Origin of the sequence: Caenimonas soli, assembly GCF_013155545.1 — a bacterium.
Lineage (GTDB): Bacteria > Pseudomonadota > Gammaproteobacteria > Burkholderiales > Burkholderiaceae_C > Ramlibacter > Ramlibacter soli.
The window spans coordinates 281,234-374,226 of record NZ_JABJVV010000002.1 but is presented as its reverse complement, the minus strand read 5'-3'; the positions used below and the strand labels follow the sequence as shown (position 1 = coordinate 374,226).

87 protein-coding genes and 2 pseudogenes (1 of these 89 cut by a window edge) are annotated in these 92,993 nt (G+C 63.6%); 61 read left to right on the top strand and 28 right to left on the bottom strand.

Going from position 1 to position 92,993, the window contains the following annotated elements; all coding sequences use genetic code 11:
- Positions 1 to 359: electron transfer flavoprotein subunit beta/FixA family protein (locus HNE04_RS05165; RefSeq protein ID WP_172217358.1), on the bottom strand; the 359-nt coding region annotated here is incomplete at its 3' end.
- Between the two features lie 9 nt (positions 360 to 368).
- Positions 369 to 1,208, bottom strand: a complete 840-nt coding sequence (locus HNE04_RS05160) for an HpcH/HpaI aldolase/citrate lyase family protein (protein ID WP_172217356.1) — start codon at positions 1,206 to 1,208, stop codon at positions 369 to 371.
- Between the two features lie 56 nt (positions 1,209 to 1,264).
- On the opposite strand from HNE04_RS05160, the gene HNE04_RS05155 reads away from it, so the two are divergent.
- Both HNE04_RS05155 and HNE04_RS05150 read left to right on the top strand, forming a co-directional pair.
- Positions 1,265 to 2,017 carry an NAD(P)H-dependent oxidoreductase gene (locus HNE04_RS05155; RefSeq protein WP_172217354.1) on the top strand — a complete coding sequence of 251 codons (753 nt, stop codon included), beginning with the start codon at positions 1,265 to 1,267 and terminating at the stop codon, positions 2,015 to 2,017.
- A gap of 3 nt (positions 2,018 to 2,020) precedes the next feature.
- Positions 2,021 to 2,902, top strand: coding sequence for an acyl-CoA thioesterase (locus HNE04_RS05150; RefSeq protein WP_172217352.1), 882 nt, complete (start codon positions 2,021 to 2,023; stop codon positions 2,900 to 2,902).
- A 12-nt stretch (positions 2,903 to 2,914) separates the two neighbouring features.
- Here the strand turns inward: HNE04_RS05150 and HNE04_RS05145 are convergent, their stop codons facing one another.
- The gene (locus HNE04_RS05145; RefSeq protein ID WP_172217350.1) at positions 2,915 to 3,235 is read right to left on the bottom strand and encodes a 2Fe-2S iron-sulfur cluster-binding protein; all 321 of its coding nucleotides are present in this window, start codon (positions 3,233 to 3,235) and stop codon (positions 2,915 to 2,917) included.
- Positions 3,236 to 3,357: 122 nt separating this feature from the next.
- Here HNE04_RS05145 and HNE04_RS05140 point away from each other — a divergent pair, with 122 nt between their 5' ends.
- From HNE04_RS05140 to HNE04_RS05035, 22 genes are all read left to right on the top strand, one after another.
- The gene (locus tag HNE04_RS05140; protein ID WP_235964785.1) at positions 3,358 to 4,647 is read left to right on the top strand and encodes an aromatic ring-hydroxylating oxygenase subunit alpha; all 1,290 of its coding nucleotides are present in this window, start codon (positions 3,358 to 3,360) and stop codon (positions 4,645 to 4,647) included.
- Positions 4,647 to 5,138 (top strand): aromatic-ring-hydroxylating dioxygenase subunit beta, encoded by a 492-nt coding sequence (locus HNE04_RS05135; protein WP_172217348.1) that lies wholly within the window; start codon positions 4,647 to 4,649, stop codon positions 5,136 to 5,138. Before HNE04_RS05140 ends, HNE04_RS05135 begins: the two co-directional genes overlap by 1 nt.
- A 14-nt stretch (positions 5,139 to 5,152) precedes the next feature.
- Entirely contained in the window at positions 5,153 to 5,977 is an 825-nt protein-coding gene (locus tag HNE04_RS05130; protein WP_172217346.1) for an enoyl-CoA hydratase/isomerase family protein, read from the top strand.
- Positions 5,977 to 6,723 (top strand): SDR family NAD(P)-dependent oxidoreductase, encoded by a 747-nt coding sequence (locus HNE04_RS05125; protein WP_172217344.1) that lies wholly within the window; start codon positions 5,977 to 5,979, stop codon positions 6,721 to 6,723. The genes HNE04_RS05130 and HNE04_RS05125 overlap by 1 nt, the downstream gene beginning before the upstream one ends.
- Positions 6,720 to 7,655 (top strand): alpha/beta hydrolase, encoded by a 936-nt coding sequence (locus HNE04_RS05120; RefSeq protein WP_172217343.1) that lies wholly within the window; start codon positions 6,720 to 6,722, stop codon positions 7,653 to 7,655. Before HNE04_RS05125 ends, HNE04_RS05120 begins: the two co-directional genes overlap by 4 nt.
- The gene (locus HNE04_RS05115; RefSeq protein WP_172217341.1) at positions 7,652 to 9,118 is read left to right on the top strand and encodes a hydroxymethylglutaryl-CoA synthase family protein; all 1,467 of its coding nucleotides are present in this window, start codon (positions 7,652 to 7,654) and stop codon (positions 9,116 to 9,118) included. The genes HNE04_RS05120 and HNE04_RS05115 overlap by 4 nt, the downstream gene beginning before the upstream one ends.
- A 10-nt stretch (positions 9,119 to 9,128) precedes the next feature.
- The gene (locus HNE04_RS05110) at positions 9,129 to 10,331 is read left to right on the top strand and encodes an acetyl-CoA acetyltransferase (protein ID WP_172217339.1); all 1,203 of its coding nucleotides are present in this window, start codon (positions 9,129 to 9,131) and stop codon (positions 10,329 to 10,331) included.
- Between the two features lie 4 nt (positions 10,332 to 10,335).
- Positions 10,336 to 11,133, top strand: coding sequence for an enoyl-CoA hydratase/isomerase family protein (locus HNE04_RS05105; RefSeq protein WP_172217337.1), 798 nt, complete (start codon positions 10,336 to 10,338; stop codon positions 11,131 to 11,133).
- A gap of 5 nt (positions 11,134 to 11,138) precedes the next feature.
- On the top strand, positions 11,139 to 11,915 hold the full coding sequence (locus HNE04_RS05100) for an enoyl-CoA hydratase-related protein (protein WP_235964783.1): 777 nt from the start codon (positions 11,139 to 11,141) through the stop codon (positions 11,913 to 11,915).
- A gap of 2 nt (positions 11,916 to 11,917) precedes the next feature.
- Positions 11,918 to 13,429: a 3-hydroxyacyl-CoA dehydrogenase gene (locus HNE04_RS05095; protein ID WP_172217333.1), complete on the top strand. Its 1,512-nt coding sequence runs from the start codon at positions 11,918 to 11,920 to the stop codon at positions 13,427 to 13,429.
- Positions 13,426 to 14,268 (top strand): acyl-CoA dehydrogenase, encoded by an 843-nt coding sequence (locus HNE04_RS05090; protein ID WP_172217331.1) that lies wholly within the window; start codon positions 13,426 to 13,428, stop codon positions 14,266 to 14,268. The genes HNE04_RS05095 and HNE04_RS05090 overlap by 4 nt, the downstream gene beginning before the upstream one ends.
- A 60-nt stretch (positions 14,269 to 14,328) precedes the next feature.
- The gene (locus tag HNE04_RS05085) at positions 14,329 to 15,600 is read left to right on the top strand and encodes a phytoene desaturase family protein (protein ID WP_328700260.1); all 1,272 of its coding nucleotides are present in this window, start codon (positions 14,329 to 14,331) and stop codon (positions 15,598 to 15,600) included.
- 9 nt (positions 15,601 to 15,609) lie between these two features.
- The gene (locus tag HNE04_RS05080; protein WP_235964782.1) at positions 15,610 to 17,292 is read left to right on the top strand and encodes an acyl-CoA dehydrogenase family protein; all 1,683 of its coding nucleotides are present in this window, start codon (positions 15,610 to 15,612) and stop codon (positions 17,290 to 17,292) included.
- Between the two features lies 1 nt (position 17,293).
- On the top strand, positions 17,294 to 18,511 hold the full coding sequence (locus tag HNE04_RS05075) for a CoA transferase (protein ID WP_207717445.1): 1,218 nt from the start codon (positions 17,294 to 17,296) through the stop codon (positions 18,509 to 18,511).
- A gap of 35 nt (positions 18,512 to 18,546) precedes the next feature.
- The gene (locus HNE04_RS05070) at positions 18,547 to 19,227 is read left to right on the top strand and encodes a nitroreductase (protein WP_172217414.1); all 681 of its coding nucleotides are present in this window, start codon (positions 18,547 to 18,549) and stop codon (positions 19,225 to 19,227) included.
- A 197-nt stretch (positions 19,228 to 19,424) separates the two neighbouring features.
- Positions 19,425 to 20,453, top strand: coding sequence for a TRAP transporter substrate-binding protein (locus HNE04_RS05065; protein ID WP_172217327.1), 1,029 nt, complete (start codon positions 19,425 to 19,427; stop codon positions 20,451 to 20,453).
- Between the two features lie 7 nt (positions 20,454 to 20,460).
- Positions 20,461 to 20,961: a TRAP transporter small permease gene (locus HNE04_RS05060; RefSeq protein WP_172217325.1), complete on the top strand. Its 501-nt coding sequence runs from the start codon at positions 20,461 to 20,463 to the stop codon at positions 20,959 to 20,961.
- Positions 20,961 to 22,268 carry a TRAP transporter large permease gene (locus tag HNE04_RS05055; protein ID WP_172217323.1) on the top strand — a complete coding sequence of 436 codons (1,308 nt, stop codon included), beginning with the start codon at positions 20,961 to 20,963 and terminating at the stop codon, positions 22,266 to 22,268. Before HNE04_RS05060 ends, HNE04_RS05055 begins: the two co-directional genes overlap by 1 nt.
- A 16-nt stretch (positions 22,269 to 22,284) precedes the next feature.
- Entirely contained in the window at positions 22,285 to 23,340 is a 1,056-nt protein-coding gene (locus HNE04_RS05050) for a phosphotransferase family protein (protein ID WP_172217321.1), read from the top strand.
- Positions 23,337 to 23,810: a hypothetical protein gene (locus tag HNE04_RS05045; protein WP_172217319.1), complete on the top strand. Its 474-nt coding sequence runs from the start codon at positions 23,337 to 23,339 to the stop codon at positions 23,808 to 23,810. The genes HNE04_RS05050 and HNE04_RS05045 overlap by 4 nt, the downstream gene beginning before the upstream one ends.
- 29 nt (positions 23,811 to 23,839) lie before the next feature.
- Entirely contained in the window at positions 23,840 to 24,955 is a 1,116-nt protein-coding gene (locus HNE04_RS05040; protein WP_172217317.1) for a hypothetical protein, read from the top strand.
- Between the two features lie 23 nt (positions 24,956 to 24,978).
- Positions 24,979 to 26,532, top strand: coding sequence for an acyl-CoA synthetase (locus HNE04_RS05035; protein WP_172217315.1), 1,554 nt, complete (start codon positions 24,979 to 24,981; stop codon positions 26,530 to 26,532).
- A gap of 3 nt (positions 26,533 to 26,535) precedes the next feature.
- Here the strand turns inward: HNE04_RS05035 and HNE04_RS05030 are convergent, their stop codons facing one another.
- Positions 26,536 to 27,138: a TetR/AcrR family transcriptional regulator gene (locus HNE04_RS05030; protein ID WP_172217313.1), complete on the bottom strand. Its 603-nt coding sequence runs from the start codon at positions 27,136 to 27,138 to the stop codon at positions 26,536 to 26,538.
- A 97-nt stretch (positions 27,139 to 27,235) separates the two neighbouring features.
- Here HNE04_RS05030 and HNE04_RS05025 point away from each other — a divergent pair, with 97 nt between their 5' ends.
- The 7 genes from HNE04_RS05025 to HNE04_RS04995 all read left to right on the top strand — a co-directional run bounded on the left by HNE04_RS05025 (position 27,236) and on the right by HNE04_RS04995 (position 35,177).
- The gene (locus tag HNE04_RS05025; protein WP_172217312.1) at positions 27,236 to 28,510 is read left to right on the top strand and encodes an NAD(P)/FAD-dependent oxidoreductase; all 1,275 of its coding nucleotides are present in this window, start codon (positions 27,236 to 27,238) and stop codon (positions 28,508 to 28,510) included.
- 73 nt (positions 28,511 to 28,583) lie between these two features.
- Positions 28,584 to 29,414, top strand: coding sequence for an ABC transporter ATP-binding protein (locus HNE04_RS05020; protein WP_172217310.1), 831 nt, complete (start codon positions 28,584 to 28,586; stop codon positions 29,412 to 29,414).
- A complete protein-coding gene (locus tag HNE04_RS05015) occupies positions 29,411 to 30,202 on the top strand; it encodes an ABC transporter ATP-binding protein (RefSeq protein WP_172217308.1) in 792 nt (263 codons plus the stop codon). Before HNE04_RS05020 ends, HNE04_RS05015 begins: the two co-directional genes overlap by 4 nt.
- On the top strand, positions 30,195 to 32,054 hold the full coding sequence (locus HNE04_RS05010) for an AMP-dependent synthetase/ligase (protein ID WP_172217306.1): 1,860 nt from the start codon (positions 30,195 to 30,197) through the stop codon (positions 32,052 to 32,054). The genes HNE04_RS05015 and HNE04_RS05010 overlap by 8 nt, the downstream gene beginning before the upstream one ends.
- 1 nt (position 32,055) lies before the next feature.
- A complete protein-coding gene (locus HNE04_RS05005) occupies positions 32,056 to 32,928 on the top strand; it encodes a branched-chain amino acid ABC transporter permease (RefSeq protein ID WP_172217304.1) in 873 nt (290 codons plus the stop codon).
- A complete protein-coding gene (locus tag HNE04_RS05000; RefSeq protein WP_172217302.1) occupies positions 32,928 to 33,974 on the top strand; it encodes a branched-chain amino acid ABC transporter permease in 1,047 nt (348 codons plus the stop codon). The genes HNE04_RS05005 and HNE04_RS05000 overlap by 1 nt, the downstream gene beginning before the upstream one ends.
- Before the next feature lie 45 nt (positions 33,975 to 34,019).
- Entirely contained in the window at positions 34,020 to 35,177 is a 1,158-nt protein-coding gene (locus tag HNE04_RS04995) for an ABC transporter substrate-binding protein (protein WP_172217300.1), read from the top strand.
- Between the two features lie 28 nt (positions 35,178 to 35,205).
- On the opposite strand, the gene HNE04_RS04990 is transcribed toward HNE04_RS04995, so the two are convergent.
- Positions 35,206 to 35,799, bottom strand: coding sequence for a TetR/AcrR family transcriptional regulator (locus tag HNE04_RS04990; protein WP_172217298.1), 594 nt, complete (start codon positions 35,797 to 35,799; stop codon positions 35,206 to 35,208).
- Positions 35,800 to 35,898: 99 nt separating this feature from the next.
- Here HNE04_RS04990 and HNE04_RS04985 point away from each other — a divergent pair, with 99 nt between their 5' ends.
- Genes HNE04_RS04985 through HNE04_RS04965 form a run of 5 tightly spaced genes read left to right on the top strand, consistent with a single transcriptional unit; the run spans position 35,899 to position 40,289 of the window.
- A complete protein-coding gene (locus HNE04_RS04985) occupies positions 35,899 to 37,059 on the top strand; it encodes an acyl-CoA dehydrogenase family protein (protein WP_172217412.1) in 1,161 nt (386 codons plus the stop codon).
- A 15-nt stretch (positions 37,060 to 37,074) separates the two neighbouring features.
- Entirely contained in the window at positions 37,075 to 37,761 is a 687-nt protein-coding gene (locus HNE04_RS04980; protein WP_172217297.1) for a transglutaminase-like domain-containing protein, read from the top strand.
- Between the two features lies 1 nt (position 37,762).
- Positions 37,763 to 38,926, top strand: a complete 1,164-nt coding sequence (locus HNE04_RS04975; RefSeq protein ID WP_172217295.1) for a CaiB/BaiF CoA transferase family protein — start codon at positions 37,763 to 37,765, stop codon at positions 38,924 to 38,926.
- Positions 38,923 to 39,477 (top strand): DUF2889 domain-containing protein, encoded by a 555-nt coding sequence (locus HNE04_RS04970; protein WP_172217293.1) that lies wholly within the window; start codon positions 38,923 to 38,925, stop codon positions 39,475 to 39,477. The genes HNE04_RS04975 and HNE04_RS04970 overlap by 4 nt, the downstream gene beginning before the upstream one ends.
- Positions 39,474 to 40,289, top strand: coding sequence for an enoyl-CoA hydratase-related protein (locus HNE04_RS04965; RefSeq protein ID WP_172217291.1), 816 nt, complete (start codon positions 39,474 to 39,476; stop codon positions 40,287 to 40,289). Before HNE04_RS04970 ends, HNE04_RS04965 begins: the two co-directional genes overlap by 4 nt.
- 1,094 nt (positions 40,290 to 41,383) lie before the next feature.
- Here HNE04_RS04965 and HNE04_RS27950 read toward each other — a convergent pair.
- Together HNE04_RS27950 and acuI are read right to left on the bottom strand one after the other, a co-directional pair.
- Positions 41,384 to 41,593 (bottom strand): annotated as a pseudogene (locus tag HNE04_RS27950) (nitronate monooxygenase); the annotation flags it as partial.
- Positions 41,594 to 41,626: 33 nt separating this feature from the next.
- Positions 41,627 to 42,613, bottom strand: a complete 987-nt coding sequence (gene acuI, locus HNE04_RS04960; protein ID WP_172217289.1) for an acrylyl-CoA reductase (NADPH) — start codon at positions 42,611 to 42,613, stop codon at positions 41,627 to 41,629.
- Positions 42,614 to 42,844: 231 nt separating this feature from the next.
- Between acuI and HNE04_RS04955 the strand changes: the two genes are divergently transcribed.
- Genes HNE04_RS04955 through HNE04_RS04915 form a run of 9 tightly spaced genes read left to right on the top strand, consistent with a single transcriptional unit; the run spans position 42,845 to position 53,178 of the window.
- Positions 42,845 to 44,707 carry an AMP-dependent synthetase/ligase gene (locus tag HNE04_RS04955; protein ID WP_207717444.1) on the top strand — a complete coding sequence of 621 codons (1,863 nt, stop codon included), beginning with the start codon at positions 42,845 to 42,847 and terminating at the stop codon, positions 44,705 to 44,707.
- Between the two features lie 27 nt (positions 44,708 to 44,734).
- Positions 44,735 to 46,507, top strand: a complete 1,773-nt coding sequence (locus HNE04_RS04950; protein WP_235964780.1) for an acyl-CoA dehydrogenase — start codon at positions 44,735 to 44,737, stop codon at positions 46,505 to 46,507.
- A 49-nt stretch (positions 46,508 to 46,556) separates the two neighbouring features.
- Positions 46,557 to 48,665 carry a 3-hydroxyacyl-CoA dehydrogenase NAD-binding domain-containing protein gene (locus HNE04_RS04945; RefSeq protein ID WP_172217287.1) on the top strand — a complete coding sequence of 703 codons (2,109 nt, stop codon included), beginning with the start codon at positions 46,557 to 46,559 and terminating at the stop codon, positions 48,663 to 48,665.
- Between the two features lie 22 nt (positions 48,666 to 48,687).
- Positions 48,688 to 49,863: an acetyl-CoA C-acyltransferase gene (locus HNE04_RS04940; RefSeq protein WP_172217285.1), complete on the top strand. Its 1,176-nt coding sequence runs from the start codon at positions 48,688 to 48,690 to the stop codon at positions 49,861 to 49,863.
- Positions 49,864 to 49,915: 52 nt separating this feature from the next.
- Positions 49,916 to 50,200, top strand: coding sequence for a putative quinol monooxygenase (locus tag HNE04_RS04935; protein WP_172217283.1), 285 nt, complete (start codon positions 49,916 to 49,918; stop codon positions 50,198 to 50,200).
- Between the two features lie 17 nt (positions 50,201 to 50,217).
- The gene (locus HNE04_RS04930; protein ID WP_172217281.1) at positions 50,218 to 50,682 is read left to right on the top strand and encodes a MaoC family dehydratase; all 465 of its coding nucleotides are present in this window, start codon (positions 50,218 to 50,220) and stop codon (positions 50,680 to 50,682) included.
- A 37-nt stretch (positions 50,683 to 50,719) separates the two neighbouring features.
- Entirely contained in the window at positions 50,720 to 51,502 is a 783-nt protein-coding gene (locus tag HNE04_RS04925) for an SDR family oxidoreductase (protein ID WP_172217279.1), read from the top strand.
- A gap of 43 nt (positions 51,503 to 51,545) precedes the next feature.
- The gene (locus tag HNE04_RS04920; RefSeq protein WP_172217277.1) at positions 51,546 to 52,334 is read left to right on the top strand and encodes a crotonase/enoyl-CoA hydratase family protein; all 789 of its coding nucleotides are present in this window, start codon (positions 51,546 to 51,548) and stop codon (positions 52,332 to 52,334) included.
- 16 nt (positions 52,335 to 52,350) lie between these two features.
- Complete coding sequence (locus HNE04_RS04915) at positions 52,351 to 53,178, top strand: enoyl-CoA hydratase (protein ID WP_207717443.1); 828 nt, start codon at positions 52,351 to 52,353, stop codon at positions 53,176 to 53,178.
- Here HNE04_RS04915 and HNE04_RS04910 read toward each other — a convergent pair.
- From HNE04_RS04910 to HNE04_RS04880, 7 genes are all read right to left on the bottom strand, one after another.
- Complete coding sequence (locus HNE04_RS04910) at positions 53,138 to 53,749, bottom strand: TetR/AcrR family transcriptional regulator (RefSeq protein ID WP_172217275.1); 612 nt, start codon at positions 53,747 to 53,749, stop codon at positions 53,138 to 53,140. The two genes, HNE04_RS04915 and HNE04_RS04910, sit on opposite strands and share 41 nt — an antisense overlap.
- A 104-nt stretch (positions 53,750 to 53,853) precedes the next feature.
- Entirely contained in the window at positions 53,854 to 54,972 is a 1,119-nt protein-coding gene (locus HNE04_RS04905; protein WP_172217273.1) for an AMP-binding protein, read from the bottom strand.
- A 16-nt stretch (positions 54,973 to 54,988) separates the two neighbouring features.
- Positions 54,989 to 56,182 (bottom strand): ABC transporter substrate-binding protein, encoded by a 1,194-nt coding sequence (locus HNE04_RS04900; RefSeq protein ID WP_172217271.1) that lies wholly within the window; start codon positions 56,180 to 56,182, stop codon positions 54,989 to 54,991.
- A gap of 43 nt (positions 56,183 to 56,225) precedes the next feature.
- The gene (locus HNE04_RS04895) at positions 56,226 to 57,014 is read right to left on the bottom strand and encodes an ABC transporter ATP-binding protein (protein ID WP_172217269.1); all 789 of its coding nucleotides are present in this window, start codon (positions 57,012 to 57,014) and stop codon (positions 56,226 to 56,228) included.
- Positions 57,011 to 57,781 (bottom strand): ABC transporter ATP-binding protein, encoded by a 771-nt coding sequence (locus tag HNE04_RS04890; protein WP_172217268.1) that lies wholly within the window; start codon positions 57,779 to 57,781, stop codon positions 57,011 to 57,013. Before HNE04_RS04890 ends, HNE04_RS04895 begins: the two co-directional genes overlap by 4 nt.
- Positions 57,778 to 58,851, bottom strand: a complete 1,074-nt coding sequence (locus HNE04_RS04885; RefSeq protein WP_172217267.1) for a branched-chain amino acid ABC transporter permease — start codon at positions 58,849 to 58,851, stop codon at positions 57,778 to 57,780. The genes HNE04_RS04890 and HNE04_RS04885 overlap by 4 nt, the downstream gene beginning before the upstream one ends.
- 2 nt (positions 58,852 to 58,853) lie before the next feature.
- Positions 58,854 to 59,726, bottom strand: a complete 873-nt coding sequence (locus HNE04_RS04880) for a branched-chain amino acid ABC transporter permease (RefSeq protein ID WP_172217266.1) — start codon at positions 59,724 to 59,726, stop codon at positions 58,854 to 58,856.
- Positions 59,727 to 59,996: 270 nt separating this feature from the next.
- Between HNE04_RS04880 and HNE04_RS27945 the strand changes: the two are divergent.
- Positions 59,997 to 60,355 (top strand): annotated as a pseudogene (locus tag HNE04_RS27945) (SDR family NAD(P)-dependent oxidoreductase); the annotation flags it as partial.
- 99 nt (positions 60,356 to 60,454) lie between these two features.
- On the top strand, positions 60,455 to 60,610 hold the full coding sequence (locus HNE04_RS27940; protein ID WP_235964808.1) for a hypothetical protein: 156 nt from the start codon (positions 60,455 to 60,457) through the stop codon (positions 60,608 to 60,610).
- Positions 60,611 to 60,719: 109 nt separating this feature from the next.
- Here the strand turns inward: HNE04_RS27940 and HNE04_RS04870 are convergent, their stop codons facing one another.
- The 7 genes from HNE04_RS04870 to HNE04_RS04840 form a co-directional block, all read right to left on the bottom strand.
- The gene (locus HNE04_RS04870; RefSeq protein ID WP_172217265.1) at positions 60,720 to 61,589 is read right to left on the bottom strand and encodes an alpha/beta fold hydrolase; all 870 of its coding nucleotides are present in this window, start codon (positions 61,587 to 61,589) and stop codon (positions 60,720 to 60,722) included.
- Positions 61,590 to 61,654: 65 nt separating this feature from the next.
- The gene (locus tag HNE04_RS04865) at positions 61,655 to 62,035 is read right to left on the bottom strand and encodes a helicase (RefSeq protein ID WP_172217264.1); all 381 of its coding nucleotides are present in this window, start codon (positions 62,033 to 62,035) and stop codon (positions 61,655 to 61,657) included.
- 12 nt (positions 62,036 to 62,047) lie between these two features.
- A complete protein-coding gene (locus HNE04_RS04860; protein WP_172217263.1) occupies positions 62,048 to 62,893 on the bottom strand; it encodes an alpha/beta fold hydrolase in 846 nt (281 codons plus the stop codon).
- Between the two features lie 33 nt (positions 62,894 to 62,926).
- Positions 62,927 to 63,892, bottom strand: a complete 966-nt coding sequence (locus HNE04_RS04855; RefSeq protein ID WP_172217262.1) for an alpha/beta fold hydrolase — start codon at positions 63,890 to 63,892, stop codon at positions 62,927 to 62,929.
- A 44-nt stretch (positions 63,893 to 63,936) separates the two neighbouring features.
- Positions 63,937 to 65,031 (bottom strand): alkene reductase, encoded by a 1,095-nt coding sequence (locus HNE04_RS04850; RefSeq protein WP_172217261.1) that lies wholly within the window; start codon positions 65,029 to 65,031, stop codon positions 63,937 to 63,939.
- Between the two features lie 79 nt (positions 65,032 to 65,110).
- Positions 65,111 to 66,112, bottom strand: a complete 1,002-nt coding sequence (locus HNE04_RS04845) for an NADP-dependent oxidoreductase (RefSeq protein ID WP_172217259.1) — start codon at positions 66,110 to 66,112, stop codon at positions 65,111 to 65,113.
- An 81-nt stretch (positions 66,113 to 66,193) separates the two neighbouring features.
- Positions 66,194 to 66,793, bottom strand: coding sequence for a TetR/AcrR family transcriptional regulator (locus tag HNE04_RS04840; RefSeq protein WP_172217257.1), 600 nt, complete (start codon positions 66,791 to 66,793; stop codon positions 66,194 to 66,196).
- Between the two features lie 359 nt (positions 66,794 to 67,152).
- Between HNE04_RS04840 and HNE04_RS04835 the strand changes: the two genes are divergently transcribed.
- Entirely contained in the window at positions 67,153 to 69,147 is a 1,995-nt protein-coding gene (locus HNE04_RS04835) for an aconitase family protein (protein WP_172217255.1), read from the top strand.
- Between the two features lie 63 nt (positions 69,148 to 69,210).
- Here HNE04_RS04835 and HNE04_RS04830 read toward each other — a convergent pair whose 3' ends face one another.
- Entirely contained in the window at positions 69,211 to 70,224 is a 1,014-nt protein-coding gene (locus tag HNE04_RS04830; protein WP_172217254.1) for a Bug family tripartite tricarboxylate transporter substrate binding protein, read from the bottom strand.
- A gap of 76 nt (positions 70,225 to 70,300) precedes the next feature.
- On the opposite strand from HNE04_RS04830, the gene HNE04_RS04825 reads away from it, so the two are divergent.
- Complete coding sequence (locus HNE04_RS04825) at positions 70,301 to 71,344, top strand: SMP-30/gluconolactonase/LRE family protein (protein ID WP_172217253.1); 1,044 nt, start codon at positions 70,301 to 70,303, stop codon at positions 71,342 to 71,344.
- A 20-nt stretch (positions 71,345 to 71,364) separates the two neighbouring features.
- Here the strand turns inward: HNE04_RS04825 and HNE04_RS04820 are convergent, their stop codons facing one another.
- Together HNE04_RS04820 and rraA are read right to left on the bottom strand one after the other, a co-directional pair.
- Complete coding sequence (locus HNE04_RS04820; RefSeq protein ID WP_172217252.1) at positions 71,365 to 72,249, bottom strand: LysR family transcriptional regulator; 885 nt, start codon at positions 72,247 to 72,249, stop codon at positions 71,365 to 71,367.
- 294 nt (positions 72,250 to 72,543) lie between these two features.
- Positions 72,544 to 73,077, bottom strand: coding sequence for a ribonuclease E activity regulator RraA (rraA, locus tag HNE04_RS04815; protein WP_172217251.1), 534 nt, complete (start codon positions 73,075 to 73,077; stop codon positions 72,544 to 72,546).
- Positions 73,078 to 73,200: 123 nt separating this feature from the next.
- Here rraA and HNE04_RS04810 point away from each other — a divergent pair, with 123 nt between their 5' ends.
- The 7 genes from HNE04_RS04810 to HNE04_RS04780 all read left to right on the top strand — a co-directional run bounded on the left by HNE04_RS04810 (position 73,201) and on the right by HNE04_RS04780 (position 83,351).
- On the top strand, positions 73,201 to 75,165 hold the full coding sequence (locus HNE04_RS04810) for an aconitase family protein (RefSeq protein ID WP_172217250.1): 1,965 nt from the start codon (positions 73,201 to 73,203) through the stop codon (positions 75,163 to 75,165).
- Between the two features lie 27 nt (positions 75,166 to 75,192).
- Positions 75,193 to 75,906: a Crp/Fnr family transcriptional regulator gene (locus HNE04_RS04805; RefSeq protein WP_172217249.1), complete on the top strand. Its 714-nt coding sequence runs from the start codon at positions 75,193 to 75,195 to the stop codon at positions 75,904 to 75,906.
- A complete protein-coding gene (locus HNE04_RS04800; protein ID WP_456237038.1) occupies positions 75,866 to 76,846 on the top strand; it encodes a LysR family transcriptional regulator in 981 nt (326 codons plus the stop codon). Before HNE04_RS04805 ends, HNE04_RS04800 begins: the two co-directional genes overlap by 41 nt.
- 274 nt (positions 76,847 to 77,120) lie before the next feature.
- A complete protein-coding gene (locus HNE04_RS04795; protein WP_235964779.1) occupies positions 77,121 to 77,945 on the top strand; it encodes a tripartite tricarboxylate transporter substrate-binding protein in 825 nt (274 codons plus the stop codon).
- Positions 77,946 to 77,983: 38 nt separating this feature from the next.
- Complete coding sequence (locus HNE04_RS04790; RefSeq protein ID WP_172217248.1) at positions 77,984 to 81,490, top strand: indolepyruvate ferredoxin oxidoreductase family protein; 3,507 nt, start codon at positions 77,984 to 77,986, stop codon at positions 81,488 to 81,490.
- Positions 81,487 to 82,671, top strand: a complete 1,185-nt coding sequence (locus tag HNE04_RS04785) for an acetyl-CoA C-acyltransferase family protein (protein WP_172217247.1) — start codon at positions 81,487 to 81,489, stop codon at positions 82,669 to 82,671. Before HNE04_RS04790 ends, HNE04_RS04785 begins: the two co-directional genes overlap by 4 nt.
- A gap of 14 nt (positions 82,672 to 82,685) precedes the next feature.
- The gene (locus tag HNE04_RS04780) at positions 82,686 to 83,351 is read left to right on the top strand and encodes a glutathione S-transferase family protein (protein WP_172217245.1); all 666 of its coding nucleotides are present in this window, start codon (positions 82,686 to 82,688) and stop codon (positions 83,349 to 83,351) included.
- A 74-nt stretch (positions 83,352 to 83,425) separates the two neighbouring features.
- Here HNE04_RS04780 and HNE04_RS04775 read toward each other — a convergent pair whose 3' ends face one another.
- From HNE04_RS04775 to HNE04_RS04765, 3 genes are all read right to left on the bottom strand, one after another.
- Positions 83,426 to 85,639, bottom strand: a complete 2,214-nt coding sequence (locus HNE04_RS04775) for a DUF6351 family protein (protein ID WP_172217243.1) — start codon at positions 85,637 to 85,639, stop codon at positions 83,426 to 83,428.
- Between the two features lie 70 nt (positions 85,640 to 85,709).
- Positions 85,710 to 86,513 carry an alpha/beta fold hydrolase gene (locus HNE04_RS04770; RefSeq protein ID WP_172217241.1) on the bottom strand — a complete coding sequence of 268 codons (804 nt, stop codon included), beginning with the start codon at positions 86,511 to 86,513 and terminating at the stop codon, positions 85,710 to 85,712.
- Between the two features lie 2 nt (positions 86,514 to 86,515).
- Positions 86,516 to 87,484 (bottom strand): Bug family tripartite tricarboxylate transporter substrate binding protein, encoded by a 969-nt coding sequence (locus tag HNE04_RS04765; protein ID WP_235964797.1) that lies wholly within the window; start codon positions 87,482 to 87,484, stop codon positions 86,516 to 86,518.
- Positions 87,485 to 87,579: 95 nt separating this feature from the next.
- Between HNE04_RS04765 and HNE04_RS04760 the strand changes: the two genes are divergently transcribed.
- On the top strand, positions 87,580 to 88,584 hold the full coding sequence (locus tag HNE04_RS04760; RefSeq protein WP_172217237.1) for a LysR family transcriptional regulator: 1,005 nt from the start codon (positions 87,580 to 87,582) through the stop codon (positions 88,582 to 88,584).
- Positions 88,585 to 88,686: 102 nt separating this feature from the next.
- Here HNE04_RS04760 and HNE04_RS27825 read toward each other — a convergent pair whose 3' ends face one another.
- Entirely contained in the window at positions 88,687 to 88,956 is a 270-nt protein-coding gene (locus HNE04_RS27825; RefSeq protein ID WP_207717442.1) for a hypothetical protein, read from the bottom strand.
- A 138-nt stretch (positions 88,957 to 89,094) separates the two neighbouring features.
- Between HNE04_RS27825 and HNE04_RS04750 the strand changes: the two genes are divergently transcribed.
- From HNE04_RS04750 to HNE04_RS04735, 4 genes are all read left to right on the top strand, one after another.
- On the top strand, positions 89,095 to 90,156 hold the full coding sequence (locus HNE04_RS04750) for a threonine aldolase family protein (RefSeq protein ID WP_172217235.1): 1,062 nt from the start codon (positions 89,095 to 89,097) through the stop codon (positions 90,154 to 90,156).
- A gap of 40 nt (positions 90,157 to 90,196) precedes the next feature.
- Positions 90,197 to 91,378 carry a M24 family metallopeptidase gene (locus HNE04_RS04745; protein ID WP_172217233.1) on the top strand — a complete coding sequence of 394 codons (1,182 nt, stop codon included), beginning with the start codon at positions 90,197 to 90,199 and terminating at the stop codon, positions 91,376 to 91,378.
- A 48-nt stretch (positions 91,379 to 91,426) separates the two neighbouring features.
- Positions 91,427 to 92,386, top strand: a complete 960-nt coding sequence (locus HNE04_RS04740) for a Bug family tripartite tricarboxylate transporter substrate binding protein (RefSeq protein ID WP_172217231.1) — start codon at positions 91,427 to 91,429, stop codon at positions 92,384 to 92,386.
- Positions 92,387 to 92,451: 65 nt separating this feature from the next.
- On the top strand, positions 92,452 to 92,993 hold the 5' portion of the coding sequence (locus tag HNE04_RS04735) for a Bug family tripartite tricarboxylate transporter substrate binding protein (protein ID WP_172217229.1). It continues 445 nt past the right edge of the window; the window shows 542 of its 987 coding nt (coding positions 1-542); its start codon is at positions 92,452 to 92,454; its stop codon lies off the right edge, out of view.

Sequence of the window (92,993 nt, the reverse complement as noted above, 5' to 3'; positions counted from 1 at the left end):
ATGGCCTGCTTGCCCAGGATCACGAGGCCCGGCTGTTCCTTGTCGACCAGGGCCTTGAGCAGCTTGGCGACGGACAGCGGCTGCAGTTCTTCGGTGGTCTCGACCAGGATGGCGCGGTCGGCGCCGATGGCCATGGCCGTGCGCAGGGTCTCCTGGCACTGGGCCACGCCGCAGGAGACGGCGATGACTTCCGTGACCACGCCCTTCTCCTTCAAGCGCACGGCCTCTTCGACGGCGATCTCGTCGAAGGGGTTCATGCTCATCTTCACATTGGCGATGTCGACGCCCGTGTTGTCCGATTTCACGCGGACCTTCACGTTGAAGTCCACCACCCGCTTCACGCAAACAAGAATCTTCATTTGGGATATTCAATGACTGGTGTTGAGAATTGCCCGTGCTCTCGCGAGCACGGGCGCGTCGACCATGGCACCTTCAAATTGGAACGCGCCCGCGGACTGGGCGTGCGCAGCTTCGAGCACTCGCCGTGCCCACGCGATCTGGTGGTCCGAAGCGCCAAGCAACTCGTTGACGCTCGCCACCTGGTCGGGGTGGATGCAGAGCTTGCCGCCGAAGCCGAACCGGCGGCTTCGTTGTGTATCGGACGCGAGCCGCGCCGCGTCTTTGAGATTGACCGTCACTCCGTCTACGGGTGCGTTCAATGAGGCGTGGCGTGAGGCCACAACCAGGGCAAGTCGCACCGCGTCAAGTTCACGCTCGTCCGGGCCGCTTTCAATGCCGAGATCGACCTGGAAGTCCAGGTGGCCGAACACCAGCCGGGCCACGCCCGGCGCGCGTGCTATCAGGTCGACTGCATGGAGCCCTTTGGCGGATTCGATGAGCGGAAGAAGTGCAAGACCGGTAGCGCGTTGCTTGACACTCGCAAGCTGTGTGACAGCCTCGGCCTTGGGTAGCATTACCGTGGTCAATCCTGTGGCCGCGAGGTGACGAAGCAGTTCGCAATCTGCCTCGTACCATTGGGTTTCCACCGCATTGATGCGGATGGCGAGATGCCGCTTGTCCTCGGCGCTCAGACTGCTCCATCGATCCAGCAGAGCTGCGCGCGCGCCGGGCTTGGACTCCGAAGCTACGGCATCCTCCAGGTCGAGGATGACCATGTGCGCGCCGCTGGCCATGGCCTTGTCCAGGCGTGCCAGCCGGTCGGCAGGGAGGAACAGAAAACTGCGTGCATGCGTTGCAACCAAGGTCATAAATAGTCCGTCGCGTCGGGGTATTATACGAGGACCGGAAACTACGAGGTAGCACCATGAATGTCCTGATTGTCTTTGCCCACCCCGAACCCCGGTCCTTCGGGCGCGCGCTGCTCGACCGGGGCGTGAGGACCTTGCAGGACTGCGGGCACGACGTCGTCGTGTCCGATCTCTACGCGATGAACTTCAACCCGGTGGCGAGCGGCGCGGACTTTGTCGAGCGGCGCTTCCCCGACGCGCTGCAGTACGACCGCGAGCAGAAGCAAGCCTCGCAGCAACGGTCGTTCGCGCCCGACATCCAGGCCGAGCTCGACAAATTGCTCTGGTCCGACCTGCTCATCTTGCAAGGCCCCCTGTGGTGGTTCTCCGTGCCGGCCATCATGAAAGGCTGGATCGACCGCGTCTTCGCCAACGGCACGGTCTACGGCGGCGGCGGCATGCGTTTCGACAACGGCGGGCTGAAGGGCCGCAAGGCCATGTTGGCGATGACTACCGGCTGCGTGTCGGGCATGGTCGAGCCCGATGGCTTGCTGGGAGACAAGGATGTGATCCTCTGGCACCTGCACCATGGCACCTTCGGGTACAGCGGGCTGGCGACGCTCCCTCCTTTCCTCGCCTGGTCGATCCACTACACGGACGAAGCGCAGCGCAACGCCTATCTCGATGCCTACGAGCAGCGCCTGCGCGAAATTGAACATGTACCGGCGCTGCCCAGCCATCCCCTCGCCGACTTCGGCCCCGACTGGCGCCTCAAGCCCGGGATCGAACCTCGTACCGCCGGGCATCGCCGGTCCAAAGAGCGCGGTTGATCCATGATCTCCACTTCCTGGAACCAACTGGATATTGGCGACCTTCTCGCATTGGAGCCGGCCGGGACAGGTCGGTGGCGCACCCGCCACGGGGATTCCAATCTGAACGGCCGCTCGTACGGCGGTCAGTTGCTGGGGCAAGCCATGGCTGCCGCCCTGCAAGACGTGCCACCCGGGCGTGAGGCCACCATGATGCAGTTTCTCTTCCTGCAGGGCGCGATGCCGCAGGAGACGGTGGAGCTGCAGGTGACCACGCTGCAAGAGGGCAAGCGATTCAGCTCGCGCCATGTGCGCGCCTGGCAAGGCAACGGCCGGACCGTGCTCGACGCTCAGGTCACCTGTGCGGCGGCGCTCGACGCGCCAAGACACGGTGAGGCCAGCACCGCGCCCGATGGCGAGCACCCAGAGGACTTGCCGGGCCTGGACGACGTGGATCCGGCCCTGGTGCACAACCTTCACCGGCTGGGCGGCTATTCGCGGGACCGCAAGCCGAGCATCGAATTCCGCATTCCGGAGCCGCGCCGCCAGTTCGCACCAGAGTCAATGGGCGGGCGTTTTCGATTCTGGATGCGCGCGTCGCAGCCATTGCCCGCCGACGCTCGCGTCCATGCAGCGGTGTTCGCCTATCTGTCCGACTGGTGGTTGAACTTCAGCAGCCTGGGGCTGCACCTGCGCGACCTCGGCGAGCGCAAGCTCTATATCGCCAGCCTCAATCACGCGGTCTGGCTGCACCGCCCCGTGCGAGCGGACCACTGGCTGCACGTTTGCAGCACGAGCCCGGGCAGTGCCGGCGGCCGCGGCCTGTCGATCGGCTCCGTGCACGATCTCGAAGGCCGGCACCTCGCCAGCCTCACCCAGGAGTGCCTGATGGCCTACGCCGACTGAGCTCGAGCGATCTCAGACTTGTTCTTCGGGCAGCGTCACCACGATACCGTCCAGTTCCGGTGTCATCCGGATCTGGCAGCACAGGCGGCTGGTCTCGCGGGGCTGCGGAACGCCCTCGAGCATGAAAACTTCGGTCTCCGATTGGGGCGAGAGCTTCGAGAGCCACCGCTCGTCCACGTAGCCGTGGCAGGTGGCACAGCTGCAAGAGCCACCGCAATCGCCCAGGATGCCCGCCACCCCATTGTCGAGCGCGGCTTGCATGAGGCTCTTGCCGACAGGGGTTTCCACATGGAAATCGGCGCCTTGGTGATCGATGAAAACGACTTTCGGCATGGGGTTCACTTCCTCTAGAAAAAACGTCCGGCTTGGCGCTTGACATAGTCCGTCGCGTCGGACTATTATTGCACCAACTCAAAAGCCGGACAACCACACCTTTCATTCATGGAGGCATCCTCTTGGAAACCAGCGCTCAAGTGATCCCGATCACGCCCGCTCAGCCGCGGCAGCCGCAATGGAGCGAGCTGGTGCGAGACGACCGCGTGCACGGTTCGCTGTATACGGACCCTGTCATCTACCAGGCCGAACTGGAAAAAATCTGGTTCCGCACCTGGGTGTACGTGGGGCATGAAAGCGAAGTGCCCCAGGCGAACGACTACGTCATGAAGTCCATCGGCCCCGAGCCGGTGATCATGACCCGCGACAAGTCGGGCACGATCCACCTGCTGCATAACCGCTGCCCGCACCGTGGAAACCGTGTGTGCATGACCGAACAGGGCAGCGCTCGATCCTTCACCTGCCCCTACCACGGCTGGACCTTCGCCAACGACGGGTCGCTCAAGGGCTATCCGTTTCCTTCGGGTTACGAAGGTGTGGATCGCACCACGTTAGGCCTGGGCAAGGTAGCGCGCCTGGGCAACTACCGTGGCTTCATCTTCGCGTCCATGGCGGCCGAGGGGCCCACGCTCGAGCAGCACTTGGGCGCGGCCATGGGGGCTATCGACGCGCTGTGCGAGACCTCGCCCGAAGGCCAAGTGGAGATCACAGCCGGTTTCCTGAAGCACAAGGTCAAGGCCAACTGGAAGTTCCTGGTGGAGAACGAAACCGATGGCTATCACCCCTCGTTCGTGCATGCCTCCATCTTCGAAGTGGCGCAAAGCGGCATTGGCACGCTCTATAGCAGTGATTCCGAGGCCGTGTCGCGCGACTTCGGCAATGGCCACACCGAGAACGATCTGCGTCCCGAGTTCCGCAAGCGCGGCGTGCCCATGGGCTGGTTCGGCACCACAGCCGAGAAATTGCCAGAGTATGCGGCGAAAATGAACGCGGCGTATGGCGAGGAGAAGGCTCGAAAGATCATGATCGACGGCACGCCGCACATCATGATCTACCCGAATCTCTTCATCGCGGAGATCCAGATATTCGTGATCCAGCCGCTCGCGGTGAACGAGACGGTTCAGCACGTCACCGCGCTGCAGTTCAAGGGGGCGCCAGACCTCAATCGCCGCATGCGCCAGCAGACCATGGGCTCAGTCGGGCCCGCAGGATTCCTGCTGGCCGACGACGCCGAGATGTACGAGCGCACGCAGATGGGCGTGCAGATGCGCAGCCCCGAATGGCTGTACCTGGGGCGCGGCAAGCACCGCGAACGTCTGGACGAAAACGGCTTTCGTGTCGGTGACGCCACCGACGAGACGCCCAGCCGCGGCATCTGGCGCCACTACCGCTCGCTGGTGGAGGCTGCGTGATGCCGATGACACCCGAACAGCGCGCGACGCTGGAAGACGTGACGCAATTCATCTATCGCGAAGCGCGGCTGCAGGACGAACACGCCTACGACGACTGGGAAAGCCTGTGGGCCGACGACGGCGTTTACTGGGTGCCGGCGAACGGGGAGGGCGGCGACCCGGAGCGGGAAATGTCCATCATCTACGACAACCGCTCGCGCATCGGCCTGCGCATCCGCCAGTACCACACCGGCAAACGCTTCAGCCAGACGCCGCGCTCGCGCCTGCGCCGCCTGGTGTCGAACGTGGAGGTGCTGGTGGACGACGGCCGCGAAATTCTGGCCACCGCCAACGCGATGGTGTTCGAGTCGCAGACGCGCGGCGATGTCGTCTGGGCGTCGCGCAATGAGTACCGATTACGGCGCGAAGGCGAGAAGCTGCGCATGGTGCTGAAGAAGGTGGTGCTGGTGAACAACGCCACGGCACTCCATTCCATGGCCTTCCTTATCTGATGGAGTGCAAGAGCATGAGCGAGTCATCCGCTTTCGAGGTCCTGATGGGCGAAGGCCCCGCATTGCTGACGCTGCACGCGGACGGCGTGGCCCACATTCGGCTGAACCGGCCGGACGCGGCCAATGGCCTGAACGTCGAGTTGCTGAAGTCGCTGCACGAGGTAGTGACGCGCGTGCACGGCGACGGCCGGGCGCGTGCCGTGCTCATCACCGGCGAAGGCAAGAACTTCTGCGCCGGCGGTGACGTGCACACCTTCCTCTCGAAAGGTGAGGCATTGCCTGACTACATCCGCGTGGCGACTTCGTACCTGCAGCAAGTGGCCGCGCTCCTCATCCGGCTGAACCCGCCCGTCGTGTCTGCCGTGCAGGGCTTCGCAGCGGGCGGGGGCGGCATGGGCCTGGTGTGCTCGTCAGATTTCGTGATCGCCGGCGAGTCCAGCAAGTTCCTGGGTGGTGCAACGCGCGTGGCCATGGTGCCGGATGCAGGAGTGTCGGTCACGCTCACACAGCTTGTGGGATTCCGTCGCGCCATGGAAATACTGATGCTCAACCCTGTGATCACGGCCGGCGAGGCGAGGGAGATGGGGCTCATCACGCGCGTGGTGCCTGATGCGTCGCTGCTGGACGAGGCATGGTCGCTGGCGCGGCAACTCGCCGCCGGCGCGCCCGCAGCGTTGGCGAATACCAAGCGCCTTTTGTGGAGCGGAATTGGCCGGGGCGTGGAGGCCGCCATGCCCGAGGAGAACCAGGCGCAGGCCGTGCTGTCCGGCATGGCCGACGCGCGCGAGGGCCTGGCGGCCGTGATTGAGAAGCGCCAGCCGCGCTTTACGGGGCGTTGATGGCTGCCGGTTCGCAAAACTTGCAAGGCCGCCGTGTGCTGGTGACGGGTGGCGCGAGCGGCATCGGTGCCGCCATCGCGCGCCGGCTGGCCGCCGACGATGCGGCCGTGGTTATCGCCGACATCCAGGGCGACGCAGCTGCGCGGCTTGGTGACGAGATCGCCGGGACCGGCATTCCGCTGGACGTGACAGATTTCGAGCGTGTTGCCGAATCAGTCGCGCAGCACGGCCCGTTCGACATTCTCGTGAACTGCGCGGGTGTGGACCAGCATGCGTTCTTCACGCAGACCGCGCCGAACGATTGGCGGCGCCTGCTCGCCGTCAACCTCGAATCCGTGTTCAATACCACCCACGCCGTCCTCCCCGCCATGCAGGCAGCTGGCTGGGGCCGTATCGTGAACGTGGCCTCTGAGGCTGGCCGCCTGGGCTCGCGCGGCGGCTCGGTGTATGCAGCGGCCAAGGGCGGCGTGATCGCCTTCACCCGCTCCATCGCACGCGAGAATGGCCGCAAGGGAATCACCGCGAACGTGGTAGCGCCAGGGCCGATCGACACACCGCTGCTGCGCCAAGCCGTGGGTGACGCGGGCGACAAGTTGCTGGGCGCCATGACCGGCGCGACGCTGGCCGGGCGCCTCGGCACGCCCGACGAGGTGGCCGCGGCGGTGGCCTTCCTGGTGTCGGAAAGCGCGGGCTATGTCACGGGCGAGGTGCTTGGTGTGTCGGGTGGCATGGGGTGCGGCGCATGAGCGAAACGCTGAACGAAGCCGTCGAAGCGGTGATCGCCCGGGTCAAGCAGACCTACGGCCGCTGGCGGCGGGACACAACACCCGCGCAGATGCGAGCTGACTGGGATGCATTGTTCAGCGCGCGCGGCGATGCGCGTATAGAGCCCGTAGTTGCCGGCGGCGTCCCCTGCGAATGGGTGCGGGCGCCCCGTGTGCGTGACGACCGCGCCGTGCTGTACTTCCACGGGGGCGGCTTTCAGGTCGGGTCTCTGTCATCCCACCGCGAGCTCATGGCGCTCTTGTCGGCGGCCACCGGTGCTCGCGTCCTGGGCGTGGGCTATCGCCTCGCACCGGAGCACCGGTACCCGGCCGCATTGGAGGACGCCTTGTGCGCCTTCGAATGGGTCCAGGCGCGTGGCCTCGCGGCGGAGCATGTAGCCATGGCCGGTGACTCGGCGGGCGGCGGCCTGGCGTTGTCGGCCATGCTCACGCTGCGGGAGAGCGGCCGTGCGCTGCCAGCTGCGGCTCTTCTCATGTCGGCCTGGACCGACCTCAGCGCATCGGGAGAGAGCTATGAGACGCGAGCCGCTGACGACCCGATCCACCAGCGGCCCATGATCCTCGCGATGGCACGCAACTATTTTGGCGACAAGGTGGATGCCTGCGATCCACGTGTATCCCCGATGTTCGCGGACGCGACCGCGTTGGCCGCGCTCCCACCCGTGATGCTGCAGGTCGGTGACCGCGAGACCGTGCTGAGCGACTCCGAGGCCTTTGCAACCAAGGCGCGCGCCGCCGGTGCGACGGCCGAGTTGCAAGTGTGGCCCGGAATGATCCACGTGTTTCAGCAATTCCCCGGCGAGCTGCCTGAGGCACGCGAAGCCATCGCGGCCGGCGGCCGCTTCCTGGCGGCGCACCTCGACGCCGCGTCTCCAAGAAAGACCTCTCCATGATCGGAATCACCGGATACGGCGGCTACGTGCCGCGCCTGCGCCTGTCGCGGCAGTCGGCAGGCCAGGCGAATGCGTGGTACGCGCCCCAGTTCGCGGGACGCAAGGGCACCCGCGCCATGGCCAACTGGGACGAGGACAGCATCACAATGGCGGTTGCCGCCGCCCGCGATTGCCTGGGCCCGGCCGAGGATCGCAGCCACGTGCGAGCGGTGTTCCTCGCCTCGGATACGCTGCCCTTCACTGAGCGCCTGAATGCGGGCGTGGTGGCCGGTGCGCTCACGCTGGACGAAGACGTGGAGGCGCTGGACATGGGCGGCTCGCAGCGCGCTGCACTCTCGGCGCTCACGCAGGCGTTGGCCCGCGCACGGACCGGCAGCGGCAACGTGCTGGTGCTGGCTGCGGACAACCGGCGCACGCGCGCCGCCAGCGCGCAGGAGCTGGAGTACGGCGACGCCGCTGCGGCAGTGCTGGTGGGCCAGGATCGTGTAATCGCGGAATACCTCGGCGCCGGAACTCTCTCGGTGGATTTCGTCGACCACTTCCGCGCCGCGGGCGAGGACGTGGACTACCACTGGGAGGAGCGCTGGGTGCGCGACGAGGGCATCGGCAAGCTGGTGCCGCGCGCAATCGCCGCCGCCCTGGAGCAGTCGGGCGTGAGGGCGTCGCAGATCGACCATTTCATCTTCCCATCAGCGTTTGCCAAGATGGACGCGCAGCTCGCCAAGGCGTGCGGAATTCGGGCCGAGGCGGTGGTGGACACGCTCGCCGACGGCGTGGGGGACAGCGGTCTGCCGCACGGCATGCTTCTGTTGACCCATGTGCTGGAGCGGGCGCGGCCCGGCGACCATATCCTGCTGGCGCAGTTTGGTAGCGGCGCGCAGGCGCTGGTGTTCCGTGTCACCGATGCTATCGGTTCGTTCAAGCCCGCGCGCGGCGTGAGCCATTGGATCGCGCGCGGCGCGGAGGAGCGCAACTACACCAAGTTTCTCGCGTTCAAGGGCCAGCTGGCGCTGGAGCGCGGCATGCGCGGCGAACAGGATAAGAAAACGGCGCTGTCCACGGCCTGGCGGCACCGCACGGCGCTTTTGGGTTTGGTGGCCGGCAAGTGCGAGGTGACGGGGAGCGTCCACTACCCTCCGTCTCGCTTGTCCTACGACCAGGGCGAGCCGCTGCAGGACACCCAGAAGCCGCACAAGCTGGCCGACCGGGCTGCGCGTGTGCTGAGCTGGTCAGCCGAGTACCTGTCCTACCACCCCGCACCGCCACACCACTACGGCCAGATCGACTTTGAAGACGGCGGACGCATCCTCATGGACTTCACGGACCTCGACGTCGGCGAGGTCGATTCGGGCACGGCCATGGAAATGGTGTTCCGCATCAAGGACATCGACGAGCGTCGCGGCTTCACTCGCTATTTTTGGAAGGCAACGCCCGTGCGCGTTGCGTCCCCCACTTCCCCCTAAAGGAGCAGTCATGGCAACGGGCATCAAGGACAAGGTCGCGATTCTGGGTATGGGCTGCAGCAAGTTCGGCGAACGCTGGGACGCCAGCCCCGAAGACCTCATGCTGGAGGCCTACAACGAGGCCATGGCCGACGCGGGCATCGCGCCGGCGCAGTTGGGCGCCGCCTGGTACTCCACCCACATGGACGACGTGGGCACGGGTCGGGGCGGCACGCCCATGAGCATTGCGCTGCGGCTGCCCAACATCGGTGTCACGCGCGTCGAGAATTTCTGCGCAGGCGGTTCCGAGGCGATTCGCGCGGCTGTGTACGCGGTGGCTGCGGGCGCATGCGATATCGCACTGGCGCTAGGCGTGGAGAAGCTCAAGGACACGGGCTACGGCGGCCTACCGGTCTCAACCGTTGGAACCTACATCCCGCAGTGGTATCCCAACGCGGTAGCGCCGGCCAACTTCGCGCAGCTCGCTTCTGCGTACCGTGTGCGGCACGGCGTGGACGCAGCACTGCTCAAGCGTGCCATCGCCCATGTCTCGGTGAAGAGCCACGCAAACGGCGCGAAGAACCCGAAGGCGCACTTCCAGAAGGCGGTGAGCGAGGAAACGGTGCTGAAGGCGCCGATCATCGCCGAGCCGCTGGGTCTGTTCGATTGCGCGGGTGTGTCCGACGGTGCGGCGGCCGTGATCGTCACAACGCCCGAGATCGCGCGCAGCCTGGGCAAACGCGACCTCGTCATGTTCAAGGCGCTGCAGGTCTCGGTGTCCAACGGCTGGGAGCTTCAATCAAGCGAATGGGACGGCAGCTACGTGCACACGACGCGCATCGCGGCGAAGCGCGCGTATGCCGAGGCCGGCATCACGAATCCGCGCGAGCAGGTGAGCATGACCGAAGTGCATGATTGCTTCTCGATCACCGAGCTGGTGACGATGGAAGACCTGTTTCTTTCGGAAGTGGGCCATGGCGTGCGCGACGTGCTCGATGGCGACTTCGACGCCGAGGGCCGCATCCCTTGCCAGATCGACGGCGGGCTCAAGTGCTTCGGCCACCCGATCGGCGCGAGCGGCATCCGCATGTTGTACGAGCTCTACCTGCAATTGCAGGGCCGCGCGGGCGCGCGCCAACTTGCCAGCCCGAGCATCGGCCTCACGCACAACCTCGGCGGGCAGCCTTCGCAGAACGTCTGCTCGGTGTCCATCGTCGGCCTGCAAGGGGCCTGATGCGATGGCCGAGCCGGTCGTCCTGCTGGATCGTCCCGCGCCGCACGTGGCGCGCCTGCGCATCAACCGCCCGGACAAGCGCAATGCCATCGATCACGCCGTGCGCGAGCAGATCACGCAGCACCTGCGCGCACTGCTGGGCGATGGCGAGACGCGTGCGCTTGTGTTCGGTGGTGTCGATGGTGTGTTCTCCGCGGGAGGCGATGTGCCGAGCATGGTCGGGCTCAGTGCCGAACAGGCCCGGGAACGAATGCAGCACATTCACGTGCTCTGCCGGCTGGTGGCTGGCGCACCAATCCCGGTGGTGAGTGCGATGGAGGGCATCGCAGCCGGTGCGGTGGTGGGGCTGTCGCTGCTGGGTGACCACATTGTTGCAGGCCCGGGTACGAAGGTCCTGTTTCCGTTTCTCAAGCTCGGTCTGGCACCCGATTGGGCGCAGTTGCTCACGCTGCCGAGACGAGTGGGTGTCGGGCAGGCGCGGCGCTTGTTCACCTGCGGCGAAGCACTTGGCGGCGAAGAAGCGCATCGGGTCGGGCTCGTCGACACGCTGGTGCCCGACACGAGCGTCATGGAGACCGCCGTCCGACGCGCTGCGGAGCTCGCGCTGCTGCCGCAGGAAGCTTTCGCCCGCATGAAGAATCGACTGAACGATGCCTCGGCGACGCTGGCCGAGGAATTGGCCCGCGAGGAGACCGATCAGACGATTTGTCTTCTTGGTGACGATTTCCAGGAGGGCTATGACGCTTTTCGAAACAAGCGCACGGCCGATTTCATCACGCGTCCGGGGGTGAAAGTCAAATGAACGACATGACGCAAGTAGCGCCGGTGCTGGTGCGACGTGAGGGGGCCGTGGGCGTCGTCACGCTCAACCGGTCCGCCAAGCGCAATGCGCTCGATCTGACCATGCGGGCCGCCATTGCGCAGGCCGTCACTGATCTGGATGATGACGCAGAAGTGAGGGCCATCGTCATCACCGGCGGCGAAAGCATCTTCGCCGCCGGCGCCGATCTCAACCTGCTGGTCGACAAGGGCGCACAGGATGTGGCCGAACTGGACCTGGGAGGTTACTGGGCCCCCGTGGCGAACTGCCGCAAGCCGGTCATCGCGGCTGTGAGCGGCTTCGCGCTGGGCGCAGGCTGCGAACTGGCGCTGATGTGCGATTTCGTCGTGGCCGATGCCAGTGCGCGATTCGGCCAGCCGGAACTCGCGGTGGGCATCATGCCCGGCGCGGGGGGCACCCAGAGACTGGTGCGCGCGGTGGGCAAGCAGGTAGCCAGCCTGATGCTGCTGTCGGGCGAGCCGATCGGCGGCGACCGAGCTTTTCAGCTTGGCCTGGTGGCCGAGTTGGCCGGCGAGGGCCAAGTGCTTGCCCGTGCGCTCGAGCTGGCGATGCAGGCCGCGCGTATGCCGCCGAAGGCCGTGGCGGCAACGCGGCGTGTGTTGCGCCAGGGCGCCGACCTGCCACTGGAGGCGGCGCTGGCGCTCGAGAATCGCGAATTCTTGCTGCTGTTCGACACGGCCGACAAAACGGAAGGCATGCGAGCCTTTCTCGACAAACGCAAACCTGAATTCAAGGGCGCCTGAGCATGGGAAAGAGCAAAACCATCGGGGTGGTGGGCGCAGGCACCATGGGGCGCGGCATCGTGCAGTTGTTCGCACAGGCCGGGTATGTGGTGCGTTGCCTCGACACGCAGCCGGGCGCGGCCGCCAAGGCCGTGGACCACGTGGACGGCATGCTGGCCAAGCTGGTCGAGAAGGGACGCATCCAACGCGACGAGTTGGAACGGATCAGGAGCCGAATCACGGCCTGCGCGTCGCCGGTTGAGATGGCGGACTGCGACGTGGTGATCGAGGCGATCATCGAGGACCTGGGTGCCAAGCGCGAGCTGTTCCGCACGCTGGAGGGGATTGTGGGCAATGAGGCCATTCTGGCCAGCAACACATCATCGCTCACCGTCTCGGACATCGCTGCGGGCTGCGCCCGGCCCGATCGCGTGGCCGGCCTGCACTTTTTCAACCCGGTGCCCTTGATGAAGGTTGCGGAAGTCATCGCCGCGGTTCGCACGTCCCCGGCGACCATCGAAACGCTTCGTGAGATCACGGAAAGCGCAGGTCACCGTGCGGTCGTCACCGCCGACCAGCCCGGGTTCCTCATCAACCACGCGGGCCGCGGCCTCTACACCGAGGGCCTGCGCATCGTGGAGGAGCAGATCGCGACGCCGGCCGACGTGGATGACGTGCTGCGCGAGGCGCTCGGCTTTCGCATGGGCCCCTTCGAACTGCTGGACCTGACCGGCCTGGATGTTTCCTCCAAGGTCATGGCGTCGATCTACGAGCAGTTCCAGCAGGAACCCCGGTTCCGTCCTTCGTCGCTCGTCGCGCCGCGGGTAGCGGCGGGCCTCTTCGGCCGCAAGACCGGCGAGGGCTGGTACCGCTACGAGGCCGGCAAACAGGCCAAGCCTCCAGCGCGCGAGTTGCCGCCGCTGCGGGCCGGCCTGACCGTATGGATCGACCCGGCCGCCGATGGGGAGGCGGAGCTGAACACGCTGGCCAGGAATGCCGGTGCGCGGCTTTTGACGAACGCCTCGGACGCGGAGCTGGCCATCGTCCAGCCCTGGGGTGTCGACGCGACACATGCAGCCCGGTCGTTGGGACTCGATGCCAGCCGTTGCGTCGCGGTGGACCCGATCACGCCTTTCGGCCTGCGCCGCACGCTCATGCTCACAGCCATCACCGCGCCGCAGACACGAGACGCCGCGCATGCGCTGCTGGCCTCGGACGGCGTGACCGTGACCGTCATTGGCGACAGCGCGGGCTTCATCGCGCAGCGCGTGATTGCCACCATCGTCAACATTGCTGCGAACATCGCCCAGCGCGGCATCGGCAGCGTGCCTGACCTGGAAGATGCCGTGCGGCTCGGCCTGGGCTATCCGCGGGGGCCGCTGGCATGGGGAGATCACCTGGGCAGCGACCGCATCCTGGCCATCCTGCAGGCGCAGTTGCGCCTGACCGGGGACCCGCGCTACCGCCCGAGCCCCTGGCTCGTGCGCCGCGTGGCGCTGGGCTTGCCGCTCACGACACCGGAGGCCGCTCGATGATTGACCTCGACCACCTGCGTACCTGGATCGGCCACCGCCAATCGGCCGATCAGTTCATCGACCCATTTCCGGCGCGGGCGCTGGCCGGCCTTCTTGACCGCCCCCATGCGCCATCCTCCGGCGATGCACTTCCACTGCCCTGGCATTGGCTCTACTTTCTCGACACGCCGTCGCGCGCCGGAACCGGCACAGATGGCCACCCCCAGCGCGGTGGCTTCCTGCCGCCCGTACCCCTGCCGCGCCGCATGTGGGCAGCAGGCAAGCTGCAAGTGCTTGCGCCCCTGGTGATTGGCCAGCCCGCCAACAAGGTGTCGACGGTGCGCGGCGTCGACCTGAAGGAAGGCAAGATGGGTCCGCTGGTGTTCGTGACTGTTGGGCATGAATTGCATCAGGACGGCCGGGTGTGCCTCCTGGAGGAGCAGAACCTCGTGTACCGCGAGGCAGCCAGCGCGCCAGCACCGCTGCCGCCTGGGGAACCGCCTGTGACGGCGGGCGAATGGTCCGGTGAATTGAATCCCGACCCGGCGTTGCTGTTCCGTTTCTCCGCGCTGACCTACAACGGCCATCGCATCCACTACGACCGCGACTACGCGATGCGCGAGGAGTTCTACCCCGCGCTGGTGGTGCACGGCCCCCTGCTGGCTACGCTGTTGCTGGATTTGCTGGCTCGCGTGCGCCCGGCCGCGGCCGTGACCCGATTCGAGTTCCGCGCGCTGCGCCCCGCCTTCGACACAGATCTGATTTGCCTGCGCGGCCAGCCCGAAGACTTCGGTGCGTCGCTGTGGACCGTCGATCCGTCCGGTGCCGTGGGTATGAAAGCCAGCGCGCACTTTGGCTGATTCATTGCAAGGAGATTTTTCGTGAATACACAGACTCAAGCTGCGGCGCGCTTCGACGCGGTGGTGATTGGCGCCGGCGCCGGCGGGCTGAGCGCCGCCGCGCGCCTGGCCGCAGCGGGCAAGAAGGTGCTGGTGGCCGAGCGCCTCGGCCGGCTGGGCGGCCGCGCCAGCAGCGAGCAGATCGACGGCCATATCGTCAACATTGGCGCTATTGCGATCGAACGTGGCGGCATTTTTGAGGAAACCTTCGACCTGTTGGGTGTGCCGCTCGACCTGCGCGAACCCAACCCTGCGACGGTGTTCTACATCGATGGCAAGGTCATCAACGTTGCGAAGGGTGGCTGGGGCATGCTGCTGGGTACCTTTACGAAGCAGGCCGCGAAGATCGGGGCCAAGTTTGCCGATGCGCGCGCCGGCGATCTGCCCGAGGCCAAGCTCACCACCAAGCAGTGGCTGGAGCAGTACACGAAGAACGAGACCGTGCATGCGATCTTCCGCAACCTGTGCGCGGCGATCTTTGCCGTCAATTCCGACGAGCTGCCGGCGCGCGCCTTTCTCGTGTACTTCGCGCAGAAGGGGGCGTTCAAGCGCTTCGGCTTTTGTCCACGTGGCACGGTGGGCCTGTGGAACGACCTTGGCGACGGCATCCGCCGAGCGGGCGGCGAGATCTGGCTGAATGCGCCCGTGACAGCGCTGCACACAGAAAACGGCCGCGTCACCGCGCTCGACATCCAATATGAGGGTGTGGCGAAGCGTGTAGAGGCCGGAACGGTGATCAGCAACATCGGGCCCACGGCCACCGCGGCGCTGCCGGGGGCAGAGTCGTTCGGCACCGACTACATCGAGCAGGCGTACGCCAAACCGCAGCCGGCGGCGAACATTGTGATTAACTTCACCACGCGCGAGCGCCTGCTCGACGTGCCGGGTCTGGTGACTTTCGGCAAAACCCGGCGGCTGTGCAACATGGGCGAGCTCACCGCGACGTGTCCCGAGCTCGCGCCGCCCGGCTGGTACCAGTACGTGGCCTACGCGGTCCCGCAGCCGGCTATCGGCAGCTTTGACGAGGCGGTCGAGATCGAGGAGTCGCTTGCCGATCTGCGTGATCTGTTTCCCGGCTTCAAGGAAGCCAAGATGTTGTCCGTGCGCGTGATGCGCGGCGACTGGCCCGCGCAGCGCTCGTGCGCGGGCTATGACATGCCGCAGGACACGCCGCTGGCGAACCTGTGGCACGTGGGCGACGCGGTGAAGGACTACGGCGATGGCGGCACCCAGGCCTGCGCGTACACCGGCCGCGAAGCGGCGCAAAAGGCGCTGGCGCTCTTGGCCGCCTGAGAGGAAGAGATGGACGACATGATGCAGCAACAGGCCGTCGCGGCGCGGCAAGTACTCATGGGCTTGCGCGCGCTTTTCGATACCGGCCTGCTGGGCCTCGCGCGCGCCTGCTGCACGGACGGCAAGCTGGATAACCGCAAGCTCGACAAGCAGCAGGTGGCAAGCTTCGAACTGGCCTGGGCGGGGGCCGACCTGCTTGCCGCCGAGACGGGCGTCCAGGCGCTCACGCCCGCGTCGAGCGCGCTGCAGACACAGCTCGCGCTTGTGTTCGCGGTCGACGCGGTGGGCTCGGTGCTCGACAAGCTGGAGACGGTCTACCTGGAGGCGGGCGTCGATATCGCGTCCCTGCACGCGCTGCGCATCGATGGTGCCTGGCAGCAGCTGCGCGCGAGCGCGGGCAGTGCGCGCTCGCTGCAGGCCGCGGGCTGTGCCGTCGCCCAGGCGGATGGCGAAGTGGGTGCGCTGGTTCTCGACGAGCCGCACGCGCTGGCGCAGGACGCTTTCCGACGGTTCGCCGCCGAGGTCGTCGCGCCCCAGGCCGAGCACATTCACCGGCAAGACCTCACGGTGCCCGAATCGCTGCTGCAACCCATGCGCGAGATGGGCGTGTTCGGCCTCGCCATTCCCGAACAGTATGGGGGCAGCGGGCCCGACGACCGCGACGACACGCTGCTGATGGTGGTGGTGACCGAGGCTCTTTCCGAGGCGTCGCTGGCCGCCGCGGGCAGCCTGATCACGCGGCCCGAGATTCTGAGCCGTGCCTTGATGACGGGCGGCACCTCTGAACAGAAGACCCGATGGCTGCCCAAGTTGGCGGCGGGCGAGCCGCTGTGCGCGATCGCGATCACCGAACCGGACTATGGCTCCGACGTTGCGGCGCTTGGCCTGAAGGGCACACGCGTACCCGGCGGCTGGAAGCTCGATGGCGCCAAGACCTGGTGTACCTTTGCCGGCAAGGCCGGCGTGCTGATGGTCGTAACGCGTACCGACCCCGACCGCGCGCTGGGCCACAAGGGCTTGAGCCTGCTGCTCGTGGAAAAACCGTCGTACGACACCCACGAGTTCACCTACGAACAGGCAGGCGGCGGCAAACTCACGGGCCGCGCGATTCCCACCATCGGGTACCGCGGCATGCATTCGTTCGACCTGTCGTTTGATGATTTCTTCGTGCCGGATGCCAACGTGATCGGCGGCGAGGCGGGCCTGGGCAAAGGGTTCTACTTCACAATGGCCGGCATGGTGGGGGGCCGCATGCAGACGGCGGCGCGGGCCTGCGGGGTCATGCGCGCGGCGCTGCGGGCCGCGATCCGCTACACGGCCGATCGCAAGGTGTTCGGCGCGCCCCTGGCCGAGTTTGCGCTCACACAGGCCAAGCTGGCGCGCATGGGCGCGCGGCTGGAGACCTGCCGCCGCCTGGCCTATGCCGTCGCGAAAGTGGTGGACGGCGGTAACGGTCGCATGGAGGCAAGCCTGGTCAAACTGCTCGCCTGCCGCTCCGCCGAGTTGGTGACTCGCGAGGCGCTGCAACTGCACGGCGGCATGGGTTATGCGGAGGAGACGGCGGTGAGCCGCTACTTCGTCGATGCCCGGGTGCTCTCCATCTTCGAGGGCGCGGAGGAAACGCTCGCCCTGAAAGTCGTCGCGCGCAGTCTCATGGAGCGTTCGCTCGGCCTCGCGCCGGCGGCGGCCTGACATGATGCGCGGCGTTCTCGCGGGCATGCGAGTGGTGGAGGCGGCGGCGTTCGTCGCCGCGCCGCTGGGCGGCATGACCCTGGCGCAGATGGGCGCCGACGTGATCCGCATCGACACGCTGGGTGGTGGGCTCGATTACCGCCGCTGGCCGGTGACGAAGGACGACACCAGCTTGTTCTGGGCGGGCCTCAACAAGTCCAAGCGCTCGGTCGCGCTGGACCTCGCGTCGCCCGAGGGCCGCGAAATCGCGATGGAATTGATCGTCGCACCGGGCGACGGCGCGGGGTTGTTCGTCACAAACTTTCCGCCACGCGGCTGGCTTGACTACGACAAGCTGCGCGCGAAACGCGCCGATCTGATCCAGCTTACGCTGCAGGGCGACCGCCACGGCGGCTCGGCCGTGGACTACACGCTCAACCCGCGCCTGGGCCTGCCTGCCATAACAGGCCCCGAGGGAAGCGACGAGCCCGTCAATCATGTGTTGCCCGCCTGGGACCTGATCACCGGCCAGATGGTGGCTGTGGGCCTGCTGGCCGCTGAGCGGCATCGTAGTCGCACCGGCGAAGGCCAGCACGTCAAGCTCGCATTGCAGGACGTGGGACTGGCGATGATGGGCCACCTAGGCTTCATCGCCGAAGCGCAATTGGACCAGCCGCGCCAGCGCCATGGCAACGAACTCTTCGGCGCCTTCGGCCGCGATTTCAGTTGCGCAGGCGGCGAGCGCGTGATGGTGGTGGGGCTGACCGGCAAGCAATGGCGTTCCCTCGTAGCTGCCACGGGCATAGTCGCAGAGATCGACGCGCTTAGCGCGCGCCTCGGCCTGGACCTGGCGCAGGAAGGCGACCGCTTCCGCGCGAGACGTGCGATCTCACAGCTCGTGGGCGCCTGGATCGGCGCTCGCACCTACCCGGACGTGGCAGCGGCATTCGAGCGGCATGGTGTTTGCTGGACTCGCTACCAGACCATCGAGCAGCTGGTGGGCGAGGATCCCGAGTGCTCCGTCGCCAATCCGATGTTCGGCTCCGTCGACCAGCCCGGCGTCGGATCGCTGCTCATGCCAGGTTCTCCGCTCGATTTTCAGGGCGTGGAGCGACTTCCGGTGAATCCTGCGCCTCGCTTGGGGGAGCATACCGAAATGGTTCTGTGCGAACTGCTGGGCATCGATGCCGCGCAATACGGCAGGCTGCACGACAAGGGAATTGTCAGGAGAGCCGCATGACGTCCGAAGCCCTCCCTATGCGCAGCGGGCACTATGTGTCCGTGACCACGGCCGTTCGTTCGCGCAAGAGCGTCCGTTCCTTTCTCGGCTCGGACGTGCCGCGGGAAATCCTCGAGGAGGTCCTGACCCTGGCCGCTCGATCGCCGTCCGGCGGCAACCTGCAGCCCTGGCGGCTGCGGCTCCTATCGGGTGAGGCAATGGCTGTGTTCAAGTCGGTGATGCAAGCTCGCATCCAACAGGCGCCGGAAGGTGATACGCCTTTGGAGTACGAGATCTATCCGCAGGACCTCGGCGAGCCGTATCGCACGAATCGCTTCGACATCGGCGAGCGGATGTATGCATCCATCGGAGTTGGCAGGGATGACAAGCGCGGTCGGCGCCGGCAGTTCGCGCGCAACTACGAGTTCTTCGGTGCTCCGACCGCCGTGCTCTGCTTCGTGGACCGGCGGATGGGGCCTCCGCAATGGGCCGACCTCGGCATGTACCTGCAGACCGTGATGCTCTTGTTGCGGGAACGCGGCCTCCATAGCTGCCCACAAGAGGCCTGGGCGCTCTATCACCGGACAGTGCGGGATTTCGTGTCCGCGCCGCCGGAGTGGCTGTTGTTCTGCGGCCTCGCGATCGGTTACGAGGACCCAGACGCCCCGATCAACGCGGTGCAGTCCCCCCGTGTTCGGTTCGAGGATTTTGGAGCTTGGGTGAGACCGCCGGGATGAAATCCGCGACGCGCTGCGAGTTCGCGCGGGCCGGCGCGGCAGTACCAGGTGCGCGGCATGTCCCCCCGCCGAGGGACTTCGCCTAGGGCAAACCCGATGTACCGTCGCTCCAGGATGCGAATAACATAAACCGTCTCGTCGGACTATTTATCCTTACGGCACGGCGAGCACCACCCACCCCCACGAGGAGACTGCTCATGTTCCCCAAGTTCCGACAAATCGCCGCGGCGCTCGCTGTCCTCGGCGCAACGCTGTCCGCCACCCCCGCGTCCGCGCAGACGGTGTTGAAGTACTCCAACTGGCTGCCGCCCGGCCAGGCCATGCGCGTCGAAGTCGTCGAGCCCTGGATCGCCGAGGTCGAGAAGGTGACGCACGGCCGCGTGAAGATCGACACCGCCCCCAAGGTGGTGGGCTCGGTGCCCGCACAGTTCGACGTGGCGCGCGACGGCCAGGCCGACCTCGTGATCTTCATCCCCGGCTACACGCCCAACCGCTTCGACGTGCTGGAAGTGCTGCAGCTGCCGTTCATGAGCGACAACCCGGAGCAGTTCGCGCCGGTGGCCGACCGCTTCTTCCGCAAGAACCTCGCGAGCTTCAACGAGTTCAAGGGCGTGCACCCGCTGAGCGTGTATGTCGTGTCGCCCGGCCAGCTGTTCAACAGCAAGCGCGCGCTCAAGTCCATCGCGGACTTCAAGGGCCTGAAGATGCGCAGCCCGCAGCCCAGCGCCACGCAGGCACTCACGCTGCTGGGCGCGGTGCCGGTCTCCAAGCCGGTGAGCGAGACGTATGAGCTGCTGTCCTCCGGAGTGCTCGACGGCACCTTCATGCCGCCGGAGTCCATCCCCGCCTTCAAGCTCACGGACCTGGTGCCTTACGCCACTATCGTGCCGGGCGCGATCTACAACACCGTGCTGGTGCTGGGCATCAACGAGGACAAGTGGAAATCCATCAGCCCCGCCGACCGCGACGCGATCACGAAGATCTCGGGCGACGCCTTCGCCAAGGGCATCGGCCGCGCGTACGCCAACGGCGACAGGGCCGCATTCGATGCGATGCGCAAGGCCGGCAAATCGGTCGAGACGCTGCCCGCACCGGTGGTGGCCGAGATGAAGAAGGTGCTGGCGCCGATCGAGCGCGACTGGATCGAGAAGGCGAAGAAGAAGGGCGTCGCCGATCCGCAGAAGCTGATCGACCAGCTGCGCGGCGAACTCGGCACCGCGAAGTAGGAGCGCCATGCCACGCCAACGCCCCGGCCCTGTGCTCCGGACCCTGGAGGCCGTGGGCGCGGCCTGCCTCGTCATCCTCATGGTGACGGTGTTCGTCGACGTCGTGGGCCGCAACCTGCTCAACATGCCCCTGCCCTGGGGCACCGAGGTGCTGGAGATCGTGCTCGCCGCTATGATCTTCGTGCTCTATCCGGTGCTGGCGCTGACTTTCGGCCACATCACCGTGGACTTGATCAAGATGCCCGTGGCGCTGCAGCGCTTCCAGCGTGCGCTGGGCGCCGGCATGGGCGCCGCGCTGTTCGCGCTCATCGCCTGGTGCCTGGTGCGCCAGACCTTGCGCGCGGCCGAATACGGCGAAAAGACCGCGCTGCTCGGGGTGCCGATCTCGGTGCTGCTGGGCGGCATGGCGGTGCTCGCTGCCGTCACCGCGTTCGCGTTCATGGCCGCCTCCGCGCGCGCCGTGGTCACGGCGCCCCCGCCGCCCGAGCCGCTGCCGGAGATGATCTGATGTTCGCCGCCATTCTTGGATTCATCGTCGCGTTCTCGTTCATCCTGTTCCAGGTGCCGATCGCGACCGCGCTCGGCCTGGTGGGTTTCACCGGCTACGCTTTGCAAAGCGGCCTGACACCCGCGCTCAGCATGGTCGCGACGCTCACGCGCGAAAGCACGCTGGCATATTCGCTGATCGTGCTGCCGCTCTTCGTGCTGATGGGCGACCTGATCGCCGGCGCCGGCATCTCGCAGGACCTGTTCCGCGCCGCGCAGGCGCTGATCGGGCGGCGCCGCGGCGGCCTCGCCATGGCCACCGTGCTGGCCTGCGGCGCGTTCGGCGCGCCTTGCGGCTCGAGCGTCGCCACCGCGGCCACCATGGCCAAGGTCACCATCCCGCCGATGCGCTCGCACGGTTATGCGGATTCGCTCTCGGCCGCGGCCGTGGCGGCGGGCGGCACGCTGGGCATCCTGATCCCGCCCAGCATCATCATGGTGATCTACGGCGTCGCGACGCAGACGCACATCGGCATGTTGTACGCGGCGGGCATGATCCCGGGCCTCATCGCCACCATCGGCTACATGCTGGCCGTCAAGTGGTCGGTGTGGCGCAACCCCTCGCTCGCGCCCGTCGCCGAGAAGCTGGAAAAGCAGAACGTGTGGGAGTTGACCAAGGCGCTGTGGCCGGTGGTGTTGATCTTCGCGATCGTGATGGGCGGCCTCTACGGCGGCTTCTTCACCTCGATCGAGGCGGCCGGCGTGGGCGCGGCAGCATCGATGGCCTTCGCCATCGCCAAGCACGACATGACGTGGCAAAAGATATACGACATCCTCGTGGACACGGCCAAGACCTCCACCATGATGTTCGCGATCATCCTGGGCGCGTCGCTCTTCGGTGAGTTCATCAACCTCACCGGCGTGCACGAGGGCCTGCTCAAGCTGGTGCAGCACAACTCGCTGCCGCCGTTCGGCATCATCCTGGTGATCATCGTCATCTACCTGCTGCTGGGCAGCGTGCTCGAGAGCCTGTCGATGATCCTGCTCACGGTGCCGATCTTCTTTCCGGTGATCAAGCAGCTGGGCTACGATCCGGTGTGGTTCGGCATCCTGATCGTGATGGTGGTCGAGGTGGGCCTGATCCATCCGCCCATCGGCATCAACCTGTACGTGATCCGCTCGATGATGCCGGAGATCCCCATGATGTCCATCGTCAAGGGCGTGATCCCGTTCATCGTGTCGGACCTGCTGCGCATCCTCCTCATCGCCGCCGTGCCGGCCGTGGTGATGTGGCTGCCAAACCTGCTGTTCAAGACGACCGGTGGATGACATGAGCGCAAGACCCATGACTGAAATCTCGCAACCCGCCGTCGACTATTCCCCCCAGCGGATGGGCCCACGCGTCGCGTCATTCCTAGCGCAGGCGTGGGGCGCCCCGGTGGAGATCACCGGCTGGGAGCGCTTCCCCGCGGGTTTCTCGTGGACCACCATCGGCTTCACGGCGGACTCGGGCGGTCAGACGCGCGAGCTCATCCTGCGAGTGGGCGACCCGCGCGGACTGCTCGCGCCGTACAGCGCGCGCCCCGAGTTCATCGCGCTCAGCGCGTTGCAGGGGATCGAGCGGCTGCCGGTGCCGAAGGTGTATGGATACAGCGACGACGCGTCCGTGATCGGCGCGCCTTTCCTCATCACGGGCCGCGTCGCGGGCGACACGCCCATGCCCTGGCGCGGCGACGCTGAAAAGCGCGATGAATCGCAGAACGAATCGCTGGCGGTGGACTTCGCCGATGCCCTCGCGGCCATCCACCGCGTGGACTGGCGGCAGACGGAGCTCGCGCAGTTGTGGGCGGACGTGGACACGCGCACGCTCGCGCTGAACCAGGTGGAATACTGGGCGGCGCATGGCGGTCTGCTGGACGAAAGAGGGCGTCATTCGCACTCGCCGCAGCTGCACTACACGATGCACTGGCTGCGGCGGCATGCGCCCGCATCGGGCCGCACGTCCATCGTCCACGGCGACTTTCGCGTCGGCAATTTCCTGCAGGTCGATGGCCGGATCACGGCCGTGCTCGACTGGGAACTGGTGCACCTGGGCGACCCGCTGGAGGACATCGCGTGGGCAGGCCTGCGCGTGTTCGCGGGCGGCACGCCGCGCCTGGGCGGGCTGTTCGATCGCGAGCAGTTCCTCGAGCGCTACGCGCGGCAATCCGGCGTGGCCGTCGACATGCCGGTGGTGCGCTACTACGAAGTGCTGGGCCTCTTCAAGAGCGCGGCGATGCTCGCGAGTGCAATGCATCGCGTGGAATTCGGCCGTGCCGGCGACTACCGCATGGCGTCGATGGGCTTCCAGCTCGCGTCCACGCTGCTGGAGATTAACCGGCTCATCGCGGAGGCCTCATGAACTTCTCTCTCACCGCGCTGTTCCAGGGCGCGCGCCGCGCACTTGCCGAAGACGTGCTGCCCGCCACCACGTCCGACCATGCGCGCACGCAGCTCGCGGGCGTGCTGGACATCCTGGGCAAGCTCGAAGGGATGGTGGTGTGGTCGCCCGAGGCGCAGCAACGCCAGCTCGATGCGTTGCTGCGCGGCTGCGCGGCTTTCGCCGCGCACGCGGCGAAAGCGGGTGAGGTAACGCCGGCTTTCGCGCAGGGCTCGAACGCCGGCATCGATGAGCAGTTGCGCGTCGCCGAAGCGCAGGTGATGCGGCTCACCGACTGGCTGTTCAATCCCACCCGCACCCTCGATGCGAACGCACGCCGGGAGCTCGACGCCATCCTGCGCGAGGCGATGCGTGAGCAACTACGCGTGGAGCGCAAGATGATCCCGCTGACCGACTTCGCTTCCATGACCGCCGCCGCCGAGCCTCGCTGAGCCGGCGCGCACCTGAAGGATTTCCCCGAATGCTCACTCCTCAAGACGACCTCATCGGCCACCAGACGCCGCAGCCCTTTTCGGCCTCCGGCGATGGCAACCCGCTCTTCACCGAGCGCTATTGGTACACGGCCCACCCCATCGACGGCACGCCGCTCCTCCTGGACCTGGGCCTGGGCTACTACCCCAACCGCGGCGTGATGGACGTGTTCGCGGGCATGACCGTGGGCCGCACGCAGATCAATTTCCGCGCATCCCGCACGCTGGGCAGCGATCCGTTGCGCACGGCGGCGGGCCCGTTGCGCTTCGAAGTGGTGGAGGGCGGCAATCGCCATCGCCTGGTGCTCGGCGAGAACGTATCGGGCCTGTCGTTCGACCTAGTGTTCGACGCGAGCTTTCCCGCCGCGCGCGAGAAGCAGAGCTTTCGCGAGCGCAAGGGCGTGGTGGAAGAAGACCTGGCGCGTGTCGCGCAGTTCGGCCGCTACTCCGGCTGGATCGTCGTGGACGGCAAGCGCCACGACGTGAGGCCCGACCTCTGGTGGGGCCAGCGCGACCACTCCTGGGGCATCCGCTCGGAGATGCGCACCGACGCCGCGAAGCCGCCCATGCAGGAGCACACCAACTTCTTCTGGACCTGGTCGATGTTCCAGTTCGAGGACATGGGGATCTCCATGTTCGTGAAGGAGCGCGAGGCCGGCAAGCCGTATTACCTTTCCGGCACCGAGTTCACGCGCGCGGCCGACGGCACGGTGCGCGAGCGCGAGATCACGGGCTTCGAGCACGACATCCACTGGATCGACGACCCGCTGGGGCAGACGATGGCGTCGGCCGATTTCCGTGTCGATTTCGCCGAAGGCCCGCCGCGCACATTGCACATGGAAGGCCTGCCCATCCGCTTCTACCTGAAGGGCGGCCTTTACGGCGGGTTCAAGGGCTGGAACCACGGCGACGACAAGGGCCAGTTGCACATAGACCACGACGTGTGGACGCTCGATGACCCCGAGACGCGCCGCCTCGCGCGCACCTTGTCCGACCACGTCGTCAAGGTGACGTGCGACGGCAAGACCGGCAGCGGCATCAGCGAGTACGGTGTCGCCGCCGGCTTCGCGCGCTACCCCGCGCCGCAGAAATTTCCCGCCCTCTGAAGGCACGGGGACAGGAGACTGACATGCAACTCACGCAAGCGCTCACGCGGGCCGTGCAGACCCGCCACAGCCACACCGCCACCATCTACAACCACCGCAAGCGCACCTGGAAGCAGGTCGGCGAGCGCGTGCCGCGCCTGGCCGCTGCCCTGCGCGGCCTCGGCCTCGCGAAGGGCGACCGCCTCGCGGTGCTGGCGATGAACAGTGACAACTACGTCGAGCTCTTCTTCGCCGCGGCCTGGGCGAACGTGGTGCTGGTGCCGCTCAACACGCGCTGGGCGATCCCCGAGAACATCTACACGCTGAAAGACGCGGGCTGCTCCGCGCTCGTCGTGGACGATGCCTTCGCGGGCCAGGTGCCCGAGCTGCTGGCCGGCCACCCGATGGCGCATGTGATCCACGCGGGCGATGCGGCGACGCCGATCGGCATGAAGGGCTGCGAGGCGCTGATCGCGTCGACGCCGCCCATGGCCGACGAGTGCGGCGAGGGGGACGACCTCTGCGGCATCTACTACACCGGCGGGACCACGGGGCACCCGAAAGGCGTGATGCTCTCGCACAAGAATTTCTGCGCGGCTTCCGTCAACTGGATCGCCACGCTGCACTTCTCCGAGGACACCGTGTACATGCACTCGGCCGGCCTCTTCCACCTGGCCGGTGCGTCCCCGGCCTTCGCGCTGACGATGGCGGGCGGCACGCACGTGTGCCTGCCGAAGTTCGATGCGATGCTGGCCTTCGAAGCGATCCAGGAACACCGCATCAACTACGTGCTGTTCGTGCCGACGATGGTCAACATGATGTTGAACCATCCGGACTTCGACCGCTTCGACCTCACGAGCGTGCGCTACTGCGAGTACGGGGCGTCCCCCATGCCCGACGCGGTGCTCGCGGCCGCGATCGAGAAGCTGCCTTCGTGGGAGTTCATCCAGGGCTACGGCATGACGGAGTCCGCCGCGCTCACCGTGAGCCTGCCTTGGAAGTACCACTTCGATGGCCCGCACGGCAAGGCCAGGCGCCAGGCCGCCGGCCGCGCGGCCTACGGCATCGACGTGAAGATCGTCGACCCCGAAGGCAACGAGCTGCCGCGCGGCGAGACCGGGGAAATCGCGGTGCGAGGCGCGCAGGTGATGTTGGGCTACTGGAAAAAGCCCGAGGCGACCGCAGCTGCGCTGCGCAATGGCTGGATGCATACCGGCGACGGCGCCTACATGGATGACGACGGCTTCATCTACATCGTCGACCGCGTGAAGGACATGATCATCAGCGGTGGCGAGAACATCTATTCGCGCGAAGTCGAGAACGCGGTGCACGCTCATCCGGCGGTACGCGAGTGCGCCGCGATCGGCATCCCCGACGAGCGATGGGGCGAGGCGGTGTTGGCCGTCGTCACCCTCAAGGCAGGCATGCACGCGACCAGCGAAGAGATCATCGCCCACTGCCACACCCTGATCGCCAACTACAAATGTCCTCGCAAGGTTGAATTTCGCGACGCGTTGCCGCTTTCGGGCGCAGGAAAGATCATGAAGAACGTGTTGCGCGAGCCCTTCTGGAAGGGCAAGACGCTATCGGTGAATTGACGCTTAGGGCGCCGCGGCGCCCTTGAAGCCGTGCACGAAGAGCTCGGATATCCGCTGCGCGAGTTCGCGCGGCGTGATCTCACCGGAACGCCTGTACCAGGAGAAGGTCCAGATCATCATGCCGAAGAGCAGTAGGGCATAGGGCTTCTGCACGCGCTCCTCTGTCATGAGCTTGGGGTTGATCTCGCGCAGGAGCTGTTCCATCAGTTCCGTCATCTCGATCTCGAGCTTGCGGATGTGCTCGCGCTGCCCCGTGGGGAGGAACTTCAGGTCGTTCATCAGCATGAGATGCTCGTTACGCGAGCGCGCGGCGCCCTGCACGAAGCTGTCGACGAACTGGGTGAACCGCTCTTCTGCTGGCAGCGGCTGGGCCACGATTCGAGCAAGGTCAGTGGCCTGGCGCGTGATGTGCTCGTGCACGATTGCGTAAAGCAACTCTTCCTTGCTGGCAAAGTAATGGTAGAGGTGCGACTTCGAAGTGCCGCAGGCCTTGGCCACATCCATCATCGTGGCCATGTCGAAGCCCTTGCGGGCGATCAACGCGGCCGCCTTGCCCAGGATGATCTGCTTCTTGTCGTCGTAGTCGTCCGCCCGGACCCGCGTCATTGAACCTCCAGTTGCAATCGTCGGTCAATGGGTTTATAGTTAGACCGACGCGACGGACTATAAACGATTCGCGGCACCACTCGCTAGTAGGGAAAGCATGGAGACACAAGATTGCGGATTGCTCGTCATCGGCGCTGGCCACGCAGGCAGCGAACTGGCCGTCGCCGCGCGTCACAGCGGATGGGCCGACCGCATCGTCTTGCTGGGCGACGAGTGTGCGCTGCCTTACCAGCGGCCACCACTGTCCAAGGCCTATCTCTGTGGGGAATCCGATGCGAATGCCCTGCTTCTGCGCCCCGCCGCGGCCTACGAGAGCGCGGGCATCACGGTGAAACTCGGCGCGCGCCTGGCCGCCATCGACCGGGCCGCTCACGAAGTGACGCTGGCCGACGGTGCCCGCCTGCGCTACGACAAGCTCGCGCTGTGCACGGGCGGCCGCCCCCGGCTCCTCGCTTGTGAAGGAATCGACGCGGCCGACCCACCCCCGAACCTGTTCTACCTGCGCACGCTTGCCGACGCAGAAGGAATGCGCGCCGCGATCCGGCCAGGCGCTCGCCTCGTGGTGATTGGCGGCGGCTACGTGGGCTTGGAAGTCGCAGCCTCCGCCTCAAAACTGGGCGCTGCGGTCACCGTGCTCGAAGCCCAGCCGCGCGTGCTGGCGCGCGTGGCGGGGCCCGATCTGTCCGCTTTCTACGAGCAAGTGCACCGCTCGCACGGCGTGGACATTGTTACCGGCGCCGCGGTCTCGCGGATCGAGTGCGAGGCTGGTCGCATCGTGGCCGTGCGCTGCGTGGGCGGGGCGCGCCTGCCGGCCGAGGTGGTCGTGGCAGGCGTCGGCATGGTGCCGAATGTGGAAGCGGCACTCGCGGCCGGCCTCGCGGAGGAGGGCGGTATTTCCGTGGACGACCTCTCGCGCAGTGCCGACCCTGACATCGTCGCCGCGGGCGACTGCACGCGGCAACTGCACGCGTTGTACGACTGCACGATCCGCCTCGAATCCGTGCCTAACGCGCTAGAGCAGGCGCGCGCAGCCGCGTCGTGGCTGGGCGGCAAGCCCAAGCCCAACCGGTCCGTGCCTTGGTTCTGGTCGGACCAGTACGACCTGAAGTTGCAGATGGCGGGTCTGTCGCAGGGCTATGACCGTTGCGTCCTGCGTGGCGACCCCGCCTCGCGCAGCTTCTGCGCCTTCTACCTCCGCGGCGAGAGGTTGCTGGCAATCGATGCCGTCAACCGACCCGCGGACTTCATGCTGACGCGGCGCGCGCTGGCCCAGCCCCGACTGGTCCAGGCGGCGCAGCTAGGTGATGAAGCGGTGCTCCTGAAAGACCTGCTGACCCCCTCCGCGGCAGCTTCCTTTACGGGTAAGCCCTAGGGCTCACCGTGCCCCGACCTCCCCATAATCCACTTCATTCAAAGACCGACGCGACGGACTATTTTAAAGAGTGATGAATACCCAACCCCAAGCCACCGCAGGCCCGCCCCCGGCACTCGCGGTACACAACATTCAGATCGTCTACGGCGGAGCCATCGAGGCAGTACGCGACGTTTCGCTCGAAGTGCGATCCGGCCAGATCGTTGCGCTGCTCGGTTCCAACGGGGCCGGCAAATCCACCGTGCTCAAGGCGGTATCAGGTGTACTCGACGCCGAGGATGGTGAGATCGAGAAAGGCGCGATCCAGTTGTTCGGCGACTCCATCGAACGCGCGCCCGCACACGCGATCGTGCGCCGGGGCATGGTGCAGGTGCCCGAGGGACGCCGCCTCTTCGCCTCCCTCACGGTGGAGGAAAACCTGATCGTCGGTGCACATCTGCAGGGGGCCTCGCGGCTCGCGCAGGCGCGGGACTACGTATTCAGCTTGTTCCCCCGTCTCGCGGACCGTCGCCAACAGATCGCTGGCTATCTCTCCGGTGGCGAGCAGCAGATGGTCGCGATCGGCCGTGCACTGATGAGCCAGCCGAAGATCCTGGCGCTGGACGAGCCTTCGCTCGGCCTCGCACCGCTGGTGGTGGCCGAGATCTTCAACAGTATCCGCAAGCTGCGCGAGACGACCGGCCTGACCATTCTGCTGGTCGAGCAAAACGCGAGCCGGGCGCTGGCGATCTGCGACTACGCCTACATCATGGAAAACGGACGCGTAGTGCTGGACGGCACGAGCGAGCAGCTGCGTCGCAACCAGGACGTGAGGGAGTTCTACCTGGGGCTGTCGTCGCAGCCGGGCCGCACGAGCATGAAGGACGTGAAGCACTACAAGCGTCGCAAGAGGTGGCTGTCATGACGAACACGATCCAGCAGCCTGTGCTCGACGTACGTGGCATCTCCAAGCGCTTCGGCGGCGTCAAGGCCGTGAACAACGTCAGCCTGAAAGTGATGCCGGGCGAGATCGTGAGCCTGATCGGCCCCAATGGCGCCGGCAAGACCACCACCTTCAACTTGATCAGCGGCGTGCTGCCGCCGAGCGACGGACAGATCGTCTTCCAGGGCCGCGACACTGCGGGCCTGAAATCGTCGGACTTCGCGCGGCTGGGCATCGGCCGCACGTTCCAGAACCTGGCCCTGTTTCGTCAAGGCACGGTGGTGGAGAACCTGCTGGTGGGCCGGCATATCCACTTCCGCTACACCGCGATGGAGTCGCTCATGTTCTGGGGGCGACCGCGCCGTGAGGAAATTGCCGCGCGCGAAAAGGTGGAGCAAATCATCGAGTTCCTGGAAATCGAGGAGCTGCGCGACAAGCCCGTGTCGCAGCTCGCCTACGGACAGCAAAAACGGGTGGAGCTGGGACGCGCGCTGGCTTGCGAGCCGAGCCTGCTGCTGCTTGACGAGATCGTCGCCGGCATGAACCGTGAAGAGAAAGAGGACATTGCCCGATTCACGCTGGACATACGCGACGAGTTCGGCGTGGCGGTCCTGATGATCGAGCACGACATGCAGGTCGTCATGGACCTTTCGGATCGAGTCTATGTCCTGGATTTCGGGATGCTGATCGCACAGGGCACGCCGTCAGAGGTGGCGGCCGATCCGGCCGTGCTTCGCGCCTACCTCGGTGAGGAGGTCAGCCATGCTTGAACACAGCAAGCTGATTCGCGGCGAAGCAACGCTTCCCGCCCTGTTGCGCCTTCGCGCACAGGAACGAGGTGGGCAATTCGCGCTGCGCGAGAAGATCCATGGGATCTGGCGCGGCCGGACTTGGGCCGACTACTACCGTGACGCGCGGCGCGTCGCATTGGGCCTGATGAAGTTGGGGCTGACCCGGGGCGACCGCATCATCATCGCGGGCGAGGACGTGCCCGAGTGGTTTTACGCGGACCTGGGCGCGCAGATGATCGGCGTGCAGGTGGTTGGCGTCTACCCGACCAACCCCTGGCCCGAAGTGCAGTACATCGCCGGCCATTGCCAGGCCCGCGTCGCCATCACGGGCGATCAGGAGCAGACCGACAAGGTTCTCGACGCCACGCGCAATGGCCCGGGCCTGCCCCACCTTGAGCACATTTTCTGCGTTGACATGAAGGGCCTGCGCCGTTACGAGTCGGGCAGTCCGCACGCTTTCGAACACCTGATGGAGCTGGGCGACCAGCTCGCCGCCGAGGATGCAAACGCCGAGCGACGCCTGGACGCGGCGATCGACGTGCTCGTGCCCGACGACGTCAACATCCTTGTCTATACCTCCGGCACAACCGGCCCGCCGAAAGGCGCCATGCTCACGCACCGCAACTTCGTGTATGGCGCCTACGCGTACATGGTGGCGCGGAAGATGCTGGACAAGCCGTTCGAGTCCGTCTGTTATCTGCCGTTGTGCCACGTGGCCGAGCGGACCTATTCGACGGTGCAGCACCTGCTGACCGGAGGATGCGTGAACTTCGCCGAGTCCGTCGACACGGTGGCCACGAACATCCGCGAGATCGCGCCGACCTTCTTCCTGGGCGTGCCGCGCATCTGGGAAAAGTTGCAGCAAGGCTTCGAGTTCCGCATGAAGGACAGCGGGCGGCTGCAGCAGCGGCTCTACCGCGCCGCCATGAAACGCGGGCGGGTGCTTTCCGACCGGCGTGCCGAGCACGGGCGGCTGGTGGCGCTCGGCGACAAGCTGGAATTCGCGTTTTGGTGGCTCCTGATGTTCCGCAACATGCAGCGGCACATGGGCCTGAATCGCAGCCATACCCGCATGTGCGGCGGCGCGTCCGTGTCGCCGGAGACGTTGAAGTTCTTCGACATCATCGGCCTGCCGGTGGGCCAGGGCTATGGCCTCACCGAAGCAGGCGGGCTCGCGTTCGTCCAGGTTCCGGGGCGGCCCTTCGTCCCGGGCAGCTGCGGCCCGGCAATGGAAGGCGTCGAATGGAAGCTGGCCGACGACGGCGAGGTGCTGGTGCGTTCGCCCGGCGTATTCCGCGGCTACCTCTTTGACGACAAGGGCACGCAGGACGTCCTCGCGGCCGACGGCTGGCTCGCCACCGGGGACATCGTGGAGAAGCGTGGCGACGACGAGATCGCGGTGGTGGACCGGAAGAAGGCCATCATCATTACCAGCGGCGGCAAGAACATAGCACCGTCGGAGATCGAGAACGCGCTCAAGGACAGCCCTCATGTGCGCGAGGCCATCGTGGTCGGCGAGGGCAAGAAGTTTCTCGGCGGGCTGATCCAGATCGACTTCGACAGCGTGGGCCGCTGGGCCGCGGAGCGCGACCTGCAGTACACGACCTTCAAGTCGCTCACGCAGCTGCCGGAGGTCGCCGAACTGATCCAGGGCGTGGTGAACGAGGTCAATTCGAAGTTCGCGCGTGTGGAGAACATCCGCAAGTTCGTGCTGCTCGAAAAGGAGCTGGACCACGACGACGGCGAGCTTACCGCCACGCAGAAAGTACGCCGTGGCCTCATCAACAAGAAGTTCGAACGCGAACTCCAGATCATCTATGGGGGCATCTGAGATGAACTACTTCATCGAGCTGGTGGTGTCCGGCCTGGCCGTCGGTGCCATTTACGGCCTCGTCGCGATGGGCTTCGCCGTGATCTACAAGGCCACGGGTATCGTCAACTTCGCCCAGGGTGAGATGGGCATGCTCACGGCCTACGCGACTTGGTCCCTGGCGACCACCATGGGCACCGGAGGGCTGCTGACCGTGATCCTGGCCATTGCCTTGGGCGCCGCGTTGGGCCTGGTCTGCGAGCGGCTGATCATGCGCCCGATGCTGGGCGAACCCGTCCTATCGGTTGTGCTGGTCACCGTTGGCCTCGCGGTGGTGCTGCGCTCCATCGTCACCATCGTCTGGGGCGCTTCGCCACACAAGTTCGAGGTAACGGACGCCGACAACATCGTGGCGGTGGGTGGCATTGGCATGCGCGTGAGCCAGCTGGGCGTGCTGGCGGCTCTGCTTCTGGCCGTTGCGGGGTTCTGGTTTTTCCTGCGGCACAGCCGCTTCGGGGTGGCGATGCGTGCCGTGGCATCCGACGAGAAGACGGCGCGGCTGATGGGCGTGTCGACGGCTCGCGTGCAAGCCGTCGCCTGGGCAGCCGCATCGGGCTTGGCGGGTCTGGCCGGTGCGCTCTTCGCGGTGATCTATGGACTCACGCCCACGGTGTACGAGCTGGGGCTCAAGGCGTTCCCCGCCACCGTGCTGGGCGGCTTCGACGCCGTCCTCGGTTCTGGCGTCAGCGGCCTGATCATCGGCGTGCTGGAGAACCTGGTCGGCGGCTACCTGCCGAGCACTCTCAAGGAGATTGCCGGCTTCGTGCTGATTCTGGTGGTGCTGATGGTGCGGCCCTTCGGGCTGTTTGGCGAAAAACGAATTGAGAGGGTCTGATGCAAAGCGGTTTTTTCAAGGAGCGGTATGGCGAGCTCATCGTCCTGACGGACTCGCCCGCGGTGAAGGGCTGGACCATCGTTCTGCTGGTCGCGCTCGCGGTAGCGCCATTCGTGCTCAGCACCTACCTGCTGTCCCACATGACGGTTATCCTGTTCACGCTGGTGGGGGTGTTGGGTCTGATGGTGCTGACGGGCTTTACCGGGCTCATCTCGTTGGGCCATGTCGGTTTCCTGGTCCTTGGCGCCTATGCCTACGCGATCGGGGTCACCCGCCTCGGCCTTCCGCCCGAGCTGGCTCTGGTGCTGTCGGCAGTGGTGCCCGCGGTGTTCGGCCTGGTTGTGGGGATCCCGTCGTTACGACTGCACGGGCTGTACCTGGCCATCACCACGCTTGCCTTCAGCCACATCGTGAACGCGGCCATCCTGGCGGGCGGCAAGTTCACGGGCGCCGGACGAGGCATCACGGTGGCGCGGCCCACGCTTCTGGGCGTGGACCTGTCGAGCGACCGCGCGTTTTATTGGTTCTGCCTCGTGATGTGTGTCGCGGCCGTGTTGGTCACGCTCAACCTGCGGCGCTCCTACGTGGGTCGCGCACTCATGGCTATCCGCGACAACGACATTGCTGCTCGTACGATGGGAATCAACCTCGTGCGTTACAAGCTGCTCGCCTTTCTTGTGAGCGCCGCCTTGACCGGGTTAGCGGGCGCTCTCATGGGCATGTACCTGAGCATCGTCAGCGTGGAGGGATTTCCGTTTCTGCTGTCGATCGAGGCGCTGGCGATCGTGATCGTCGGCGGTATCGGTTCGGTGCTTGGCGCCGTATTCGGCACTGTTTTCATCGTCATGATGCCGGAACTTTTTAGCACGCTCATGTCAGCCGTGGGCGGGCGCCTGCAGGACTTGATGACCACGAGCGCGCACGAGATCAAGAGCGTGCTCTACGGCTTGGCGATCATCGCCTTCCTGCGGTTCGATCCACGCGGCCTGCGCGGCATCTGGCATGACGTCCGGCACGCCTGGGTCTATTGGCCCTTGCGCTACTAATCACTGAATCTCATCGTGGTCTCGCCACATCTACTAGGAGCAAGCATGAACAGGAAACTCTCGACGCTCGCCGCCTTCGGCCTCCTGGCCGCAGGCGCGATGTTCCCCGCCCACGCCCAGCAGGGCGTTACTGATACGGAGATCGTCGTCGGCGATATCCTGCCGCTGACGGGGCCACCGGCGCTGCTTGGGGTCGCGCACAACCTGGGCGTGAAAGCGGCCGTGGCTGAGGTGAATGCGGCAGGCGGCATCAACGGCCGTAAGGTGCGTCTAGTTTCCGAGGATGACGGCTATGTCCCCACCCGAACCGTGCAAGGCGTGCGCAAACTGATCAACAGTGACAAGATTTTCGCGTTCACGTCGATCTCGGGAACGGCCCAGTCAGAGGTGGCCATGCCGCTGTTGAAACAGACCGGTATCCCGGCCATGGCGCCGATCACGACTCACGAAGGCTTGTACAAACCGGTCATCAAGAACGTTTTCGCTGTCGGATTTGACATGAGCAACGCGGTGGAAGAGCTCGTGTCGATGATGGCCGAACGCTATCCCGGCAAGAAATGGGCGCTCATCTCCCAGGACGACGACTACGGCGAAAACGTGCGCGCGGGTTTTGAGCGCGCGGCCAAGGGCAAGAAGCTGCAAGTCGTTTCCACGCAGATCTACAAGAAGGGCCAATCGGATTTCTCCTCCGAGATCCTGAAGGTGAAGCAGGCAGGGGCCGAGGCTCTGATGGCCGGCGGCGTTCTGGGCGAAAACGTTGCCATGACCAAGGAGCTGGAGCGTATGGGGCACAAGATTCCGGTCGGCGTGACCTATGTGTCACGCGTGCCCGCGAGCGCCAAGCTCATGGGCTCGGCCGGCGAGCAAGTCTATACAGTCGACTACGTCTATCTGGAAAACTCGCCGCAAGGCAAGTCCTTCAGCGAGAAGCTGGCCAAGTTCCTGTCCGCCGAGGAACTGCCCAAGGTCAATCGCTACACCTATACGGGATATGCGTCCACGCGGGCGCTGTTCGATGCCATGGGCCGGTGCGGCAAGGCATTGACCTGGGATTGCACCAACGCGGAACTCGCCAAGGTGCAGGGCCTCGAGACGGGCGTGATGACGCCGATTTCGTTCACGCCGTCCAATCACCTGGCTGCGCCCAAGCTGTTCCTCCTCAAGGCCGACCCGGCAGCGGCCACGTACAAGTTCGTGCAATAAGCGCGAGCGGCGGGGCTTGCCCCGCCGCTCAGGCCTTTTCGGCCATGAATCCCTTGAGGAATAGCCGCGCCATCCGCTCGCACAATTCCTGGGGCTTCATGGGCCCGCTGGGCTTGTACCAGAAGTCGGCCCAGTTCATCATGCCGAGCAGCATCAGCGTGTACGGCTTGTACACCTCATCGGGCAGACCCGGATTCAGCTCGCGAAGCAAGTTCGCGACGAGGTCGGTCACCCGCCTTTGCAGTTCAAGCAGTGGAGTCTGCTTCGGCTTTGGAAGGTACTTCACGTCCTGCATCGCAATCGTGTGGCGGCGTCTGGACTGCGCGGACTTCTGCGTGTAGACCAGCACGAGCGCGAACAGCCGGTCGCGCGGCGTGCCCGGCGCCCCTATCGCCTCCTCAAGGACCGCGATCACGCGCTGCAGGTGCTCCTGCAGCATCGCGAACAGCAGGTCGTCCTTGGTCGGGAAATAGTGGTACAGCATCGACTTGGTCGCGCCGCACGCCTTCGCCACGCTCTCCATCTTGGCCGAGGGGTAGCCTTCCTTGGCGAACAGCGCGGCCGCGCTGTCCATGATGGCCAGGCTCTTGGCTTCGTAGTCGTCCGAACGTACTCGGGGCATTGCAATCCTCCAATGCGTGCAGTGTAGCAAGCGGGCTTGCGCGGACCGTCCCGGCGGTCTAAAATAAGCCGACGCGACGGACTATTAATAGAGGCAATGATGACCGAATTCGAGTTTCAGGAACCCGCTTTTCTCAGCGAGGATCTTCGCATGGTGCGCGAGCAGGTGCGCCGCTTCGTGGACGAGAAGATCGTGCCCCATGCCGACGCGTGGGAGGCCTCTGGCGAGATTCCGCGCTCCGTGTTCCGGGAGCTGGGGGCGCTGGGGTTCCTGGGCATGCGGCATCCGGAAGCCTACGGCGGCGGCGGCATGGGGGCGCTGGCCTCCGTGGTGCTGGGCGAGGAGCTGGCGCGGTCCACCTTTGGGGGCGTGGCTTCGGCGCTCACGGTACATAGCGACATGTCCATCGGCCACATCGCGCACCGCGGCACGCACGAACAAAAACTCAAATACCTGCCCGCCGCCTGCGCGGGCGAAAAGATCGGCGCCGTGTGTGTGACCGAGCCGCACGCCGGCTCGGACGTCGCGGGCCTTAAGACTCGGGCGGTGCAAACGCGCGAGGGCTGGGTCATCAATGGGTCCAAGACCTTTATCACGAACGGTGTGTACGGCGACATCTACATTGTGGCCGCGCGCACCGACCCCGAGGCCAAGGGCAGCCGTGGCATCTCGCTCTTCATTGTCGAAAAAGGCAACCCCGGGCTCAAGATCGCCCGCAAGTTCGAGAAGCACGGCTGGCGCTCGTCAGACACGGCCGAGCTCTTCTTCGACGACTGCATCGTGCCGCACGATGCGCTGCTAGGGGAGGAGGGCAGGGGCTTTTACTACATCATGAGCACGTTCCAGAACGAGCGCCTCGTGATCGGTGCCTTGGTGTCGGGCGCGAGCGCCAAGGCGATCGAGCTCACAGTGGACTACGTGCGCAACCGTCAGGCCTTTGGCAAGCCGCTGTGGGACCAGCAGGTGGTGCGTAACAAACTCGCCTGGATCGCCGCCAAGGCGGCGGCCGTGCGCGCGCTGACCTACCAGTGCGCGCTCATGATCGACGAGGGCAAGGACACCGTGCGCGAGGTGTCGATGCTCAAGGCCTTTGGCGCCGAGACGCTCCAGGAGGTGGTGCACACCTGCCTGCAGTTGCATGGCGGTACCGGCTACATCATCGGCACGGCGGTCGAGCGTATGGCGCGCGACTCGCGCGTTCTAACCATCGGTGGCGGCGCCACCGAAGTGATGCTGGAAGAGGTCGCCAAGCGCATGTGAGCGCGCGGCCCAAGCATGACCCGCAACGAATTCACGCCCTACGGCTGGCCCGAGCCGGGCCCGCAATACCTGGCGCCCACGCCGTTCCTCGACTTCGGGGATGAAGCGGTGGTGCGCTTCACCGATGCCGTCGTGGCAGGCCTGCACGGCCAGCGGGAGCGCGCCGTCGCGCTTTTTTACGCCGTGCGCGACGGCATCCGCTACGACCCATACCACATGCGGCCGGGGCCGGAGACCTACCGGGCAAGCACCGTCCTGCGCGAGGGCCGGGCCTTCTGCATTCCCAAGGCAGTGCTGCTGACCGCGGCTGCGCGCCGAGCGGGCATCGCCAGCGCGATCGGCTTGTCCGACGTGGTGAACCACCTAAGCACCCCGAAATTGAAGCAGATGATGGGCGGGCGCGAGGTGTTCATGCACCACGGATGGGTTGGGCTGCACATCGACGGCCAGTGGGTCAAGGCCGTGCCGGCCTTCAACACCGAGTTGTGCGCCCTGATGCGCGTGCCACCCACGGAGTTCGATGGCACACAAGATGCCGTGTTGCAAGCGTTCACGGAAGACGGCACCCGTCAGATGAGCTACCTGAAGGATCATGGTCTATGGGCGGACGTACCGTTCCACCGCATCGATGAAGAACTCCGCGGCTATTACCCGCCCACGCTGTGGACTGGCAAGGTGCACGGCGAATTCGGAAAGGAATGACATGCCAGGACCATTGACTCATCTCACCGTCATCGAACTCGCCGGCATAGGGCCGGGGCCATTCGCATGCATGCTGCTGGCCGATCTGGGCGCGAAGGTGATCCGCATCGACCGGCCGCCCGTGACCAGTCGCGGCGGCCTGGACGATCTGATGCGCAACGACAGCGTGGTGGACCGCGGCCGCCGGTCTCTGTCGCTCAACATGAAAGATCCGCAGGCGCTGGAGGCAGTCTTGAAACTCGTCGAGCGGGCCGACATTCTGATCGAGGGCTTCAGGCCGGGCGTCGCTGAGAAGCTGGGCCTGAGTCCGGCGGCATGCCATGGGCGTAACCCGAAGCTCGTCTATGGCCGCATGACCGGCTGGGGCCAGACGGGGCCGCTGGCACAAACGGCGGGACACGACATTAACTACGTGGCGCTGTCGGGCGCGCTGCACGCCATCGGGTCCAAGGGGCAGCCGCTGCCGCCGCTGAACCTGGTCGGCGACTATGGGGGCGGCGGCATGCTGTTGGCAATGGGCGTGCTGGCGGCGGTGACGCAGGCCCATCACTCGGGGCAGGGGCAGGTGGTGGATGCTGCGATGACCGACGGCGCTGCGTTGCTGATGGCGGCGCAGTTTGGGCTCATGGCCAAGGGGTTCTGGCGAGACGAGCGCGAAGCCAATTTTCTCGATGGCGCCGCACACTTTTACGGCACCTACGAATGCGCCGACGGCAAACACGTGGCGCTGGGTGCGATCGAGCCGCAGTTCTATCGCGAGCTGCTCCAGCGCTGCGGCATCGAGGACCCGCACTTCCAAAAACAGTGGGATGCCGCGGAATGGCCGGCGCTGCGCACGAAGCTGGCCGACCTGTTCCGCACCCGTAGGCGCGCCCAGTGGTGCGAGCTGCTCGAAGGCAGCGACGCCTGCTTCGCCCCTGTACTGTCCATGCGCGAGGCGGCAGCCCATCCGCACAACGCAGCGCGCGGCACGTTCGTGGACGACGGTGGCGTGGTGCAGCCCGCGCCCGCGCCGCGCTTCGACCGCACACCCGCCGTACTGCCGCCCAAGGCGCCCCGCACCGGCGAGCACACACGTGAACTGCTGGCGCTTGCCGGGCTGGACGCGGCGGGAATCGACGCGCTGGTGGCCGGTGGCGTGGCTTTCGAGGTCGCATTGTCATGAGCATGGCCGCGCCTGCCGCGCCCCGACGGCCTATCCACCTGCGCCGCGTCCACTGCGAGGCCTTCGAGCGCGATGACGGGCTGATCGACATCGAGGGTCTCCTCATTGACACCAAGCCGAATCCTTTGCGCCTGGTGACGAAGGAGGTGCCCGCGCAGACGCCGATCCACCAGATGCGCCTACGCCTTACCATTGATCGGGACCGGCAGATCGTCGATGCGCAGGCGTCCAGCGAGGCCACACCATACGCCGATTGCGCCGGCGTCGAATCCGCCTATCGCCGCCTGATCGGCCTGCGTATCGAGCCCGGCTTCACGCGCGAGGTGAAGCGTCTTTTCCGCGGCCCCCTGGGTTGCACCCATATGACCGAGTTGCTGGCGCCGATGGCGAGCACGGCGTTCCAGGTGCTGTGGGCAGACAGCAAGTTCGACTCGACCGGCGGCGCAGCCGGTGCGCGCCGGACCTCTCCGATCGGCGGCTGCCACGCGCTGCGGCTGGACGGCCAGATCGTGCGCACCTACTTTTCGCAGCACCAGGAGCCCGCACAATGACAGAACCGAGCGTTCTCTACGAGGCCAACGGCGGCGTAGCCACGATCACCCTCAACGAGGCATCGCGCATGAATCCGTTATCCGACGCGATTCAGCGCGGCTTGCTGGACGGCCTGCAGCGTGTGCGCGAGGACACATCCATTCGTGCGCTGCTGGTCACCGCGCGTGGCAAGGGTTTCTGCGTTGGTGCCGATTTGGCCGATTTTGCGGCGCGTGCGCGCGATATGCCGTCCGGCGACAGCCTCGGTCGCTTCGTGGGCCGCATGATGGAGGAGACTGGGAACCCCATCGTGGCCGGTCTGCGCAGCCTCCCTGTGCCTGTGGTGTGCGCGGTCAACGGCGCTGCGGCCGGCGGCGGCGTGGGCCTGGCGCTAGCGGGCGACCTCGTCGTCGCTGCGCGCTCCGCGTACTTCTACCTGCCGTTTGTTCCCGCGCTGGGCATCGTCCCTGATCTGGGCGCCAGCTGGGCGTTGCCGCGCGCCATAGGCCGTGCCCGTGCCCTAGGTCTGGCGCTCACCGGTGACCGCTTGCTCGCCGAGAAAGCAGCCGATTGGGGGCTCATCTGGGCGTGCGTGGATGACGGCCAATTGCAAGCCGAAGGGCTGAAGCTTGCTCGGCAGCTCGCGGACCTGCCGGCGCACGCGATCGCCGAGGCGCGCGCGCTGTTCGCCGCGTCGGCGACTAACACGTTCGACCAACAGATTGCGTTCGAGCGTGGGCGGCAGGAGCACCTGGTCGACGGCGAGAGCTTCACGGAGGGCATGAAGGCCTTCGCCGACCGGCGTAGGCCGTCGTTCCGCGGACGCACCTAGGGGCTGCTACGCCGGACTCGATGCGCTGGTAACTGATGAAGATAAAGCGGTTGAGGCTTCGGCCAAGCGCAAAAACATAGCTGATTGAACAGCTTGAATAGTCCGTCCCGTCGGACTATTATTCGACGAAGCCGCTGGAATGTGAACACTGCCGTCGCTGCGGCCTCTCCTCCCCAAGCTCGACAGTTTGGGCCGGCAGGAAGTCCCTTGATAGGAGCCGGAAAATGTTTTTACGCCAATGCTTGCAAGAGGTTCGCATTCGACGCGGCGAATTCGACCTATTCTTTGGGGGTGATGGCCGACGTGTCGGGACCGACAGGGGCGATACCCGAGACGGCTCGCGCGAGGTCGGCGCGGAACTAGCGCTTTCTCGCGCTGAGCTCCTCGTAGCGACAAGCGAGAAGTCGCGCGGGCTAAGGCTGAACATACATGGTGAGCCAAGCCGGGGTGATGCGCAGCGGAAGTCCGAAGCGGTTCTGTCGGTCGCATTGTTGAGACGCTGGGACGCTACTTACGCCAGCCGCGTGGGTCATCCCTAACCCTACTGACAAACCGAAATTTAGCGGCCGCAGACTTCGGGGACTTTGGGGGACTCGCTTCCGGAAAACATGCGAAAACAGTCCAATTCAGAATGCTTTGCCACATGACTCCCTTAGCAAAATCAACGACTTAAGAAAAGCGAGCAAGCTACGAACCAAGGGGTCGTGGGTTCGAATCCTGCCAGCCGCACCAATAAAATCAAGGACTTACGTCAGAAATGGCGTGAGTCCTTCTTCTTTGCTGCGGGACTTTTGCGGGACTCAGCTCCGTGATCACCGCTGCCCCCCGCCCGAATTTGCCTTACGCAGGGCATTTTCCGCCTTCAAAGTCTGCAGGCTCTTGTTCCAGCCATTGCTCGGCTGAGGATGCGCCGGACCGCTGCGAGACTCAGGTTGATTGTCTTGTGGGATGCCCCGGCCTTCAGTCGAGCTTGCACAAAAGGCTCGAGCGTCCCGGAGTGCACCTGTTCGAGCTCCAGCTCCCCGATAAAGGCATTACCCATGTTGACTCCGTCCGCACCCAGCGCGAGTGCAGCCACAAGGCTTCGACCGTCGGCCAAAAGGCCGATCCGTGGCATCTCTGCAGCGCGCGATCTCCCGGGTCAGCAACTCAGGTGTCTTCTGGGTCGGGCCCCTGAGGATGCCGAGGGCCGCCAGCATTGGAGACCGCCGATCAGGTGCGAGTTCGGCGAAACCGACGTAGTGCATCCCTCCCTGGATGATGGGGTGCCGAATGCCGAATAGCTCAGTAATTCGCGGCTTCAACGTTTTCTCCTCGCGTTCGTGTCCCGAACCAGTTCAGGCGTTGACGTCCACGACGATCCGACCCTGAACCTGACCTTGAAGAATCCGTGCCGCGATGCTCGGCACCTCTGCGAGAGCCGCCAGCGCTGACGTTCGCCGCAACTTTGACAAGTCCAGATCCCGGGCCAAGCGAGACCATGCAAGAGCACGAACATCTGCGGGGGCGTTGACTGAATCGATGCCCGCAAGGGTGACGTTGCGAAGAATGAACGGCAGCACGGAGCCGGTCAGGTCAACACCTTGTGCCATGCCGCACGCCGTTACCACGCCGCGATACTTCGTCTGGGCCAAGACGTTCACCAGGGTATGGCTGCCGATTGAGTCGACTGCGGCGGCCCAGCGTTCCTTTGCGATCGGACTTCCGGGTTCCGACAACGTCCGCCGGTCGATGACGTCTGCGGCGCCCAACTCGCGGAGATAGTCTCCCTCCGTCGGACGCCCCGTCGACGCGATCACGCGGTAGCCGAGCTTCGACAGGACGGAGATTGCTATCGAGCCGACGCCGCCGTTCGCCCCGGTCACCAGCACATCACCTGTCTCGGGAGAGATGCCGCCATGCTCGAGGGCCAGGACCGAGAGCATCGCCGTGTAGCCGGCGGTCCCGATCGCCATGGCATCCCTGGTCGAGAAGGCCGCTGGGATCTTGATGACCCAATCCCCCTTGACCCGCGCCTTCTGCGCATAGCCACCATGGTGTGTCTGACTCAGTCCCCATCCATTGACGACCACCTTGTCGCCAACCGCTATGCCCGGGTGCGACGAAGCTTCAACCGTGCCAGCCAAGTCGATGCCAGGAATCAGCGGGGATACGCGAATGACCTCGGATCGGCCGCTGAGGGCCAGCGCGTCCTTGTAGTTGACTGTCGAATAGTCGACTGCAATACAGACTTCGCCGGGCATCAGGTCTGCCTCGTCGAAGTCGACGACTTCCGTCGAAACAGTCTTCCCTGCCTTGGTTGCAAGCAGCGCCTTGAACGTCATTTCATTCTCCTATTAATAGACTATCTAGTCTAGATTGGAATCACGCAACGCGCTTTTTGGGCGCGAAATCGGTGGTCTGATCCCTGAAGGTTGTTTCCGCCAGCAGATACTCACCGGGTATCTACCTAGTCGATTTTGATTGACCATTGTCGCTAGACTGATTAGTCTACGAAGTGAGCGAGCCAATCGGGTCTCAAGCCATAAAGCCTTCATCCTTTGACGAAACAGCGCATGAACAACATCGATGTGTGCATCAGCCCAATGCAGCCAGCCTCGAACGCGCGTGACGGCTTCTGCGCCATCTTCGAGGAGAACGCCTCCCGGCGTGCCAAGGACGCGGCTGTATCGTGGATCGAGGGCGGTGAGATCCATACCCTGAACTGGCAAGGCTATTTCGGCCGCGTCCGCGCGATGGCGGCCGCCTTTTTGACGCTTGGGCTCCAGGCAGCCGACACAGTTGCGATCGCCGCGTCGAACAGGGTGGAGCATCTGGTGGCCGACCTGGCCTCAATTCACTGCCGGGCTGTGACCGTTACTGCATACGCAACGCTTGCCCACCAGCAGCTGGAGCACTTGATCGCGGATTGCAGGCCGCGGATCGTGATCGTCGAGAACGTCTCGGTGCTCCAGAAATTCGTGGCGCTTGACTGGGTACGAGAGCATCGGCCGCGCATCGTGGTCATCGATGAGGCGGGAGCGGCGGAGCTGATGGCCAGCGTTTCCGGCATGTCGTGGGGCGACCTGCTGTCATCCGGGGGACGTGTCCTGGAAGAAATGCGCGAGACGCTGGCTGCTCGGATTAACTCGATCGAGCCAGGTGATGCGGCCACCTACATTTACACGTCGGGCACAACGGGCGTGTCCAAGGGAGTCGTCCTGACGCACGGCGGCCTGCGGGCCGAAGTCGAATCGATGATCCGATGGGGCGGGCTCGACTACGGGTTCAAGTCTGTGAGCTATCTACCGCTGGCGCACGTGGTCGAACGCTTGTGGAGCGTTTATCTCGCGGTGCGGACAAGCGGACATGTGATGTGCTGCCCGGATCCCAATCGGTTGATGGAGATCGTGCGCCTGCACCGGCCGACATTCTTTATGGCCGTGCCACGAGTCTGGGAAAAGCTGCGTACGGCATTCGAGGCGGCGCTAGAGAAGCTTCACGCCCAAGGACGTGGCCCAGAAGTGGAAGCGGCAAGAGAGGCGTTGCGGTTGGAGTTCGAGATGCAGCAGGAAGAGGCCGCCATCCCCGCGCTCGTCCAGATGAATGCATGTCGAGCGCGTGAGGGAATCCTCCGAGATTTGCGTACCGATTTCGGGCTCGACAAGGCCGTGATGCCATCGTGCTCGGCCGCACCCCTCAGGCCAGATGTGACGCAATTCTTCGCCTCGCTCGGCATCTACATTCATCAAGGCTACGGCCTCACGGAAACCGGTGGGCCTGCTGTGGTTGATCGACTCGGAAAGATTCGGATCGGCTCAGTGGGATTGCCGCTTCCGGGAGTGGAAATGACTGTTGCGGCAGATGGAGAGCTGTTGATTCGCTCCGCCGCGAACACGACCGGATACCGCAATCTGCCTGCTGCGACGAGCGAGCTCTACACCGCTGAAGGTTGGCTTCGTACTGGTGACATCGGGCGCATCGACGAGGCGGGCCGTGTGTACATCACCGATCGAAAGAAGGAGCTGATCGTCAATTCCGCAGGGAAAAACATTGCGCCGACGGCGATCGAGAGCCGGATCGCCGGGCGCCAGTTCATATCTCAGGCCATCGCGCACGGGGAAGGCAAGGCGTTCGTCGTCGCGCTCCTGACTGTCGATGCGGACAAGCTGCGGGCCTTTGCATCGGCACAGGGAATCACGGAAAGCCAAGTTGAGCGGCTCATTGTTGACCCGCGGATCGTGGCGGCTGCTCAACTGGTCGTGGACGAGGCCAACGCATCCTTGTCTCGTCCGGAGCAGGTCAAGCAATTCGCTCTTCTCGCGCGTGAATGGCGGGTCGAGGACGGTGAGTTGACGCCCACGTTCAAGCTGAAGCGTCGCGTTGTCCTCGAGCGCCACCGGTTCGAAATCGAGAGCCTCTACAGCGCACCGAAATAAGTCAGTGCCACCCGAAAGAGTCTGAATATGTACAGCGCGCCCCTTGCAGAATTCGAGTTTCTGCTCCGATACGTCGTCAAGGCCGAAGGAGTTCTCGAGTTAGCTGCCCCCGGAGTCGGTCTAGGCGACGTGATGGAAATAGTGCGCCACGCCGGAACGTTCGCAACTGAAGTGCTGGACCCGCTCAACTCGGTGGGCGACGAAATCGGCAATCGGCTCGAAGGTGGCAATGTGTCGACGGCCCCTGGATTCAAGGATGCATTCAAGGCTTACACCGCGGGGGGGTGGATTGGCCTGGCAGTTCCTGAACTAGAAGGCGGGCAAGGTTTGCCGCACTTCGTCCTCAATGCGGTCGACGAGATCTGGAACGCGGCAAACATGGCTTTTGCGCTGTGCCCGGGTCTAACATACGGCGCGATCACCGCGTTGATCGCCGGTGGCAGCCCAGCGCTTCGCGCGGCGTATCTGCCCAACATGATCGCCGGACGCTGGACGGGCACCATGAACCTGACGGAGCCGCAGGCTGGGACAGATCTCAGTTCGATCCGGACGACGGCTGAACTCGCGCCCGATGGCAACTACCGGATTCGCGGACAGAAGATTTTCATCACTTGGGGCGATCACGACCTCAGCGAAAACATCGTCCACCTCGTGCTCGCGCGCCTGCCCGATGCCCCTGCGGGTCTGGCCGGATTGTCGTTGTTCCTGGTCCCCAAATTTCTCGTGCGCGACGACGGCTCGATCGGCGCGCGCAATGACGTGGAATGCGTGTCGATCGAGCGCAAGCTGGGCATCCATGCGAGTCCCACTTGCGTCTTGCAATACGGTGCGAACGAAGGGGCGGTGGGGTATCTCGTGGGAGTCGAGAACAAAGGACTAGCCGGCATGTTCGTGATGATGAACTCTGTCAGGATGGGCGTGGGGGTGCAAGCGCTCGGCGTCGCTGACCGGGCCTATCAGCGAGCGGTTGCCTACGCCGAAGATCGCGTACAAGGTACTGTGATCGGCGCCCCGAAGGGTGCGCCTATCTCGCATCACCCGGACGTGCGTCGCATGCTGCTGTCGATGAAGACCCTCGTCGCTGCGATGCGGTGCCTCTCTTTGCAAGTCGGCGCCTGGCTCGATCTCGCCGGCCACGCCCAGACGGAAGCGGAACGGGTCAAGTACCAGCGCAGAGTCGACTTCCTCGTTCCGATCGTCAAGGGGTGGTTTACCGAGAGCACGCAGCGGATAACGTACGACGCCGTCCAAGTGCACGGCGGCATGGGGTTCATCGAAGAGACAGGCATCGCGCAGCTCTATCGTGACGCCAGAATCCTCACAATTTACGAGGGGACAACGGCCATTCAGGCCAATGATCTGGTCGGCCGAAAGCTCTTCCGTGACGGCGGCGATGTGGCTGAAACAATCTGCGCGGAGATTGATGACGTCGTCGAGGAGCTCCGCTCCAGCCGTAACTCAACTGCCAGAAAGCTGTCTGCCCGTTTGATGACGGCGGTCGCCGCCTTGCGTAGAAGCAGCGCTGCGATCATCGCAAGCATGGGGGCACAACCTCGGAGCGCATACGCAGCTTCGGTCGCCTACCTCGAGCTCTGGGGCGTCGTTGCAGGCGGGTGGATGCACGCGCGCATGCTCCTGGCCGCCGTCGAAGCCCCATTGTCAGCCGATCAGTCGCAGATGCAGTCGAAGGTTTCCGAAGCAGACTTTTACGCCAACCATCACCTGCCGCACGCAATCAGTCTTGCGGACGTGATCGAGGCAAGCGAAGACACAGGCGTCGCGATCCGTTTTCACTTCTGATCCTGTTGATCGCAGGCGATTCCCACATCCACTCCCGAAGGCCTTGAGCATGACTGCCAGCTATCGACGCGACAACGACGTTGCCGTGATCACCATCGAGAATCCACCTGTCAATGGTCTGTCCTATGCGGTCAGGCGGGACATCGCAGCCGGATTGCATAGGGCAGAAGCAGATCCCGAAGTTCGCGCAATTGTGCTGCGCGGGAATGACCGCGGCTTTTCGGGAGGGGCCGACATCAGGGAATTCGGCAGACCGGAAGCGCAGATTCAACCGAACGTCTGGAGCCTGATCGACGCCGTCGAGCGCTCGAAAAAGCCGGTGATTGCGGCCATTCATTCGATATGCATGGGCGGAGGGTTTGAGTTGGCGCTCGGGTGTCACTATCGCGTGGTAGCGCCCGGCTGCGCGGTTGCCTTCCCGGAAATCACCCTCGGGATCCTGCCGGGAGCTGGCGGAACCCAACGACTGCCGCGTGTTCTCGATGTCGAATCTGCGCTGAATCTGATCCTGTCCGGCAAGTCCATTTTGAGCGAAGCGATGTTTACCATCGCCGGGCAGAAAGTGTTCGACCGCCTGACTGGCAGCGCACAGTCGCTCGAAGCCGAGGCCATCGAATTCGCGCGAAGGGTTGCCGATGAACGCGCACCCGGCACCCATCCCCGTATCCGCGATCTCGAATGCAGCTACCCGAACCACGAGGGGTTTTTCCAGTTCGTGCGAAACATGTCGGCACCGGCCAGCAAGAACCTTGTTGCGCCCGCGATGTGCATCGATGCGGTCGAGGCGGCGACCATGCTGCCCTTCGACGCGGGTCTGGCGGTCGAGCGAAAGCTGTTTATGCAATTGCTCGAGACTTCGCAGTTCCGTGCCCTGCGGCACGCGTTCCTGGCCGAACGCACCGCCGCCCGGATTCCAGACATTCCGAGTTCGACGCCCGTGCGCAAGATCGAGCGCGTATCCGTGATCGGTGGCGGGTTGATGGGCAGTGGTATCGCCACCTGCTTTTTGAATGCCGGCATGCCGGTCACTTTGCTGGAGACCGGGCAGGAATCCTTGAGCCGCGCCACGGAAACGATCCGACGCGGCTACGAGTCACAACTCAAGAAGCGTCGCATCAAGCCGGCGGACCTGGACCGGCGAATGAACCTGCTGCGTCCGACCCTGCAATATGACGACCTTGCCGGTTCAGACCTGGTCATTGAAGCCGTCTTCGAGAGCATGCCGGTCAAGGAGGCCGTGTTTCGCAAGCTCGACGCCGTCGTGAAGCGCGGCGCGATCCTCGCCTCCAACACTTCGACGATGGACCTGAATGCAATTGCCGCGTTCACGTCTCGCCCGCAAGACGTCGTCGGGCTCCACTTCTTCAGCCCCGCGCCGGTCATGAAACTGCTCGAGGTTGTGCGCGCAGAGGCCACCGCGCCGGACGTGCTGGCAACGGCCCTGGCGCTGGCACGTCGCATCCGCAAGACGCCGGTCGTCTCGCGGGTTGCCGACGGATTCATCGGCAACCGACTGATAGAGGAATTCGGCCGACAGGCGGGGTTCCTGCTCGAAGAGGGAGCGAGTCCCCAGCAAGTTGATGCAGCCATCGTCTCGTTCGGCATGGCCATGGGTCCGTTCGCCGTTGGAGATCTGGCCGGCAACGACATTGGCTGGGCGATACGTCGACGGCGCGAGATCGATCGCCCTGAAATGGTCTACAGCAAGGTTGGGGATCGTCTTTATGAGATGGGCCGCCATGGTCAAAAGAGCGGCGCCGGCTGGTACGACTACGCGCCGGGCGACCGGACTCCGCGCCCGAGCGCAGCGGTTGCGGCCATGCTGGACGAGCACCGCCGGTCGATCGGCATCGTACCGCGCGAAATCTCCGACACCGAAATTGTGGAGCGCCTGATTTACGCGTTGGTGAATGAAGGTGCGCGAGCAGTCGAAGATGGAACTGCCGCGCGGGCCAGCGACGTCGACATCGTCTACCTAACCGGTTATGGATTTCCAGCCTGGCGTGGCGGCCCCATGCACTACGCCAACGAGGTCGGTCTCTACAACGTCGCAGACGCCATGCGACGTCTGCAGGCCAGCGCGAGAGTGGATCCAGGCTTCTGGCAGCCGGCTCCGCTGCTCGAGCGCCTGATCGCCGAGAACCGCAACTTCGTCTGACAACCCTACAGATGTCCAAATCATGACCAACGCACTCATCGTGTCCACGGCCCGAACACCTCTGGCAAAGAGCTGGAAAGGCGCTTTCAACATGACCCATGGCGCAACCTTGGGCGGTCACGTCGTCAGGGCCGCACTGGAGCGGGCCGGCCTGGACGGGCATGACGTCGAAGACGTGCTGATGGGCACCTCTTGCCCGGAAGGCGCGACTGGCTCCAATATCGCGCGGCAGATCGCGCTGCGGGCGGGCCTGCCCGTGTCGGTGGCCGGCATGACCATCAACAGGTTCTGCTCGTCGGGCTTGCAGACTATCGCCTTGGCTTGCCAGCGAATCGGCATGGGCGAGGGTGACGTCTATGTGGCCGGCGGAGTCGAGAGCATCTCGTGCGTGCAGAACGAGATCAACACGCACATGCTGGTCGATCCCGAGCTCCAACGCATGAAGCCGGAAATCTACTGGAGCATGTTGCAGACGGCCGAAGAGGTGGCGCGGCGCTACGGGATCGGCCGCGATGCGATGGACGAGTACGGCGCGGCAAGCCAGCAGAAGGCCTGCGCCGCACAAGCTGCGGGTCGGTTCGATGCCGAAATTGCGCCGATCACGGTGACTGCCGGCGTCGCGGACCCGGTTCTTGGATTTCGATCGAAGCAGGTGACGAGCAGCCGCGACGAAGGAACGCGCGAAGGCACGACGAAGGAAGGCATCGCCGGCATTCGGTCGGCCCTGCCCGGCGGACTGGTGAGCGCGGGCAACGCGAGCCAGTTTTCCGACGGCGCCGGAGCCTGCGTGGTCGTGAGCGAGGCTTACGCGTCACGTCACAACCTTCAACCGCTGGGCCGGTTTCTGGGCTTTGCGGTGGCCGGCTGCGAGCCCGGCGAAATGGGAATCGGACCCGTCTTCGCCGTGCCAAAGGTTTTGGGCCGCCTGGGCCTGTCGATCGACGACATCGACCTGTGGGAGCTCAACGAAGCGTTCGCCGTGCAGGTGATCTATTGCCGGGACCGGCTCGGGATACCCGCGGACAAGTTGAATGTGGACGGCGGCGCGATCGCGGTGGGTCACCCGTATGGCGTGAGCGGACAAAGACTCACAGGGCACGCGCTGCTGGAAGGCAAGCGGCGCGGGGCAAAGCGTGTGGTCGTCACCATGTGCGTCGGCGGCGGCATGGGCGCGGCCGGCGTGTTCGAAGTCCTCTGAACAGACCGGTTTCAACTCATTCAACAGCGGTGACAACACCAAGGAGCAAATCATGAATCTACTAGTCGTGAAACTGAAAATCAAGCCTGGCACTGCTGCGGAGTTTGTCGCCACGGCACAGCAACTGGCGGCCTCGTCGCGCACCGAGCCCGGATGCCTTTCCTACGAGCTGTGGAAGGGCGACGACGACGTCTCGTACGCGATGGTGGAGAAGTACGTGGACTCCGATGCCGCTCAGGCGCATCGCAAGACAGACCACTACCGGACTCTGGGCCGAAAGCTCGGTGATTACCTCGACGGCAAGCCCGAAGCGATCGTCCTCAACGATCAATATTGACCCACAGGAAAGATGCCATGCAAACCTATGCAACCCTCGATGATTTGAAGGCGAGGGTCGGCCAGCCGATCGGTCGCAGCGACTGGATCGATGTGCCCCAGTCACGAATTCAACAATTTGCCGATGCCACCGAAGACCACCAGTGGATCCACCTGGACGTCGAGCGAGCCAGCACGGGCCCATTCAAGTCGACGATCGCTCACGGATTCCTGACTCTGTCCTTGCTGCCCGCGATGATGTATTCGGCCTACAGCGTTTCAGAGGTTGGAACGGGCGTCAATTACGGGCTCAACCGCGTGCGCTTCCCGGCTCCCGTTCCCGCCGGAGCGCGTGTACGCGGCAACTTCAAGCTGTTGGCCTTCGAAGCCATTGCAGGCGGCGCACAGGTGACCGTCGAGGTTTCGGTCGAGCTCGAGGGATCCACCAAGCCCGTCTGTGTCGCGGAGTCCGTCGGGCGCCTGTTCACGGCGACAGCGAGCTGACCTCACTACACCCTTTCAACCATCAAGGAAAACTCTCATGACCTCAATCAAGAAAATACTGGATCTCACCGGCAAGACAGCGCTGATCACGGGCGGGTCCCGGGGCCTCGGCCTGCAGATTGCCGAGGTGTTGGGTGAGCAGGGTGCGAAGCTCGTACTCTCGTCTCGCAAGGCAGAGGAACTGCAGAAGGCTGTGGCACACCTGGCCGAGATGGGCATCCATGCGGATTGGGTCGCAGCTGACAGCGGCAAGGAAGCCGACATCGAGCGACTGGGTGCAGAAGCGCTCGCCAAGCTCGGCAAGATAGACATCCTGGTCAACAACGCCGGCGCCACTTGGGGTTCGCCAGCGGCGGAACACCCGCTGGACGCATGGGACAAGCTGATGAACCTGAACGTTCGAGGCATCTTTCTGCTGTCGCAGTATGTTGGCAAGCATTCGATGATCCCCAATAAATATGGCCGCATCGTCAACATTGCATCGATCGCCGGATTGCAGGGCAACCCGCCGGGCATGACGGGCACGATCGCCTACAACACCAGCAAGGGAGCGGTCGTGAACTTCACTCGGGCGCTGGCTGCCGAGTGGGGGCCGTTCGGAATCACGGTTAATGCAATCGCACCCGGCTTCTTCCCGTCGAAGATGACCAAGGGCACGTTGGCCACCGTCGGTGTGGAAAAGTTGACCGAGGGCGTTCCCCTTGGCCGGATCGGCGACGACGATGACCTTAAGGGAGCCGCTCTCATGTTCGCCAGCGATGCCGGCAAGCACATCACAGGGCAGATACTCGCAGTCGACGGCGGCGTCAGTGCGGTCTGACCCACTCGAAAAGATTTTCCCCCCAAACCAGGAGTCAAGACACATGAGCACGGAAAAAGCAACACCCGAGGTGCGGATGACGATTGAAGGTCACATCTGCGTGATCTCGTTGGACAATTCCGCGAAGAAGAACGCCATCACGCCGGAATTGCTGGACCAGCTGTCCAAGCACATGACGACCTTCGACAATGACGACAACCTGTGGGTGGCAGTTCTTGATCCTGCCGGGGAGCACACCACAGCAGGTCTGGACATGCCGAAGTTCTTCGGCCCGACCGCGACGGCCAAGCCCATCCCAGATGACCAGGTGGATCCGTTCGGGCTAAAAAAACGTTGTCGCAAGCCGATCATTTCGGTGGTCCATGGGATCACCTACACCATCGGAATCGAGATGATGCTCGCAGGTGACATCGTCGTCGCCGCCGATACGGTTCGGTTCTGCCAACTGGAGTCCAAGCGGGGGATTGCCCCGTTGGGCGGCGCTCATTTCCGCTACCTCACCCGGACCGGTTGGGGCAATGCGATGTACCACCTCTTCACGTGCGACGAGTATGGGGCCGCCGAGGCACTTCGCATCGGCTTCGTGCAAGAGGTCCATCCGTACGGAAAGCATCGCGAGCGTGCGATGGAAATCGCGCGACTGGTTTGCAAGTGCGCGCCGATCGGCTTGCGTGCGACAAAGGAAGCGGCGCTGACGTATATCCATGAAGGGGAAAAAGCCGCCATCGCCACCATCCCTGCGATCGAGAAGACCGTGTTTGCGACTGAAGACTTCAAGGAAGGTATTCAGTCCTTCGTCGAAAGACGTGAGGCCAACTTTCAAGGTCGATGACCTGAAGGAGTTTCCTGTGACGCAGACGCGAATGGTGGATACGGGGTCCACGGAGTTGTTGTGCGAGATCCGCGACCGGGTGGCGATCATCACGATGAACCGACCCGAAGCGCGGAATGCCCTGTCGGATCAACTGACGCCGGCGCTGCGGGCGATGATCGCGTCGTGCGGAGATGACCCGGAAGTTGGGGCGCTGCTGATCACGGGCAGTGGGGACGCATTCTGCGCGGGCGGCGACGTCAAGGGCATGGGCGCCGCGGGGAGTAAGTCGGAGCGGTCCGTGGAGGACCGCATCGCCGATCTCCAGGACAAGCAGCGCAGGCTGACAGGGGCGCTCGTCGCATTGCGGAAACCCACCATCGCGGCACTTCCAGGCCCGGCAGTGGGTGCCGGGCTGTCCATCGCGCTGGCCTGTGATCTGCGGATTGCTGCCCAGTCTGCCTTCATCAGCACTGCTTATGCACAGATCGGCCTGAGCGGCGACTACGGCATCACCTGGCTGCTGACGCGGCTTGTGGGGACCAGTTTCGCACGCGAACTGCTCTTTGGATCCGAGCGGATCGACGCGGCCCGATGTGAAGCGATCGGACTCGTCAATCGTGTCACGCCGGATGCGCGACTTAGGGCGGAATCATTCCAATGGGCCCGCAAACTGGCCCATGGGCCGGCGGCCGCCTTCGGACTCATGAAGGACAACCTTGCCGACGCGCTGCGCCTGGATTTCTTGACGTGCCTGGACAACGAAGCGAGCCGCCTCATTCAGGCATCACTCACGGACGACCACCGGGCGGCAGTCAAGGCATTTATCGAGCAACGGGCCGCGCGAGCAATGCCGGAATCGTGACCTCCAGGTTTCGCAACGCCGCGCTATCGCGGTGCGCCAGACCCAGCAAGACCGAACCTTGTATGCCGGAGAGAACAAGGTCGGCCAGATTGGACGAGGGCAGATCGTCCCGGAACAGCCGGTTCGTCTGGCCATCGGCGATGATTTGTTCGATGGATGCCTTCCAACCGACCAGCATTGAACTGAGCAAGGCGCCAAAGCCTTCTGATGCCGGCGCGAGCTCGAGGGAAAACTTGCCGATCAGGCACCCGTGCTTACAGCCAAGGTGTTCGAAGGCCGAGGTGAGCTCTTTCAGGTAGCCGCAGAGCCGCTCCGATGCGTCGAGCCGGCCCTCCTGTGCCCATCGGCCAAGACGGGCGACGTGTGCCTCGTGGTATTCCCGCACCACGGCCATGGCGAACGCATCCTTGGATCCGAAGTGGTGATAGAACGAACCCTTAGGCGCGGCTGCAGCCTCCAGCACCGTATCGACGCTGGTACCGTGAAAGCCGTGGGCATAGAACTGCTTCATGCCCTGCTTGATCAGGCGTTGCTTGTGAGACAGGGCCGGACGGCGTGGCGAGCTGTGCATGGGTCTCCCGAATTCCTGAATAAGCAATGAAGATAAAGTGGTCGGAATAGTCTAACACCTCCTAGAAACTTCTGCCAATTCGAATGCGACTAATTCGTCTAGGCTCAGGCGGGCGCGTCTGGCGCGCGCAGCGCGCATGGCGCGGCCTCCCTGATCTCCGGCCGAAGCGGAACTGCGCTCATGGCCGCGCCAATCGACCGGTACCAAGCCAGCAGCTCCGGCGTAACCGGGCTAAGGCCGTCCAATACCACCTTGCCTCTGGTAATGCCCAGGTGACTCCTCACGTTGTGCAAAAGCAAACGCCTGAGCGGTCCTGGACTTAGTGAGCCGCGGGCGAACTCGAAAAGCTTTTGAGCCAGACGAGGCGCGTCGAGAATTCCGCTCATGACTTCTCGCCGCTGCGCCTCCCAGAACTCGCTGGGTGCGCAAACGGCGTCCGGCATGACTTCTCTCAGGTCATTGGAAATCGTCTCGGGACCTTCGGGGAAGTGGACCGTGCCGCCTGCAGCGAGAGTGCGCCACTGTCGGATTCGCTCAGCCAGTCGAGCCGACGAGACGACGGTAAAGGTCCATTTCCCGTCATGGCTCGAACTCGAAGTTGCCTGGCGAGTAAGACCAGCCTGGGAACAAGATCGCAGCTCGTGCGACGTGGCGTCCCATTCTTTCGCTGCCACGTCAATTCCATTCAGCTCAAGGATGAGTCTCGTCACTACGGCTCGTGCGTCTGGTTCGGCGGCGCATCCGGCCAAGCCGAGATCGAGGTTGAGCAAGACGCCGTTAATGGGTTGTCCACGATCTGTTTGTGGCTCCACCACCATTGAGATGACTGACGGCGGCAGGCCGGCCGGATAGAGGCGTTGCAGGTTCGTCGTGCTTTGAAAGACGGCCAATGTCGCGGCGCTCTGAACGAACGCAGATCGCGCCTCTTCCACAGCAGACGACGGATGGAGCCCAACTACGGCGACGCCCATCACCTGAGCCGCCATGTCGACGATGGGCCACTCGAAGCGATTGTCCATCGCAACGAGCACGGAAGCGCCACGACCGACACCCAACTTCTGCCACTTTTGCACGACTTCGCAGACCTGTGCGTGCCATTGATGCCAAGTCAGAGTGCGCCAGACGCCGCGCGACTTCCTGCGGAAGGCGGGTTTATCCCGGTGAGAGTCCACGAGATCGAGCCAGCGGCTGGGTAGCGTCTCGGCGGCCAGTTCGGTGTTCATCTGAAGGCCAAGCCGGTCAAGACGTGAGCGCCGGATTGATGAGGGGAGAGGTCTTGGTCCAGACTCCGTTTTGCACTTTCTCGATCTGCACCCACTCCGGTGTCGCGTGATTCTTGCGCGAAAAATGCTGAGCCTCGTACGAGCCGAAGCCTTTGTAGTTCGATTTCCGAAGCGCACTGACGACGTTTGCAGCGGTCACATCGCGCCCGGTGGCTGCCAGCGCGGTCATGAACCAGTCGGCATACCCATAGAATTGAGACGCTGCGTCATCCGCTTCAATCCCAAAGCGTCGCTTGTAGCTCTCCACCCAGGCACGAAACGCGCCTTGCGCCTGCGCAGTCGGGATGATCGGCGATGAGCCAATGCCGTAAATGCCTTCCGCATCTGCCTTCGCCAACGCCGTGACAATCTGCGTCCTTCCCGGCGTTGCCGACATGAATTTGACGTCGGTCCAACCGATCTTCTTCAGTTCGCTCGCGACGGCTGCCGTTTCGCGCGGCGCTGTGGCGCCGAAGATGAGATCCACACCTGCGGCCCGCATGCGGCTGACATGTGACGAGAAATCGATGTCGCCGCCCTTATATCCGGACTGCACGGTCAAGGCCATGCCGCGCTCACCCAACGCTTGCTTCACGCCCTTGAGCGCGACGTCACCGAACTGACCCTCGAGATAGATAAAACCTATTTTCTTTGGGTGAAGATTGCTGAGCGCCCACTTCAGGCCGGCATAGCTGGAGGTGTCGTAATTCGGATAGATCGTGAACAGTCGCTCGTCGTCGCCTACCGCGTCACGAAACATCGTCGTCGCTCCGAACGGGGCGAAGCAAATTACATCCGATGAAACAACGCGCTTGAGAGTTGCGACATTCGGCGCGGTGCCGAAAGGCGCCACCAGTGCGAACACGCCGTCTCGTTTGAGCAGTTTGTCGACCGCGCGCACTGCCTGGGCTGGTTGGCTGGCATTGTCCTCAATGATCAATTTGATTTTTCGCCCATTGATGCCGCCCTTCTCGTTGGCCTCGTCGATGCGCATCTGAATGCCATTGCGCATCGGCGGCGCGGCGACTGCTACTGGCCCCGAAAGGTCGAGGTGGGTTCCCAGGACGATTTCGTTATCGGAAACTCCTGCGGCCCTCGAGGACAGCGGAAGGAATGCCGGAACGACAGCCGCGGCTGCGCCAGAGAGAAGGGTACGTCGGTGAATCGTCATGTGAGTCTCCAGGTTGTGAAGGGTGTGTGCTCTGGCTGCGGCTTCAATACCAATGTGCTTGCGGTGCTTGATGAGGTTCGGCGGCGGTCGCGTGCGCAGGCGCGCTCGCCCCGAGGTAGAACGTCTGAATATCGTCACGCGCCCGCATCTCGGCGGCGCTGCCGGATGCGACGACACGACCAAGCTCCAGCACGAACACGTGGTCGGAGGCGGCGATGGCGATGGCTGCGTTTTGTTCCACAACGAGGATGGCTGTGCGCGTTTCGTCCCTGATTCGCTTCACGATGGCAAAGATCTCTTTGGTGAAGCGAGGCGACAGGCCCAGCGATGGCTCGTCCAGCAAAAGCAGCTTCGGGCGGGACATGTAGCCACGCCCGATCGCCACCATTTGCTGCTCTCCGCCAGACATCAGCCCAGCCTGCTGGCCGCGCCGCTCCAGCAATCGGGGGAACCAGTCATAGACCCGATCAAGATCGTCCTGGACGGACTTGTCGGACCCGCGGGCGAATGCACCCATGCGGAGGTTCTCTTCTACAGAAAGGAACGAGAACAGCTGACGTCCTTCGGGAACCAGGACGACGCCAGACCGCGAGACCGTATCTGGAGCCAGGCACTGTATTTCCCGGCCCTCGAAGTCAATGGTTCCAGCGCGCGGATCGACAACGCCGGCAATGGTGTTCAAGAGCGTGGACTTGCCTGCACCGTTGGCGCCCAGCACGCAGGCAATCTGACCGCGTTCGACACTGAGGTCCACATCGCGCAGGGCTTTGACATGGCCATACCAGGTCTGCAGGCCGCGCACGCGGAGGATGATCGACTGGCCGCTTTTCACTGTGGTGCTCCCATGTACGAAGCGACGACCTCGGGGTTTGTCTGCACCTCTTGGGCAGAGCCCCTCACCAGCACGCTCCCCTGGTCCATGGCGATGACGGAATCGGCGATGCGGCTGACGAGCGACATGTCGTGTTCCACCATCACCACGGTGACGCCAAGCCGGTCGCGAATCTCCCGTATCCAGGTCCCCAGGCGTTCCGTTTCATCCACGTTCAACCCAGAGGCGGGCTCATCGAGAAGCAGCAGTTTTGGCCGGGTCACGAGCGCACGCCCCAGTTCGATATTCTTCCGGACGCCGTACGGCAGGCCACTCACTTGGCTGCGCCGCCACTTCGCGAGACCCAGGAACTCGATGACTTCTTCCACGCGCTCCCGGCTCGCGAGTTCGACGGCGCGCAATGAGCGCGTCTGAAGGAGCTGGGAAATCAGCCCTACCTTCGAAATGCTGTGACAACCCAGCATCAGATTGTCCAGCACGCTTGCGCCTTCAAAGAGCTCGATGTTCTGGAAGGTTCTAGCAAGACCATGGCGGATAACGTTGTGCCGCTCCACCTTCAGCAGGGGAGTCCCCTGCAGATCGACTTGGCCGGCACTTGGGTTGAACACTCGACTGAGCAGGTTAAACACGGAGGTTTTGCCTGCGCCATTGGGACCGATGAGCGCAAGAATCTCGCCCACGCGAACGTCAAAGCTCACGTCGCGAACCGCATGGACACCGCCGAACGACAGGGCAAGACCACGCGCCGAAAGCATCACGCCGGTCATCGCAGTCGCTCCGATCGCATGTAGGTCTTCGTGCGCCGCCGGTTCCCTCGCTGCACCAACGGGAATCTCGCGACGTATTGCAGGAGCGCTGTCAGCCTGCCGTTGAGGCCGTTGGGTTCGGCCAGGACGAACACGGTTAGTACCGCGCCATAGATGAAGAGTTCGTGTCCGACGCGGGTCTGGAAAGAGGCCGGCATCAAGCCCTTTGCCAGGGAGACGGCAGTGGGAAGAATGCCAATCAGGATGGCACCCAGGAGCGCTCCGCGAAGGCTCCCCATGCCGCCAATGAACACCATCATCATCAGCTGGAGGGACAAGGAGAGGCCGAAGGCCTCCGGCGTGATGAATTGGATCTGATGCGCCAGCAACCCTCCGGCGAGGCCGCAGACGGCGGCGGATGTAACGAACGCAGACACCTTGTAGGTCGCGAGGTGGATCCCCAGCCCCTGGGCGGCGGCGCTCGAATCGCGCACTCCGATCCACGCGCGCCCAAGCGGTGAACGCATCAGATTTGCGGCTAGCAGCAGGACCAGCAGCAGGATCGCCAGGCAGGAGAAGTAGAAGGCCTTGGTTCCTCCGAGGCTGATGCCCAATATTGCCGGCTCCGGCACAGCCAGCCCGCCGTTGCCCCCCGTCAACGACGTCCATTGTCCCAGCGTGTGCTCGGTAATGATCGCGAAGGCGAGTGTGACCATCGTCAGGTGAAGGCCTGATACCCGGATTGCGGGGAGTCCGATGAGCAGTCCCATTGCCGCCGAGACGACGGCACCCGCGATCAACGAGCTCGGCCAAGGCAAACCGTGTGTGAAAAGAATCGTGTGGACGTAGGCGCCGATCGCGACAAAGGCACTGTGGCCCAGTGAAACCTGGCCCGTGAAGCCCGTGAGAATCATCAGCCCCACGCTCGCGATCCCCATGATGAAGATGAACGTGATCTCGCCTGCGAAGTAGGCGGGAACGATGAATGGCGCAACGCAGACCGCCATCAGCACCGCCGCGTTTGCAAGCCGTTGGGCCGAAGTGCCAAACAAGCGCCGGTCCTGCGCATAGTCGAGGACATAGCGATTCATGCTCATACGCGTCGCCCGTGGCTTTCGCCAAGGATGCCTCGGGGGTAGATGACGAGAACCCCGATCAAGACCAGGTAGGGCATGACAGACTTCAGGCCGTCGGGGAGGTACAGGCCGGACAGTTGTTCGATAAGGCCAATGAGGATGCCGCCGAGGATGGCGCCGGGAATGCTTCCGAAGCCTCCCAGCACCAGCGCAGCAAAGGCCTTGAGGACGACTAGCCAAAGTCCGAGGTCGACGTAGGTGATGGGGGCGAGCAACATGCCGCATATGGCGGCGATGGCTGCCGCAATGGCCCATACGATGGAACTCATGCGCTTGACCCGCACGCCGGCCAAGTAGGCCGCAAGCTGATTCTGTGCGGCTGCCTGGATAGCGATGCCGGCTCTGCTGAATCGCAGGAAAGCGTAGAGGGCAGCGGTAATGCAGATCGCACTGGCGAGGATCACGACGTGCAGCTCACCGACGACGGTGCCGGCCAGGTTCACACTCTTGCCCGTCCACGGTGTATCGAATGAGCGAGACTCCGGACTCAGCCACAGGCTGGTTGCGCCCCTGATCATGAAGCCGATGCCGATGGTCAGCATGACACCCGCGTACTGCGGGCGCCCGGCAATACGACGCATCAGACCCGCTTCCAACGTGTAACCCAGAAGGGCGACGATGCAAATGACGAGCGCGATGGCGGGCCAGAAGTTCATGCCGTTGGGGCCAATGAACCACCAGCCGAGGAAGGCCGAAAACATGAGCATGTCCCCGTGGGCAAAGTTCAGCACCTCGGTTGCCTTGTAGGACAGCACCAGCCCCAACGCGACCAAACTGTAGACGGCCCCCACCGCGATCCCTTGCACGACGAGCTGAAGGAACTGGTTCATGCGCGCGAGTCTCGCCAGGCGCCGTGGGCTGCGAACAATCGCTGGGTAAAACTTTGGAGATGTTGCATGAGTGATCCTGGAAGACGCGGTGCATTCAAATCGCCGGGCAGACCACGGCGTCACAACGTCATAGTAGACCAAGTAGTCTAGTCACGTACTGGTGTAAACCCGAGGGCAGTCTCTACTATTCTCTAGTTCTTCTTGGACCAAACGGTACAATTCGAGACTTAGCTCCGTGGAAGACGATCGTTCATTTAAAAGGGGTGCACCGTGAGTCCTGCAGATCCAAAAGTGGCGCTGGTCGTCGGCGCGGGCGATTCCACCGGAGGCGCCGTCGCGCGCCGCTTTGCGAAGGAGGGCTTCATCGCCTGCGTCACACGCCGGTCGACGGAGAAGCTGCGGCCGCTGGTGGATGCCATCCGCATGGCGGGCGGTCAGGCGTACGCCTTCCGCAGCGATGCGCGGGAGGAAGATGAGGTCGTGGCCTTGATCGAGAAGATCGAGTCGGACGTCGGGCCCATCGAGGTCATGGCCTTCAAATTGGCGCGAATGTTCCCGCCAGCATCCTCGAGGAGACTGCGCGCAAGTACTACAAAATCTGGGAGATGGGCTGTTTCAGCGGCTTCCTTTGCGCGAACTCGTTCTTGCTTCGGACGTCGTCTTGGTGGCTGGCTACCGATGGCGCTGTGCAAACTGAAGTGGCGGCAGGCACGATCCGAAGATTGCACGTGCATGAACTAGACGCGCTTGGCGAGCAAACGTCTCTTGCAACTGACTTCGGCATGGTGCACCTGAAGGATCGAACGCCGACCACAGCCAGCCTGATATTGATGGATTTGGTGCGCGCTGAAGCTATGAAGATCTTTGCGCCGGCACCAGGTTGACCATGGCCAGGCGATTTCGCTGGCGTATAGCGCCGTGGGAACACCGCCTTGCGGCCTTCCAGACCCGACACGGCGTATTGGGGATTTGACCCACGCTGTAGCCACGGTGTCAGGCATCGAGGAAGGACAGGGCCTTTGGCACGAAATCGGCATGGTTCTGGAAAATCCCGCCATGCCCGGCGTCTTCGTAAATGATCAGTTGCGAATTCGGGATGCGACGTGCCATTTCAGTAGTGTTCACGGTGGGCACCATGATGTCGTTGTCACCATTGGCGATCAGCACCGGGATTCGGATGCTGCCGAGGTCCTGGGGGGCCTGTCGGCCCCATGCATGGATCGCCTTCAACTGCCGCAAGAAGGCGCCGGGCGTAGGTTCCTTGTCCCGATCTGCTTTGCGCTCTTTCAGTCTTTTCAAAAAGGCCTTCGCGGCTTGGCGACCATGGACTGTAGATGTGAAGAACAGGTAGAACTTCGGATCTCGCAGCGTTAGCAAGCCTTTGATCATCAATGGCCAGGAAACTGACCATACCTTGTCGATGTCTTTGCCGCCGGCCGGACCCGTGCCGGCCAAGATGAGCTTGCGCACCAAGTCTGGTGCTTTCAGTGCGATGTCCTGCGCCACGAATCCTCCGAGGGAAAAGCCGAGGAGGTCAACCTTCTCGAAGCCCAGCGCGCGAATCAGGGCGATCGCATCCCGCGCCATTTCATCGACGGTCACAGGTGCTGTCCCGCCTGACGCGCCAATCCCCCGGTAGTCAGTGGCGATGACCCGGCGCCTGCTGGCAAGGCCATCGACGATCCGTGGATCAAAGTTGTCCAGTACCGCACCCCAATGGTTGAGAAGAATCAGTGGCACTCCACTACGAGGCCCCAGGTCGCGGTAGGCAAAGGCAGTCCCACCGACATTGATTGACAGGTTCGCAGTGTTTGCATAGGACATACCCGCTCCAGGGTGAAGATGCTTGTCGGAATTGGTCATTGATTACTCCGTGTCTCGTGTGCGCATCGCGCTCGCGATCGGGTCAGCCTACCGGACCGTGCCGTCTAGTGCGCAGGCTTCTTACCGGGCTGCAAGTATTCCGTTAATCCCTGAAACCACATCACTTCGACAAAGTCGCCACTGATCACCAGGTCCTCGTCGTGAAGTGCCGCGAGAAAGGCTTCCTTGCCGTCTTTGGCGGACAGAATCGCAAAGCCCTTGGCGGCATCCGTGAAGGTCATGGTGAACTTTGGCGCTTGGGTGAGTCCTGCGGACGAACTCACCGCGCCATCCTTGACGCGGAAATGCCGGCCAATCCCGTCCATCGTTTGAATCTGGAAGACCAGCTCCTTGCCCTTCACATACTTGGCGCACCCGGGCTCATTTTTGACGGCCCTCTGCAACAGTTTCGTCAGGGCCCATAGCAAGAATTTGAACTTGAACATGATGTAAGTGCGCTACTCGTTCAGAAACTGGATGGCATGCTTCAAGAAGCGCTCGGGGTACTGGAACTGAGCTGCGTGACCGGCGTCGGGATAGATAAATAGCTGCGCGTTCGGAATGTTCTGGGCCATGTGCCAGGAATTGATGGTCGGAATCATCACGTCGTCCACGCCATTTAGGATGAAGGTCGGCTGCTTGATTTCGCGCAGGTGAGCGAACGGTTCTTTGGGATCGAGTTTGGGCAAGTAGTACATGTTTGCCTCGATCTGAGCCTGGATCACCGCTGGCGAACTGGGCGGGTCTTGATCCACGCGCTGGTGACGGCGGTTCCAGAAGTCGCGCCCGGCGCTTCTCGCGGCCTCGGATCGACCGAAGAATAGAAACAAGAAATCATCCACAGTCGGGACCGGGCGCGGAGCCGCCTCCAGCACACCGGGATCTGAATCCGGATTCCCGCCACGAGGCCCCGTCCCGAGCAGCATGAGCTTGCGCACGAGATCAGGATGGCGTCGTGTCAAATCCTGGGCCTGAAAACCACCGAGGGAGAAACCCAGGACATCGACTTTTTCTAGTCCGAGTTTTCGTATGACCGCGGCTGCGTCATCGGCCATGTGTTCGATCCGAGTGCGCGGTTTGCCAGAAGAGGATGCAATTCCGCGCCCGTTGTAGAGAATGACCTCACGCCCTGCGGCCAGGCCATCGGTCATGAGCGGGTCCCAGTGATCCATGCCTCCACGGAAATGTTGGAGAAAGAACAGTGGCGGCTGTCCTGTGCTGCTGTTGCCCCAGCGGCGATACGCGAATCTATCGCCATCGATTTCCACGACGCGAGTCGGGGCGGTGAGGTGTGTATCGGTCATGTTGGGATCTTTCTCGCGGGTATATGCCATGCTCTATCGAGCAAGGAATTCCAGGGCCTTGGGCACAAAGTCGGCATGAAACTGAAACACTCCGCCGTGACCGGCGTCGGGATAGATGATGAGCGTGCTGTTCGGAAGCCGTCGGGCCAAGTCGCGCGAGTCTGTCGTTGGGACCATCCGGTCATGGTCACCATTGACAACGAGCACGGGATGCTTGACCACCGAAAGGTCGGCAGGCTTCTTCTGACCCCAGGCGCCCAGCGCCTGTAGCTGCGCCACGTACGCGCTCGCAGAGATGTCCTTGTCGCGGTCTTCCGAGCGTTCCTTCAACCGCGCCAGAAAGGCCTTGCCAGCCTCGATGCCATTGGGGGTGCGAGTGAAGAACAGGAATTGCTTTGGATCCTGGCCTGTCATCAAGCCTCGAAGCAGGTCGTAATTTGCGACGCGAGCCACCGTGCTGATGCCCTCGCCACCAGCGGGACCTGTACCCGCGAGAATCATCTTGCGGACGAGTTGCGGCTCCTTCAGCACAATTTCCTGGGCGATCATTCCGCCCATCGAAAAGCCGAGGAGGTCAACTTGCTTGAACCCCATCGCCTTGATGAAAATGACGGCATCGTCTGCCATCTGTTCCATCAAATTTTTCGGCGAGCCGCTGGACGCGCCAACGCCTCGGTTGTCGAAGACGATCACATGGTGCTTCGCCGCCATACCGTCCACAACGCGAGGGTCCCAGTTGTCCAGCACGGCTGCCAGGTGGTTTAGAAGCACCAAGGGTACCCCGCCGTTTCGCGTCCCGAGCTCGCGGTATGCGAAGTCGACGCCTTGCGCGGCGATGGTTTTCGTCGGCACGTTGGTCCAGGATAACTCCTTCGCCTGTGCCGATGACGGCTGACTGGCCTTGGTGCCGTTTGATCCCTCGCTTGCCCCTGCCGCCGGTGAAATGAACGGCGCGGCCAGGGCGAAAGCCAGGACGCCTACTTTTAGTTGATAACGCATTGCATCAATCTCCAGGATGTGAATGGTTTAAATGTGTGCGACGTTCATGCCGGCACAGCGGATCGTCGCGCAAGGGTCGGATAGTCGGTGTAGCCCTTTGAGCCTGGTGTGTAGAACGTCGCCATATCTATGGCATTCAGTTCCGCTTCGGCCCGCATGCGCTCCACCAGGTCGGGATTGGCAAGGAAGGGACGGGCGAAGGCGATGAGATCTGCCTGGCCTGTCTTGAGCGCACCTTCCGCTTCGGTACGATCGAAGCCGCCGGCAAGAATGAACAAGCCCTGGAATGCAGCGCGAAGCCGTGCCTTCAAATCGGCAGGCACCGGCGGCGCACCCATTGCCGAGTGATCCAGCAGGTGGAGGTATAGCAAGCCCAGCTGCGAGAGTTCCTGGGTGAGTGCCAGGTACTGCGCCTCGACCTCGGGGAATGCGCCGGTGCTGTTGAACACGCCGTAGGGCGACAGCCGGATACCGACGCGATGGGCACCGATGGCGGCTGCCGTGGCGCGGGCGACCTCAAGCGCGAATCGATTGCGGCCCTTGATACTGCCGCCGTAAGCGCCGGTACGCTGGTTCACATTGGCGTTCAGGAACTGTTCGATCAAATAGCCGTTCGCGGCATGCAGCTCCACGCCGTCGAATCCCGCTTCAATGGCGAGCTGCGCCGAGTGGGCGTACTCCTGGACGGCGTGGGCGATGTCGGGAGCGGTCATCGCGCGAGGGATGCTATGCGGCTGCATGCCCTGTGCATCGGTGTGCATTTCGCCGGGACAGGCAGTGGACGTCGGCCCAATCACCTGCGCGCCCGCCGGCAGGTTGGCCACGTGGGTCACGCGGCCGGTATGCATGAGTTGCACGAAGATCTTGCCACCCTTAGCGTGGACCGCATCGGTGACCACCTTCCATCCGCGCACCTGTGCATCATTGAAGAGCCCGGGGATGCGCGCGTAGCCCAGGCCGTTGGGCGACGGCGAGGTCCCCTCGGTGATGATCAGGCCGGCCGTTGCGCGCTGGCCGTAGTACTCGGCGATCAGCGCGCTGGGTGTGTTGGCATCGTCGGCGCGGCTGCGCGTCATGGGCGCCATGACGGCGCGGTTGGCAAGTTGAATGGAGGGTGTGATGAGCGATTGGAAGAGCATGGGGTTCTTTGGTTAATTGCGGAAATTGGAAGAATCAGGAAGCCTGAGAAGGGAACTCTGGGGGTGCAGCGGATAGCTGCTATCTGATCTTGATGACGACCTTGCCCTTGGCGCGGCCTGCTTCGACATAGGCCAGCGCCTCGTTGGTTTGATCGAACGGGAAGACACGGTCCATGACGGGGCGGATGACGCCGGCGTCGAAGAGACGGGTGATCTCGCGCAGCTGGCTCCCGCTCGCCTTCATGAAAAGGAACGAGAAGCCGACCCCGCGGCTCTTTGCCCTTCGCCTGACTCCTGAGCTCAGCATCCGCACGACCAGTTTCACGAACCAGGGTGCCCCGATTTCCTTGCCGAATGCAGGATCAGGGGGCCCGGAGATGGAGATGAGCTTGCCGCCGGGCTTGAGCACGCGCAGGGACTTTTCGAGCGTCTTGCCGTCCTGGCTGTTCAGCACGACGTCGTACGCGCGCAAGACATCCTCGAAATCCTGCGTCTTGTAGTCGATGACGACGTCCGCGCCCAGGCTCTTCACTAGCGCGATATTGGCCGTACTGGTCGTCGTGGCAACAGTGGCGCCCAGCTGCTTGGCCAGCTGAATAGCAAAGGTGCCCACGCCGCCGGAGCCCGCCTGAATGAAGACCTTCTGTCCCTTTTTCAGGTTGGCCTTCTCGACCAGTGCCTGCCAAGCCGTCAAGGCAACCAGGGGAATGGAAGCGGCTTCCTCCATCGTGAGACCCTTGGGCTTGATGGCCAGGGACGCTTCCTTGACGGGGACAAATTCAGCGAATGTGCCGATCCGAAAATCATCCGGCCGCGCATAGACCTCATCGCCCGGCTTGAACTGCCGCACGCGCGGGCCGACCTTGACCACCACACCAGCTACGTCGTGACCCAGGATGAGGGGCAGGCGATAGGGCAGGATGAGCTTGAACTCTCCATCCCGTAACTTGGAGTCCAGCTGGTTCACGCCGGCGGCATGGACCTCGACCAGGACCTCGTCGTCGCGCAGTTCCGGAGTCGGCATCTCTGCCAACTCCAACGCGCGCTTCTTTCCATACCGCTTGAGAACAAAGGCTTTCATGTTTTCTCCTATTCCTGGTGATCTAGTATGATGCGCATCATATGTACGAGCGAGCGAAAGGGGCAGCGTGTCTTGGTGGGTTCAGGCGGGGACCAGGTGCTTCAATGCGGCCTCGCACAGGCTATTCGACAGTGCGGGCTCGTCGACTGCACGAGCCAGCAGCAAGGTGCCCACCATTGTGGCGACGGTCACGAGCGCTCGTTCGTGGGCACCGGGCTGCCCCCAGTCAGGCAACTGACGGGCAACAAGGTCAATCATTTCCTTGATGTGCCGGGTGGTCGTTCGGCGTACTTCGGGCGCCTGGCGCGGCGTCTCCGAGCCCAGCGCGGCCAGAGGGCATCCCATCTCGACCTGCTCTAGGTGCTCCCGCGAGAGATAGGCGCCAAGCATGGATGCCAATGCCTGCTCGGGGCGCACGCTGGCAACAACGCCCGCCGCTGCGGCGGCTGCCTCAGCGCACGCCCGGCTCGCCGCTTCTGCCAACATGGCCTCGCGTGAAGTGAAATGGGCGTAAAAGGCGCCATGGGTCAGGCCGGCCTCCTTCATGATGTCGGCTACGCCGGTACCGTCGTAGCCGCTACGACGGATCGCCCGCGCAGCTACGGACACGATGCGTTCGTGTGAGGCTTCCTTGGCAGCCGTTCTGGCGTTGTGCTTTGTCTTTCGCATGATGCGCATCATACATGAATTCGCGAAAGCACGCACGGCGGTCGCTGACGGACGTCAGCGGCAAGCCGCGGGCACCAATTTGGCCAGCTGGTCATCTGCGGCGGCGGAAGACTCGGCGCTCTGGCGATCTGCACCCAACCCGACAACTAGGTTGATGCACATCGGCACCAGGACTAAGCAGAAGCGCTGTCCGAGATCCTTGCGGCCCGCGCGAAACTTCACCTTCCACAAGCAGCTCCGATCAGGGCTGACCTGCGACCTGCGGCGTACCAGACGGGGCCACTTCGTATTTGGAGAACGGGAGGCTGCGCAACGGGAAGCTCTTCATCCTCGCGACGAAACCTAGACTCGCAAGATATGGAGAGATACCCATGACCCACCTCGAACTTCCCGGCCGCATTCTCTTTCTTTGCAATGACGCAGAAAAGGTGCGAGCCCAGTTGTCCGGCACGAATTTAAACCTCAGCGATGCGGGGCAACTGCGCAATGACATCTCGACGGACGAGATAACCCCGGGACCATCTTTGATCCACGTCGATGAGCAGTTGGGGCGGCACGTCTACACAGGTTTTAGCGCCGGAGACGCCCGACCCATCATCAAGGATGCCGCGCTCGCGGGAAAATTTTCAGTCACCGTTGGTGGTCGACGGTATGGCAAAGGCTCCTCGCGTGAGCATAGTCCAGTGGCCGAGCGATATGCGGGCATTCGCTTGGTTATCGCCGAAAGCTTCGAGCGCATCTACCGCCAGAACGCTGACAACGTCGGCCTCTATACCTCAACGGATTTTGGTCTGATTGAGCGCATTCAGCGTGGCGAGCGAATCGAGGTCGAAGAACTGCTTGCGCCGCGGGACAAGTTGGCGGCCTCCATCTTGCGCATGGGCGGGCTGCTCCTCTATGGGCGCGAGCACTTGAAATCGGTGCGACGCAGCCACGTGTTAAAGGACGATCACCGACCTTTGACGCTCACGCAAAAGATACTGGCGCGGAACGTGGTTGAGACCAATCACACCAGTGGCGAGTTGATTCCAGGACATGGCGCGTTCGTCCGCGCGGACTGGCGTTACATCATTGAGGTCTATACCGGAATGGCGGCTCACATGATGCATGCCGCCTTTGGTCGGCCGTTGAAGCTCGTTGACGTCCCCTCCATCATCGGATTTGCCGAGCACGCTTCGTATATCAGCCGGCATCCCAAATACGTTCATCCCGGTAAACCTCCGGTGGGCATGAGAGTCATGCACGAAGTCCACGAAGAATTCCTGAAGGAGTATGGCATTCGCTCACACGGCTACCTGCCGGGCCCCGGCGGATCCGAGGGCATCTGCCATCCCATGATGGCAGAGCGATATGCGCTACCTGGCCAAGTATTGGTGGGAACTGATTCCCACACGCCTCATTCGGGAGCGCTTGGCTGTCTGGCCTTCGGAGTGGGCACCACCGACATGGCCAGCGCCATGCTGACAGGCGCAGTGCGCATCACGGTGCCCGAGACGCTGCGCATTGAGTTCAATGGCGAGGTGCCGGCAGGCATCACCGGCAAGGACCTCGCCTTGAACCTGCTCGCGCATCCCAAGATTCGAGGAGGACTCGGGCTCGGAAAGGTGTTCGAGTTCTCCGGCACGAGCATGCGCCATTTGTCGATCGACGAGCGAACGACGTTGACGAACATGGTGGCAGAACTCGGCGGGTTCGCGGGGATTGTCGAGCCCGACGACAAGACCTGCGAGTTCCTGCGTGAAAGGCGTGGGATCAACTTTGCCCTCGAGCCTTGGATGAAGAGTGACCCGGGCGCGAGCTATTCGGACACCATCGTTGTCGACACGACAGTACTGTCCCCCATGGTCGCTGCGCCGGGCGATCCCGGAAACGGAGTCCCACTGTCCAGCCTGCCCGAGCGGCCGAAAATCGATATTGCCTTTGCGGGGTCATGTACAGGCGGGAAGCGGGAAGACTTCGATGGCTATCATGCCGTCTTGTCTTGGGCAGCCGACCGCGGCATGAGGGTGGCAGAGGGCGTTGAGTTCTACCTCCAGTTCGGCACGATGGCGGTCCGCGACTACTGCGAGGCCAAAGGCTATTTGGAGACGTTTCAGCTGGTCGGCGCAACGGTCCTTCTGCCCGACTGCGGAGCCTGTGCCAACTCCGGACCGGGAGCGTCGCTGAGGCCCGACCAGGTCACGGTGAGCGCGCAGAACCGCAACTTCCCCGGTCGCTCTGGTCCGGGTCAGATCTGGCTCGCCAGTCCGCCCACCGTCGCGGCAAGTGCGATCGGCGGCGAGTTGTTGTCGTTTGCCGAACTTCAGTCGCGTTTCGATGAGCAAGCCATCGGCGCGGACAAGGCAGGCCTTCCGCTGGAGAGATGATAAAGAGCAACGTTTTAGCCGGCGCGCTCGCCGGCTAAAGGTGCTTGAGTTCCTGCAAAGTGCTCAGTCCAGCTTGATCGCCATTGGCTTGACGATGCTCTCCCAGAAGGCCACCTGATCGCGACTGAACGCAGCCAGCTCGGAGCCGGTCTTGAGAAAAACCTGAGCTCCGATGGTTTCGAATTTTGACTTGGCTTCCGGCGACTCAAGAGATAACTGCGCGGCATGCGCCAGTCGCGTCACCGCGGCCTCGGGTGTGCCTGCCGGAACGGCAATAGCAAACCAGAGGGAGATGGGGACATTCTTGACCTCGAGTTCATCGAGCGTGGGTACGGCAGGCAGTTGCGACAGTCGCTTCTCCGTGGCGACTGCGAGGATCTTGATTCGTCCGGACTCGGCGAAGGATCTCGCGGAGCCGAAGTCGACCAACGCGGCCCCGATTGTTCCAGTCGACAGGTCCGTCAGAATGCTGCCCATTCCCCGATAGGGCACGTGCAGCATTTTCGTGCCGGTCCGCGTCTGCAGCAGTTCCATTCCCACGTGCAAAGGCGATCCGAGGCCGGGTGAGCCGTAGCTGATCTTTCCTGGGTTGGCCTTCGAGGACTGGATGAAATCCTGGAAATTCTTGCTTGGGCTGTCGCCAGGCACCGCCAGTACGAGCGGAATGCGCACGAGCGTGGCGACGAGTTTCAGGTCTTTGGGTCCGGCAAAGGCCAGCTTGCTGAAAACCAGATGCGCGGTCGCGAAGAGCGAGTTATCAACCGTCCCGAGGGTATAGCCATCCGGGGCGGCCTGGACGACGTAACCGGTCCCGATGGTACCTGCGGCGCCCGCGCGGTTGTCCACAACGATCGGTTGGTTCAGCGCAGTGGCCATCCCGGCGGACACGATCCGCGTCACGGCATCCATCCCGCCGCCCGCCGGGACCGGGACCACCCACTTGATCGGCTTGTCGGGGTATGTGGCGGTCTGCGCCCAGGTGTCCGCTGCAACCATCGCGAACATGGCGCTGCACAGTGCCATCGATATGGTCTTCGTCACGGCACGGCGGCCGGGCTGGGGCTTGGAATGATTCAAGTTTGTCTCCTGAAGTATCTGTGTTGGGATGAAGGGCACTAACCGTTAAATCCTAATTTCGCAAAATGCCGTCACGATGGTCATTGAACAACTGGCCCTTCGCGAAAGGAGAAGCGCACATGACGCGACCGACGCTAGACTTCGTCATTACATGGCAGACCCTTTCAAACACCCTATCAAGCTGGACTTTCACGGCGAGCACCTGTCACGACCGGAAAGTGTCCTGGTGACGGGCAATGGCCGGGTGTTCGTGTCGGATCATGAAGCCGGTGTGCTCGAGTTGGGTTGCCCTCGTCGCCCGATGGTCGGCGCGCCGAAGGACTTTGTGCCTAACGGCTTTGCGCTCCTGGAAGGCGGCGAGTTTCTGATCGCCAACCTGGGCGGAGAAGGAGGCGTCTGGAAGTTGGACGCATCACGCAGGGCCTCGCCATTCCTGATGGAAGTGGAGCGACAAAGCATGAGGAACACCAATTTCGTCATGCTGGATCACAAGGGCCGGCTCTGGATAACCGTCTGCACCCGTCAAACGCCCAGGGAGCTGGCATTCGACAGACGCATAGCCGACGGCTACGTTGCTGTCGTTGACGAGCAGGGAGCACGCGTCGTTGCCGATGAATTGGCGTTCGCGAACGAGTGCCGCATTCACCCTAGCGGCGAGTGGCTCTACGTGAACGAGTCGGTTGGGCGCGGGCTCGTGCGGTTCAAGATTCATGAGGTATCGGGCCGCGTGACCCTGGGTACCAAGGAATGCGTCTGTGAATTCGGCGACGGAGACTTCCCGGACGGGCTTGCTTTCGACTCCCTTGGCGGCGCCTGGGTCGCGTGCGTCATCTCCAACCGCGTGGTCCGCATCTCGCCTGGCGGGGAGAAGCAGGTCATGCTGGACGACTCGGACCCTGAACTCAATGCACGTGCCGAAGCCGACTACGAAAAGTTCGGTGTCGAAAAATCCGTATTCGAGATGGGGATGAGCCGCGGACTTCGAAACGTGTGCAGTGTCGCCTTCGGAGGAGCCGACCTGCGCACCGTTTACCTTGGATCGCTCGGCGGTGACCGGCTGGCAAGCTTCCGCTCCAAAATTGGAGGCCACCAGCTTGCGCATTGGCAGTTCGGCGGTTGAGGGTGCGCGCGGGTCGCGCTCTACCGAGAATTTCCGGTGTCGGTGAGAAACGTGGTCAGCGCCGTCAGCGCGACGGAGTGGGGGCGCGCCGCCAGTGTGAGGATGCACAGATCCCGCTCCGCCCACTTGTCCACGATAGGAACCGAGCGGACCCGCTCCGCGTCTTCATAGGGCCAGACCATTCCCGACGGTTGTATCGATACGCCGAGGCCGGCGCGGACGAGACTGCGTGCGGCTTCGCCGGAAGCGACTCGATATTTGGGCTGGTATTTAATACTCAGCTGTGCCGCCGCGCTTTCCAGGAGCCGCGTCGTGCCGCTCTTCGCGCCGCCGCCGATGAGATCGGTTCCGAGCAGTTCCAGAAACGTGAGTTTCTCCGCATTGGCGAGAGGATGCAGCACGCTAACCACCGCCACGAGGCGGTCCGTGCGATAGGGCTGGATAGAGAGCTTGGGGGAGGGGTCGAGTGGCGGGGCACAGATTCCAACGTCCGCAATACCGGACGTCACAGCGTGTTCGACATCAGCTGAATTTCCCTCGTCGATGTCCAGCGTCACCGACGGAAAGTTGCGACTAAACGTGCCCAGATCCTCGGCAAGGTATTCAACGAGCGCGGACGCGTTGGCCCAGAGTCGCACGTGCCCCTGAACACCCACGACGAAATCGCCAAGTTCATGGTGGAGGTCATCGATGGCGGCCAGGATGCGCTTCACGTGTGAATCGACTATTGCGCCTGCCGCTGTCAGGCGGGTTCCCTTCGGGTCGCGGTACATCAGCCTGAAGCCGAGCGTATCCTCCAACTGCTGAATTCGCTTCGTGACGGCCGAAGGAGCGATTGATTCGCGGACAGCAGCCCGTCCGATATTTCGCTCTTCGGTAATCGAAGCAAACAAGCGCAACGTCATGAGATCCAATTTTCGGATCCACGTCCCAACGTTCATGGGAACCGTTCGCACTCGATCAACCTTGGCGTCATTGGACATCTCTGCTCCCGTCACAGCTGCATTAGGTGGTGTTCGCGCGAACAAGGTCGAGCGAAGGAACGCTGAGATGACTACTCTGAACCTGCCAGGCCGTGTGCTCTCGATGGTGGATGATCCCGGTCTGATGTGAAGGCAACTGGTTGGCGAAGTTGCAGATGAGTCGGCATCATTTGAGGAACTTCGGGGACGTGTCGGCATCCTGACAGCCGAGAGCCTTTAACCTGCGACGTACTTGGCGGTAGCCGCGATGGCATCCGCCACCTGGATACTCGATTCCGTCAGGCCGGGAGGCAAAACAATGATTCCGTCCTCGTCCGCGACAAGACGCGCACCGGGAGTGAAGGTGATCCCGCCGAAGTGGATCGGGACATCCATTTCTCCCCTGCCGCCGATAATCGCGCGGCGCGGAACCGTTCCGAGCGCCTTGACGCCGATTTCCATATCGTCAATCTCGACCCGATCCCGGATCGCCCCGTTGACGACCACGCCGGCCCAGCCGTTGCGTGCCGCCAAGCCGGCCATGATATCTCCGAACAACGCGCGCCATCCCGCTTCCGCGCCATCGATGACGAGCACCTGATCATCTCCCCGCTGGTTGATCAGGTCGCGCAGGACATTGATGCCCTGCGAGTAGCGCGCCGTGCGGATGGTGCCGGCGAATGCGCGTTTCCTGCCGAATCCTATGAAGGGCAGCTCACAGGCTTGCGCTTCGTCGCAGGCGTCGCATAGATCCGTTGTCTTGTATTCCATCCGCAAATGGTAGATGGCCCCCGGACTTTTTTGGTATGCCAAGCCGCGATAGCCCCCGATGCGCATCAGCACTACGCGCCGGCGCCCAGGCCCCCATAAAGTGCTGACATCAAGGCCCAATGCATGACAACCATCCACCTTAACCCGCGTGTGCTCTTCCTGAGCGATGACCCCGACGCAGTCGAGCGGCAACTCCAAGGCGAAGACCTGCCTCTGGTGGACGCGGGCGCGCTTCGCGACAACATTTCCACTGATGAGATCACCCCCGCCACGTTGGGGACGATCTGGGACGAGCGCCTGGGCCGGTACCCCTACTTGGGTTTCATTTCCGGAGGCCGCCAGCCGATCGGTATGGATGCGGTGAAGAACGCCGGCTTCTCTGTCACTGTCGCTGGAAAGCGGTACGGCAAGGGATCCTCCCGGGAACACAGCCCGATGGCCGAGCGCAGCGCCGGAATCCGGCTGGTGATTGCCGAAAGCTTCGAGCGAATCTACCGTCAGAACGCGGACAACCTGGGCCTGTTCACGTCCACCGATTTCAGCCTGATCGAGCGCATTCAGAACGGCGAGCCGATCGACATCGAGGAGCTTGTTTCCTCTCGTGACGCACAGGCGGCGGCCATCCTGCAACACGGCGGTCTGCTGCAGTACGGGCGCGCGCGGATGACGCAGATCGGTACCTCGCCGCCTGATGCTCTTGGTGGACCCAGGACGCTCGCGGAGAAGATCCTGGCCAGGCACTTGTTGGTCACCGGCGACGGTCAACCGGGTCTCCAACAGGGCCAAGGCGCTTTCGTGCGCGCGGATTGGCGCTTCCTTATCGAGTACTACACGCCCATGTGCGCTCATTCACTGCACTCAGCGTTCGGCCGGCCGCTTCAGCTGCACGACCCGCAGAGCGTGCGCCTGTTCGAGGATCACACTTCCTATATTCATCGCAGTGTTGCCCACATCCGTGCCGGTTTGATTCCCGCAATTCAAAACGTGGTTCGCGAGCACCGAAAGTTCGCCCAGGACTATGGATTGAAAGCTCACGGCCTGCTGGCGGACGGCATCGGCAGCGAAGGTATTTCGCACCCGATGATGTCCGAGCGCTATGCGTTGCCCGGGCAGATCGTGGTGGGCACCGACTCGCACACCACCCACAGCGGGGCGCTCGGTTGCATCGCCTTTGGCGTCGGCAGCACCGAGATGGCCAACGCTCTGGTCACCGGCGCTGTACGCATCACAGTTCCTGCATCGCTGCGCATCGAGCTCTCCGGACAACTTCCGGTGGGCGTCGCCGCCAAAGACGTCGTCCTGCTGCTGCTGGCCGATCCGCGGATTCGGGGGGGGTCGGGAGTCGGCAAGGTGTTCGAGTTCACCGGGCCGGCCATCGCGCAGCTTTCCACGGACGAGCGCGCTACGTTGACCAACATGACGGCGGAGCTTGGCGGCTTCACTGGCATCGTTGCCCCCGACGAGGAAACCGTTCGCTTCTTGCGCGAGCGCCGCGGCATCGACTTTCAGCTGGAAGACTGGATGCGCAGCGACCCGGACGCGACGTACGCGGACATCATCCGAATCGACTGCTCGACGCTCGCGCCGATGGTGGCTCGCCCTGGCGATCCCGGCAATGGCGTCCCGGTGACCGATCTCGAGGACCGCCCGAAGATCGACATCGCCTATGGAGGCTCGTGCACGGGCGGCAAGCGCGAGGACTTCGATGCCTACTACCAAGTGCTTTGCTGGGCCGTAGACCGCGGCCTGCGCGTGCACCCCCAAGTTAAGTTGTACCTCCAGTTCGGCACTTTGGACGTCCGCGACTATTGCATCGAGAAGGGTTACCTTGCGGTGTTCGAGCGCGCGGGGGCGGAAATGTTGCAGCCCTCCTGCGGCGCCTGCGTCAACGGCGGGCCGGGCACGTCGGAGCGTGCCGACGAAGTTACCGTCAGCGCCATTAACCGCAACTTCCCCGGGCGCTGCGGCCCAGGAAAGGTTTGGCTCGCGAGCCCCGCCACGGTCGCGGCCAGCGCGATCGCGGGCGAACTCGCGGCCTTTGGCGAGCTCCCAGCGCGTGTGGAAGCAGGCGCGCTGCAGCCGGCCTGACACTCAGCGTCGGGTCCGGACAGAGCCATGCTGATCCTCAGCACCCAAGAGCGCGAAGCCATTGATGCCAATCCATGGTTCGCGTCGCTCTCGGCGTCACTTCGCCACGACATCCTGAGGCTCGCGAACGTGCGTCACTACGCTGACGGCGATTTCATCTACTGTCGCGGCGATCCCGCCGACGACTGGAATGCCGTGGCGAGCGGGGCGGTGCGGATCGGATCGAGCTCACCCCAGGGAAGGCAAGCGACGCTGCGTTACGTCGAACCGGGTGTCTGGTTCGGTGAGGTCGAGATGTTCGACCTGAAGGGCCGACCTTACGATGCGTCAGCACACGGCCCAACGACGCTGCTGTCGGTGCGGCGCGAGGACGTTCACGCCATCCTGGCAGACCACACCGAGTTTTATGCCGCACTCCTGCGCCTTAGCTCGGGGCGCATGCGGCAGCTCTACAGGTTGGTGGAGGACCTCACTACCAAGCCATTGCGAGCTCGCTTGGCCAAGCAGCTATCGCATCTCGCGCACAGCTACGGGAAGCCGGCTGGCGAACGGGGCAGTGAAGTGCGGATCGCCTTGCGTCTTCCACAGGAGGAGCTGGCCCATTTGATCGGCTGCTCGCGCCAGAGGGTGAACGAGGAGCTGAAGCTGATGGAGCGCGACGAAACCATTCGAATCGAGCCCTGTGGCGTGATCGTACGCAATGACCGCGCTCTACGGCGGATTTACGAACCTGCCGGCTGACAGCAGCCCTCGTGCCGCCGTGGGCGACAATGCGTTCAGCCGAGCTATAGATATGCCCCGCATTGATCCCCTCAGTCTTCAGCTGTTCCTCGCCGCCGCGCGGGAAGGCTCCATCAAGCGCGCCGCTGAGGCCGAACATATCGCTCAATCGGCGCTCAGCCGACGGATCGCCGATCTGGAGCACGCCCTGGGCGTACAGCTTTTAAGCCGCTCTCCCCTCGGCGTCACCCTGACGGAGGCTGGACATCGAGCCTACGCACTCGGCGACAAGCTCAACGCAGACATCCAAGCGTTTGCGCGAGAGGTGCAATCCCTGAGCGGTGAGGTCGCGGGTACTGTCCGCCTGTTTGCCAATCTGTCCTCCGTGGTGGGATACCTGCCTGAGCGGCTGCATGCGTTTCGAGCGAAGCATCCGAATGTTGAAATCGCGCTGCAGGAGCGCAGTTCCGGGGAGTGCATCCGCGCATGCCTGGATGACCGTGCCGACGTCGCCGTTTGCATGGCGCCCGGCGCGCCGCTCCCTGCCATCGAGTCGTGGCACTTCGCCGACGACCCGCTCATCGTCGTTTTGCCCCTGAACCATCCGCTGGCGAAGCAAAGGGCCCTTCGCTTCTCGGAAGTGGTGAAGTACCCAATCGTGCGCATCCAGACCGGCGGTGCCGGAGACAGCTTCATGCAGGAGCAGGCCGAGAAACTCAGGGTTCCCTATACGCCCGTGGTCGCAGTGAGCAGCTACGAGGCCGCCTGTCGAATGGTCGAGGTCGGATTGGGCATCGCGATCATGACGGGAAGCGCACTGAGCGCCCTTGCGGGCACCAAGCGATTCGTCCGTCGGCCGCTCGACGAGCCCTGGAAAGACAGGGAACTGCGAGTCTTCGCGCTGAAGAAATCGAGCCGGCTCCGGGCCGTGGACGCCATGATCGAATCCTTGCGCAGCTGAACACTACGGATATCGCGTTCGGACATATCCCTTCTGACGCAAGAGCACTTCACTCTAGAAGCGAGGGGCGCCTAAAGTCTCCGGCATTCAAGCCACTACACCGGAGACATCAATGCGCGCTCTTTGCGTTCTCGGCCGGCGAGCCGTCCTCGTCATTTCTTTCCTGAGTCTCAGCGTTGCGATGTCGCCGGCGCATGCGCAAAGTGCTGATGGCAGGCTACGTCTCATCGTGCCCAACCAGGCGGGCTCGGGGGTTGATGCCGTGGCGCGAGCCATGACCAACAGCATGGCCACAGCCTTCGGGCGGCCGATCATCATCGAGAATCTGCCGGGGTCGGGCGGCATGATCGGAACGCAACAGATCGTGCGCGCGCCCAAGGACGGTTCGGTCCTGGGTATGGTGTCTTCCAACCACGTCATCAATCCCTTCATCTACAAGCGTGTCCCTTTCGACGCGATCAAAGACATCACGCCGATCTCCGTGATCGCTTCCTCCGCTGTGGTGTTGGTGGTGAACCCAGACACCGTGAAGGCGAAGACAACCCGCGAGTTCATCGCTGAGCTGAAGGCCAATCCCAAGGGTTACTCCTACGGATCCGCAGGCAACGGAACCGTGCTGCATCTGGCTGCCGAATACTTCACCAGCGAAGCAGATGTGGACATCTTGCACGTGCCGTACAAGGGCACCGGAGCCATGACCACGGACATCATTGGGGGTCAGGTGAACTTCGGCATGCTCCCCTTGGTCGTGGCGGCGCCTCACATCAAGTCCGGCAAGCTGCGCGCCATCGCCGTCACCACCACCAAGCGGAACTCGGCCTTCCCCGAGGTGCCGACACTGGCCGAAACTGGCCTCCCCGGCTTCGAGTTCGAGAGCTGGATTGCCGTGATCGGGCCGGCCGGCATGCCGGCACCTGTGGTCGCCGACGCCTACAAGAGGATCAAGGAAACGATGGCCCACAAGGAGGTTGTGGACAGCTTTCTGGCGCAGGGTTTCACGCTCACGACGACCACGCCCGAGCAGACACGACCCTTCTTCGTGACCGAGTTGGAGAAGCACAAAAAGCTGGTGAAGCGCTCCGGTGCGGTTGCCGACTGAATGCACGCCCACCCAGACCCAGTTCGCGGAGAAAATTCATGAGTACCCCTATTTCCCTCAACGACAAGTACGAACTCGCAAAGGGCCGTGTCTTCATGACGGGGACGCAGGCGCTCGTTCGTTTGCTGTTGGCGCAGAAGGCAAAAGACGAGGCCGCCGGGCTCAACACCGGCGGCTTTGTGTCGGGCTACCGCGGCTCTCCGCTGGGCTCGGTTGACCAGGAGCTCTGGAAGGCCGGCAAGTATCTGGCGCAGCACAACATCAAGTTCAACCCTGGCTTGAACGAGGAGTTGGCTGCCACCTCGGTATGGGGCGCGCAGATGGCCGGCATGGACCCCAAGGCCACGGTCGACGGTGTGTTTGCCATGTGGTACGGCAAGGGGCCGGGCGTGGATCGCAGCGGCGACGTCTTCAAGCACGGCAACATCGCGGGCACCTCGAAGTTTGGCGGCGTGCTGGCCATTGCGGGTGACGATCACACCTGCAAGTCATCGACCCTGCCGCATCAGAGCGAACAGGCATTCATCGCCGCCGCGATGCCGGTGCTCAATCCCTCCGGTGTACGCGAGTTCCTGGAATTCGGCTTGCACGGTTGGGCGATGTCGCGCTACTCGGGCTGCTGGATAGGTTTCAAGGCGATTAGCGAAACCATCGAGACCACGTCGTCGTTCGACATCGATCCCATGGCGATCGAGATCAAGGTGCCGGTCGATCACCCGATCCCCGCGGGCGGCTTGTCGATTCGATGGCCGGATCCGCTGATGGAGCAGGAAGAGCGGTTGCTTCGCGACAAGCTCCATGCGGTGCTGGCGTATGTTCGGCTGAACGGGTTGAACCGCCAGGAATGGAGCGTCCCCAATGCAAAGCTGGGCATCGTCACGACCGGCAAGAGCTACCTGGACACGCGGGAAGCGCTCTCGCTGCTTGGCATCGACGAAGCGGGCGCGAAGTCCCTCGGTGTGCGCCTGCTGAAGATTGGCGTCACCTGGCCGCTCGAACCGAACTGCGTTGCGGAGTTTGCGCAAGGCCTGGACGAGATTCTGGTCGTGGAAGAGAAGCGCGGCATCATCGAGCCGCAGGTCAAGGAACAGCTGTACAACGCGCCCCTGGGCGAACGCCCGCGCGTGGTCGGCAAGGCTGAAGGCGAGGGGGAATGGGTCCGCTCGCCGAAGGGATTCCTGCTTCCCCCGAACGGCGAGCTTTCGCCCGCGCTCATCGCCAAGGTCATTGCCCAACGGCTGCTGCAGGTGCTCGGTGCGGGTGCATTGCCACAGTCGGCCACCGCAGTCCTGGCGGACGCAGGCTGCGCCGCCGCCCTGGACGCGACGCTGCCGCAGCGGTTGCCTTTCTTCTGCTCGGGTTGTCCGCACAATACATCCACGAAGGTGCCCGAGGGTTCGCGCGCGGGGGCCGGCATCGGTTGCCATGCCATGGCGACGTGGATGGACCGCAGCACCACGAACATCACGCAGATGGGCGGCGAAGGGGCAGCCTGGATCGGGCACGCGCCGTTCACCTCGGAAGGCCACATCTTCCAGAACCTCGGGGACGGTACATACAGCCATTCGGGTTCGCTGGCTTTGCGCGCGGCCGTCGTCGCCAACGTGAACATCACCTACAAAATCCTTGCGAACGACGCAGTCGCCATGACGGGCGGTCAACCGGTCGAGGGATCATTGAGCGCAATCCAGATCGTTCAGCAGGTCACAGCCGAGGGCGTCAAACATGTGCACCTGGTGTCCGATGATCCTGATGCGTGGAAGGCGCTGGGCGGACTGCCGGAAAGCACAGTGGTCAGCCATCGCGACGAACTGGATGCGGTGCAGCGGCGCTTGCGCGACACGCCCGGTGTTTCCGTGATCGTCTATGCGCAGACCTGCGCGGCTGAGAAGCGCCGCCGCCGCAAGAAGAAGGAAGCGGTGGATCCTCCGAAGCGCGTTGTGATCAATGAGGAAGTCTGCGAAGGTTGCGGCGACTGCGGCGTGCAATCGAATTGCGTATCCATCACGCCGCTCGAAACGCCGCTCGGCCGCAAGCGGACGATCGACCAGAGTTCCTGCAACAAGGACTATTCCTGCGTCAAGGGCTTCTGTCCGAGCTTCGTCACGGTCAAGGGCGGTGGTCTGCGCAAAGCATCCAAGAGCAAGGCGACACCGCCCTCGGACCTGCCGCAACCGCACATTCCCGCACTGGATCAGCCGTATAACGTCTTGATCACCGGTGTCGGCGGCACCGGCGTGGTCACGATCGGTGCGCTTTTGGGCATGGCGGCGCACATCGAAGGCAAGGGCGTGATCGTCATGGACATGGCGGGCCTGGCGCAGAAAGGGGGCGCGGTAATGTCGCATGTGCGCCTTGCGGCCCGCCCGGATGCGCTCTACGGGGCGCGTGTCGGCCAGAAGCAGGCGGACTTGCTGCTGGCTTGCGACCTCATGGTTGGCGCCGGCAAGGAGGCGATGAATGCCTCGAGCGCTGAGCGGACGGCGGCGGTGGTGAACACGGACGTGGCGCCGACGGGCAGCTTCCTGAAGAATCTCGATTGGCAGGCGCGTCCCCAGGAGTTGCTTGAGCAGCTGAAATCCGGCGTGAAGAACGCGGCAACGGTAGACGCGTCCCGGCTCGCCACCAAATTGATGGGTGATGCGGTGGCCACGAATGTCTTCATGCTCGGATTCGCGTGGCAATCCGGAAGGGTGCCGCTATCGGAGGCAGCGCTGTTGCGCGCCATCGAACTCAACGGCGCGGCGGTGGAAATGAACAAGGCAGCGTTCTCCTGGGGACGGCAAGCGGCGCTTGACGTGGACAAGGTGCGCGCCGCCGCTGGATTGGACAAGGCGCAGGTCATGCTGATGCCGCAGCGGGCGCTTGCCCTTGATGCGCTGCTTGCCGACCGTAGGAAACGGCTCACCGAATATCAGGGTGGCAGCTACGCGCAGCGCTTCGAGGACACCGTGCGCGAGCTTGCGGCTCTCGAGAAGACTCGTTTTGGGTCGGAGCGCGTGGCCCGCGAGATCGCTGTGAGCCTCTACAAGTTGATGGCTTACAAAGACGAGTACGAAGTCGCTCGTCTCTACTCGGAAAGCGGATTCTTTGACCGCATCGGACGCGAGTTCGAAGGCGACTACAAGCTGCACTTCCACCTGGCGCCGCCCCTGTTAGCCAAGCGGGATGCGAAGGGCCACCTGCTGAAGAAATCGTACGGACCCTGGGTCGCCACCGCGTTCCGTTGGCTGGCGAAGGGCAAGCGTCTGCGTGGCACTCCGTTTGACATTTTCGGCTACACCGAAGAGCGCCGAACCGAGCGCGCACTGATCGCGCACTACGTCGCACAGATGCGCCAGGCGCTCACGAGCGCGCGGCCGGACCAGGTGGCTACCGTTCTCGAACTTGCACGGCTACCGCAGACGATGCGCGGCTACGGACACGTCAAAGAGGCGAACATCAAAGCCGCGCATATCCGCGAGGCCTACCTCCTGGGCGAACTGAGCAAGCCTGTCGTCAGCGACGTTGATTCGACGCAAACCCCTGAAGTGGCACTGACATGAAGAACCATGACGTGTACGTTGTGGCGGCGGTGCGCACGGCCATCGGCACCTTTGGCGGGTCACTCAAAGACGTCCCGCTCACGCAACTGGCCACGGCGGTTGTTCAGGCAGCGCTGGATCGTAGCCGGGTTGATCCGGCAAGAGTCGGCCACGTCGTCATGGGGAATGTGATTCCCACCGACCCCAAGGATGCCTACCTGGCACGTGTGGCGGCGATGGATTCCGGCATTCCCGAGCAGACTCCCGCGTTCAACGTGAACCGACTTTGCGGTTCGGGCTTGCAGGCCATCATCTCGGCGGCGCACACCCTGATGCTGGGCGAGGCAACCCTTGCCGTGGGAGGGGGAGCGGAGTCCATGAGCCGGAGTCCTTACGTGATGGCGGGCGCAAGATGGGGCGGCCGCATGGGAGACATGCAGACCACGGACTACATGCTGGGCATCCTGCACGATCCCTTCCATCGGATCCACATGGGCATCACCGCTGAAAACATTGCGGAGCGGGCTGCGGTGACGCGCCAGATGCAGGATGAGTTGGCTGTGGAAAGCCAGGCCCGCGCGGCCAGGGCCATCTCCGAGGGAAGGTTCAAGTCGCAAATCGTTCCCATCGCGCTCGAGAGCCGAAAGGGAACCGTCGTTTTCGATACCGATGAGCATGTGCGCGCCGGTACGACCCTGGAGCAACTTGCGAAGATGAAGCCGGCGTTCAAGGAGAACGGCACCGTCACGGCCGGCAATGCCTCGGGGCTCAACGACGGCGCCGCCGCAGTGGTGCTCGCCACGGAGGAGGGCATCGCGGAAGGCGGCTTGAAGCCGCTGGCCCGGCTCGTGAGTTATGCGCATGCAGGCGTGGATCCCAGGTTCATGGGGATCGGCCCTGTTCCAGCGACTCACCTGGCGCTGCGACGCGCGGGCTTGACCGTGGATGATCTTGATGTGATCGAGTCGAACGAGGCGTTTGCCGCCCAGGCCTGCGCCGTGAGCCGGTCCCTCGAGTTCGACCCCGCGAAGGTGAACCCCAACGGGTCCGGTATCTCGCTCGGCCATCCTGTCGGGGCGACCGGCGCGATCATCACCACCAAGGCGATTCATGAACTCCATCGCGTTGGCGGGCGGTACGCCTTGGCCACGATGTGCATCGGTGGTGGCCAGGGCATTGCGGCAATTTTCGAACGCGTGTGAGCGCTCCGTTGCCCGTGATCACCCTGTACCACTGCGTGAGCGCGCGTTCCTTCCGTCCGCTCTGGATGCTGGAAGAACTGGGCGTGCGTTATGAACTGAGGATGTTGCCGTTTCCACCCCGCGTGTTGGAGCGCTCATACCTCGACCTGAATCCACTGGGTACCATCCCGTTGATGATCAACGGCGGCACGCGAATGACCGAGTCGGCAGCGATCTGCCAGTATCTTTGCGCATTGAGCGCCCCGACGTCGCTGCAGGTCGAGCCCGCGGAAGATGACTATGGCGCCTACCTCAACCACCTCCACTTCGGCGAAGCCACGCTCACGTTTCCGCAGACGCTCGCGCTGCGGTACGCGCGATTTGAGCCCGATCGGGGTCTGGCAATCGTTGCAGAGGACTATTCCAAATGGTTTCTGGCACGGTTGCGCACGCTGGAGCCCCTGCTGGCCCAGCAAGAGTATCTGTGCGCCGGTCGCTTCACGGCCGCGGATGTCTCGGTTGGGTACGCGCTGTTGCTGGCGCAGCATCTTGGGCTTGTATCCCGCTTCACCCCGGCAGTGAAGGCGTACTGGGAACGTCTGCAGCAGCGTGAGGGGTACCGCCGCGCCCTGCAATCCCAGGAAGCCGCCGCGGCAGCGCAAGGCGTTTCCACAGTGCCCGCGCCGGATACCGCGGCCTAAGCGCGTATCCGCAGTTGCTTTGCGCAAGCTCTTGTCGCGTCAAGCACCGCCAGCAGGCACGCGGCGCCGTCCCGTCAGCGACCCAAAACCGTCCACGTCCCGGGGACCTGCCCAAAGCTCAGCCACACGCCGTCGGGAAGGCTCTGGTTCACGCCTGGCTTCGACCAATCGCACACCCCGCTCGGGAAGATGGCATTCAAGCGAGCCAACTCGGATGGGGTAAACGTGACGTTGTAGCCTGCGGTCGCGACGGGCTTCAGTTGGCACTTGAGAATGTCGCCCGCGCGCGGGCCGCCGGCCACGATCCGTGGGTCCGCGTGGATCGGAAAAAGACGATTGCATGCGGCCGCCGGATCCAGAGTGGCAGCCTCTTCGAACTTCGTTCCCGCGGAATCCCAGCAAGCGTCCCTGGCGGGCGCTGGTTTCGCTGCGATGACTCGGTTCAGGTATTCGCGGCTGCCGGGATCGAGCGCCAAGTTGGCCGGGTCTCCGGAAAGCCGGTCCAGCCACTCGTTCATTGCCGTCAAGCTCTGCCGGATCAGGTTGGTGCCGGGGGCAGGCGTGCCAGTGACCGTCCACGCGACCATGTTGTCCCTGGTACCGTTCGTCTTCAGCATGCGCTCGATCTTTGCAAACGTCCGGTGCCGGGTGTGAATGTTCTTCTGGTCGTCTACATAGTTGCGGTAGTCGATCATTGGCAGCGTCAGATTCGCGGCGGAATTGAGCCGGCCTGACTTGTATGCATTGGCAATCGCCTGCAGGTCGCCTGCCGAACGCGAAGTCGTGATTTTGCCGTCGATGTCGAGGCCGCCGACTTTCTCGTTAAGGTCAAGGAATTCCGTAGTCGAAATCGCGCCACTGTTCAGCGCGCTCAGCCCGTATTGCACGCCGACATTGTCGTATGCGGAGCGTGCGAATCCATTGGCCGGGTTCACGCCGAAGCTGTTCACATTGCCCGACCAGTAGTCGCCCCGTGCTCCCATCGGATTGGTGGTGGCGTTGTACCGCATCGCGGCCGGCACCGAAGCCCCGAACTGGCTGTTGGACGGGTTCTGCCAGACGTTGGCGAAGTTCTGCCACAAGCCCAGACAGGTCGTCGAGTTGTCAGCCGAGACCGGATAGCCATCGACCTTGGAGATCTTGCTCACGGGCCAGCTTCCCGCAGCCGTCGTGATGAAGTAGTTGGCCAGCACATTGCAGTCAAGGACGTCCGAAACGACCGACACTTGATCGGGGTAAGTTCGAACTGGGATGATCCCGTCGAGCAGACCAGGGTAGTTCTGGGCGATGAGATGCAACTGCATCGATCCACCCGAAGAACCGAGGCCAATCGTGAACTTCGGCAGGCCGTAGTTCTTGATGAAGTGTTCCTTGATCATGGCCGTCGTCTCGGCGGAAAGCACATCGTCCTGGCCGGTCCCGAACACGTTACGAGTTCCTGTCGCGACGGCGAAACCCATGTTCAACGCGTCGTCGCTTGAGCGAATGCTGTCCTGCGCCTGTAGTGCCCCTGACGCGCTGTTCGAACCGGACCGATAGCCAGGGCCCGCACCGCCCACGTACTGGTACATCAGCTTTCCATTCCAGCCCGCACCGGGCTTGGTGCCGTTGGGCGACCACGGCTTGGAAATCGGTTTGGCGGGATCGTCGATGATGGCAATGCGGAAGATGGACTCGTTGATGGTTCCGGACTCGACGCGCACGATGTAGTTGACCGATTTTCCCTCGATCGTCGTGGTCTTTGCCAGATCGCTGGGGTACGGTTGGCTGAGCTGGGTGAGCGGCGCGAACGTTCCCGCCGTGGTCCTATAAAACCACTCGACGCGCGACGTGCCGGTGCACACGGTCGACGACGTCGGCGCCCCCAGACCGGAAGCCTCGGTCTCGCAGATCCAGGGCCTCTGGTGGGGGCCGGCGAACAGGGGCCCCGTGATCGGGGAACTCTTGATGGTGCCCAACGCCACAGCGCCTCCCCCAGATCCATTCACAGCCTGGACTTCATTGTTGCCATCGGTGAGGCCTTCGACAACACCGATGAGGGTGTGTGCGTCCCTGGCGCTGAACGAGCTTGTCACGTCCACGCCGTTACGCAGCACCTTGACCTGGTCCGTGGACAAGTTTCCGGGGAGGGGGATTTCCACCAAGGCGCTCCCTCCGGTGGCGAGCGAAGCACGCGAAGAGAGAACCTTGACGGTTGCGGGTGGCGCATCATTGCTTCCCCCGCACGCGGGTAGGAGCGCGGTGATCGCTGCCGCGCACGCAATAGGCATCAGGCGGTTGTAAAACATGAAGTCTCCTGGAGGGTTAGGGGATGCGGATGTGTCCAGCGCGTGACGGTTCGGTGCTAGTTCTGGTCTCTCAATAGCGAGCGCGTCGCGCAATGAAGTCCAGCAGGTGCCGATTGACTGCGTGCGGCTTCTCGAAATACGCGGAATGCCCGGCTTCGTCGATCACGGCGAGCTCGCTGCCCTCAACCAACTCCGCCACTTCGCGCATGACGGCCACCGGCACAATCGGATCTTCACTACCCACCAACAGCAGCGTCGGGCAGGCGAGTCCGCTCAGTGCGCGCACAGGAAGCAGGTTGCCCGGCTGCAGCAGCGCAGCGAGCGCCTCGCCCCATTCGGCGCTGGGAATCGAATGTGCGCTCGGATTGAAGTGGTTGATCTGGGCGTACAACTGCGCCTTCTCCGGATGGTTCTCCAGGAACCAGCGGCCGAGAGAACGCTGCTCCACGTTGACGGCGCGCTGCGTGATCCGCCGATTGGCAAAGATGTCGAGCAACACGGGGTGGTCGATGCCGAGCGAGCTGTCGCAGGCAGCGAAAGCGGCAACGCGGTCGGGATGACTCAGGGATAGCCTCAGCCCGATAAAACCCCCTAGCGATTGGCCGACGAGCACGGCTCGCTCCACTTCCTCCCGATCGAGAATGGCGATCGCATCCGCGACGAAGTTGTCCAACGCGAACTCCTGCACCGGCGCCACCGAGCGGCCGAAGCAGCGGATGTCCATGGTGATGCAGGTGTGGCGTGCGCCGAAGGCGGGCAGCTGCTGCCACCAGGTAGCGCCGTTGGAACCGGCGCCATGCAGGAACAGAACGGCCGGGCCCGTACCCTGGCGCTCGTAGTAGATGCGGCGCCCGCCGGCTTGGACGAAAGGCACGATCAGTTTGCCTTGATGTTCAGGCTTCGCACCAGCTGGCCCCAGCGCTCCGTGTCGGCGCGCACCAACTGCGCGTACTGCTCCTGCGTGGACGCGGCGGGCGTCATGCCCTGGAACTCCAGCAGTTTGACCACTGCTGGTTCGTTGATGGCGACCTGCAAAGCCGCATGCAGCTTGCGTACGATCGGCGCGGGCGTTCCTTTCGGTGCGGAGACCCCGACCCAGGAACTGACGGTGAGCTGCTTATGCCCCAGCTCCGCGAACGTAGGCACGTTGGGCACCGCGGTACTGCGTTCGGGACTGCTGACTGCCAGCACCTTGAGCTTGCCGCCCTGCACGTGGCTGAGCGCCGCATTGGGTGGAATCACGATCACTGACACCACGCCGGCCAACACGTCCTGCAGTGCCGGGGCACCGCCTTTGTAGGGCACGTGCGTAAGTTGGATGCCGGCGGCGCGCTGCAGCTGTTCCATCACCAGGTGTCCGGTGCTGCCGGCGCCGGAACTGGCGTAGTCGATCTTGCCTGGTTCTCGCTTGGCGCGCTGCAGGAGATCGTCGAAGGTATTGATGCCAGCGTCGCTGCGCACGACCAGCCACTGCGCAGCCCGGCCGATCTCGCCGATGTGTTCGAAGTCCTTCACGATGTCGAAAGGCACGTTCTCGTACATGCCCTGCACGATCGTGTTGAGCATGCCCGTCATCGTGAGCGTGTAACCGTCTGGTGTGGCAGCGGCGCCGGCTTGCGTACCGACGATATTTCCGGCACTCGGCTGGTTTTCGACGACCACGGGAATCTTCAGTGCCGTAGACATGTGCTGGGCAACCGGGCGGATAACCTGGTCGTAGGGACCACCTGCCGGCGCCGGGACGATGATGCGGATCGGACGAGCGGGCCAGTCGGCGGGCTGGGAATGGACGACGGACGTGGCCAGGAAGCCGGCCGCCACGGCAGCTGCGAAGCGCAAGAGCATTTTCACGTTGTCTCCTTGTTTGTCCGCATCTTCGGCCGACGCACCCATCGCCGTCGAATTAATTCGCCGGGTTATCCATTAGACTTCCCGATACCTTGCCGCACAGCGCCACCGTCTTCCTGAACCGGCTGCTCGCCCGCGGCAAGTTCCGCCACGTGCAGGTGATCCTGGCATTGGCTGAACTCGGCAGCGTGCAGCGCACGGCGGATGCGATCGGCATGACGCAATCTTCGGTTTCCCAGACACTCGCCTACTTGGAGGAGTTGCTGGAGGTGCGCCTGTTCGAGCGTCACGCGCGCGGCGTGCGGCCGACGCCCGCCTGTGCCGACTTGTTGCCAGTGGCTCGCCAGCTGATGATGGGAGTAGCCGACGGCGCGGAGATCGTCAGCGCGCGCCACCAGCACGGCCAAGGGGTTGTCCGCGTGCTCGCCTCCGGGGCTGCAACGAACGGATTGCTGGTCGACACGCTCCCAGAATTCAGTGATCAATATCCCGGCGTCCAGGTTCACCTGACGGAGGCAGAGGGGCAGGACCAGCTGCTGGCCATTGCGCGCGGCGAGGTGGACCTGGTCGTCTGCCGCCGGCCGCCCGTGCTCCCGGAAGGATGGGAGTTTCATCCGCTGCGCGATGACCGGTACGTGATCCTGTGTCGGGCAGACCATCCATTGGCCGGCGCCCGTTCGCTGAAATGGTCGGACATCGCAAAGGCCACTTGGCTTGTGTTGCCGGCGGGCGTTGCGGCGCGGCAGCGCTTCGACGACCTTGCACGCAACTTCCCGCAGCCGGCACGCACCTATCCGGTGGTGACGAGGTCGCTCAACATGCTGTGGCGCCTGCTGCGGCATTTGCTTGCCTTGATACCACTGAACCTGGCACGACCGCTGCTGGACGAAGGCGAGCTCGTGGAACTGCGAGTAGGCGACGCCGTGCACATCGAGCCGATCGGCATCCTGCAGCCCAGGGCTGGCATGGGCGATGCAGCAATTCGCTTGGGTGAGTTCCTGCGCAAGGCGACGGCTGTCCGCGTGCGTTTGCGGCCCGAAATGCCAGGGCCCGCCGGACGAAAGCGCAAAACTCCTCCGGCACGAGCAAAGAACTGACGCCATGAGGCAAGGCCGGCGGATTCCTAACTCAGCTTCCGTCAAACACTTTTTCTAGGGTAGACCTATCGATTGGATCAAGTGATTGCGACTTCGGCGCGATCACGCGTTCTCGTTCAGCAGGCGGGCCGGCACATCGGGCCTTTCCAGGGCGATGAAGTGGCCGGCGTTCGCCACTTGAGTGAACTGGGCGGAGGGAAGCAGCTCCTTGTTGGCCTGCGTCTGAGGACCATGCGGAAGCTCTTGGGTTAGTTGAACCTGCCGTGGGAATGCGCTTTGGGCGATGCGGCGATATATCGGTCGTTCGGCTAAGAGCGCAGATCTGAACCACATCACGAATCCGGCAGAACGCCGGCGCAGCACGGCAATCAAGGCATCTCGAGATTTATGAGTTTGCCTCACAGTGGAAATATGAATATATCAATTCCCATCACAGGCTTGCCGGTCTAAATTAACGGCTACCCCGCGCCAACACTCGAGGCGGCCCGAACGACCGACGACTGAAAGTTCATGAGCAGTTTCAATTCCTCGACCGTAGTCGATCTCCGAAGCGACACCGTCACCTTGCCAACCGAGTCCATGTACACGCGGATGCGTGTTGCGTCTCTCGGCGATGACGGCTTGGATGGCGATCCCACGGCCAGGGAGCTGGAGCAGTACACAGCCAAGCTGCTTGACAAACCTGCAGGGCTGTATGCGCCGAGCGCGACCATGGCCAATCTATTGGCCATCCTCGCGCAAGTCGATCGGCAAGAAGTCGTGTTGGCCGGCGCGGGCTCACACATCTACACCGCGGAGCGCGGAGCAGCCACGTTCACCGGCGCCTTCTATCAGCCAGTCCCGGACCCCGAAGGCGCGCTGGACCTTCAGGCGCTGACATCCGCATTGGCATCGACGAAAGGCAATCTTCAAGCCCGTCTGGTCTGCATCGAAACCTCGCACAACAATGAAGGTGGTGCCGTAGCTTCGTTGGACCACATGTGCAAGGTGTTCGAGGTGTCCCGAGCTTCCGACGTGCGGGTGCATCTGGACGGCGCCCGCCTTTTCAATGCCGCGTTGGCCCTCGGTGAGTCCGCAGCCAGCATCTGCAAGCAGGCTGACACGGTCTCGGTTTGCCTATCGAAAGGCCTGAGCGCCCCGATGGGCGCGGTGCTGGTGGGGCCCGAATCCGTCATTCACCGGGCCCGGTGGCTGCGAAAGCTCGTCGGTGGGGCGCAGCGTCAAGTCGGAATTTGCGCGGCGGCCGGCCTCGAAGCCTTGACATCACAGGTTGCGCGGCTGGCTGAAGACCACGCCACCGCGCAACAGCTGGCGGCGGGCTTAAGTGCCATCCCGAAACTCCAGGTAAAGCGGCCCCAAACCAACATCGTGCAAGTCAACGTGGCGGCAACCGGCATGACAGCCAAGCAATGGGAAGCGCATCTTCGCGAGCGGAGCGTGCTGGTTCGGCCCTGGGGACCCCATCTGATGCGATGCGTGACGCACCGCCATATCGACAAAGCCTCCGTGGAGCAGGCCATCGCCGAGTTCAGGTCAGTGGCCGAAGCCACCGCTCCCGCCTCGACCGTCTGAGCTCCACACCTTCCACCACCACTCACCGGTAGCCAATGTCATGAACAAGGAAATCAAGTTTACAAAGCAGTCGCCTAGCTTCTACGCCGGTGATGCCCTTCACGCCATCAAGCAGGAAAAGCTTCAAAAGGCACTGGAGCAATCCGGTTTCGATGCATTTCTTTTCTGCAAGGCCGAGGCGGTGCGATGGGCCACGGACTTTTATGTCAAAGGTTTCCGCCCCTTCCTAGAACCCGAATACGTCGCCTTGGTGGTGAAGGGCAAGCCGCCGGTGGTGGGCTACATCTCTGGCAGCGATGACTTGCGGATTCAGTTCAAGTCCGACATCCAGGACGCCCGCCGCTTGCCTCACGTGTCGAAGTGGCACGAAGTCATCGAGAAGATGCTCTCCGACTATGGTGTCAGCCGCGGCCGGATCGCAACGGACATCATGCCGCACATGGTGTACAGGAATCTCACCAAAGCCTGTCCGGAGCTGGAGATCGGCGACGTCACGCCCATGTGGTTGCAACTCACGGCCGTCAAGCACCCGATCGAAGTGGACCTCATCCGCGCCTCGTTGCGCGTGGCGGATCTCGGCGCGCTGGCCGCGATTGAAGCCATCCGGCCGGGGGTGACAGAGCAATCGGTCTCCGCCGCTGCCGTCACGGCAATGCGACGCGCAGGTTCGGAGTTCGAGCCGTTCATTCCGTTGATTGCTTCCGGCCCGAATGCTTCGATGTTCGAACGCATCGCCACGGAAAAGGTCATCCAGGACGGTGAGATGGTCATTCTCGACCTCGGGGCGGTCGTGAAGGGCTACACCGCCGACCTCGGCCGGACGGTGATTTGCGGCGGAAAGCCCACCGACAAGCAGCGTGAGATCTACCAGGCGACTTACCTTGCCCTGCAAGAGGCGAAGAAGATGATCCGTCCCGGCGTCACTGGCAAGGCCATCGATGCACGCGCCCGGGAAGTCATCGCCGACAGCGGCTGGGGCGACTACGTGTACACCGGCAATACGGGGCACCAGCTTGGCTACGGACTGCACGGCGAGCCGCTTGTCGATCGTCGTGTGGACTTCGTGGTCGAGGAGAACATGGTCATGTGCCTGGAGCCCCGCATCGTGCTGCCTGACCAGCCGGAAGTTGGCGGCGCGCACCTTGAAGACGTGGTCGTCGTCACATCGGACGGCTTCGAACAACTCAACACGACACCGTACGACGCACATCTGCTTGCCTGATTCTGAGCGGCTTCTAAGTCTCTTTCTGAAAACCACCGAGGCATTCCCATGAAAAGACAATTCCTTCGATCGATCGCGGCGCTGGTCGCTTGCGTTCCCCTGTGCGGCTGGGCCGCCTGGCCCGAGAAGCCGATCCGCATGGTGGTGCCCTACGCCGCCGGCGGTGGCGCGGACATCACCGCGCGCATCGTGGCGCAGGAGATGGGCGCCGTGCTAGGCCAGCCAATCGTGATCGACTACAAGTCGGGTGCGGGCGGCGTGATCGGGGCCGACACCGTTGCGAAGTCGGCCGCCGACGGCTACACCGTGCTCTACGACGCCTCGGCCTTCTCGGTCAATCCGTCACTGCGCAAGCTGCCCTTCGACGCCGCCAAGGATTTCATTCCCGTTTCGCTGGTCGCCACGGCACCGCAGATCCTGCTGGTGCCCGCCGCTACGCCCTACAAGACGGTGCCTGAGTTGCTCGACTTCGCCCGCAAGAATCCGGGCGCGCTCAGCTTTGCATCGGCCGGCGGCGGCACCGGTTCGCACCTGGCGGCCGAGGCGCTGAACCAACAGGCCAAGCTCAATCTGATGCACGTGCCCTACAAAGGCGGTGCGCCGGCGATCACCGACCTGATGGGCGAACGCGTGGCGATCTACTTCGGCAATGTGGCCTTCAGCCTGAGCTACATCAAGGGCGGCAAGGTACGGGCGCTGGGCGTCACTTCGCTCAAGCGCGTGGCGAGCCTGCCCGACACCCCCACGCTGGCCGAACAGGGCCTGCCGGGCTTCAACACGGCGGAATGGAACGGCGTGTTCCTGCCCAAGGGCACGCCACCCGACATCGTGCAGCGGCTCGGCAAGGCGGTGCAGGTGGCGGTCAATGAGCCTAAGGTCAAAGAGAAGCTGATGCAGCTCGGGCTGGAGCCGGGCGGTACCACGCCCGAGCAATTCTCGAAGTTCGTGCAGGACGAGATGAGCCGAGCCGAGGCCCTGGTGAAGGCGCGCAACATCAAGATTGATTGAGCGAACCCTGCAGACCGCCCGGCGATTCTTGCCTGATTCTGAAAAACGCACCCGGAGAAGCACCTATGACTCATCTCTCGATCAACCGCCGCCACTTCACCTCTGCAATGGGCGCGGCAGTCGTGGCAACCGCCATTCCTCGAATTGGCCTCGCCCAAAGCGACAAGCCGCTCCAAATCATCGTCGGCTATCCGCCGGGCGGCAGTACGGATACGTTCGCGCGCCTGCTCTCCGTGCCGCTTCAAGGCGTCCTAGGTCGCAGCGTCGTCGTTCGCAACCAGCCGGGAGCAGGTGGCCAAATCGCAGCCACGGCGCTGCTGCGCGAAGGAGCAGACGGGTCTGCCATGCTCGCCATCAACCAGCCTGACCTTAATCTCGCCATCGCCCGCGGCAACGCCGGGTTCAAGGCGAGCGACTTCCGGGTCATCCTGGCCGACCTGCACGAGCCTCGGGTGTTCCTGGTCAAAAACGACTCGGGAATCCCTAACTTCGTCAAATTTGTTGAGCAGGCAAAAGCAAAGCCTGGGAAGCTCTCCATCTCGGTGGCCGGCGGGACCGCCCAGGAGGTGATGGCGAAGTGGCTGGTCGACAAGCTCAAAATCGATGT

Bases quoted from the DNA above. Each gene is read 5' to 3' on its own strand.
- HNE04_RS05160 (WP_172217356.1), bottom strand. From the start codon at position 1,208: ATGACCTTGGTTGCAACGCATGCACGCAGTTTTCTGTTCCTCCCTGCC.
- HNE04_RS05155 (WP_172217354.1), top strand. From the start codon at position 1,265: ATGAATGTCCTGATTGTCTTTGCCCACCCCGAACCCCGGTCCTTCGGG.
- HNE04_RS05150 (WP_172217352.1), top strand. From the start codon at position 2,021: ATGATCTCCACTTCCTGGAACCAACTGGATATTGGCGACCTTCTCGCA.
- HNE04_RS05145 (WP_172217350.1), bottom strand. From the start codon at position 3,235: ATGCCGAAAGTCGTTTTCATCGATCACCAAGGCGCCGATTTCCATGTG.
- HNE04_RS05135 (WP_172217348.1), top strand. From the start codon at position 4,647: ATGCCGATGACACCCGAACAGCGCGCGACGCTGGAAGACGTGACGCAA.
- HNE04_RS05130 (WP_172217346.1), top strand. From the start codon at position 5,153: ATGAGCGAGTCATCCGCTTTCGAGGTCCTGATGGGCGAAGGCCCCGCA.
- HNE04_RS05125 (WP_172217344.1), top strand. From the start codon at position 5,977: ATGGCTGCCGGTTCGCAAAACTTGCAAGGCCGCCGTGTGCTGGTGACG.
- HNE04_RS05120 (WP_172217343.1), top strand. From the start codon at position 6,720: ATGAGCGAAACGCTGAACGAAGCCGTCGAAGCGGTGATCGCCCGGGTC.
- HNE04_RS05115 (WP_172217341.1), top strand. From the start codon at position 7,652: ATGATCGGAATCACCGGATACGGCGGCTACGTGCCGCGCCTGCGCCTG.
- HNE04_RS05110 (WP_172217339.1), top strand. From the start codon at position 9,129: ATGGCAACGGGCATCAAGGACAAGGTCGCGATTCTGGGTATGGGCTGC.
- HNE04_RS05105 (WP_172217337.1), top strand. From the start codon at position 10,336: ATGGCCGAGCCGGTCGTCCTGCTGGATCGTCCCGCGCCGCACGTGGCG.
- HNE04_RS05100 (WP_235964783.1), top strand. From the start codon at position 11,139: ATGACGCAAGTAGCGCCGGTGCTGGTGCGACGTGAGGGGGCCGTGGGC.
- HNE04_RS05095 (WP_172217333.1), top strand. From the start codon at position 11,918: ATGGGAAAGAGCAAAACCATCGGGGTGGTGGGCGCAGGCACCATGGGG.
- HNE04_RS05090 (WP_172217331.1), top strand. From the start codon at position 13,426: ATGATTGACCTCGACCACCTGCGTACCTGGATCGGCCACCGCCAATCG.
- HNE04_RS05080 (WP_235964782.1), top strand. From the start codon at position 15,610: ATGGACGACATGATGCAGCAACAGGCCGTCGCGGCGCGGCAAGTACTC.
- HNE04_RS05075 (WP_207717445.1), top strand. From the start codon at position 17,294: ATGATGCGCGGCGTTCTCGCGGGCATGCGAGTGGTGGAGGCGGCGGCG.
- HNE04_RS05065 (WP_172217327.1), top strand. From the start codon at position 19,425: ATGTTCCCCAAGTTCCGACAAATCGCCGCGGCGCTCGCTGTCCTCGGC.
- HNE04_RS05060 (WP_172217325.1), top strand. From the start codon at position 20,461: ATGCCACGCCAACGCCCCGGCCCTGTGCTCCGGACCCTGGAGGCCGTG.
- HNE04_RS05055 (WP_172217323.1), top strand. From the start codon at position 20,961: ATGTTCGCCGCCATTCTTGGATTCATCGTCGCGTTCTCGTTCATCCTG.
- HNE04_RS05050 (WP_172217321.1), top strand. From the start codon at position 22,285: ATGACTGAAATCTCGCAACCCGCCGTCGACTATTCCCCCCAGCGGATG.
- HNE04_RS05045 (WP_172217319.1), top strand. From the start codon at position 23,337: ATGAACTTCTCTCTCACCGCGCTGTTCCAGGGCGCGCGCCGCGCACTT.
- HNE04_RS05040 (WP_172217317.1), top strand. From the start codon at position 23,840: ATGCTCACTCCTCAAGACGACCTCATCGGCCACCAGACGCCGCAGCCC.
- HNE04_RS05035 (WP_172217315.1), top strand. From the start codon at position 24,979: ATGCAACTCACGCAAGCGCTCACGCGGGCCGTGCAGACCCGCCACAGC.
- HNE04_RS05030 (WP_172217313.1), bottom strand. From the start codon at position 27,138: ATGACGCGGGTCCGGGCGGACGACTACGACGACAAGAAGCAGATCATC.
- HNE04_RS05025 (WP_172217312.1), top strand. From the start codon at position 27,236: ATGGAGACACAAGATTGCGGATTGCTCGTCATCGGCGCTGGCCACGCA.
- HNE04_RS05020 (WP_172217310.1), top strand. From the start codon at position 28,584: ATGAATACCCAACCCCAAGCCACCGCAGGCCCGCCCCCGGCACTCGCG.
- HNE04_RS05015 (WP_172217308.1), top strand. From the start codon at position 29,411: ATGACGAACACGATCCAGCAGCCTGTGCTCGACGTACGTGGCATCTCC.
- HNE04_RS05010 (WP_172217306.1), top strand. From the start codon at position 30,195: ATGCTTGAACACAGCAAGCTGATTCGCGGCGAAGCAACGCTTCCCGCC.
- HNE04_RS05005 (WP_172217304.1), top strand. From the start codon at position 32,056: ATGAACTACTTCATCGAGCTGGTGGTGTCCGGCCTGGCCGTCGGTGCC.
- HNE04_RS05000 (WP_172217302.1), top strand. From the start codon at position 32,928: ATGCAAAGCGGTTTTTTCAAGGAGCGGTATGGCGAGCTCATCGTCCTG.
- HNE04_RS04995 (WP_172217300.1), top strand. From the start codon at position 34,020: ATGAACAGGAAACTCTCGACGCTCGCCGCCTTCGGCCTCCTGGCCGCA.
- HNE04_RS04990 (WP_172217298.1), bottom strand. From the start codon at position 35,799: ATGCCCCGAGTACGTTCGGACGACTACGAAGCCAAGAGCCTGGCCATC.
- HNE04_RS04985 (WP_172217412.1), top strand. From the start codon at position 35,899: ATGACCGAATTCGAGTTTCAGGAACCCGCTTTTCTCAGCGAGGATCTT.
- HNE04_RS04980 (WP_172217297.1), top strand. From the start codon at position 37,075: ATGACCCGCAACGAATTCACGCCCTACGGCTGGCCCGAGCCGGGCCCG.
- HNE04_RS04975 (WP_172217295.1), top strand. From the start codon at position 37,763: ATGCCAGGACCATTGACTCATCTCACCGTCATCGAACTCGCCGGCATA.
- HNE04_RS04970 (WP_172217293.1), top strand. From the start codon at position 38,923: ATGAGCATGGCCGCGCCTGCCGCGCCCCGACGGCCTATCCACCTGCGC.
- HNE04_RS04965 (WP_172217291.1), top strand. From the start codon at position 39,474: ATGACAGAACCGAGCGTTCTCTACGAGGCCAACGGCGGCGTAGCCACG.
- acuI (WP_172217289.1), bottom strand. From the start codon at position 42,613: ATGACGTTCAAGGCGCTGCTTGCAACCAAGGCAGGGAAGACTGTTTCG.
- HNE04_RS04955 (WP_207717444.1), top strand. From the start codon at position 42,845: ATGAACAACATCGATGTGTGCATCAGCCCAATGCAGCCAGCCTCGAAC.
- HNE04_RS04950 (WP_235964780.1), top strand. From the start codon at position 44,735: ATGTACAGCGCGCCCCTTGCAGAATTCGAGTTTCTGCTCCGATACGTC.
- HNE04_RS04945 (WP_172217287.1), top strand. From the start codon at position 46,557: ATGACTGCCAGCTATCGACGCGACAACGACGTTGCCGTGATCACCATC.
- HNE04_RS04940 (WP_172217285.1), top strand. From the start codon at position 48,688: ATGACCAACGCACTCATCGTGTCCACGGCCCGAACACCTCTGGCAAAG.
- HNE04_RS04935 (WP_172217283.1), top strand. From the start codon at position 49,916: ATGAATCTACTAGTCGTGAAACTGAAAATCAAGCCTGGCACTGCTGCG.
- HNE04_RS04930 (WP_172217281.1), top strand. From the start codon at position 50,218: ATGCAAACCTATGCAACCCTCGATGATTTGAAGGCGAGGGTCGGCCAG.
- HNE04_RS04925 (WP_172217279.1), top strand. From the start codon at position 50,720: ATGACCTCAATCAAGAAAATACTGGATCTCACCGGCAAGACAGCGCTG.
- HNE04_RS04920 (WP_172217277.1), top strand. From the start codon at position 51,546: ATGAGCACGGAAAAAGCAACACCCGAGGTGCGGATGACGATTGAAGGT.
- HNE04_RS04910 (WP_172217275.1), bottom strand. From the start codon at position 53,749: ATGCACAGCTCGCCACGCCGTCCGGCCCTGTCTCACAAGCAACGCCTG.
- HNE04_RS04905 (WP_172217273.1), bottom strand. From the start codon at position 54,972: ATGAACACCGAACTGGCCGCCGAGACGCTACCCAGCCGCTGGCTCGAT.
- HNE04_RS04900 (WP_172217271.1), bottom strand. From the start codon at position 56,182: ATGACGATTCACCGACGTACCCTTCTCTCTGGCGCAGCCGCGGCTGTC.
- HNE04_RS04890 (WP_172217268.1), bottom strand. From the start codon at position 57,781: ATGACCGGCGTGATGCTTTCGGCGCGTGGTCTTGCCCTGTCGTTCGGC.
- HNE04_RS04885 (WP_172217267.1), bottom strand. From the start codon at position 58,851: ATGAATCGCTATGTCCTCGACTATGCGCAGGACCGGCGCTTGTTTGGC.
- HNE04_RS04880 (WP_172217266.1), bottom strand. From the start codon at position 59,726: ATGAACCAGTTCCTTCAGCTCGTCGTGCAAGGGATCGCGGTGGGGGCC.
- HNE04_RS04870 (WP_172217265.1), bottom strand. From the start codon at position 61,589: ATGACCAATTCCGACAAGCATCTTCACCCTGGAGCGGGTATGTCCTAT.
- HNE04_RS04865 (WP_172217264.1), bottom strand. From the start codon at position 62,035: ATGTTCAAGTTCAAATTCTTGCTATGGGCCCTGACGAAACTGTTGCAG.
- HNE04_RS04860 (WP_172217263.1), bottom strand. From the start codon at position 62,893: ATGACCGATACACACCTCACCGCCCCGACTCGCGTCGTGGAAATCGAT.
- HNE04_RS04855 (WP_172217262.1), bottom strand. From the start codon at position 63,892: ATGCGTTATCAACTAAAAGTAGGCGTCCTGGCTTTCGCCCTGGCCGCG.
- HNE04_RS04850 (WP_172217261.1), bottom strand. From the start codon at position 65,031: ATGCTCTTCCAATCGCTCATCACACCCTCCATTCAACTTGCCAACCGC.
- HNE04_RS04845 (WP_172217259.1), bottom strand. From the start codon at position 66,112: ATGAAAGCCTTTGTTCTCAAGCGGTATGGAAAGAAGCGCGCGTTGGAG.
- HNE04_RS04840 (WP_172217257.1), bottom strand. From the start codon at position 66,793: ATGATGCGCATCATGCGAAAGACAAAGCACAACGCCAGAACGGCTGCC.
- HNE04_RS04835 (WP_172217255.1), top strand. From the start codon at position 67,153: ATGACCCACCTCGAACTTCCCGGCCGCATTCTCTTTCTTTGCAATGAC.
- HNE04_RS04825 (WP_172217253.1), top strand. From the start codon at position 70,301: ATGGTCATTGAACAACTGGCCCTTCGCGAAAGGAGAAGCGCACATGAC.
- HNE04_RS04820 (WP_172217252.1), bottom strand. From the start codon at position 72,249: ATGACGTTGCGCTTGTTTGCTTCGATTACCGAAGAGCGAAATATCGGA.
- rraA (WP_172217251.1), bottom strand. From the start codon at position 73,077: ATGGAATACAAGACAACGGATCTATGCGACGCCTGCGACGAAGCGCAA.
- HNE04_RS04810 (WP_172217250.1), top strand. From the start codon at position 73,201: ATGACAACCATCCACCTTAACCCGCGTGTGCTCTTCCTGAGCGATGAC.
- HNE04_RS04805 (WP_172217249.1), top strand. From the start codon at position 75,193: ATGCTGATCCTCAGCACCCAAGAGCGCGAAGCCATTGATGCCAATCCA.
- HNE04_RS04800 (WP_456237038.1), top strand. From the start codon at position 75,866: ATGACCGCGCTCTACGGCGGATTTACGAACCTGCCGGCTGACAGCAGC.
- HNE04_RS04795 (WP_235964779.1), top strand. From the start codon at position 77,121: ATGACCAACAGCATGGCCACAGCCTTCGGGCGGCCGATCATCATCGAG.
- HNE04_RS04790 (WP_172217248.1), top strand. From the start codon at position 77,984: ATGAGTACCCCTATTTCCCTCAACGACAAGTACGAACTCGCAAAGGGC.
- HNE04_RS04785 (WP_172217247.1), top strand. From the start codon at position 81,487: ATGAAGAACCATGACGTGTACGTTGTGGCGGCGGTGCGCACGGCCATC.
- HNE04_RS04775 (WP_172217243.1), bottom strand. From the start codon at position 85,639: ATGTTTTACAACCGCCTGATGCCTATTGCGTGCGCGGCAGCGATCACC.
- HNE04_RS04765 (WP_235964797.1), bottom strand. From the start codon at position 87,484: ATGCTCTTGCGCTTCGCAGCTGCCGTGGCGGCCGGCTTCCTGGCCACG.
- HNE04_RS04750 (WP_172217235.1), top strand. From the start codon at position 89,095: ATGAGCAGTTTCAATTCCTCGACCGTAGTCGATCTCCGAAGCGACACC.
- HNE04_RS04745 (WP_172217233.1), top strand. From the start codon at position 90,197: ATGAACAAGGAAATCAAGTTTACAAAGCAGTCGCCTAGCTTCTACGCC.
- HNE04_RS04740 (WP_172217231.1), top strand. From the start codon at position 91,427: ATGAAAAGACAATTCCTTCGATCGATCGCGGCGCTGGTCGCTTGCGTT.